Here is a 115,343-nt window from a genome sequence, read left to right on the forward strand (position 1 = left end):
GTTAGCAAACGAATACCCGCCGCATCAAATATCTCACGGTGTGTTTCGTAATCAATGCCATTACGCCCAGTCAGCAATACTTTGACATTGTTTGCTTTGGCGTGCTCTAAGACAAATTGCCAGCGCGGCGTAGCTGATGCACTCATTGCTTGCGCTTCATCATTGATAAATGATTCAGACGGCTCACGATAGATCTTATCAGCAAATTCAAAAATCTCAGGACGGTTGTGACGGTGTGAGGCAATAATATTAAAAGAGTCGTTTAACTGGTTTTTTAGAGTCTGCAGGCTCTCTAACATATCGCGCTGGCTGGACTGACCTTCAGCTAACCAAGCAGCTACTGGTGTGGAGTGGGCGCTATCGTTAGCAAGGTTATTCATAATTTTCTCAGCGTTATCATTGTGTGTAGGAAACAGGATCAATCAGCATTGCTACCGCAAAACTGGTAGTAATAAGGGCAAGACGATATCATCTAGCAGCATGTATTATATACAAATGGCGCCTCTTATAAATGCCTCTCGTGAAATAGTCACATGGGTTTTTCAGAGTGTTTTTGTGACTCAAAGTATGATTGCTCGGTTCAAAACTCTCATAATATCCATGCTACTATATGACGATGATGGACATAGTAATCAAAACGACAACGAGATAATAAATAATCCAAAGGACAGATAATGAGTCAAGTGCAACCTCAAACATTAGTGGCAGGTGCCAATGCACCGCTACCAACTGACAATATCAGTATTCGTATCTTGAGCCAAAGCGCTATCGACTGCGCGGCGTATCGCCTAACCACAGATGGCAAAGTACGCGGCGATGGCGATATGATATTTTATGGACAGACCCGTAGCGATGATGGCAGCGTTAGCTTTCGTGGTCACGATAGTGATGGGTTTTTTGATATCAACTTACCTGCACAACCTACGAGTATCGAAAAAATCGCTTTGGCATTTTCTAGCGCGCAGGCATTGGCCCAAGTTGGCGACGTGGATATTCAAGTCCTACAAGGCAGTCAGGTACTCATGAGTTGCCAATTGAGTGCTGCTGGGCGTAACGAAAAAGCCATTATTTTGGCGGAGTGCTACCGTCGTCAGGGTAGTTGGAAGTTTCGTTTTATTGCTCAAGGATTTGAAGGTGGGTTAAAACCGTTGTCTGAACATTTCGGAGTCGAAATCGCAGATGAGGCACCAGCGCCGCAGCAAAACCCTGTACAAAATCAGTCGCAACCAATCAATACGCAGCGACCTATCAATACGCAAAAAGCAGGCAACACCTCTCAAGCGAGTACTCCGCCACCGATTCCTACCAGTCCGTCGATTAATCTAAGCAAAATTACGTTAACCAAAAACCAATCGAGCATCAATCTTAAAAAACGCGATAATTTTGGTAAGATTTCAGTGAACTTAGACTGGAACCAACGTCCAGAGAGTAACAAATCAGCTCCCAAAAAAGGCATCCTAGGAGATCTATTTAAACAGCATCAAGCGAGCGGTATTGATCTCGATGTTGGCGCAATGATCCATCTAAAGAACGGCGAAAAAACCTTGATTCAAGCGTTGGGTGACCGTTTTGGTAGTCTGCAATCAGCGCCATATGTGTGCTTGCGAGCCGATGATAGAACGGGGCAGGTGAGTGGCGGTGAGTGGCTCGATATCAATGGTCAGCAGTGGTCACAGATTGAGGAGGTGTTTATTTTTGCCTTTATTTATGAAGGCGCGCCAAACTGGGAAAAAACCGATGGTGTTGTGACCATTCATGTACCGGACCAGTCACCGATTGAGACCCGTCTAACAGAAGGGGCTGGTAACTTGCCGATGTGTGCAATTGCGCGTTTGGTCAATCAGCAAGGTAGTATCAATGTTGAACGTATCAATCAATACTTTAAAGGCCATCAAGAAATGGATAAAGCCTTCAACTGGGGTTTTAGTTGGAAGCGTGGACGTAAGTAATGGCTTGAACCATACTACTCGAAAAAATCCCGTTGCTACAAAAGCGAATGGGCAAATAAGAAAGCCCGTCTGTGAATAGACGGGCTTTCTTATTATAAAATGAGTCAATAAATCAGATAAATTATTATCCAATCAAAATATCAAGTCAATTATGCATGTGGTGTAATAGCAGGCATCAAGTCATGGAAGGTACGACCAGAGGCAGTTTCACCAATCGCATGCATTTTCCATTCGTTGTTATGACGATAGACTTTTGCCATTACCATCGCGGTATGTCCACCTTGTGCTGACAGATTATAACGTGCTACTTCGCTATTATTGTTAGCGTTAACGATACGGCAAAATGCATTCTCTACCGTTTCGAAAGTTTGACCGGTAAAGCTATTGACCGTGAATACTAGAGAGACTACATTGGCAGGGACTCTTGAGAGATCAACATTGATAACTTCATCATCACCATCGCCATCACCAGTACGGTTATCACCTGTATGGACGATACTGCCATCTTTTGACTTCAGCTGACTGAACCAAATAGCGTCAACTGCTTGTTTATTGGCATCGAACATAATGCATGAAGCGTCTAAGTCGATAGAGTCGCCGCCACTACCGCCGCCGAATAGTTTGCCTAAAAAGCCACCTTTTTTATCTTGTGGACCTTGAGCGACATCCCAGCCCAGACCTAATTTAACCTGAGTCAAATCGCCGCCAGCTTCTTTGCTTAGGGAGATTTTCTGCCCTTTTTGTAGACTAACTGCCATATGAGTATCCTTATAATAATTGTGAGTAAAAACTGCGAATAAAAACGTGATTAAAAAATGCTATAAGATATTATCTAAAAATCCGCCTCCGCCGCCGCGTCCACCTGAGCTACTGCCTAGGACGCTCTGTAACCAACCTTGATAGCTATCGCGATTGCGCGAGCAAATAATCACTTTGCCCGTTCCTGAAAAGTTCAGAACCATACCTTCGCCACTGGTTACAGAGTTGATGATATTGCTCATAATGCCTTTTTTCTTACTGGTCGAAACTGATAGTTTATACTCAAGGTTCGAGTCCCAGCAAACGACATGACCGTTATCAATGATGACATCTTTGTCTGGCGTCACCTCAATCTCAAATAGTGAGCCAAAGCCAGATACCACTACCTGTCCTTGACCTTGGGTCTGCATGACCATGAAGCCACCAGTATCCCCAAATACGGCACCGCCCAGATTACGCTGAATATTGGCTCTAATATCGACCCCTGTCTGCGCGGCAACAAACGCACCATCGCTGAGTGTATATTGTTGTTTGCCGACCTCGATGATTTGCATATCACCATCTAGCGTAGGTGCGAGCAGACAATCGCCTTCACCATTGACCGCTTCAATCTGCTGCTGAAACAATGATTCGTCATTGGCGAAACGGCGCATGAGTGACTGCATAAGTCCACCTTGGAGCTTACCTTTTAACTCAAGGTTAGACTCCATCATTACCATTGCATTGGCTTCACAATATATCGAATCGCCTTTTTTGAGATTACAGTGTAAAAAAGGCTCAATAGTACCGATCAAACTGAATGTTGCGGACATGGGTGACAAATCCTTATTCTAATATCTTTTTTAAATAGCTTTTTAGTCAGCCAATTAAATTTAAAGCCATCAAATGCGTTAAAAGGGCACACTTGATGGCTCATAATTATCGCAATTATATAATTGCGATAATTGGCTGGTCAGACGTTTACGTTATTTGAATATTATACGTTGACGCCATAAGAAGCAGCTAATGGCCCAAGACCACCACTGAAGCCTTGACCAACGGCACGGAATTTCCAGTCGCCGTTATGACGATATAGCTCACCAAAGATCATAGCCGTTTCGGTGCTACCATCTTCTGATAGGTCGTAACGAGCGATTTCAGATTCGCCATTATCGTTTACGACACGGATATAAGCATCGCCAACTTGACCAAAGTTTTGGTTACGTGCCTGACCTTCATAAATGATGGCACAAATGGCTACTTTGTTTACATCAGATGGGATGTTGGCAAGGTTGATTTTGATTTTTTCGTCATCGCCATCGCCTTCACCAGTGCGGTTGTCACCAGTGTGCTCGACAGCGCCGTTATCTGATTTTAGGTTGTTAAAAAAGATAAAATCTTGGTCATTACGGACTTTCCCTGCTTCATTGATCAAAAAGCCAATGGCATCTAAATCAAACTCTTGACCGTCAGTTGCGCGCGGATCCCAGCCTAGACCGACTGTAATGTTAGTTAAACCTGGCGCTTCTTTTGATAAGTTTACGTTGCCGCCTTTTGTTAAGCTAATAGCCATACAAATATCCTTTGGATTAATAGTTAAGTGGATTGGTTATAAAAAATAAATTAAAAGTTGTGCAGTGACTGATATATCAGCCAGAACAGCAAAAATCTGAGCTGTACGCTATATGCTGTATATCATTACGTTTTACTATACTAAGCGTTCGCTCACTAAGCAAGGCGTATTTTGTGCGCTTACTATATGCTTACCAAGGGACATAATAACCCTGCAAACTTGATACTTTTTAATCATCTTAGCAATAGTGGATAAGACATTGTTATGAAAAGTAAATGTCTAATCTAAGCAAATATAGATGTCGTGCTTATTCTGCAAAAACTGACCAACCAGTTTCCTGCACAAAACGCTCTAGCGCTTTTAACCCAAGTTTAGAGTTGCCTATATGATCAAGCCCTGGCGACCATACCGCGATAGAGCCTTTACCGGGCGCTATGGTCAAAATACCGCCACCAACCCCGCTTTTACCAGGTAAGCCCACACGGTAAGCAAACTCTCCAGAACCATCATAATGACCACACATCATCATTAGTGAGTTGATACGCCGTGCTCGGTGTTCATTGATCACACGTACTCCTGAGTGCTTATCAACCCCATTAGAGACTAAGTACAGACCGGCACTGGCTAACTGTTGGCAATTCATGGCAATCGAGCATTGATGAAAATAGGTACCTAATACATTGTCCACCTCATGTTTTAGACGACCAAAGGATTTCATAAAATGTGCCAAAGAGGCGTTTCGGTCTTTGTGCGCCATCTCAGACGCCGCTACTTTATGATCAAAGCGAATGGACTCGTCATCTGCAATGAGGTGAACAAATTGAAGAATCTCACCCAATGTCTCTTTAGGTTTGTGACCCATCATAATAGCATCCACCACCGCGATAGCGCCGGCATTGATAAACGGATTGCGCGGTCGACCAGTCTCATGCTCGAGCATCACAATCGAGTTAAAGGGGTCGCCAGATGGCTCACGGCCAACGTGTGTCCACAGCCCATCACCTAACTTGCCAAGACCAATGGTCAGGGTAAATACCTTAGAGATACTTTGGATTGAGAAAAGTGTACTGGCATCCCCTGCGGTATAGAGCTGTCCATCGGGGGTTGCGACTGCCATACCAAACTGGTTTGCGTCCACATGTGCCAGCTGAGGTATGTAGTCTGCTACCTTTCCGCGATCGGTTTCAACTGCCATCTCTGCGGCGATATCATCAAGAATTTTCTGTATATCAATCATGAGGTCTTAGTTTTGTCGTATTGTTGAAGGATAAGGCATTTGGTAATGAAGCGGGGTGCCTATAGTTAAGCGCTCATCATACAGAATGACGTACTCGTAGTATACGCATACATGAATAAAGGATGGGGTTATGTCACACTAAAAGTGACGAAAAAAAGCAGGTCATACCTGATGATATGACCTGCCTAAATGCGTAACAGCAGATACAATACTAATAAGCTGTCTTAGTTTAAGCTTGCTCTTTCAGCTTTGCGGTGCTGAAGTGATGCCAGCAGTGCCCAACCAATAAAGGCAATACCAATAAGCCCAGTGATAATCTCCGGAACATGGAACTTGACTGACAACAACATGATGATTGCCAAGGCACCGATAGCGTAGTGTGCACCATGCTCAAGATAGATAAACTCATCAAGCGTGCCTTTATCCACCAAGAAGATTGTCATAGAACGTACGAACATCGCACCAATCGCAAGACCCAGCATGATAACGATAACGTCATTGGTAATGGCGAATGCGCCAATCACACCATCGAAACTGAATGAAGCATCAAGGACTTCTAAGTATAAGAAACCAATGATACCGCCTTTCATAATAGCGCTGGTTGCAGCTGCACCTGATCCATTCTCTTCGTTCTCTAAGTCTTCCTCAAGGTCACCCTCAAGCATACCGGATACGACCTGCACACCAAGATAGACCAAGATACCCCAAACACCAGCGATTAAGACAGCACTTGATTGTTCAGCAGAAGCCCACGATACGGCAACCATCAAGACGATAAGCGCAACAAACACGCTCATGGCATCGACTTTGCCAAGCTTTGCTAAGCGGCTCTCAAGCCAATTAAACCAGTGTACGTCTTTGTCATCAAAAATAAAGTTTAAGAAGACCAGCAACAAGAATATACCACCAAATGCTGAGATTTCAGCATGATGTGCCATCAGTCTGGCTGAGTACTCTTGAGGGTTATTCAATGCCAAATCAATCACTTGCATCATACCAAGGTCAGCAGTAACGGCGACGATGACAATAGGGAATACCAAGCGCATACCGAAGACCGCGATCAAAATACCAACGGTCAAAAATATCTTTTTCCAAAACTCGTCCCAGCCTTTGAGGACTGAGGCGTTGACCACCGCGTTATCGAAAGATAACGAAATTTCCATGACGGCCAAAATAGCGGTAATAGAGAGCGTGGCAATCATGCCACCCATACCACCATGTGAATATCCCCACCATGCTGCGATTGCCAACGCAATTGCGGTAAAGATAAAATCTAAATAAAAATGTCTCATGACACATCCTGTCTGGTTGCGTAAAGCTGGTCTAGTATAGACACAAGCCGCAAAAAAGTGGCTATTGCTAACCACTTTTTATGCATAATTTTAAACGAAACGTAAAGCATTACTAGTCATTTGAGCATTAAAAATTGTGACTATTTGCAACGATGATTGCTCTACGTTTTGGACGTGATATTTAAGACCGATGAGGGTCTAAATGCCAATATAGATACGCCTTTAAATGTCGACACCGTACTGCTGACACATCGCTTGTAGGCCCCCTGAGTAACCTTGACCTACCGCGCGGAATTTCCATTCGCCGTTATGGCGATATACTTCACCAAACACCATTGCCGTCTCAACAGAATAGTCTTCTGCCAGATCAAAACGAACGACTTCAGTGCCCGTTTCTTCATTGACTACGCGGATAAAGGCATTTGCCACCTGACCAAAGTTTTGACTACGAGCAGCCGCGTCATGGATGGTCACAGTCACAACCACTTTGTCTACGTCAGCAGGAACTTGAGTTAAGTTGACTTTGATGACTTCATCATCGCCTTCGCCTTCGCCAGTACGGTTGTCACCAGTGTGCTCGACCGCACCATTGTCAGATTTGAGCTGATTGTAAAAGATAAAGTCATGATCGCCGCGTACTTTGCCAGCACCATTTAGCAAAAACACACTGGCATCAAGATCAAATTCAGCACCAGAGGTGGCGCGCTCATCCCAACCTAGACCAATAAGTAACTTGGTTAAGTTTGGATCCGTCTTTGTGAGTGATAGGTTGCCGCCTTTGTTGAGTGATAAAGCCATAATGTTATCCTTGTTATTTGAAGTACTATGAAATAAAAGGCGATGGTTACGCTATATTTGCGCAAACCCATCGCCTAGTAACGCTCTATCATAACAACAAAAAATGACCCAATCAAAGCCGATTGGGTCATGGTTATATTTCATATACATTGAGCAAAAAACTTACGTTTCAGACAGTTATGTGACTACTGCTCATTGCTCTACTCATATAAAGAACCTTTATATTTAATACATTATAGGCTCTGGCGATGACGAATCTCAAAGCTCTGATGAATAGGCTTTTTGATATTAAAATCAAAGCCAATGGTTTTTTGCGTAATATCGACGATATCGTAGCGCTCTATCAACTGCTTATCTAGCTCAAAGCGCGTGAAGTTATTAGAAAAGTATAAGACGCCATCGGAGGTCAGACGATTCATCGCACGATTGATTAGTGCGGCATGATCGCGTTGCACATCAAAGGTACCTTGGAATTTTTTAGAGTTCGAAAATGTCGGCGGATCAATAAAGATAACGTCGAATTGCTCGGTATTGTCTTTGATCCATTCAAAGATATCAGCCGCGACAAATTGATACTTATTTCGACTAACGTCCAGACCATTCAATACAAAGTTTTGTTTGCCCCAATCTAGGTAGTTCTGTGACAAATCAACACTGGTGACTTTTTTAGCGCCAGCGAGAGCAGCGTGTACACTAGCGGTGCAAGTATAAGCAAATAGATTGAGGACGGCCTTACCGCGACTGTTGTCTTTGATACGTGCGCGCATATTACGGTGATCGATGAACAATCCCGTATCTAAATAATCGGTAAAGTTAACATAGAAATAGGCACCATCTTCACGAGCAACATGAAACTTGCCACGTTTTTCAGTGGTGTTCTGTTTGCTGTACTGATCATTACCTGACTGGCGTGCTCGTGTCTTGATAAAGATTTGTTCGCGGTTAATATCAAACACTTCACGAATACCCATCAGTGCCAAGTTGAAGCGTTTTTTGGCCGTCTCAGGTGGGATGGTTTTTGGCGGTGCATATTCTTGTACGTGGGCGTAGTCGCCATACAAGTCGATAGCTACTTTGAAATCAGGTAAATCAGCATCGTATACGCGAATGTTACTCACGTTGCCTTTCTTAGCCAGCTTTTTGAGCTTACCCAGATTTTTTTGTAGACGATTGATAAAATCCTGTCCTTCTTCCACTTCGATTTCACGCTTCTCGAACTGACTGACAAGATGGCCCGTTTGCCCAGAGATCAGTGTTCCGTAACGGAAATAAACCGTAATCGCACCATTATGGCAGCGCAGGGTACGCGGCTCTTTGATAGGGAGTATGTCTACTTGCTCAACGCGAGACGCTAGGATGCCGAGCATTGGGTCGATACCGCTACCAGCAAAGCTGTCCTGAACAATAAGTCCAATTGCTTGGTATAACGGTTTAATCATTTCCTCATCACCCAGACGCTCACCATAAGGTGGGTTGGTAATGATTAGAGGATTACTCAATCGCCCATCATTCACTAGTGGTTTTAGCGTGCTGCCCAGTTGATCAAGGGCGCGGGTTTCGATATCAAGTAGTGGTAGCAGGTCTTGTAACCCTGCGGCAATGAGGTTTTTTTCGGTGGCGATGATTGCGCCATTGTCGGCATCAAACCCTAGCATCAGTGGCAAGGTATCTGGTTGCTCATTGGCAATGTCTAAGGCATCACGAAAGCGTGTTTGAGCGTCATCGATCATCTCTTGCCATAGCGTCTCATCATGATGCTGCCACTCATAAAATCCAAATTGATTGGCGGCTTTGTCGATACCCACAGCGTAATCGCAGTGCATCAGTAGCGCTTCGATAAGGAACGTTCCAGAGCCACACATAGGATCGATCAAGGCATTGTAGTAAGGCGCATTGCCTGCATCGTTTTTCTTGTGCCAGCCAGCACTATAAAGTAGGGCGGCTGCTAGGTTTTCTTTTAAAGGCGCTTCTGTCATGGCCACACGATAACCACGGCGATGCAAACTGGTGCCTGATAAATCTAGATACAACTCAGCTTGCTTGTCATTGATGGTGGCAAAAATAGAGAAATCTGGGTTTTTGCTGTCGACATTAGGACGGCTGTCGTAAACTTCATTGAAAGTGTCTGCAATAGCATCTTTGACACGTAGCATGGCAAACTGCTGGCTCACCGCGACACGCTTATCGACAGAGAGACGAATCGCAAAGGTTTGCTCTAAGCTAAACTGCTCTGTCCAATTGACCGATTTTGCTAAACCATAGAGCTGCTCTGCGACATCATATTCTGCGTTGATGTTTCGACGTTTGATGAGCATTAATACTCGTGACGCCACACGGGACCATAGGCAAATAGTATACAAGTCACGCAAGTTACCAGTGACGGCGAGACGCCCCGTACTCTTGATGTCGCTCTCAATACCAAAGCTGGTCAGCTCAGTCTGCAGCGGTGCCTCAAGCCCATCGGCACAGGTAATGATAAGATCAAGCATCAACTCTGGTGTAGCGGTTGCTAGAGATGCGGGGGCAGTTTGTTCGGTCATACGGATACCTGTGGGCTAAATTGACAAAAAAGCAAATCATAAGAGGACGGTGTAACCCGCAATTTTACCATAATTCGTAGTGGGATAGTTCAAAATGAGGACGTACCTATAGTCAAAGAAATCTAAAACAGCTACAAGGCAGTCGACCGCAGATTGTACACATAGTACCTCTAGGGAGGATAACACCGTAGCGGTTTAATAGTTCGCTGACTATATATGATCAAACCCATAGAATCTGATCAAACATATAACGTTATGTGTCTATAGACGTTACGTGTCTACTTATCTGTTGCTAAAGGTCACTCTTCTGACACCACTTGGGTAGTAGTGGCAAAAGGTTTGGTCGCGATAGGGTAGTCAACGTCTTTTGGCATGAGCAGGCGCATATGCGGGTAGGGCGTCGAGATTTCAGCGGCATCAAAAGCAACTTTGATCTCTTCTTGCAATACTTCTTTGATTTTGGGTATACGTGCAACCGCTGCTGGTTTTACCCAAAAACGCACAATAAAAAACACGCCATACTCTCCGATTTCGGCTACTGTGGCGGAAGTCTCAGGACGATTGAGCACCGCATCGGTATTGCTGAGCACTTGCAAAATTTCTTTGCGCGCCATCTCGATGTCGTCTTCGAAGGCAATACGCACACGTATATCAAAACGTATGAAATTTTTGGAGGTTAAATTGATTACCTCAGAGGAGGCAACGTTGGAGTTTGGGATAATGACTGTGATATTGTCTCGCGTCAGGATATGGGTTGTGCGTAGAGCAATGAGCACCACGCGCCCTTCATTATCATTGATATGAATCCAGTCGCCAACCTGAAAGGACTGCTCTAGCAAAATCGTAATACCTGCAATAAAGTTGGCAAGGGTTGACTGAGCTGCAAAGCCGACTGCTAAGCCAACAATGCCCAAACCAGCAACCAATGATACGATATCAAAGCCAAATTGTGCCATCACGCTGGCAAGCCCGAGTACCAATATGAGCACTGATAAAATATTTTTGAGCAGCTGCTCTATCGAGGCGTTGAGACCGTAATGCTGCAATACTTTATGAATGATTTGACCTGATGATGCCCAGAGCACGTAGTAAATACCAGCCCAAGTGCTTGCTTTTACTGTGGCTTTGATCGTTTCCGGTTCAAAGTTTATTTGACTCATGATCGCAATCAGGCTCGCCACAATCCACACATAACGCAGGGTTGAGCGAGCGATTTTGGTACGGCGCTCGTTCAGATGAATTTTGGCTCTGCTTTGTCTCAGGATATAATTGGCCAACCAATAAAAAAACCCCAATACTGCAAGCAGTATTAGGATTTTGATGCCAGTACTTGTCAGCTCTACCGCCTGAGAAGACCAATTAAGGGATTCTTCATCTATGGAGCCACCCAGAGCAAGGTAGAGGCTAGTATGCAGGTCACGAATGATCTCTTTGAAAAAGTCGGTAACACTGGCGATCGGCATTGTCTCATCCATGCAGGGTGTGTTTGTACAAATTTTTATATATGAGGTATCTACTAATAAATTACCTCAAGTGGTCAAAGCAATCAAATATATTACTACTGAGCATGACTTATATCTAAAGATGCTGCTCATGACTACATAGGATTGCTTGGTCATCAATTAAAAATTGTCTTCCTGAGTGTCTTGAGACTGATATGGAATTTTCATTTTATCCTGAACATCACGCAGCGCCGTACGTAGTCCCTCTAGTATCGTAGGATGATAAAAAGGCGTGTCTAACAGTTGTTTGATACACAAATCATTGGTAATCGCAGTAGCTAATATATGACCGATATATTCAGCATCAGGACCAACCATGCTAGCACCCAAAATCCTATCGGTTTTTTTGCACCCATAGATATGTAGCAACCCGCAATTGACCCCCATCACTCGGCTACGGCCCTGATTGTCAAAGCTCACGCTACCGATAACAAACTCAAGCTCTGAGTCGTCTTGGATTTCTGGTAATGACATACCGATATTGACGATTTGCGGCGAGCAAAAAACAATAGAAAAAGGCGGGGCAGGTGGACGGATATATGCGTTTTCTGTATTTTCGCAGACCATGTTGCCTGCACTATAGCCTTCGTCACTAGCGACATGTAGCAGCGGAATATTGGCATTGGCATCACCGACAATATAGATATCCAAGTCGCCAATTTGCCCTGTCTTCTTACTTAAGTCTTTTGGACGGTTTTTATCATCAAGCTCAACACCTAAGTTCTCGACTCCGAGCTGTTTGATATTATTGCGGCGACCAGTAGCGACCAGCACATACTCACCTTGCCATCGCTGAGATGTGCCTGCACTGTCCTCATATTCGATAAACGCACTCGTGTTACCGCTATCTGATGTTGTGCCGACATTGTTGATGGTGCTTCCCAAATGCATGGTGAGCTCACTACTCAAGCAGTCGATGGCTTTGTGATTAATATCCTCATCTTTGAGACCAGCTACTTGTTTTACACGGTTTAGGAGCGTGACCTCTACGCCCAAACGCGTGAATGCTTGCGCAAGCTCTAGACCGATAGCGCCAGCACCGATGACGGCCATAGATTTGGGCAAATCTGTCAGCTCAAAAACACTATTAGAGGTGAGCATAGTGTCGCCAAGCATGTCTGCCCAGCCATCAGGAATAAACGGTGAGCTGCCTGTCGCCATAATGATTTGTTCAGCTGAGATGATCTCGTCATTTACCTCGATCAATCCATGCTCATTGATACGAGCACGTCCATCGATTTTTTTGTGATCGGGCCAGCTGTCTACTTGTTTTTTGATGTAGCTGGCAAAATGACTGCGTTCGTCACGCACGCGCTGCATGACCTGCTTGCCGTCAATCGTTGCCGTTGCATGAACACCAAACTCGCTAGAGTTATTGGCATCATGTGCGCGATCAGCCGCCGCAATAAGTAGCTTGCTAGGCATACAACCGACTGCGATACAGGTTGTTGTCCAAAACCCTTCATTGATAATGACGACGTCGTCCTTTATTTTGCTCGCTTGGCGAAATGCATTTTGACCTGCGGTACCAGCGCCGATAACGGCAACAGAAACGTGGCGTGTGATGTTATGTGGTGCATTATCAGTAGTATCAGACGGTTTGTTCATATTATTCTCTAGTAGGAAGGGTTGTAGTAGCAGCGCGTTTTATTATTGGCAAAGACCTTTATGTTTACGCGACTATCATGTTTATGGATAGTGCGTAACTGCTGATTAAATGGCTCAGCTTATAGATTATGGTGCTAATTTATGATGCTAATATAGTCAGTAAGCGACTGGTGTAGTCTTTGGCACGTAGGTTTCGCTGCGCATGAGTCAATTGACTGTCTTTATCAAATACAAATGCAGAGCGCACTAGACCTAGAGTAATCTTGCCATACATATTTTTTTCTTTAATAACTTCAAAATACTGGCAGAGCTGCTCATCAGTGTCACTGATAAGCGGGATTTGTAGATCATACTTGTCGATGAACTTTTCGTGAGACTCGACGCTATCACGAGAGACACCAATGATGTCATAACCTAAATCATCAAATTCGTGGAGATGAGCGGTAAACTCAGTCGCTTGAGTAGTACAGCCAGGGGTGCTGTCTTTTGGATAAAAATAGAGAATAAGACCTTTGTCCGTATTGGCAACCATCTCTTTTAGACTGATTTCATCATGGATGAAGTTACCAGCGAGCTTGCGTACTATTGTTACTGGAAAGTCAGGTAGGTCGATGGTTTCTGTGGTTGGCTTTGCCATTGTAAAATCCTTGTTGGTTTTGATTATATGTTGGTTTTATTTGAGATTTTATTTATCGTGTTCTTATTATAGGCAGATTAATAGAAATAAATAATCAGTTTTACACTTTGCTCATTCATTGCCAACAAAAAAGACTGGCAATGGCCAGTCTTTTGTATATCAAATAAGTAGTCGGTTAAGCAGGTTTCTGTGGCTGCTTCAAATCCAATCCGACCGTACACTGTTGCAAGTCTTTTTGCATGGTTTTTACATAAGGCAAGCCAGAGGGATCCTTTTTGTCTTTTGCGTAGCTTTCGATCTCCCACATCTGACCAATCGTCATATTACTACGCACGCCGATAGTACAATTACACAGTTTAGTAGCATCGTTTTTACTAGCAACTTTATATTTGACTGCGCCATTGACACAAGAGTTGATATTATCTTGCTTGATATCGGTAGCATTGGCTTGTGGCATGGCAAATACGGCAGCCAAGGCTAGGGGTAATACTGGCAATAACTTCATAAATTTCCTCTTACAGGTAGCGTCAGTTTTATAGATTTGGTATTCAGTGCGTCATCAGCTCATCGGTATATGGCTGACTGTAACGATCGATTTCATCTGATGACACAGATAATCGTTCATACCATAGCAATTATATCGATTGAAATACAATGGCGACGTGCTGTGTTAATGCAAGCGAATGTTTCGCTAATGTTGATTGGTAGCGCTGTTTGATCCGCAGTCTGTCGTCTCTATCCTGCTTGATAATGAGTAGGATCAGTGACGCCAGCTTGGCTAAACCCTTGACGACGTAATGCACAGCTGTCACAAACTCCGCAAGCCAGGCCATTTGAATCTGCACGATAACAAGAAATCGTTTGTCCATAATCGACACCCAACGACAGACCAAGCTCAATCGTTTGTGCTTTAGACAGTTGTTGCAGTGGCGTTTGAATAGACAGGCGATGACCGGTAACGCCAGCTTTTGTGGCAAGATTGGCCATGTGCTCAAAGGCTTCTATGTACTCTGGGCGGCAGTCTGGGTAGCCAGAATAATCAACTGAGCTGACCCCAATGACAATATGGTTGGCATCCGTTACTTCTGCAACGGCTAGTGCATAAGACAAAAAGATTGTATTGCGTGCAGGCACATAAGTGTTTGGGATCGCGTCATTGTCAATCTCGTCACGCTTTTTGCTAGGGAACTTATCTGAATCACCATCTGGTACGATCATGCTATGGTCAGTGAGTGACGATCCGCCAAGTTGGGCGATGTCAATATCAATGATTCTATGATTAACACCTGCTGTCTCTGCGATGGTCTTTGCTGCGACAAGCTCGCTGTTGTGACGTTGACCATAATTAAAGCTGACCGCTGTTACAGAGGCATAGCGTGCTTTTGCCCAATACAAACAAGTGACCGAATCAAGACCACCCGATAATAGGACAACAGCGTTTTGGTTTTTGTTAATGGCGTCCAGCTCAGTATCAGAGGATTGAGGGAGAGAAGTATCCTGCAAAGTAACGTTAGTCATAGTGATATCTATTGTTGGTTTACGAAAACGGCTATTTTAGCAAAAATACAGCGACTACAGAACCATGAAGCGACCAATCAGGCGTCATTAAGTAGCCAAGGCGAACGTGGTCAGTATGCTGATAAAAATAAAGTCCAAATGACTGTCCTCTTTTCAATCTGTTAGCAATATTTGTTATAATTGCCGCTTTAAAAGCACCAGCCACCACAGGTCATTCACTGTGCTTTACTGCAAACTGTTTTATCGCAAAACCCTTCTTATAAAGATATTGAGTAACTTATGACTGCAGCAACTTTATTTACGCCAAACATCGCTCCTAGTTTTGATGAGATGTCTGATCATATGTCTAGTGAAACGGGATTTAGTAGCTATGTTCTAGAGGACGATACCGACACAGAGGCTAAAGCGTCTAGCAATGAGGATGTCGTTGCTGAGCAAGCTGCCGATACTCAAGCGCCTACTAAGTCTGCATACTTTCGTAAACTCCAAAAGAAGCTACGCCGTCAAGTGTCATGGGCCATTCGTGATTTTAATATGATCGAAGATGGTGATGTGGTGATGGTCTGCGTCTCAGGCGGTAAAGACAGCTATACCTTACTGGATATTTTATTGTTATTAAAACGCATTGCCCCCATTCATTTTGACATCGTCGCGGTCAATCTGGATCAAAAGCAGCCTGGCTATCCTGAGGATATTTTACCTGCATATCTCAATGAGCAAGGCATTGCCCATTATATTTTAGAAAAAGACACCTACAGTATCGTCAAAAGCGTGGTACCAGAGGGTAAAACTTACTGTTCAGCGTGCTCACGTCTGCGCCGAGGCTCACTATATGGTTTTGCCAAACAAATCGGTGCTACCAAAATTGCGCTTGGACATCATCGCGACGACATGCTTGCGACCTTCTTTTTAAACCTATTCCATGGCGGTGCGCTCAAATCAATGCCACCTAAATTGTTGAGCGATGACAAGCAAAACATGCTGATTCGCCCGCTAGCCTATGTCGAAGAAAAGGACATCATTGAATATGCCAAATTAAAAGAATTTCCGATCATTCCTTGTAATTTGTGTGGCAGTCAGACCAATCTACAACGCGCTATCATTAATGACATGTTACGTGAATGGGATGATGCGCATCCGCAGCGTTTGGCTTCTATCTTTAAGGCCATGCAAAACGTAGCGCCATCGCAATTAGCTGACCGTGAGTTGTTTGACTTTGAAACACTGAGTCTTGATCGTGATAATGATGAGCGTCTGTTTGAGGGTGACAATATTCAGGCAGGGCAGACTGATAGCTTGGCGGATATTGGTTTGCCAGTATCACCAAGAACGCAGACGTTCAATCCAAAGTTCGCCAGCGAGAAGTTACATTCGGTAGCGTCGGACTCAGCGTCAGACAGTACCTCAAAAAGTGAGCGTACCGCCCAAAAAATCCCAACGATTAATCCTATTATTTAACCTTTATAAATAAATACTCATTGAGTAAACCATAAAAAACCAGCCACTGTTATGAGTGGCTGGTTTTTTTGCGTATGGATAGTAGAGCTAGGATATAACTTAATAACATTAACTCTTAGCGAAGACTGGTAATGGGTCAAAGCTAACTGTTGAGCGCGGTAGTTTTGCCACATCTTGCATACGCCAGTCATCCTCACCATCGTTGCTCACTTGCAAATAATACTTGGCTTTTACCACATCAAGATCTACTTGCGCGCTGTATTTATTGTCCTCGATATGCTGTAGTACGACGTCGTGGTCTTTTTTGACATCGGTTGCATGCGAGATAGACAAATCCAGCGTATCAGGATAGGTGAGTGGTGCACCGTTTAGTAGCTTGCCTGACTGCACGCTTTGCTCAGGATAATTAAGATAAAACACAATATCGCCATTATCTGCAAATTGCATTTCGCCATGCAAGTCTAAATCATAAGTGAGCTTATCACGTGATACATCGTGGTAGAGCGTCTTGCCATCCATATACCAGTCATCACGTACCACGCTGTCACGGATTTGGTAAGAATAATAAACAAACCAGATGCACGCGATTACTACCGCAGCTGGCATGCCTATGACAAAGATAACAACCATATAGTTCTTGTACCATGGCTGAGTATCTTGATGCTTAAAGTTCGGTGCTTGATTAGACATAAAATACCTATTCATCAGATACTTATTTATCAGAAATCTATACATCAGATATCTACAAACGGTATCAACGGATAATTTGACGGCTAAGCGCTGCCAGTTCAATAATAGATTCCTCATTCGATAGCTTATAATAGGCTGCATCGCTAACTATCGAATGAAATATATAAAATCCAAAGGTTTACTGCCCTTGGGTGGTAAAGACATTCTGTTTACTGACCTGATACTTACCGTCTTCACTGACCACATTTAGGGTCACTGGCGTTTGACCAAACTCAATCACATCAGGGTCACCATAAATACTAACGGGCATATCAAAGCTTTCGCCTGCTTCTAATGGCACATCATTAAAGCGTAGCTCTAGACTCAGTCCATCTTGCGGTGCTAGCGTGATTTTATAAGCATGCGCATCTTGTGTTTTATTGGTCAGTTTAACGATATAGCTGTTTTCTATCATGCCTTCAGTATTGATCGAGGATAATTGATTGCGGTCACGGCGAATATCAATCTCTAACGGCACGCGATCTGTTAGAGCATATATGACCCCACCACACAGTACCGCTAATAAAGCCAAATAAGCAAACAGTCTGGGGCGAAGTACGCGGCTAGGCTCTTTTTCTGCCAGTTGACGCTCGGTTGTATAACGAATCAGCCCGCGCGGGTAGCCAACCTTATCCATGATCTCATTACACGCATCAATACAGGCTGCGCATTGGATACAGGCGACTTGCAGGCCATCACGAATATCGATACCAGTGGGGCAGACCTGTACGCACATAGTACACTCGATACAGTCACCTAGATGCTCAGGATTTGTGCCTTTTTTGCGGGCACCGCGCGGCTCACCGCGCTCATAGTCATAAGAGACAATCAAGGTATCTTTATCAAACATCACGCTCTGAAAACGCCCATAAGGACAAATCTGTACACACATCTGCTCACGCATATAGCCTGCATTGGCATAAGTGGCAAAGGTAAAGATAAACATCGATACCCATACCCATGTAGGCCAATCAGGTATAGGAATCAGTCCTACTGTCTGCCAGCTATGATACAGAGAGTCTGTGCCCGCCACATAACTGACGAAAGTCGCCGCTGTGATAACTGAAAGCAAAAGCCAAATCGAATAGACCACCGTACGTTTGAAGATTTTACTCGCACTCAGGGGTGCCTTGTCAAATTTCATGCGTTTATTGCGATCACCAATGACCCATTTTTCAACATACTGATACAGATGTGTCCAAATCGTTTGCGGACAAGCATAACCACACCAAACACGGCCTGCATAGACAGTCACCATAAACAAAGTGAACGCGGCAATGATGGCAAATGCGGCAATAAAATAAAAATCTTGAGTCAAAAAAGTCATGCCAAAAATATAGTAGTGCTGTGAGGGCACATCGAACCATATTGCTTGTCTACCATTATAGCGCAGCCACGGCAAAAGTAAAAAAGCGGCTAAGAGCGCATACATCGTGATGACACGAATGTTTTGATAAAAACCTGTGACAAACCTCGGGTGGACACGATGCTTGGTCGCATCAAGATCAATCTGTTGGACAGGGATTTTATTGGGTGGTTGTTGTGCTGACATAAACGTGCCTCTTTAAAAAAAGAATCAGTCTGCTGGCATGATGAACAAATACCTCTAGCGTTGAAGTATATGAGTGTACGATGTTATCAATGTCAGTAAATAGAGGGTAGAGAACTGGACAAATACCAGTCTCATCCACTTACCAAATAGTCGATTATAGAGATCAAATTAGTAGGAACTAAGTTAGGACTTTATAGCGTCATACTTAACAGGCTATTTTGAACGACAGCTATTCTAACATTATCCCTACTAATAATGGGGTTATAATCGTCAAAAGCAATTACTATATCGTGATAATGTTTACTATCTATGACTGATTATCATAGTCATTCTGAATTCATAGTCATTTTGAATAAAATTCTGCAAAAATATATAAAAAGGGAGAACTGTAATGACAGTTCTCCCTTCATCAAATCTCGTCCATGTACAGTATCTGTACTTAGTTAGCAGTTGCTTCTTCAGTTGCTACAGGCTGAGTCGCTACTGCAGTAACCATTGATCCCTCAGGTGATTTACCAGTCTTGTCTGATAGTGAGTAGATGTAAGCAGCAAGAAGCATAATACGCTCATTACCTAGCTTAGTATCCCACTTAGGCATCACACCAGCACGACCATAACGTAGCGTCTCACGAATAGTCTCGCGGTCACCACCATATAACCAAATATTATCAGTCAAATTCGGTGCACCCGCTGAAATCATACCTTTACCATCTGGTCCATGACAAAGAACACAGTTGGTAGGCTCGTTGAAAATAACCTTACCTTGAGCCACTTTCGTTTGATCAAGTTCATAGTCATTTTGGTTGCCTGACATCGCTAAGACATATTCGGCAACAGCACGTATGCCATCTTCACCAAGCTGATCACGCCATGCTGCCATACCACCGACACGCCCGTTATGTAACGTCGTTAGGATATTGCTGGCTTCACCACCATATAACCAATCATTGTCGGTCAGGTTAGGATAGCCTGTGGCACCCTTGGCGTTTGAGCCGTGACATACTGCACAGTTCTGTAAGAACAAACGGCTACCGACTTTCAATGCATTTGGGTTTTCAGACAGTTTTTCGACATAGGGGGCAAGTTCTGCCACTTTACCATCGATTTGGGTCTGTAAGTCTGCTGGTGGGTTGTCACTACGACGCATGGTCGCTTGCAACTCATTCAGTGTCCCTAGCGTCGCGGTTGCGCCCGCTGCATCGGCTTTGACCAAAATATTCTTTTCAAAGTTATCTGTAAATACTTTGTTGTTGCTTTCAAGCTCACTAAATAGCTCGTTCTTAGAGGTCCAAGGCACTGTTTCGCCATCGACTTCTACGGTTGCGATACCTTCCCAGTGTTTAGGAAACATGGCTGGGAAAAATACCCAATAAGCAACGCCCCAAATGATTGAACCAAAAAAGATTACCAACCACCATTTAGGGAGTGCTTTGTCGTATTCTCGGATGCCATCATACTCATGACCAGTCGTACCGTCGTCTTCTAGGCTCGGTTTGTATTTGATAACAAACAACAAGACACCAAGAATAAAAGCCCAGCAGCCGATACTGATTAGCGTGATCCAAGAACTCCAAAAAAATGTCATCGTTTATCCTTATTGCGCTGCTCTTCAGACAAGGATTTAATATCCTCGTCATCAAGCGCAAGTTGTGCATCTTCTTCGAAGCGTTTTTTGTTTTTTGGCGAATACGCCCACCATGCAACGCCTACGAAGGCAATAAAGGCAGAAACGGTCGCAATTGTTTGTAATTCACCAATACCCATTAGCGCTGTCCTTCCATTGCGGTACCTAACTGCTGTAGATAGGCAACCAAAGCGTCAAGCTCAGTGGCACCAAGTACAGCATCTGGAGCACCTTCGATGTCTTCTTCAGTGTAAGGAACACCAAAACGATCGCGGAATAGACGCATTTTAGCTTGAATGTCTTCACCATCTACTTCATTTTCAGCAAGCCAAGGGAATCCAGGCATCACTGATTCAGGCACTAGCGAACGTGGCGCAATCAAATGCTGCTTTTGCCAGTCTTCAGAATAACGACCACCTACACGTGCTAAATCTGGTCCAGTACGTTTCGATCCCCATAAGAATGGGTGATCCCACGTTGACTCAGCGGCACGCGAATACGGTCCATAGCGTTCGACTTCTGCACGTAGTGGACGAACCATTTGCGTATGACAAACGTGACATCCTTCACGGATATAAATATCACGACCTTCGAATTCAAGCGCTGTCCAAGGCTCCATAGCAGGTAGGGGAGCATTCACCCCACCTTCCTCAGGGCCTTTGTTATCATAAATCAATGGTACGATTTCAACCAGCGTTGCAAAACTAATAGCAATCACGATACCAATGACTAACAAGCCTGTATTTTTTTCAATAATTTCATGCGGTGTACCAGCCATGATCGCTCCTTATACGTTAGCTGTCGAAGGTTTTTCGACACTAGGTTCATGATCCGTTGGATCAGCGACATCTACAGGCTTACCTTCTGGCATCTTGAGTGTTTTATAGCAGTTATAAGCCATAACAAACATACCCGATACATACAAGAAGCCACCAAAAGCACGACCGATATATGGGAAATGCGAGAATTCAACAGTATCAACGAAGCTATATACCAAAGTACCGTCTGGGTTCGTAGCAAGCCACATCATGCCTTGACCAATACCTGAGATCCACATAGATACGATATAGAAAATCGTTCCTGCAGTCGCCAGCCAAAAATGCGTGGTGATCAAGCTAATAGAGTACATCTTTGGTTTGTTATAAATACGTGGTAACAATACGTATAGCGAACCAATAGTAATCATACCAACCCAGCCAAGTGCACCTGAGTGTACGTGACCAATTGTCCAGTCCGTGTTGTGCGATAGCGCATTGACTGTCTTAATAGACATCATTGGGCCTTCGAACGTCGACATTGCGTAGAACGACAATGCCACAATCATAAAGCGGATGATCGGATCGGTGCGCAACTTATCCCAACTGCCTGATAACGTGAGTACACCATTAATCATACCACCCCAAGATGGCGCGAATAGAATGATAGAGAATACCATTGCCAATGACTGCGTCCAATCAGGAAGCGCTGAATAATGCAAATGGTGACCACCGGCCCACATATATGAAGCAATCAATGCCCAAAAGTGAACGATAGACAAACGATAAGAATAGATAGGACGACCAATCTGTACAGGAACGAAATAATACATCATTCCAAGGAAGGCTGCCGTTAAGTAAAAACCTACCGCATTATGCCCGTACCACCACTGCACCATCGCATCAGTTGCACCGCCAAATAGCGAATAAGATTTGAACGCGCTAACTGGAATCGCCATGCTGTTTACGATGTGTAGTAATGCAATCGTAATGATGAAAGCGGCAAAGAACCAGTTAGCCACATAGATATGTGAGGTTTTACGTTTGATGAGCGTACCAAAAAATACAATGGCATAAGAGATCCATACCAAGGCAATTAAGATATCAATAGGCCACTCAAGCTCAGCGTATTCTTTAGTCGAGGTCAAACCTAGAGGAAGGGTAATAACGGCGGATACGATAACCGCTTGCCAACCCCAAAAGGTAAACCAAGCCAAGTATGGCGCAAATAAGCGCGTTTTACAGGTACGCTGAACGATGTAATATGACGTTGCGAACAGGGCAGAGCCACCGAACGCAAAAATGACCGCATTGGTATGTAGCGGTCTTAAACGACTAAAGGTCAGCCATGGAATGTCAAAGTTGAGTGCTGGCCATGCTAACTGTGAAGCAATGAACACACCAAGACTCATGCCGACGATGCCCCAAACGACAGCCATGATCGTAAAAAATCTTACGACAGTAATTTCATACTCACGGTCAACTGGGGCGACTGCTGTGTTTTGTAAACTCATTGGATGATTCCTTTACAGCCCGAATTATCAACAGAATTAACCAACAGTCCGCGCTATAGGTATTATAAAAACTGACAAACTATAATAGCTGCGGTACATACTGTTCTTTGCCGCGCTTATCATCATAATCTCATTAACTATCAATATGGGCTGGTGTTTTATATCAGTAGGTACTGATGGATAAAAAGAGGCGCTTTGTGCACCTTGTTTACAGCCAATCGATAGTAGGATTGTTAATAGATTATCGAGATAAATAAGAAGACGCGCCGTTTTTGAGCATCAAACATCTTGTAAGGCTAAATATATATCTTAATTATTACGAAAAAATCGGTACTAATGAAGATAGATACCCATACTATAGGGCTATAAAAACGCACTGACCATAGATGTATGCTAGCGGCGGCTGACAAAAAATATTTTTATGTAATGTTAGGTTAAAACTCCCGACTCTGTTTAAGGGTATTGTAACGCAATCCTAATCAAATATCATCAGAACTATGCGCCAAAATACAAACTCTTTGGTATAAAAATTCGCAAGCAACTTATTATTATTGCGCTATTTGCCTATTTTATACTCAATTTTATCACGATTCTAGATGTGTATCTGTGTCAAACCGAGACAAACTTCATTAGAGGTAAATACGCGCTTCTAAAATAATTTTGTAACAATGGGCTTACAAGCGATACAAATAGGTTTTACTTATTATCAAATCGCCCCTTATAATGAGCCTGAACATCAGTGATAGCGATGTCTTATAGGTCTATCAATAACAATCATTTCAATAAATTGATAATGAGGTCAATACGCTAAATAGTAGTATTAACCCAACAAAATACCAATTAAGGATAATAACATGGCAGTTTTTTTGACAGATGAATGGTTTGAGCAAGTAGAGAAGATGGGTAGTGAAGCGGGTGAGTTAAACTTGCCACCAGCACTGGCTAATATGATCGTCAACCTAAAAGTATCTGATACGGAAAAAGATATCGAAGCCAATTTTGCTAATGGCCTATTGCATCGCGGTTTGAATAGCGATGCGACCACGACATTGCTATTGGATCGCAGCATTCTACAATCCATCATCACTGATTTTGACACCAACCAAATCATGGGTGCCTTTATGAGTGGCAAAATTCGTGTTGAAGGTGATATGTCACAGTTGATGGCAGTACAAACTGCTCGCCCAAGTGCAGAGCAAAAAGAGCTATATACTCGTATCAAATCAATGACGACAATGACTTAATCACGTATTTGTACGACTTTTAATCTAGAGTTTTGAATGGTGAAGGTCGATAAGATACAAAAAAGCCCCTAATACTAGTTAGGGGCTTTTGTTTGTGTGAAGACGAGTCATAGCACATAATACAGTCAGCTATCCAGTAACTAGCTGGCTTTTGATGGCTGTTTTGCGCTTTGCTGATTTTCTTTATATATCGCTGCTTGTAACCACACATTGGCTTGTACATAGTCGTGTACTTTGATACTGGCGGTCTCTGGTGTGTTTAGAGCACCGATACGCACCACAAACGGATCTGCATCCTGCTCACGTAGCGTCACCACATCAAACAAAATAATGGATTTACCATTAAATTCAGTCTCTTGTTTACCAAGGACTTGACCTTGACACCAAGCTTCGTCTTCTTGTCCTAAGGTATCGCCAAACAAGTAAGCGCACATATGACCTAGATTTATTTCGACAGGCGCCATTTGTTCTTTGGTTTCAGGTTTCCACTCACTGATTTGCGCTTGTAAGTCATCTGGAATTTTTCCGTCATTTGCTGCAACGATATCGTTAAAGGCACGGTGATAGCGGATAGATTCTTGATCTTCTACCATGATTACCTCATTTTGTTCGCTTAGCTTAATCTCATGTGCCCATGCGCTAAAATTCACAAAATAAGAGGTATCGCGCTGATACAGATGGCGGTTGGTCGTATAGAGCTGATCAAATGCATAAATGATACTGCCATCAGCAGTACGCAGGCGTAACACTGCATCGTGCGAGTTGTCATTGGCGATGACGCGCTCGATTTTGCAGTCAAGACCGTAAGGGCTATCGACGCAAGGATATGCATTGATAAAGCGCTCAGGCTTGCCATCTTTCATCGCTAGCACTTGATTAATATGACAAGGCTGATCTTCTGATAACAACAAACAGCTGTCTTTTGCACTGACATTGTTGTTCAGGCCTTTGGGCATGGCGGCGACTTCAATCATTTTTTGTAGCCACTCTGGCACATCTTGACTCATGTCATCGGTCAAAATACGCCAGTGATCACCGTGACCTGCAGACTGCTCGTCGGTCAACGTGATCTTGGTAGGAGATTGAATGTTTTTATATTGATAATTTATAGTCATGAAAATACTCAAAATTAAGTCAGCGTGAGGTTTGTATCTAATACTGCTGTTACTTACACACCATTCAGTATTTCAAATTACTGGTTTATGATGTCAGCGATATGATCAGCAAAGCATGAACAAATCACAATGTGGGGTTAACGACAATTGTCTTTAGCATATAATATATAGGTATGGACCCAGCTAATAGCAAGACCCTCTCTCAAAAATAATAACAGAAACCAGTTTTTTGGTAAAAAATCCTCTCAGTACTTGCTAATGACTGGCACATATCAGCCAAATTGTGTCAAACTAGCTCCCTTTTGACGGCTGTCTTTGGCTCGTCTGAAACCCTGTTTTTGTGTTCGATTTATATGTGAGCAGTAGCAAATGTCTGATGCATTGACTGCTGCTCATTATCCAACCTATATAAAGTCGCACGTAGATAAGATAAAGAGTTTGAATATGTTTCGTCCTTTAGCGTTATTTATCGGCTTACGATACACCCGAGCAGAGCGCAGTAATGGCTTTATCTCCTTTATATCACTCATCTCAATGATCGGTTTGACGCTTGGGGTTGCCGTATTGATTACGGTGCTATCAGTCATGAATGGGTTTGATCGCGAGCTAAAAACCCGTATTTTGGGTATGGTGCCGCAGGCCACGGTGGTATCTACTGAGATCATCGGCGATTGGGAACAATTGGCGGATAAAATAAAAGAAGACCCAGAAGTGGCGGCGGTGGCACCCTTTATCCAATTACAGGGCATGCTGACATCTAACGGTCAAGTCGCAGGCATCATGGTGACTGGCGTAGAGCCTGAATACGAAAAAGATGTCTCCATCATTAATGAGCATATGATCGAAGGCAGTATTGATACCTTGCAAAGCGGTGACTTTAGTATCGTATTAGGCGAGGAGATGGTTCAGTCTTTGGGCTTGCAGATAGGGGATAAGGTGACTCTAGTACTGCCAGAGGCCTCACCGTCACCCGCAGGCGTAATACCGAGATTTAAGCGCTTCACCTTGACAGGCATCTTCACTATTAGCCCAGAAGTCGATAGTCTCATGGCATTTATCCCGATGGGTGATGCCGCCAAACTATTACGTCTGCCTGAGGGTGCGCAGGGCGTACGTATGAAACTGGACGACATCTTTACAGCGCCAGCTGCAGCAGAGAAAGCCGCTGCTATTGCTCCTCAGCAACTGTATCCTAACGACTGGACACAGACGCACGGCAATCTATTTGGGGCGATTCAAATGGAAAAAGCCATGGTCGGTTTGCTGCTGTTTTTGATCATCTTAGTGGCCGCTTTCAATATTGTCTCAAGTCTTGTGATGCTCGTTACTGATAAAAAAGCCGATATTGCGATCTTGAAAACCTTTGGCGCATCACCTCGACTGATTACCCAAGTGTTCATGGTTCAAGGTGTGGTTATCGGTGTGATCGGTACGGTTGCTGGTACGATATTGGGTGTGATATTTGCACTGACTGTCAGTGATATTTTGGGCTTTATCAATCAAGTCTTTAATCTAAATCTGTTTGATGCGTATTTTGTGAATTACTTGCCTTCACAGCTGCGTTTGCTTGATGTGTTATTGATTACAGGGGCGTCGTTTGTACTGAGCTTTTTGGCGACTATTTATCCAGCACGTCGCGCAGCCAAGATTCAGCCAGCTCAAACGCTACGCTACGAATAGCCTAAACGCACAAATATCAAAATAAATAAAATAAAGGAAGCGCTATGTCTGCCATTTTGAAGGCGACCAATATCAACAAGATATATGATGAGGGTGCAGTCAGTACACAAGTATTGACGGGTCTCGATCTAACGGTTCATGCTGGTGAGCGCATCGCTATCGTTGGTACCAGTGGCTCAGGAAAAAGTACCTTACTGCATTTACTTGGTGGTCTCGATACACCAACCAGCGGTGAAGTATGGCTACATGGTCAGCTACTAAATAGCATGAATGAGACTGAACGCGGTGCCATGCGCAACAAGCATTTGGGGTTTATTTACCAGTTTCATCATTTGTTGGCAGAGTTTACCGCTGTTGAAAACGTTGCGATGCCGCTGCTCATGCGTCCAGAAGTCTCAACGACCCAGGCACGCACCCAAGCGATTGAGATTTTGGAGAATGTCGGTCTTGAGCATCGACTGATGCACAGACCAGGTGAGCTTTCAGGCGGTGAGCGTCAACGTGTGGCGATTGCGCGTGCGCTAGTGACCAAGCCCTCGCTTATCTTGGCAGATGAGCCAACTGGTAACTTGGACTACGACAATGCGCAAAGCGTCTTTGGACTGTTGTCAGAGCTACAGAGCACGATGCAAACGGCATTATTGATGGTCACACATGATCGTAATCTAGCGGCGCTTGCTGACCGTCAATTGTTACTGCGCAATGGTCATTGGGAGCAGTATTAACCCTCCATATGACGAGAATTTCAGATTGACATAAGTATTGTCTATTGGCGCTAATAAGGGCTATTCTAGCGAAATGTATTGTTGTATTATCGAGTAGATATTTAATAGCAAGAGATACTGAGGCGGCTACCAATCAGCTGCTGTATCTATTTTATAGGAACACATATGATGAATTTAGATGACGATCCAATCGCTGCTTTTGGTAGTGCTGAAGAAGGTGATGAGCCATTAAAGCCGTATATCGATCCGTCTGTGTTTGAGACTATCGATAGTCAAGAGCAAAAGGATTTAATCTCGCCAGTGTTTGATGCGATTACTCTAGCTGGGGTTGATTTTGATCTCAAGGTTCAAGACAGCGCAACTGGTAAACGTTATACGCTATGCAAAAACGATGAAGTTATTGAGATTGTCTCTATGGACAAAGACTTTACAGATAAGCTCAAAGCCGCCATAGATAAGAACAAAGCAGAGTAGCGGTATCAATCAAAAACAACCCTAATACCGCTGGACTGACATAAGCGGTATTAAGGCTCAAAGGATTTGTCAGTGGGTTTTTTCTGACGTTTTTGCCAACTTGCAACGGTTTTATAGCGCCACACTGCCTTAAAGGCAAGTCCACAAATAATGCTGGTTACAACCGCCAAAAGCGTTAATCCGATACAAAATGCTGTCAGCGATACTGTGCCTTTATAGGTAATAAATGGATTGGCACCATCCGATAGCGCCCATAAGCTAAAGTCTGCAATCATCCTACCGATAAACCGCAAACTGATCACAGGTGCGTCAATAATTTTTGCGCCGATATAATATCCAGCATAAAAGATTGGTAGACTAGTCAGTGGATTGGTAATCCATGTCAGACCGAGCGCCATAGGTACATTGGCTCGAAAAATAAGCGAGCCAATTAAGGCCAATAACATCTGCCCTGGCAATGGAAAAAACGCGCTGAGCACACCAATATAAACCGCCTTGTTGAGACTATGGCGATTAAAATGCCATAAACGTGGGTCTGCTAAATGCGGCGCGAATAATTTTAAGGTGCGACTTTCTAGGACTTTTTCTGGTGTAGGAAGTAAGTCTTTTAGACGTTTTTGGGGCACAGGATCGCCTTTAATCGTTAACCACAGTCCGCTCAATGATGTTGAGGGGCTGGTATAGAGTAATATTATGGATAAAAAGTAATAGTGAGTATACATAGGGCAGTGATGTCAGACAGGCATCACCTTCGTATTTCTCATCAGTATAGGGTAATATAAATATAAATGCTATTGCATCATAACTATGCTCATTCAGTTGCTTCCAATATGTCTACGAATGCAGTTATGTCTATGCCTTTATTGGCATAAATAACCATAGCGAACGACGTTATCTTATTTTGCCCATCAAGCAAGGAGTGCTGGTGTATTGGTTAATTGGCAGCCTCGTCGTTATTGCTATGATGGGGACTTTGACAGTCGCAGACAAGGTGGCGATCCCTACTGAACTGTTTTCGATAGGGCTGGCTAGTACGTCTGGTTTGTTCATCTTACTTATATTATTTTCTATTATTCTACTGACACTTACCCAGTGTCATGTCTCCTCAGCAACAAATCATCACACCTCAAGCAGCATATTCAAAAATGCTGAACGCTCATCTCGTATCGTTAAGTACTTTTTATTTACCATATTAGCCACTTTGTTGGTAGCAGGTAGCGCGCTACAGGCGTTAGTGACACATCATAAAGCTGCAGCCGCAGAAATCACCGATCCTATACGTGTGCAAGCGCTTGTTCGTATTGAAGGGCTAAGCGATAGTGTCTATAGTCCATCCGCAGATAGTGGCTATCGACAAGTAGCCGTGCTAACAAATGTAACGCCATTAATAACTGAATTAACGCCTCAAGATTTGGCAAATAGTACAAGAGACTATATAGCAAAAAATAGCCTAAGTAATAACAACACCAATCGTTCTAACCAAGACAACGAGAGTAACGTCACGTACCGAGCATTACTTAATGCTTATCCAAAAAGTGCGTCGACTGATGCCACACTCTCAAACCTCAATAATTTGCAGCCTGGTGATACGCTATTTATGAGTTTAGCACTTGCGCCATTGGTGGCCTCCGATCAAACAATAAACAACGCTTCTGGTTTTGATAGCTATCGCTGGTTGCGAGGTCGGCATATTAATGGCAGCGCAAATATCTTGGCTATCAGCCCATTGACCGTAAGTAATAACAAAGCTAGCCTGAATGAGGCGTCACATCAAAATCCGACTTCTGACTCGTATCTTGAGCGCTTGCGCTTGCATATTGATATAGGGCGCTGGCAATTAAGACAGCATTTTTATAGAGACTGGTCAGCACAAACGACAGCAGAACAGCAGGCTAAAGCTGTCACGTTGAGCTTACTCACAGGCGATCGTAGTCTAATTAATCGAGATACCAAAGATTTGTATCAACTGGCAGGTATTTCTCATTTACTGGCTATCTCAGGGACGCACGTATTGTTCTTGGCTATTGTACTAGGTGGTCTCATTGTGCTGCTGCTTAATCAGTTATGTCCAGCACTTTATCGTTATATTCCGCGCTGGCAAGTGCGTTGGTGGACAATGATTGGTGCAGCCTTTATCTACGCGTTGTTTACAGGTTTTGATGTACCTGCTGCTCGTACGGCTTGGATGCTACTAGCGATTGGACTTGTGAGAGTGACATTGCTACCTATTAGTACGATTCGAGTACTATTGGCGCTGGCCATACTGATGGCATGGTATGATCCTTATGTGCTCTGGCAGGCAGGATACTGGTTGTCCTTTATTGCAGTAGCGCTATTGCTCAAATATGACGATACGTTACATCAGCACAGTACCGCTGAGTTGGCAGGGCCATATACGAATAATAAAAGCACTCACGTAAGCACGGCGCTATTGAAGCATACTTTACGAGCTGTCAGGCGTATTTTTAAGCTACAGTTCTGGCTATTCTTTACTTTACTGCCCATCACATTGATCTTATTTGGCAAGGCCTCATTATGGGGATTGGTGGTCAATTTATTTGCCATTGGGCTTTTGGGTTGGGTGATTGTACCGCTTAATCTACTAGCAGGACTGTGTTATCTGTTATCACCTATGGTAGCCGATAGTATTTGGTCGCTAGTGATTACTATTGTCAGCAGCTTACATGAGCTGATTGGTTGGTTAACGTCATTGCCAGCACTGTCAGAGGCATGGCTCTATACACCAGTGAGTATGGCTATATTATTTATGGTGGTATTGAGTATCCTCCCTTGGTTATTGCCTAGAGGTCTGCTCAGTCGTTGGTTGATACTGCCACCATTGACGCTATTGATGATGACGGTGTATGCCAATCAGCAGTCGCTGACCATAGTGCCGACACTGTATGTCCTACCGACGGGTGATACGTATATAACGGCAGCATTGCTAACATATCCTACCGTAAACAAAGAAAGTAGTAACTGGTTATTCTTAGCTGATCACAGACCCGCTTCTACACGAACCATGCCGAGTAGTTTGACAGCAGATACACTGTCTGCTTCTTTAGAGCAGCAACTGGGGAGCTTATCGGTTAATCGTTTGGAGAGTGTCATAGTACAGAGCAGTAGCGTCGGACTGACGGATACGCTGACCTCTGATAATCAACGCATGATTTCTAGCACCAACAACTCTGAGTTATTACCGAAAACAGTCATTCATTTGGGAGAGCGCCTACCGATCAGTCGATATTGGCAAGCAGGGCGCTCTGAGCATTGGCTTACGTTTCAGCAAGCATACAAAACAACAAGCGGTGTCAAGAGTCAAACAAATATCAGTGCCCAAAACTGCGAGCAGGGAAGTGTATGGCAGCTTGCAAACGGAGATATATCAATACAGGCAATGACAGGCTGGAGCCAGATAGCCGACGCTAGTGTTTGGGACTGTACAATTGCCATTGATAGTCGCACACCTATACAAGTACGAAGATACAATGCAGCTGATCCACTCAAGTCACCACTTATAAACCCTCATTCGCAATTATCCAGTGGTTATCTGGAGACTAGTCGTACAGATGCTTCTCGCTCACGACTGATTTTAGATACCGATACACACCAGCGCGTCTGGCAAATGTGGTCGCTACTATGTACGGCCGATCTAGCTGACGGGCGCGCAGTATTTAAAAATACAACCTGGCTTGGTCATAGTACCTCTCAGGTGATAGCCGATGTCATGGTTCGTCAAAGCGTTGATACTGTCATGACCTACGATGATAAGCCATTACCAGTGGCATTGTCGTTAAACACGCTTGATAATAGTGTTGATATTGAAGCTGTTCGCCCTCAAGAATAATGCTGATACTACCAGCGTTACAATATAGTGATATTTCACAGTTATACTATTGAACCATGGTCGAAATACAACCATACTTAGCACCCCATGAATACCGATGACTGATTTGACATAGAGACCATTACTTCTAGTGGTATCTGTCAACCTCATCTTTTTATTGTTTTAGCTTGTTTCTGACTTAGGAAGTTATATGCCCAACTGGCCACCAGACCCTAACAAACGTCCTGATAATTCGCCACATCAGCCAACACAAATGCAGCAACCAAACGCGCCGAGTGGACAAGAATGGAAGGTGCTAGAAAATACCTTATTAGCTAGTGTGGTCGAGCAGCGCCGCGCTCGTCGCTGGAGCATTTTCTTTAAATTATTAACCTTTGGTTATATTTTATTGATATTTTTGACCCTAGGTCGCGGTTGCAGTAGCGCGCCAACAGGTATGGATGCCGTAGATACCAGCTCACCGCATTTAGCTGTAGTAGAGCTGCAAGGTGTAATTAGTAGCGATGATGTGGCCAACGCCTACGATGTCAATGATGCGCTAAGAAGTGCCTTTGAAAACAGCAACTCCAAAGCCGTTGCATTAGATATTAACTCACCTGGTGGTTCACCTGTACAGTCTGATGAAATTTGGCAGACTATGATGGAATTACGTGAAGAGTATCCGGACAAAAAGCTTTATGCAGTGATCGGTGATATCGGCGCATCAGGTGCTTACTATATTGCTTCTGCAGCAGATGAGATTTATGTCAACCCATCGAGCTTGGTCGGCTCTATCGGTGTCATTATGCCAAGCTACAATGTCGAAGGTCTGATGGACAAAGTTGGTGTAGAAGATCGTACGATTACCGCTGGTGAGTATAAAGACATCTTAAGCTTGTCACGTCCATTGACTGATTATGAAGAAAAGCATGTTGAAGGAGTGCTGGCTAATACGCATAAGCATTTCATCAATGCAGTAAAAGAAGGTCGCGGCGACCGTCTCAAAAACCCTGAACAAAACAAACTGTTTTCAGGGCTGTTTTGGACAGGTGAGCAGTCTATCGAGCTGGGCCTAGCAGACGACAACGGTAGCATTACCAGTTTGAGTCGTCAGTTAGAGCTAGATACCGTAATCAGCTATAGTCCAACTGACCCGTTCCAAATGTTTATGGATCGTTTTGCCGTAAAACTAGGGGCAGGTATCGGCTCAAGCGTCAGCCTTGATGGTTTCTTACCGCAAGAAGATGGTGATGCAAAAATGCGTTAAGCGTTTTATGTTTTAGATATAGTGTGTATGATTGTTAAGGCTGGGCATATAATTATGCTCAGCCTTAATTTTGTGCAACCTTAAATAAAACATATGGTTTAAAGTTATAAGAATTACCAGATAAGCGACGTATATATGCCAATTATCAGACTTGCTATAGAGCATGTCTGGTATTTATGTTGGCAATGCAACAATATGACAATGCAATAATATGACAACCACTAAAAATAATAGACAAACCAAACGATTCAAAGAGAGCCTGTTATGAGTGATGAAATAAATTCGCAGACCTTTGCGGTGCTACCTGTCTCCAAGATCACCAATAAACCTGTGCTACATTTTGCCCATGCCAATGGGATGCCAAGCGCTGTTTACGAGCCATTCTTTGAGAGATTGTCAGCGTTCTTTACGATTGAATATATCGCCATGTTGGGCGATACCCCCGATTACCCCGTAGACGATCATTGGCGTAGTCTAACGCAGCAGATTATTGACAGTGTAAAAGATGCCTGTGACAAGCATGGCGTCGCGCAGGTCGCAGGTGTTGGGCATTCCCTAGGAGCCATGTGTACCTTGCAGGCAACGTACCGTCGGCCAGAACTATTTGCTCAAGCCGTACTGATGGATCCGCCTTGGATTTATGGCAAAGTCAGCTTATTGTGGCATTTGGCAAAAACAGCAGATAGATTGCCACTTATGAATAACCGCTTGATGGACAAACTATCACCAGCAGGCGTGTCCAAACATCGCCGTGATGTATGGGATGACCGAAATGAGGCCTATGAAAAGATGCGCCACAAAGGATTTTTTAAAAACTTTGATGAACGCAGTTTTCAAGGATATATCGATCATGGCTTGCATGAACGCGCGGACGGTAAGGTCACATTGGCCATTCCCAAAGCCAGTGAAGTCGAAGTGTTCCGCACCAATCCTTCTTGGTATTGGCTAGCACCAAATCGTGGTCCGAAGGTGCCTGTTACCTTGATTATAGGTCAAGATAGTATCTTTTTAAAACGTCGCTTCCCTCAACAGATACAGTCGCGTTTAGGCATTCCTTATGAGACGCATAAAGGGGGTCATATGTTCCCGCTAGAGCATCCAGAGTCTGTCTCAATGCAGGTGCTCGCCTTGATCGAGCAGCAACTGCCAAAATAAAAGTAATGTATCATCAATTTGTCAGGCTCTTGGATCTGAGCTGACTGTCTACTTGCTAAGTGATATTGATATGTCCAAGAACTCTGTGTCCAACAAACCTATGCTAAAAAACTCTACGCCAAAAAACTCTACGCCAAAAAACTCTACGCCGAAAAACTCTACGCCGAAAAACTCTACGCCAAATAACCTAGCTGAACCGTCTGACAGAGAGCGCTTGCCTCATCGTGCGCCATTGTTTTCGCGCTTAGGGGCGTTTGTACTAACAGTAGGCATGGTGTTGGCATTTTTTATCAGTCAATTGGTAGGCGTGTATATCGCTGGCAAGCTGGTATTACCTGCTACAAAAAATGAATCGATGGGGGATATATTCTTTTTTGGTAGTAATGACGGGACGGTCGTAAGTATCTCGATAGTCATAGGCTGCGTACTGTTGGTAGCGACCAGTATTCTCATTATTCGTCTACGAGGCGGTAAGGTGCGTCAGTACCTAACATTGAAGCCGTTTTCATTTGCGGTAGGTATGGGTATGCTGGGCGTGCTATTGATATTTATGATTGCCAGTCAAGCGCTGACCTATATGCTAGATATGACACCGCTGGTTTTTGTCGATCCACTATATCAATCGGTAAGCTCAATATGGCTGTTGGTCTTTGCGATGGTAGTCGTTGCCCCAATTTACGAAGAAGTTATTTTTCGGGGCATCTTATGGTCAGCGATTGCAGAGCAGTTCACAGCGCCGTCATACTCTGTGCATCACGGTGCGATAGTAGCAAGTATCGTGACAAGTTTGATATTTGCTATTATCCATGTGCAGTACGGTATTTATGAGATCAGCACTATTGTGGTACTGGCACTGATATTTTGCTATGCCCGTATTAAGTCAGGGTCACTATTACTGCCAATCGCACTACATATCATTAATAATGGGGCAGCGATGTGGCAGTATCTCTCACAAGTATCGTAGCCAAAATTGACATTGTAATAGTGACAATATGACAGTAGTGGCTAAAATCTGTAGTCTGTTAAATTGACTGCATGCCAATCTGTGCTATGCGTCAGGATTTAACAACAATACTTCATCTGCCGCTCTTTTGACATCATCGAGGGTAAGCTGAGGTTTGCCGCTTAGTGCTTGTCGCCATTTACGTGCGCCCATCAACCCTTGAAACAATCCCAAATAATGTCGCGTCATTGTTGGGAGTGCTTCGCCTTTTTCAATTTGTTCTTCTAGATATGGATATAGCCGTGCCAAGATTTCTGAGCGCTTAGGGATAGTCTCGGGTGTTGTCTCGCCCCACAAGCTATTGGCCTCTGCTAATAGGTACGGGTTATGATAAAACGCTCGTCCTATCATCACGCCATCGATATGCTGCAGGTGCGTTTTGATGTCTTCTATCGTGTCGATACCACCATTGATTTCAATATCTAGCTCAGGAAAGTCTTGCTTTAAGCGATAGACATCATCATAGCGTAACGGTGGTATCTCGCGGTTTTGCTTAGGACTCAGCCCTTGTAGCCACGCGGTACGTGCATGAACGATAAAACGCGTACAGCCAGCTGCTGCAACAGTCTGCACAAAATCTACCATAAACTCGTAACTGTCAAAGTCATCAATACCAATACGGTGTTTGACCGTCACTGGAATATCGACAGCTGCTTGCATGTGCTTGACCAAGTCGGCAACCGTTTTGGGCTCTGCCATCAGACAAGCACCTATCTTATTATGTTGTACGCGATCAGAGGGACAGCCGACATTGATATTGACCTCGTCATAGCCGTACTGCTGAGCAAACTCAGCACACTGCGTCATCTCATCGATGTCTGCACCGCCAAGCTGTAATACAAGCGGATGCTCGAGCGTATCAAAACGTAGATGCCGTGCTCGGTTACCATGTATCAATGCACCAGTACTGATCATCTCGGTATATAGATACGTATGCGGGTTGAACAGTCGTGCAAAGTAGCGATAATCTGTAGTTGTCCAGTCGATCATAGGAGCTACTGAGAGGCGTTTGTTGGTCATATCAACCATGATTATTGAGCCTTAATATTTGTGTCTTAAATAAATGGATAAGGTGCAATGGATGAGACATCCCATTGCACCTTAGTTTTAAGCTTTGTTCAAATCAGTGACTGATCCATTATTTATAAAATAACATGATCAATTTTTTTGAATTCGGGCAAATTATAGAAGTAAAGCCCCATAATAATACCGATAGAGCCCACAAAGGCAATATATAGCGCTGGTGAGAAGCTGATAAGCGTCGTGGCGTAACCAAGACCAAAGGGGATCAGTACACCAACGATACCGTAGGTAATATTATAACAAAAAGCGATACCTGTGAGACGTACATTGGTCGGAAATAGCTGCACTAAAATGGCAGGGACCATGCCCACGATACCGGCACAGAATCCCAAAAGTGCATACATAATCAATATATAATCGCCACCCGCCTGCAAATGATAAAAGAACGCCAACGTTTGAGCGATAAGTAGAACAGAACCAATGACCAAAATTTTACCAAAGTTCTCATGGGTCGAGATCATGCCATAAAAGACACAGCCAAGAATCATAAATACAATGCCCAAACTGTGAGAGAAGCTAAACAAATCACTGTCTAAAGTAAAGTTGATTTCTATTAGATCTGGCAGTAGTAGGACAATGACAGAGGTGATACTAGATATCACTATAGTCAGTACCATACTGACAAAGATAGAATGCTTGCAGCGCTTGAATAACACCGTAAATGGTCTACCCAAATTCTTACCAGTTTTTGGCTTATCTAACGCCAAGAAAAACGGAGTCTCTTTAACCAATCGCCATACCAACAATGGCAGACAGGTTAGTAAGGCGCCAACAAAAAACGGCAAACGCCAGCCATAATCAGTCAGCTGTACGGTGGTCATAAAGTCAGTCAGCCACAGAAAAAACGCATTAGAGAACAGTACACCTACCAAAAAGCTAGCCGTAACGTAGCTACAAGCCACTGACAAATACTGCCGAGGGACATGCTCCGCCACAAATACCCAAGATAGCGGTACGTAAAGACCAAATGCCATACCTTGTATGATTCTCAGCAATATGAATAACGCAGGTGCAAGCGCACCCCACTGCGCATAAGTAGGCAGACACGCCATTGCGAGCAAGCTACCTGCCGTAACGATTATGCTCAGGAAAAAGGTCGGCTTTCGACCTTTGAGATCACCATAACGCCCGAACAGAATACCACCAAATGGCCGAGCCAAGTAACCAATGACAAACAGCCCCATTCCTTGCAGCTTAGCAACCGTAGGATCGTTATTAGCGGGGAAAATAGCAGCTGAGACAATGTCTGCAATGTACAAATAAATCAAGAAATCAAAAAAGATTACAGCGCTGATAAAGCTTACGAATATGACTGTATTTTTGTCTTTTTTAGACATCAGGGCGTATTGAGAACGAGTCGGCATAATAGATCACGCATCCACGGAGTAAAGTGGTCATTAAGACGATCATCGTTTAGATAATCGGCCATGATAAAAACCGGCAAATCAAAGTATATAAACAATGATTCGCCGGAACAGTAATTTTGTGTATTGTAATAAGAACTTTGATTACAGGATTTGGCTTTTAACAAAAGCAAAACTGCACATCCTGCAATTTTAGGGACTATTTAGAAAAGAGTTTACATATTACAGTAGCCAGTCAATGGGTAACCAAGACATAATAGTAAGCCAGATATGATCACTCATATCGACCCGTGGCTCTGAGTCATAAACAACTTCTTTGCCATCTTCCATGGTGTGCCACTCCAAGCTACCGTTGTCTAGCAGCTTAACTTCATAAGCTTGGTTTAGTAAATCATCACTCAGTGCCCCGTGCAGCTGTCTTGCCAACTCATCATCATTGATGATTACACCCATTTCAGTATTGATATTGGCAGACCGAGGGTCAACGTTGTAGGAGCCGATAAACACTTGATAGTCGTCTACCGCAAACGTTTTTGCATGTAGGCTGGTTGATGACTGACTGCGTGCACGCCAGAGTTTATTGTCACGTTTTTCTTCAGCTGCCGTCGATTTTAGCTCGTATATTTTTACGCCTGACCGCAGCAGGCTAGGGCGCCATTGACTATAACCAGAATGAACAGCGGTCACGTCGGTCGCATCAAATGAGTTGGTTAATATTTTGATATCAACGCCAGATTCAGCCAGTTTCACCAACGTATCGACGCCATCTTTGGTCGGTACAAAATAAGAAGAGATAATGGTCAGCTGTTTGGTTGGGCTACCAAGTAACGTACGCAGTTGGTGAACCAAATTGGTTTCAGAGGAGACGCTTTTAGACAGTTTGCCCACATCATCACTCAAGAACTGCATGTCCGTCCAACGAAAAGGCACCTGTTTGTTGATCAGATCAGTATCAATGGTAGAGTCTTCGATAGCGGCCTTATAGACAGTCAAACTGCTGCCTTCGTTGTTTTGCTCATCGATACCGAGCTTGTCCAAAGCCTTTAAAAAGTCAGGCGTAACGTCAGTATCAAATTCGGCTAAGGTCTCAATATCAAACGCCAAAGGAGATGACCAGTAACTGCCAAAGCTATTGTCAATGTCTGCGACCACCTTTCCGATAAGCAAAACATCCAAATCTGCAAACTGACTGCTTTGATCGTTACTTAGGTATTCGTTGCCGATATTACGTCCGCCAATGATGGTGATTTGCTTGTCAAAAGTCATGCTCTTATTGTGCATACGGCGATTGATACGCGGCAAACCAGTGACGTAGTTTAAGGTCGGCATTTTGCGGTGCATCAAAGGGTTGATGATGCGCACTGCGATATTAGGGTGGCTAGCAAAACGTAGCAAGTGCTGATCAAACTTTGCACTGTTATTAAAATCATCTAACAACAAACGCACGATGATACCGCGTTCAGCGGCTTCCCATAAGTCTTTTAAAAGTAACTGCCCAGCTTGGTCATTATGCCAAATATAGTACTGGGCATCGATATTGCGCGTGGCCATACCTGTCAAGATACTACGCGCTGCAAACGCATTTGCCCCAGTGACAATCGGATGGTAGCCTGATAAGTCAGGGTGGATCTCATTTTGGGCAGTGATGGCAGTCACCAGATCAGTGGGACTTGGCTCTGCTGTGGTTGCTGGTTCAGAGTCTGGGCTATCTGACTGTTGGTATAATGCATTGACTCGGGCAGATAACTCTTGGCTATCAGACAGGTGCGGCTGCTCAGGTAGACTCTGGCAAGCACTTAGACCCAAAGTCAGACCAAGCGTTAGACTGAGCGATAAAGTGTTTGCTTTTATACTGAACGTCGACATAACGAGTTTACCTTAGTGAGTCTAAATAATACTGATAAATAAAATGTATGAATAAGTAATGTGCTGAAATCGTTCAGCTATTTTAGAGATAATAGCATTGATTGGATGCTCTATCATCATATCACCAACGGCAAAACCCAAATCGCCGCTCAGCTTAGCAGCTGTTTGCATATCTGCCTATTATAAATACGTTATTTTTGTTAGATGAAATGGCTGCTTTTACTATAATCTAGCCAATTTATATCGCGATAACAGAATCTGTATACGTGAGCAGTGCAGCATATGATAATAATATTTCGGGGTACTCTGAAACCAGATGTGTAGAATAAGGCGACATGATATGATAACCCTGATGAATTTGCTTGATAATCAGAAAAATAAGCAGTCATTTTATACCAACCAAAGTAAAGCAACGGAACGTCTATGAGTCAGTCGCAAACGAAAGATGAAAGCAGTTTGAACCAAAAAGCCTCAACCAACGGGTTGGATCCAAACTGGCGCAATGATGCCTTAGATTTGGGTCTTGACTATGGTATGCAAACCATTGCTGTACGGGCAGGTCAACACCGTACCGATGAGGGTGAGCATTCAGAGCCTATCTTTACTACCAGCTCTTATGTCTACCAATCAGCTGCTGATGCTGCTGCTCATTTTGACGGTACAAAAACCGGTAATGTCTACTCTCGTCATACCAACCCAAGTGTACGTACTTTTGAGCGTCGGTTGGCTGCATTAGAAAATGGTGAGCGTGCTGTTGCAACGGCCTCTGGTATGGGCGCGATCTTGACCATGTGTCTGGCGTATCTCAAAGCAGGCGATCATCTACTCGCAGCCAATCAATTATTTGGCTCATCTATCGGTCTATTCAACAACTATATGGCCAAGTTCGGTGTGGAAGTCAGCTATGTGGATTGTTTTGATAATAATGCATGGGCAAATGCTGTTCAACCAAACACCAAAGTCATTTATTGCGAAAGTCCCAGCAATCCGCTAGCGCAGATTTGTGACATCGGTTACTTGAGTGAGCTATGCAAAGCCAATGATATCTTACTCGTCGTTGATAACTGCTTTGCCACGCCAGCTCTACAGCGCCCACTAGATTTAGGTGCGGACGTGGTTATTCACTCGGCGACTAAGTATTTAGATGGTCAGGGTCGGGTATTGGGCGGTGCGTTGGTTGGTAGTGATAAGCTGATGCAAGACGCATTTACCGTGGTACGCTCAGGCGGTATCAGCATGAGCCCGTTTAATGCATGGGTATTTACTAAAGGACTTGAGACACTTAAATTACGTATGCAGGCGCATTGTCACAATGCCAATCAAGTCGCAGAGTTTTTGGTCAATCATCCTAATGTCAGCACCGTGCATTTCTCAGGCTTGAGCGATCATAGCGCACACGAACTTGCCACACGTCAGCATCATATGAAAGACGGCTACGGTGCTATCATGGGTTTTGAAGTCAAAGCGTCTGATAGTAATAAGTCAAACAGCCGCGATACAAAAGAAGCAGCGTGGCATGTGATTGACTCGACCCAAATGGTCTCTATCACCAATAATCTGGGTGATGCCAAAACCACGATTACTCATCCTGCAACGACCACGCATTTCCGCCTGACTCCTGAAGCTCGTGCCGAAGCGGGGGTTAAAGATGGTCTGATTCGTCTATCAGTCGGTTTAGAAGATGTCGAAGATATCATCAAAGACTTGGCACGCGGTTTAGACAGTTTGTAAAGATAGCGGTATAATCACTGTTCACGCATGACATGAACTTTACGTGGTTCATGACTACTAATTACGATGCGCACCGTATAACATTCAAATATAAAAGATAAAGAGGCAACTATGAACATTCAAGCATTGATGCAACAAGCACAAACGATGCAAAAGAAAGTAGAAGCAAACGTTGAGTCGGCTAAAAAAGAGCTGGCTAACAAAGAAGTACAAGCCGAAGCGGGCAGTGGCTTGGTTAAAGTAACGATGACGGGTCGTCATGTGGTCAAGCGTTTGACTATTGATCCAAGTTTGCTAGAAGACGAGCCTGATATGATCGAAGATCTTATTGCGGCAGCCATCAATGATGCGGTTCGTCAAGCGGACGAGTTGTATGAAGAAACAATGGCAGGCGCGACCTCAGGTATGGGTCTACCACCAGGTATGCAAGGCATGTTCTAAGCGCTAAATATGTCATACTGAAGTCAAAAATGGGGTTGTTATCGACACGATACGACCCCATTTTTATAGCTACGATTTATAAATTCAGTTAAATAAAGTCAACTAAAGGAAAGTCACTTTGCTTACAGCCAAATTTGATCAGCTAGTCAAACAGCTGCGTATTTTGCCAGGTGTCGGTCAAAAAAGCGCCCAGCGAATGGCGTTACATCTGCTCAGCAAAAAACGCCCGCAAGGCATGGCACTTGCCCAAGCACTCGATGAAGCCATGCGCGATATCGTTGAGTGTCAGCGCTGTCATAGCTTTAGTGATGAAGAAGTATGTCCTCTGTGCCAAGACCCTAGGCGCGATGACAGTTTGCTATGTGTGGTTGAGACGGCGGCAGATGTGATGGCCATTGAGCAGACAGCAGGGTACCGTGGTCGTTATTTTGTGCTGGGCGGGCATTTATCACCTATCGATGGTATCAGTGCTGATGATCTAAATATTGACCAACTGGTGTGGCGAGTCAAGCAAGAACCCGTAGAAGAGATTATATTGGCAACGGGCACAACCGTTGAAGGTCAGACCACTGCTCATTTTATTAGCGAAGCCGTCAATCGTCATGTGAGCAGAGTCACTCGTTTGGCACAAGGCGTGCCGATGGGCGGCGAGCTTGAGTATCTTGATAGTATGACACTTGGTCAAGCCATGCAAAACCGCTCTTCTTTATAGTATTTGATAAAGACTAAGTCTTAGCCACTTTATTTCGTGAAGTTGTTATAATTGTATTCTCCTTTTATCTTAATAAGATGCATATTAGCGTTTTATTTTCTCTTATTTATGCAGGTATCTGCCCGTGTCCAATAATGTCTCAAACGCTCCAGCCCATTCTGACCCAGATAGCATGACTACTGATGTCTCAGAGCAATCAGCTCGTACTGAAACGATGCCAACAGCGTTAGACGTTGATACACTAGACATTGACGCATTGCTGGATATTGCCGATGCGGTTGATATCACTTGGGTGCGTGAGCAGAGTCAATTAGATGAAGTCATTGACGCCTTAGCGACTTGCGGACGTGTGGCATTAGATACTGAATTTATCAAGCGTGACACTTATTATCCACGTTTGGCACTGGTACAACTCAATACTGGCGATCATGTATACCTGCTAGATGCCCCGCAACTACAGCTGGCAGAGTTATGGGAGGCACTGCGTAAAGTCGATGTGGCTATTTGGCATGCTTGCGGCGAAGATTTAGGGATTTTTTATCTGCTGTCTGGTTGTCCGCCACTGACCAATATTTTTGATACGCAAATTGCCTTGTCTTACTTAACAGGTCAATTGCAAATGGGCTACCAACAGGCGCTCGCTGACCAGCTGGATATGCATATCGATAAAGAGCACAGTCAATCTGACTGGTTACAGCGCCCGTTGACAGATGAGCAAGAGCAGTATGCAATCGATGACGTGCGCTACTTGCCAGCGTTATATCTGAGTATCGAGCATGCACTAAAATCACAAGGGCTGTACGAGTATGTCTGGGCTGACTGTCAGCTCTATGCCAGTGACTTATATGATACGCAGCATGTCGAAGACGATGCGATGTATCTTACGATGGCCGACTATCGCTATACCTCACAGCAAATGGCAATCCTCAAAGGAGTGGCGACGTGGCGAGAAGAGCTGGCACGTGCGACCAATCAACCGCGTACCTTTATCATCAAGAAACAAGCGGTACGTGAGATCGTCACCGAAAAACCGAACAGCATGCGTGAGCTGTCGCACAAAACAACAATGCACCGCAGTATGCTGCGTCTGTATGGTGAAGAGCTGCTAAAAGTAATAAGAGAGGCAAAGAGTCTGCCATTCACAGAACATCCAGACTGCCTAGTGCCGCCATATCGCTCAAAAAATAAAGTGCTGTCCAAAGCTGTGCAACAAGCGATTGATGAGCATGCACGAGAGACTGGTGTACCTGCTAGCGTACTAATGCGCAAAAAATGGCTAGGACAATTGTATGAAGTCGTCGCTCTCGATAAAGATGTCAGCCAATTGCCACAAGGGCTGAAGGGCTGGCGTAATGACTGGGTCATACAAACCTTGATACCAGTGATCGAAAAGCACAAAACTGAGTTGCGTCAAGGTATGGGCATCAATGCCTAACAACGTCTAGTAAAGCTAAGAGCTGATATCCAAGATGGCGTTTAATCGTTAGCGTTTAAAGACGCCGTGCACTAAGAAGTATTTGGTCTGCTCAGCGACTTCTGGGTTTACGAGCATACCAGTATGAGAGACAGGCAGGGTGATATGATCTGCCGCCGCCTCAATCTTAGTTTCCTCTATATAGACGGTTCCGTCATGTGCCAGATGCTCTTTGAGTGGCGGCTTATCTGATTTACGCAGTTTGCGATTGTGATATTGCAAAAACATTTGACCCAAACCATAGGGACGATTGCCAGCGATCACGCCAAGGGTCACATGCTGTGGTAGTGGTGCGACAGTGCCATCTAAGGCATCAATGTAGGAGCGTCCTACGATAGCAGGAGTCAGTCGCCAGATATAATCGGCACAAACACTGCCGACATGCGGCGTACCTAGCGTCACACAATGGCCAATCTGCCATTTAGGGTATTGAGCGACAAAATCACGAATGATTAGACCGCCCAAGCTGTGTCCGACCAGATCTATGGGATGGTCTGGATGATGGTTTTTCTCTAACCAATGGTTTAAGCGTGTGCTATTGGTTTTGATACTATCACGCATGCTCCGGTAGCTATATTGATAGGTATCAAACCCCGAGGCTTGCAAACGTTTTGCAAGTGGGCGCATTACCCAAGCTGTCTGGTGTAAACCATGTATTAGGATGACACGCGTCTTTCGTTTAGGTGATTTGTGTTGCATAGTATTGCCCAATTAACTGCTTTGAAAAATCTAAGTTAAGTGTCTCGTTTTGGATACATTTTTCATTTTTATAAATACTACTATCAGTAATAGTACCTGTTAATCGAGTAGATAAAAAGTCAGCAAAATAAAAACCTCCAAGCCAGTAGCTGGCTTGGAGGTTTTTTATACATTTAGCGTTCAAACAGTAACGATTACATATAGTTTTCGATACTTGGGCAAGAGCACATTAGGTTCTTATCACCGTACGCATCATCAACGCGTGCCACACTTGGCCAGAACTTGTTTGCACGGATGTATGGCAGCGGGAATGCAGCAGTATCACGGCTATATGGATGCGTCCACTCTTCGCTAGTAATCATAGCAGCAGTATGCGGTGCATTGACCAATGGGTTGTCTTCTAGCGTCCAGTTATCTTCGCCCGCTTTGGCTTTGATGGCTTCTGCTTTGATAGATTTTAGCGCGCTAATAAAGCGATCCAATTCTTCTTTTGACTCAGACTCTGTCGGTTCAATCATCAGCGTACCAGCGACTGGGAAGCTCATCGTTGGTGAATGGAAACCATAATCCATCAAGCGCTTAGCGATATCGCTTTCAGTGATACCAGTCTCTTCTTTTAACGGACGAATATCAATAATACATTCGTGAGCCACACGGCCGTTTTTACCCGCATATAGGACAGGGTAGTGACCTTTTAGCTCGGCTGCTACGTAATTGGCGTTTAGTAATGCCAGTTCTGTCGCTTTTAGCAGACCATCACGGCCCATCATAGCAATGTACATCCACGAGATAGGCAAGATGCTCGCTGAACCATAAGGGGCTGCCGATACTGCTGAGCAGTCTTTTTGCGCATTGTGTACAGGGCTCAAGGTATGATTGGCCATAAATGGTGCCAAATGCGCCTTCATACCGATAGGACCCATACCTGGACCACCGCCACCATGCGGGATACAGAAGGTTTTGTGCAGGTTCATATGTAAGACATCAGCACCAACGTCTGCAGGCTGCATCATACCAACCTGAGCATTCATGTTAGCGCCATCCATATAGACCTGACCACCGTGCTTATGAGTCAAATCACAGATATTGCGGATACCTTCTTCAAACACACCATGCGTCGATGGATAAGTGATCATTAGCGCACCTAGACGATCACTGTGCTCTTCACATTTGGCTGTCAGATCATCGATATCAACGTTGCCATTCTCATCGGTTTTGACAACGACGACTTTCATGCCCATCATCATGGCGGTTGCAGGGTTGGTACCGTGTGCTGACATTGGAATCAGGCACACATCGCGATCGGTCTCGCCGAGTGACGCGTGATAACGGCGAATGGCGAGTAGACCAGCATACTCACCAGAGGCGCCAGAGTTTGGCTGCATAGACACGTCATCAAACCCAGTAATGGCTTTGAGCTGATCTTGCAAGCTATCGATCATCGCGATATAGCCAGTGACTTGATCACGCGGTGCAAAAGGATGCACATTTGCGAACTCAGGCCAAGTGATTGGTAGCATCTCACTGGTGGCGTTTAGCTTCATGGTGCAGCTGCCCAGTGAAATCATGCTACGGTTCATCGCTAGATCTTTGTCTTCGAGCGACTTGAGATAACGCAGCATTTCATGCTCGGTATGATGCGAGTTGAATACTGGATGTGACAAGATATCATCTGTACGCAGATGCGCGTTATCGAGAGAAACGCGAGCGGTTTCAGGTAGCTCGTGAGACTTACTCACAAAAAGCTGAGTCAAGATTTTAAAATCTTGCTGATCGCTGGTTTCACTAAAAGCAACGCTTAACTTGGTGTCGCTTAGACGCCATAAGTTATAGCCCACGTTGTCTGCATTTTTGAAGATTTGAGTAGCCAGTTTTTCTGAACCGCAATCAATCACAACGGTATCAAAGAATTGATCATGTACTACATTTAGGCTGCTGTCATTGGCTTCTTTGATAGCATCAGCGAAAGCAGTCGCAAAGGCATGAATACGCGTGGCAATGCGTTTGACGCCGCCTGGACCATGATAGACCGCGTACATACCAGCGAGATTGGCTAGCAATACCTGTGACGTACAGATGTTTGAGTTGGCTTTTTCGCGGCGAATATGCTGCTCACGTGTTTGTAGTGCCATACGCAGTGCGGTATTGCCTTGTGCGTCTTTTGAGACACCAATGATACGTCCAGGCGCTGAGCGTTTGGCTTTATCAGAGAATGCAAAGAAAGCGGCATGTGGACCACCAAAGCCCATTGGAATACCAAAACGCTGCGTGCTACCTAGTGCCACGTCTGCACCCATGTCAGCTGGTGATTTTAATAACACCAAGCTCATGATGTCACTTACGACACTGACGTAAGTCTTGTTTTCTTTTACGGCACTGATGACATCTGTTAAATCTTTAACGTCGCCTTCTACGCCAACATACTGGAATAATGCGCCAAAGTAGTCGCCAGATTTAGCCGTTTCAAAATCACCAACAACCACGTCCCAACCGAAGTATTTCGCGCGCGTATTAATCACATCTAGCGTCTGCGGATAGACACGTTCATCAACGAAATACTGTGTTGATTTACTTTTGCTTACGCGCTTTGACATAGCCATGGCTTCTGCCGCTGCGGTTGCTTCATCAAGCAATGAGGCACCAGCTAGCTCCAGACCAGTCAAATCGATACATACTTGTTGGAAGTTTAGCAATGCTTCTAGACGACCTTGAGCGATTTCAGCTTGATAAGGCGTATAAGCGGTATACCAGCCTGGATTTTCAAGGACATTACGCTGAATAACAGCAGGCATACGGACAGGCGAGTAGCCTTGGCCGATATAGCTTTTATTAACAGTGATGTCGTCTGCCATCGTGCGCAGTTTGGCAAGTGCAGCATGCTCACTCATCGCCACTGGCAAATCCAACTCTTTGTGCAAGCGCACTGGTTCAGGCACTGTGTCGTTGATAAAGCTTTGCATATCTTTATAACCAACAGCGCTGAGTAGGTCAGCTTGCTTGGTCTCATTTGAGCCTAAATGGCGATAGACAAATTCAGCTTCGTTGAACAATCCTTGGAAGGTATCAAACGATGGGTTTTGAGAGATAGTCATGACAATCCTTGGTTAAGGGAGTAATAAACAAAATAGCAATTAAGGGAATAATGTGAGCGGTACGTTATACGTAATGCACAAACTGAGTCTGATCAAAGCGGAACTGAGTGTTGTAAACACCATTGTCAGCGCGTTCGCCAGCACCAATCATCATAATGATATGTTGATCATCGCCCAAGCCTAGTAAGCGTTTCATCGCAGGCTCATCAAAGCCGCCCATGGCACAACTATCAAACCCATGAGCACGTAATGCTAGCATTAAGTTTTCGGCAGCAAGCGAGGTGTTATTGGTTGCCCAGTTTTTGGTATCTTCAAACGTATAGTAAGGCGACTTGATTGGCCCTTTCACGCGCCTAACTACTTGCGTCGCGCCCCATTTGGCTGCTGAGACTACGTTGGCTGGACCGCGCAAAAAGTCCATCGTGACGACTTTGTTGTAGTAGTCTTTCACTTTCTTTGGGACTGGCTGATCAGGATATTCGCGCAATACTTGCTGAGCGTGGTCGTGCCAAATGTCAGTACGGGCAACGATTGCAATCAAACGTGCTGATGTTTTTGCTGCGTTTTGATTCATGCAGTTTTTGATGGCACGTTTTTTATTGTCAGCATCATCGATAACATAAAACTCCCACGGCTGCAAGTTGCTAGAGTTCGGCGCTAGCATTGCCAAGCGCAGACAGTCTGCCAATACGTCGTCAGGGATAGGTGTGTCAGTGAAGCGGCGTACTGAACGGCGTGACTCTACGATATCGCGAAACGCTTGTAGCTGTGGCGTATGAGTAGGCGTGGCAATTAGGTCTTTATTGTCGGTCTCTAAGGTGGCGGCGTCTGAGTTCATATTAGGATCCATGCTGGGGATTGGGTCATCTGTCCGAGTCGGTATTGGGGCACATCTATAATAGAGGTCAAACATGTGAGCAATACGAGCCAATAAGATAACGCTTGAGAGCAATAACATCGAGCGGTCATGATTTATGACGGTCTATATGATCTATGTACAGCTATTCTCATATAACAAACGCATAAAACGACTAAGCGCTTTTGATGAGACAGGGTATTGAAGTAGAGAGTATAGATACCAGCTGGTGCCAGTATCTATAACGTTTAGTCGGAGCTGATAATTTTTATGAGCTAATATTTTATAAGTTCTAAAGTCTTACAAGTCGCTTTCGTATTCATCAGCAGTCATTAGTGCTTCGTAGTCAGCGATGTTGTCAGGCTTCATTCTAAAGAACCAACCTTCGCCATATGGGTCAGAGTTAATGATTTCAGGATCATCTTCTAGCGCTTCGTTGATTGCGATGACTTCGCCTGAGATAGGCGCATACACGTCAGAAGCCGCTTTTACAGACTCTACCACTGAGATCTCGTCATCAACAGCGATGATGTCGCCCACATCTGGTAGTTCAACGAATACCACATCACCCAATAGATCTTGAGCATGGTCAGTAATACCAACAGTGATCGTACCGTCGTCTTCTAGGCGTAACCACTCATGGCTCGCAATATATTTTAGCTCTGCTGGGATGTTGCTCATGGTCTCTCTCCTAAATGATAGAGGTTAATTAACAAAAGTAATGGAGGCTGGGCGTGTTGTCATTTTTATAATCGTGTGCAAAATGACAACGCGCTCTAATGATAGAATTTATAAGACCTAAGAGTCAAACTGTTGCTTGCCGTTGCGGACAAAAGGTAGCTTCAATACGCGCACATCGACGAACTTACCTTTGCCGCGTAGATCGACTTGTACGCTGTCATCTTCTGATACGCTGGCAGGCACACGGGCAATTGCGATTGAGTTTTTTAGGCTAGGGGAGAATGTGCCACTGGTGATAATGCCAGTTTGCTCGTTATCAGTGCCTTGATTGATAGTCACTGTCATGCCTTCACGCAATACGCCGCGCGTGGTCAATAGTAGACCCACTTGTTTCATAGCGGTGTTGTCTTCTTTTGACTGCTTACGTTTACTGACCAATGCTTCACGGCCGACAAAAGCGCGGTCGTCTTTTAGTGCAAGCGTCCAGCCCATGTTGCACTCGTAAGGGCTGATGGTCTCATCCATATCGTGACCATACAGGTTCATACCGGCTTCCATACGCAGCGTATCACGCGCGCCAAGACCGGCAGGCTTGATACCATTTGCTTTTAATTGCTCAAAGAAAGCAGGGGCATCATCACCATGCATGATGACCTCGACCCCATCTTCACCAGTATAGCCAGTACGAGCCACAAACCAATCAGGGCCTTCAATATCTGTCAAATCAGCACCAACGAAAGGTTTTAGTCCTGCTAAGGTATTTGCCCAACTTGGCTTGGTAGCTGCCAGTTTTGCAATAGCATTTGGACCTTGAACAGCAAGCATAGCAAGTTCAGGACGCTCGGTAATCGTAATATCAAAACCTGCAGCAACTTTATTAAACTGTGCTAAGTCTTTGTCACGAGTGGCGGCGTTAGAGACGATACGGTATTCAGTTTCATCGGCATTCATCAGGTAGACAATCAAATCATCAATGACGCCGCCTTGCTCATTGAGCATACCAGAGTATAGCGCTTTACCAGTGGTAGTGAGTTTATTGACATCGTTGGCAAGTAACTTCTGTAGCCATGCTTTAGTATCAGCACCTTTGATATCAGTCACCACCATATGTGAGACATCAAACATACCAGCATCTGTTCTTACAGCGTCATGTTCTTCGATTTGTGAACCGTAATTGATGGGCAATTCCCAACCAGAGAAGTCGACCAGTTTGCCCTCACTATCAATGTGAGACTGGTAAAAAGGGGTACGCTGAGGCGCTTTAGAGTGAGTATCTTGGGTATCAGTCATAACAAATCCTTATGTGTACATCAGTCAAGCTCAGTAGAGCCGGGCATAATGCGCAACGTGAAAGTAGCGAGAAGCAATATTGCAAGGTGCAAATATTACATCAAAGGTTGACACAGAAAGCAAAGATAAAGACGTAAGCCAAATAGACGCTGAACGTCAATTTGAGCTAAAGCCCCATCTGTCCTGTGACCTGAGATTTTCAACACGAATCATCATTTATGGGCAATGATATAAACCCTATAATCGATGATAGCGTATTTTCTCCCCTTCGGTGGGTAAGACGTCGTCCGTTCTTACCACTCTCCAGATTTGTTATGCCTGAGGTTTGAAAGTGTTTTGAAGGTGTAGTGCGCTATGAGCGCGACACTATCAAACAACAGTGACATGCGTTTTTCAGTCCTTTTACCTGAGCGATTGGCAGGGTGGATGCGCCTTCGGTGGTTATATGGCGGTCGTGAATTTTGTATCACCAATAGGGTTCGATACAAAAAAATAGGCGCCTATAACGCTCTCCTGAAAAACGCTTTTATTATGAAAGGTTCAAAGCGCTTTTACAAGTCATCCGAGCCATTAAAATCGATAAATTTAGCAAAAATCATATTTTGTTTGGGCAGCTTACTGACAGTATGCGAGCGTTAGTATTGTATTTTCTGTCTCTATAGCAGTTTTTAAACCATTTCAAACCATATATAATCGCAAAAATTACCATAGCAAAACGCAAAGCAACTACTGGTATTTACCTGAAATATGCTAACCTACGCCCATAGTTTCTGATAGGTGGTTTTTATGCATTGCGATATTTATAAATTTCCCAAACATGACGATATGTATGTCTACATTGCGCGTCCTGATTATCCTGATGATACTGATGAAATAAAAGACTGGCTTGGTGTGTTACCAAAAGATTTCCGTGCAGGGTTAGGTCGTAGCAAGTTTGTCATGCATTTGGACTTGGCAGCGACGCCAACACTTGCGCGTGTTGATAAAGCAGAAGTACTGACAAAACTGCAGTCTCAAGGCTATTTTGTACAGCTGCCGCCGCAAGATGTGATGCGTCGCCAAGCAGAGCTGCGCGCTCGTGAAGCACAAGACAGCATTTATGATTAGTGTGCTGGTTGAGGTATGATGGCAAAGTGATCTAGAGTGTGGTCTCTACAGCGGTATGGTTAAAGCGTCCGTGACACATTCGTTCACATGCATTTGGGTAGAGAGTCGTGATAAACTGACAGTCCGCGACATCTATATAGAGAATTAAATAATCGGCACCGATGATATGTATCGATTATTTATTGAGTCTTATTTTGGTACGATAGCACGCACCATACACTGCTAGGCACAATGTGTCATCGGTGATAAACGCAGGTAACAACACACGCATGGACTGGTTAAAAAATATCTTACACAGCTTACCATTAGAATCTATCAGTGACATTCTCGGCGAGATTGCTATTTGGTGGGGTCAGATGGTAAAGAACGTACCGCCCGCGGATCTGCCAATGTATGCTTATCTTGGCGGTGCTATCGTGGTGCTGGTATTGTGGCTACTGGTCGCTCGTGTACTGCCAAAACCCTTAGGCGGTATGAGTTGGATGATATTGTTTGCCGTGCTATTAGCGCCAGGTACAGCGCTTGGTGATGCCAGTGAGCTTGCACCAGCCAGTATCAGTGTGGTCTACGCTATCATGATGAAAGATTTTGCAGGTGCGATTGCCAATATGTTACCGATATTAGTGGTATTGGTTTTCGGATTATTCATCGGCTTTTTGTGGCAGCTGATACGCGGTGCTTTTGCCTCCAGTCTGGACAAAGCACGTAGCCGCAGCGCAGAAGATACACAGGCGACGATGCAACTGACGACAGGCAGCTATTTGGCGGACAGCGCTACGCTGAGTGAACCGTCTGATGAGTCTACACTGTCTGCTAAGACTGAAACCAGTCATCATAAAGACAATGTTTATAAAGACGGTGCTAGTACAAAAGCAGACAACAATGTTAGCCTAACGAAAGACAGTACACTATCCAAAAAAGCAGATAATAAAATCTCTGAAAAGCGATAGAATTTGGAAAGCGATAGAGTCTGGAAAGCGACAGAAAGGTAGTGCCTGCTTACACAATGGACTCATACGTTCAGAATATAAAGAGTAAATAAAAAAGACACCAAGGCGTGTCTTTTTTTGTGCCAGATTGATGTTGTGGCATATTACTTTCGCGCCAAACTATTTGTGTGCAAGATTGTTTGTAGGTTATATCAACAATGACAGCTTGTTAGGCACATTATTAGGCACACATAACAATTGTTAATAACTGCGAACGCATGAGTATTTTGGCAATACGTCAGGCTGTGATAATCTAATTTATTATATTGATTTGTTATCCACTTTTTACACCCATTCATCTATAACCCCTCATTTATAACAACAATCGAGATCTGACTATGACCGACAAAACCTTTACAGGCACACAAAACTATATCGCAACAGATGACCTGCAACTGGCAGTGAATGCGGCTATGACATTACAAAAGCCGCTACTGATCAAAGGTGAGCCAGGGACTGGTAAGACTCTGCTGGCCGAAGAGGTCGCAGAAAGCTTAGGTATGCCGCTGATTACTTGGCATATCAAGTCGACCACCAAAGCTGAGCAAGGTCTGTATGAGTATGATGCAGTATCGCGCCTGCGTGATTCGCAGTTGGGTGATGACAAGGTTTATGAGATTGGTAACTATATCAAGCCAGGTAAGTTATGGGATGCCTTTACCAGTAAAGAGCGTAGCGTACTATTGATCGATGAGATCGATAAAGCAGATATTGAATTCCCAAATGATTTGCTACATGAGCTTGATAAGATGTCTTTTTATGTTTATGAGACGGGCGAGACCATCACCGCAGAGCAGCGTCCTGTCGTGATCATCACCTCAAACAACGAAAAAGAGCTACCAGATGCTTTTTTGCGTCGTTGTTTTTTCCATTATATCGACTTTCCAGAAGAGCAAACCATGCGCCAGATCATTGAGGTGCATTTCCCTGATATTCAAGAAAAACTGGTCAACGATGCTTTGGATATATTCTATAAATTACGTAATATTCAGGGCCTCAAAAAGCCACCATCAACGTCTGAATTGGTTGATTGGTTGACCTTGTTGCTAGCTGATGATATGGCACAAGAGGAGCTAGAAGAAAACCTACGTGGCGAAAAGTCTATTCCGCCACTATATGGCGCGCTGCTCAAAAACGAAGCGGATGTGAATTTATTGCAGCGTTTTGCCAATATGATGCGCCGTTAAGCGCATATAGGTGAAGATGCTTTTTTTGTTTTACGTCAATTAGTGGTGCAGTGCTTATGTTTATAAAACTATTCTATACTTTGCGGACCTATGGCGTGCCAGTCAGTACGCGTGAACTGCTTGATCTCAATGCCGCTTTAGATAAAGGGCTGATGATGCAGACGCATCCTGAAGACCCAGCACTCACTACTTTTGCGAGTCGTGAAGACATGTACCGGTTGATTCGGCTGTGTATGGTCAAAGACGAGCGTCATTTTGATAAATTTGATCGGGCAATGGCAGATTACTTTGAAGGGGTAGATAGCCTTGATATGGATGCGCTGTTGGCAAAACTGACAGACGTACCCAAAGAGTGGCTTGATCTAAAGCTGGATCCAAAAAACCTAACCGAAGAGCAAAGACGTCTGCTGAAGAAGTATGGCTCATTAGAAGAGTTGATGAAGGCGCTAGAAGAGCGGTTAAAAGAGCAAAAAGAGCGTCACCAAGGTGGTAGTAAATGGGTCGGCACAGGTGGCACTTCGCCATTTGGAGCTTACGGTGATCATCCAGAAGGTGTGCGCGTCGGCGGTGAATCACGCAAACGCAGCGCCGCAAAAGTCTGGGAGCAGCGTAAATACCGTAACCTCGATGACAACAATCAGCTTGGTACCCGTCAAATCCAGATGGCACTACGTAACCTGCGTCAGTTTGCACGTACGGGCAGTGCAGATGAGCTCGATATTCATGAGACGATCAAACGTACCGCAAAAAAGGGCGTGCTCGATATTCATATGCAAGCGGAGCGTCGTAACCGCGTCAAAGTACTGATGCTGTTCGATGTGGGCGGTAGTATGGATATCCACGTTGAAACACTAGAAAAACTGTTTTCTGCAGCAAAGAATGAATTTCAAACGTTAGAGTTCTTTTATTTTCACAACTGCTTGTACGATTACGTGTGGAAGGATAACAACCGTCGACACAGTGCCCCGATGCCGACTTTTGAGTTACTTAATAAATATGGTCGAGAGTATCGAGTCATTTTCGTCGGTGATGCCTCTATGTCACCCTATGAGCTGATGACAGTAGGCGGCAGTGTCGAGTATATGAATGACGAGGCGGGTATCGTATGGCTCAAGCGCGTACTTGAGCATTTTGATAAAGTAACTTGGCTCAATCCTGAAAATCCAAGCTACTGGCAGTACACCCAAACCATCGTTGAGATCAAAAAGCTGTTTGAAAACAAAATGTACCCGATGACCTTGCATGGTGTTGAGGAGATGACTCAATATATGGCGCGGTAATGCTATTGCTACGCTCGTATGCGCAAAATAAAAAGCACTTAAGACGATGCTATAGTCTTAAGTGCTTTTTTAATGAGTGACAAATAGTGATAAAAAATGGCAAGTTCATATTTTATAATAAGTACTATGGCTATTTCTTGTTTTCAACCAGTCCTATCATCACGCCCATCTCTTTTTTGTCTTGTTTGTCGATACTAGGCGCATATAACGCTGAGGCAATGCCGCCATCTAAAAACAGCGCGTTTGGACAACCCAGCTCATCCTTGAATAATTCTGCAAATTGATAGAAAGTCACAGGTGCATCGCTATTGACAAATTGTATGCTGCCATCCGTACAGACGCCTGCGCCATTACGCAGTTTGACTGAGGTGCTATCAGGGTTGAACTGCGGATGTATCTCATCATTGATGACCAGCATGGGGCCAGATTGCGTCGCATACCAAGGCTGCACATCACCATTGTTTAGCTGTTCATTTAACACGTTACTTTCGGTGATTTGCACGTTGCCAGCTTTGTCCCACCACATCACCCCATTAGGCAATAGATGAAAATTGCCGCCACCTTCTTTTAGGTTTAGTGACTTGACCTCTTTGCCCTCAATGATAGTGTAGCCAATCGGCGCATATCGCTCATCATACATACCGGCATTCATCGCAAAATTGAGGGTTTTGTCTTCTGGTAATGCTGCCAACAATCCATCAAAGGTCAATAGCGGCTGAGCACTATTGGTGGACTGCCAAAATAACTGTAACGAATAACGGGTGCTTGTCAACGCGCTAGCATTCACACGGCAGACGCTATAAGTAAAGGGATAGTCTGCTGTCTGACAAGACCAGCTGTCCGTATCAGTGCTCAAGACAACAGTGTCTTCTTGCTGACAAGCACTAAGGCTGAGCGTAAGCACTGCCAATGATAGCGATAGAGTAAAAATAGAGGTCGGCATCGATCACGCGTCTTTTAACAGGGTGGTTGTATGGGATTACTAAGGTTCGCTGGCATATCGAATTTTTATTGGCTCTTATCAATAATCAGCATCTTTTAATCATTAATTATCAATCGCCAGTCGGTGGGAAGTTACGAAAGGTATTGTTGACATTGCCGATGAGTTGTCCGCCGTTAGTAGCATCCGAGTGTTCAGAGTCATATTCAGCGTTATATCCAGTACTATGCTCTGTTGGCGCACTTGTCTCTTTACCCTTATCACGTGAGTCCTTGTTATAAGCAATGAGCGCATCGTTATTGGCTAAGAAGCTATCAGGGTTTGCCATGACCCACATTTGATTAAAAATATCGGCACGGGCGCTATGATCGAGCAAGGCGTCTTTGTCCGCAAAATAGAAAAACTTGGACAATAGCTTAATCTGTCCATCATCGAGACGGCGAGCGATATGATAAGGCTGTAATTGGCTAGGATGCTGTAAACCAACAGCACCGACGATGCTAGCGAGCGATTTTAGCGTATTTTTGTGGAAGCTGGCAACGCGCTCTGCTTTGCTTGGGACATCGAGTGCTTGTTGACGGTATGGGTCTTGGGTAGCCACACCTGTCGGGCAAGTATTGGTGTGACAAGAGCGCGACTGGATACAGCCAACCGCAAACATAAAGCCACGTGCTGAGTTACACCAGTCTGCACCCAGCGCAATCATGCGTGCAATATCAAAACCTGAGACAATCTTACCACTGACGCCAAGCTTGATCTTGTCACGGATACCTGCACCGACTAAAGTGTTATGAACGAGCAAAAACCCTTCAACCATTGGCATACCGACATTGTCCATGAACTCGACGGGAGCGGCACCTGTACCGCCCTCAGCCCCATCAATGACAATAAAATCAGGATAGTTGTCCGTCTCGATCATGGCTTTGACAATTGCCATAAACTGCCAAGGTTGACCCACACATAGCTTAAAACCAACAGGCTTGCCGCCAGATAAGTCACGTAGCTGTTGCCAAAAGGCGACAAGCTCACGCGGTGTGCTAAATGCAGTGTGCGAGGAGGGCGAGATACAGTCTTGACCCGTAGGTACTTGACGGGTATCCGCAATCTCTTGCGTGATTTTGCTTGATGGCAACACGCCACCTTTACCAGGCTTAGCGCCTTGTGATAATTTAATTTCGATCATTTTAACTTGTGGATCAATGGCTTTTTCGGCAAAAGACTGTGGATCAAAATTACCTTCGACATCACGACAGCCAAAATACCCAGTACCCAACTCCCAAATCAAATCACCACCGAACTTACGATGATGAGGACTGATAGCCCCTTCGCCCGTATCATGCGTAAAGCCGCCTATTTTTGCACCCTGATTGAGTGCCATAATGGCGTTCGCTGATAGACTACCAAAACTCATCGCTGAGATATTAAATACCGACATGTCGTGTGGCTGCTGACAACGCTCGCCGCCCACCGTGATGCGAAAGTCTTTGTTTTCTAGTGGGGCACTGATAGCAGATTGCAAAAACCATTCTTTGCCATGAGTATAGAGATTGTCCAAGGTCCCAAACGCATTGGTGTCGCTGACGTTCTTTGCCCGCTGATACACCAAAGCACGCTGTTGGCGTGAAAACGGTACTTGTTCTTTGTCATCCTCAAGTAAATACTGACGAATCTCAGGACGAAAATCTTCCAATACATAGCGAATATGCCCAGCTATTGGGTAGTTTTTTAGCACTGAATGCTTGGATTGAGTCAAATCATAAATGCCTAATGCAACTCCTAAGCCGCCAATCAGAATCAGCCAGCCATGCATCAGTAGCAATCCTGCTAATAGTAGACAGATGGCTGCCCCAAACATACTATAACGCAGCAATAATCCGATAAAATACGGTGAGCTGGTTTTGGCTTCAGGATTTAGGTTGGTGCGAGATTCAGGCATAACGAGGCTCAATAGTTGTTCTTTGGATAGATAAGATGCTTACATTTGTCGCGTACATCATACACGTATGAGGTCGCGACGTCGGTATCAATGGGTAACAGCCTTGCATATGCTATCTTATCAGGCCAATTTTTATCAGGCTTTCACCCATAGCTAATTAAACCCCGTCACCAATCCGCTCAGCCAACACCTGTAACTTTGGTACTATCATCGCAGCATACTCATCGGCTTCCCAGTTGGCACTTGGCACACTGGCATTGAGCGAATACGCGTATTGCCCCGTAGCGACATCATATACCCCAACCGCGACTGCCAATATGTCAGTAGAAAACTCTCCATCAGACACGGTATAGCCGTATTTTTCATAATGCTCCGCTGCGCTAGATAGAGCGCTTTGTGCATGGTTGAATTCCTCAACAGATAAATTCTCTTGTAGATTGCTAATAATGACCGTCTGTCTCGCTTGCGAGCTTACCGCATAAAAAGCACGTCCAATGGCAGTGCGTGTGACGGGTACAGCGGAGCCAACCTGTAAGTTGACCGATAGTCGAGCAGGGCTACGACAGCAGGCGTGATAGCGCATTTCTCCTTCGACTTCGGTCGCTAGATTCACTGATACTTCATTTTCACTAGCGAACTGACGTAATAGTGGCTCAGCGTATGCCACCATGTCATGACGACTCCATGCAGTCGCACTAAGACGTACCGCACTACTGCCTAATTGATATTGCCCGTATTTATTCGTACGCAATAACCCAAGCGTAATCAAAGTATGGATAAGGCGAGTGATGGTTGCTTTTGGTAAATCTGTCATCTGACACAATTGCTGATGGGTGAGTTGCTCATCATGTTCAAAAGCAGCCAAGATGACCAATCCACGACCTAGTGCCATCACAAACTGGCGATCGTTATCTTCTTTGCTCTGACTCATGACGTCATGCATGCGTTCTAGTAGTGGCGTAGCTGTCGATAAGGGTTTTGTCATTTCATTTCTATCTCTTTTAATGGTGATATTTTTTGATAAAGGTTTACAGGGTGGCAAAAGTTTGTTTTAATAGTTTTAAATTATGAAACTAAGTTTCGCACAGCGGAATAATGAAGTCAATAACTTGTTAAATTAAATGATGTATCAATCACTATTCGTCAGTCAGGATGACTGATATCAAGGAGATCCACATGGCAACATCTACTAGCCCGCGCTTTGATTGGGAAGATCCTTTTTTATTACGTGACCAGCTCACCGAAGAAGAACGTATGGTCACCGACAGCGCCCGCCAATTTTTTCAAAAAGAGCTAATGCCAGGCATTGTTGAAGCCAACCGCAATGAAAATTTTGATCGTAATATTATGCGTCAAATGGGTGAAATGGGTCTGCTTGGCGTCACGATTGAAGGTTATGGTTGTGCTGGCTTGTCCAGCGTTGCTTATGGTCTGATTGCTAAGGAAGTAGAAGCTGTTGATTCAGGCTATCGTTCAGCGATGAGCGTGCAGTCAAGCCTAGTGATGCATCCTATTTGGGCATATGGCACAGAAGAGCAAAGAGAAAAGTATCTGCCAAAACTTGCTACCGGTGAGTATGTCGGCTGCTTTGGTCTGACTGAGCCTGACTCAGGGTCAGATCCGTCATCGATGTCAACGCGTGCGCGCGCTGTAGATGGTGGTTATGAGCTGACGGGCAATAAAATGTGGATTACCAACAGTCCTATCGCTGATGTGTTTGTCGTATGGGCAAAAGATGATGCTGGTGAGATTCGTGGTTTTGTTTTAGACAAAGGCATGACAGGCTTGTCTGCGCCCAAGATCGAAGGCAAATTCTCGCTACGTGCATCAGTCACCGGTGAGATCGTCATGGACAAAGTATTCGTTCCTGAAGCCAATGCTTTCCCTGATATTCGTGGTCTAAAAGGGCCGTTTGGCTGCTTAAACAAAGCCCGCTATGGTATCGCTTGGGGCTCGATGGGCGCAGCAGAGTTCTGCTGGAAAGCGGCTCGTCAGTACACGCTAGATCGTAAGCAGTTCGGTCGTCCATTGGCAGCCACCCAGCTGGTACAGTTAAAACTGGCCAATATGCAGACAGAAATCAGTCTAGGTCTACAAGCCGCGCTGCGTGTCGGTCGTCTGATGGATGAGAACAATGTCGCGCCTGAGATGATCTCCATGATCAAGCGTAACAACTGCGGTAAGGCGTTAGATATCGCTCGTATCGCTCGTGATATGCATGGCGGTAATGGTATCTCTGATGAGTTCCACATTATCCGTCACGTGATGAACTTGGAAGCGGTCAATACTTACGAGGGCACACATGATATCCACGCGCTTATCCTAGGCCGTGCACAGACAGGTATCCAAGCATTCTTTTAAACTGATGTTAAGTTAAACGTTCAGATTTGGAACATGCCCTAACGTACGTTGCTGCTTGGCTTTTTACGAAGCATATATAAGCAGTAGCGTACGTTCTTCAGTTATTCTTCATGATTTAACTGCTTGGCAATTACATCATGAAGAATAACTCTATGATCAAAAAATCAAAAAATACGCGACATGGTAAGGGAATTTCATGGCAGATATGACTGATATAGCTAATATGCCAGAGGGTGCATTGCACGGTATAAAAGTGCTTGATTTATCGAGAGTGTTGGCAGGGCCTTCTTGCACGCAAGTGCTCGCTGATCTGGGCGCAGACGTTATCAAGGTTGAGCGTCCACACATTGGTGATGAGACGCGGCACTGGGCACCGCCAGTATTCAGTGACGATACCTCCGCTTATTACGCGACCATTAACCGCAATAAGAAGTCACTGACAGTGGATATCACAACGCTAACAGGACAAACCATTATTAAGCAGCTCATCGCTGAGAGTGATATTTTGGTCGAAAACTTTAAAGTTGGTGGTCTGAAAAAATACGGCTTAGACTATGACAGTCTCAAGCAAGACCATCCGCGTTTGATTTATGCCTCATTGACAGGGTTTGGTCAGACAGGACCAGATGCGGCGCGTCCGGGTTATGATTATATTATTCAAGGGTTGTCAGGGCTGATGAGTATCACGGGTCCTAGCGATGGCGAACCGCACAAAGTTGGCGTCGCAGTGGTTGATCTGTTTGCAGGGTTGCAGCTGACAATAGGTATTCAGGCGGCGCTATTGGCGCGTCAACATACTGGCACTGGGCAACACGTAGACGTCGCGTTGCTCGACAGTGCGCTGTCTATGCTAGCCAATGTCGGTATGAATCATCTGGCATCAGATAAGATACCGCCAAGACTGGGCAATCAGCATCCCAATATCGTGCCGTATCAGGTGTTTGCCGGTCAGGGTGAGCAGCACTTTATCCTAGCTTGCGGCAATGACCGTCAGTTTGCCAAACTGTGCGATGTGATCGCAGTTGATTGGCATACTGATAAGCGTTTTGCGACCAACCCCCAACGCGTCGCCAATCGCGAACTGCTGTGCAGTGAGTTGACTCAGCAATTCGCTAAGCAACCGCGCACTTACTGGCTAGAGGTGCTGGATCAGGCGGGTATTCCGTGCGGCGCCATACATAATGTCGCTGAAGCACTGGCCATGCCGCAAGCACAAGCACGAGAGATGGTGGTTGATTTTGCTCAGCAGGGCAGTCCAGTACGCGCCCTTGGCAATCCTATCAAGCTATCTGCCTCACCTGTTAGCTATCGTACGCCGCCACCGCAGTTAAGCGAACATACTGATAGCACACTTACTGATTTGGGTTATGACAGTGAGGTGATTGCTAAGCTAAAAGCCGACGGTATTGTTTAATAGCATTTTTTAGATTGTTTTTAGTTTTGCACCGATATTCAATCCTAATGCTATCTTTCAGCGTTAGGATTAAAGCCCAAGCACTGCTCAATTTGCTCTGCCAATTCAATCAGTACCGCACTGACCTCAGACCGTTTAGACTCATACTCTCCTTGCAAAAAACTCACTGCCATACCGGCAACCGCTGTACCTGACGCATTGCGGATATAAGTACCCAAACAATACATCCCATCACGCAGTTGCCCATCATCGAGTGATATTCGACTCTCTTGAATTGCCTCAAGCTCAGCGGATAAGTCCGCAAAATTATTGACCCCATGCTGAGTCATAGGTACCGGAAACTTTTCTTCATACAATGACTTGATACTGTCCATAGACAATGTAGATAGCATGGCTTTGCCTGTTGCTGAGAATACCGCAGGCACGCGCACACCGGCACGAAACGTAAAGCCAAGCGGGGCGGGTGATTCATGACAAGCCAAAAACACCACTTCTCCCAAATCCAGCTTTGACAACGTGACCGTGTGCTGAAGGAGCACTGGATACTGCACAATCAAATCTTTAAATAGCTGTACAACACCCTGCTGCTGCTCATACTTACCTGCCCAATACATCAAATAAGAGCCAAGGTGAAAGCGGCTGTCAGTATCTTTATAGATGACATGCTTGGTCAGCAGACTCTGCAAAATATTGTGGGTGGAGCTGCGCGGTAGCCCAAGCTCTTTTGCGATATGAGCCGCAGTGAGTGGCTGTGAGCTATCGGTAATCAAATCCAAAATCTGAAACGTTTTGTCTAATGCAGGCACGGCAGTTGAGTTCATAAGTAACCTATAACAGTGAAATAAAAGAAAAATACAAGGTAATTATTAAAATAATGAGATTAAAGGTTGCAAATCGCGTCTTATCGTTCTTATAATGACGTCTCGTATATAGAATAAGTGTTCAGTATATTGAACAATAATAAATTTATCAATAAGTATTTACTACTCACGATTATATCCATTCTTATAACCATACCACCTATATGACAAGGAGCGTCAATATGTCAAATACGCTACAGTTATCAAATCCAGACTTACTCAAACAATCTTGTTTCATCAAAGACGGCTGGCATGCTGCTAGCGATAACGCCTCACTCGATGTCAACAATCCTTTCAACGACGAGCTCATCGGTACAGTACCTAGTCTCACGACTGACGATGTCGATGAAGCCGTTGCTTATGCCCATGAAGTACAAGCAGAGTGGGCTGCAAAAACTGCCAAAGAACGCTCAGAGTTGCTACAAAAGTGGGCAGATCTTATCGATGCCAATAAAGAAGATCTTGCAATCATCATGACCGCTGAGCAAGGCAAGCCGCTCACTGAGTCACGTGGCGAGATTGGCTATGCCAATAGCTTTATTCGCTGGTTTAGCGAGGAAGGCAAGCGCGTTTATGGTGATGTCATTCCTGCCAACAGTACCCAGCTTCGCCACGTTGTGCTCAAGCAGCCAGTCGGTGTTTGCGCCGCTATCACTCCTTGGAACTTCCCAGCAGCAATGATCACACGTAAGGTTGCACCCGCAATGGCAGCAGGCTGTACGATTATCGTCAAACCTGCCACCGAGACACCGTTCTCAGCATTAGCTTTGGGTGCATTAGCAGAGCAAGCAGGTATTCCTGCAGGCGTACTACAAATCGTGACAGGTAAATCATCAACCATTGGCGAAATCCTAACGGGCGACGCTCGTATTCATAAGCTGTCATTCACTGGCTCGACAGAAGTCGGTCGTACGCTGATGGCGCAATGTGCACCAACGATTAAAAAGCTGTCACTAGAGCTGGGTGGCAACGCGCCATTTATCGTTTTTGATGATGCCGATCTTGAAAAAGCTGCTGCAGGTCTCATCGCTTCCAAATATCGTAATGCAGGTCAGACCTGTGTGTGCGCCAACCGTGTCTACGTGCAGGACAGTATCAAAGATGAGTTCTTAGAGATTTTTGTCAAAAAAGTCGCTGCGCTAAAAGTGGGCAATGGCTTGGAAGAGGGCGTCGATATTGGCCCGCTAATCAACCAAAAAGCATTGGATAAAGTACAAGCCCTGCTCAAGGATGCTCTAGACAAAGGTGCCAAACTGGTTACTGGCGGTAGTGTCAATGACGCCTCAGAACTGACGTATAACCCAACCGTGATCACTGATATCAGCAGTGATATGGACATTGCGTCTGAAGAAATCTTTGGACCAATCGCGACAATCTTCACATTCAAAGACGATGCAGAAGTTATCCGTGCTGCTAACGATACGATTTATGGCTTGGCCGCTTACTTTTATAGTAGTGACTATGCCCGCTCATGGCGCGTGACCGAAGGTCTGGAGTACGGCATCATCGGCCACAACACTGGTTTGATTTCTACAGAAGTTGCCCCATTTGGCGGTGTGAAGCAATCTGGCTTTGGCCGTGAAGGCTCAAAATACGGTATCGAAGACTATATCACGACCAAATACTGGTGCTCTGATATCAGCTAACAAAGTTTTGAATATCTTTGGTGCCGTGAAAAAGGTGCCATTCGATAGTCAACACGTATGAATTAAGTCACCCCTTACTACAAACCGCCAATCCCTAGATGGCATCTATGTTACGAACACAGAAAAGGACATTCCCATGACTACCAATCAATCATTACTTGAGCGCCGCAAAGCTGTTTTACCAACAGGACTTGGGGTTGCCTTTCCTATCTTTGCAGAACGTGCAAAGAACTCAGAAATTTGGGACATCGAAGGCAAGCGTTATATCGACTTTGTCGGTGGTATCTCAGTATTGAATACTGGTCACAGCCATCCAAAAATCACCCAGCGTGTGCATGAGCAGCTCGACAAATTTACGCACACTGCGGCGCAAATGATCAACTATGAGTGCTATGTGGATTTGGCAGAAAAGCTGTGCGAAAAAGCGCCAATCAGCGGCGATACCAAGGCATTCTTTTTGACCACTGGCGCAGAAGCGGTCGAAAACTGCATCAAGATTGCGCGTGCTAAAACCCGTCGTCCAGGCGTAATTTCTTTTGTCGGTGGCTGGCATGGTCGCACGATGATGTGCATGAGCTTGACTGGTAAAGTACTACCATACAAAAAGAACTTCGGCCCAATGCCAGGACCTGTGTTCCATGCGCTGTTCCCTGCAGAAGAGTTGAATGTGACAGAAGCGCAAGCGCTACATAGCCTTGATATGATCTTCCAAGCAGATATCGACCCTAGCGAAGTGGCCGCAATGATTGTTGAGCCAGTCCAAGGCGAGGGCGGTTTCCATCAGGTGACACCATCATTTGCCAAGGCACTACGCGAAATCTGTGATGAGCATGGCATCGTGCTTATTTTTGATGAAGTACAGTGTGGTTTTGCCCGTACAGGTACGTTGTTTGCCACTGAGCAGCTAGGCGTTGAGCCTGACTTGATGACCGCTGCAAAGAGTTTGGCAGGTGGTTATCCTATCTCTGCGGTCATCGGCCGTGCTGATATCATGGATGCCCCGCAAGTTGGCGGTTTGGGTGGTACGTACTCTGGTAACCCACTCGCCTGTGTGGCTGCGCTTGCTGTCATGGATGTGATTGAAGAAGAAAACCTACTAGAGCGTAGTGTGGAGATTGGCGATACCATCGCTGAGTTCTTAAAAGGTTTGAACCTAAGCAGTATCGGTCATATCCGCTATAAAGGCGCTATGCTAGCGTTTGAATTGATTGATAGCGAAGGCAAGCCTGATGCCGCAGCCGCTACCAATCTAAAAGCAAAATCATTTGAAAAAGGTCTACTATTAGCGTCTTGTGGTATGTATGGCAATGCCATTCGCGTCATGGTGCCATTGACGGTTGAAGATGAAGTGCTACAAGAAGGTCTTGATATCATCAAAGATATCCTAACGGCTTAATAGTTACCGAGTGTCATTTACTGTAGCGATGGATCGCTTTTGACAAAACACGGATTTTGGTCAAAAAGTTATATTTAAGATAACGGCAAGGCTGCCCTCGTAGCACTCACTTATGGTGTGTTTCTGAACGGCGTCTTGCCAGTCAAGACGCCGTTTTTGTTTTTTGAATATTAGAAAATATCAAACGATAAGGTCTGGGCAAACCAGTAAATATGATGGGTTTATCCCAATAAATCGAAATAGTGTAGCTATAAAAGGCGTACACGGATGACACACAGACAAGGAGTAGGTTATGTCTGAATTAAAAAAATCGTTAGGTGTTTTTGACATCATTGCACTGGCATTCGGTGCGATGGTTGGTTGGGGCTGGGTAGTACTGGCAGGCAGTTGGATCATCTCGGCAGGCATATGGGGGGCCATCAGTGCCTTTTTAATCGGTGGTTTGGTCGTTGTGCTCATCGGTGTGACCTATGCTGAGTTGGCTGCATCCATGCCTATCACGGGAGGTGAGCATACATATACCCACCGTGCCTTGGGAGTAAACATTTCCTTTATTTGTTCATGGAGTATTTTATTCGGTTATTTCTCTGTCGTGGCTTTTGAGGCGGTCGCATTGCCTACCGTTGTTGAGTATATCATTCCAAATTATAGCCAAGGCTATCTCTGGAATATCGCTGGCTGGGATGTCTATGCTACATGGGTCGCTGTCGGTATGCTCGGCTCAGTGATTGTCACATGGCTCAATATACGCGGTTTAGAAGTCAGTGCTTGGTTTCAAAAGCTGGCCGTCGTAGGTATTTTTCTTGTCGGTATATTACTGTTCGTTGGGGCATTATTGTTTAATACTGAGACCTCTACTACCGTACAAGCGCCTAACTTTATCGGTGGTATAGGCGGCATCATGACGGTAATGGTAATGGTACCGTTTTTGTTTGTGGGCTTCGACGTCATTCCGCAAGCCGCAGAAGAAATCAATCTATCTCGTCCAAATATCGGCAAGTTCTTGATTGTGTCTATTATCATCGCCGTGCTTTGGTACGTTGCTGTCGCCTGGAGTGTGGGCAAAACCTTGCCACTACTACAAGCGCAAGACTCAACATTGGCAACCGCTGATGCGATGACCAATGCTTGGAATGGTAAATGGGCAGGTACGCTACTGGTTATTGGCGGTGTACTTGGTATCTTGTCAAGCTGGAACGCGTTTCTTATCGGTGGTAGTCGTCTGCTATATGCGATGGGTAAAACGCATATGCTACCGCAGTTCTTATGCAAACTGCATCCTAAGTACAACACCCCAGTCAATGCCATCTTGTTGATCGGTGGCCTTGCAACACTAGCGCCACTCTTTGGTCGTAAAATGCTCGTATGGATTGTGGATGCGGGCGGATTCGGTATCGTCATCGCCTATACTTGTGTGGCGCTTTCATTCTTAGTGCTGCGTTACCGCGAGCCTAATATGGTACGTCCGTTTAAAGTACCAGCGGGTAAATTGGTTGGCGTCATTACTATTCTGCTTAGTCTGGGTATGCTGGCACTCTACTTACCAGGTATGCCGTCAGCACTCGTCGCTATTGAGTGGTGGATCTTCCTTGGCTGGACAGTTTTAGGGGCTGCATTATATGGCTATGCTACTATGAAAAACCCTGGCAAGAGTAAAGAGATCATGGATCATGAACTACATGAACTAAAAATTGCTAACCAGCAGTGGCTAAAAGAAAACCCATATAAAAACTAGTTGTATCTGAATTCGCTATATAAAAAAGCCTAACGTCAAACGTTAGGCTTTTTTAGTTTACTCAATTAAATAACCATGTCTCTTAAAATCATTATAAATGAGTTTGTGCGTAAGGACACTATCATGATCAGCTTATGACTTCTCATCGTCTTTAAGGACTTCTGGGTTTATGTCTACTTTCGACGACGCTTCTACTTTATTTGCTTCTACTGCATCTGCTTCAGCTGTATATGATTTTTTCTTGATCAGTTTGACTTTAGGGCGCTTAGGAATAGGCTCGACATGCTTCACCGCTGCACCAACGGCAGGTTTTTTAAGGGCTTTTTTGATTCGCCGTACGGCGATTGCATCGGCTCTGGCTTGCTCTTCTGCTATCGCCGCCTCATGTAAGCTTTGATAGACTGCAAGCGTTTTTTCGATCATCTCACGCATCGTGAATTGGTTGGTCATTTCAGGACGAGTCACACTCTCTAACTGATTGCGTACAGCTTTGCATAACGAGTTAGCATTGTGTTTTTTGACCAGTCCTTGCGGATAGAGCGGTTGTAGGATTTCACTAAAGGCTGCCTGATCCCAACCAATCACAGGTGTGCCCAAGTGGATCGCTTGTAGGGCGTTGATACCAATTGATTCAGGTTCGTTGGCAAGCGCCATAACGATGTTGGCGGCTGAGAGCCATTCGCGCATATCATTACGCTTGCTGCCCACATAGGTAATACGTTCAGAGAGTCCCAAGCTATTGGTACGCTGACGAAAGTCTTCATGAATGACATCACCATCTCTATAATCATCATCCATAATAATGACATGAATATTGGGAAACTGCTCTTGCAGGTTGCCCAAAATATCAATCAGCCACTCTTGACCATACTCATTTCCGATAACTGTTGGAAAAACGAGCCACTTCTTATGCTCAAGCTCAGGATATTCGGCAAACGTATGACGTAGCCAATAGACCGAAGGATTGTGCCGATAAGGATAACGTCGAGTATCAATGCCGCGATGGATACGTACGACTTTTTTTGGGTCTACATCTTCTCGGCGCAGGCCTTTGTGTAGGTATTGGGTGACACTATCAGATACGGTAATAATGGTATCGACATTGAGTAGCGCTTGGGAGTACTTATTGATGGGGTAGAACCCATACATGGTGGAGACCAGCTTTGGGAAATGCTTAACTCGTGCACGTCGCAGCGCTAAATGCAGTATCCATGCAGGGGTACGCGAATGTATATGAATAACATCAGGTTCATACTTTTCGATCAGGTGCCGTAGTGCTGAGACTTGCAGCAATGACAACCAAGACTTTTTATTCATATGTAGCTGATGATAGATATTACCATCGCGCTTGAGCCGTCTGACCAGATCATTGCTCTCATCTGCACTAGAGACGATGATAGAGGTATGCTCGTTTTTGACCAATGCACGCCCAAGGTGAAAAATACCGCGCTCGGATTCATCATGCTTCAAAGACGACAGTAAGCGCATAATCTTCATAATAGCGTTGGTCACCGGTTAAGAATATTGAGCTGCTATTGTCAGTTAAAAGCGATTAAAACTCAACCATCAAGATACAAAGATGACTCAGAGGTTTGGTTTCTCAAGATATATCAGTATGCCTGTCTTGGCTGACACGCTAAAACTTACTAACGACGCTTTTGTAAATGTTCAGCATTGGGCAGTACTTGCTTCTCGCTCAAGTACTTCCAATAGCGCTGCGGGAGATACTGTCTATGTAGCTTGGAGTTTTTGCGCTCTTTGATATTGACGTTGGTAAAATAACCCTGCCAAAATTTTTGATAGCGCTGCTCATCAGGGCTATGAATACTGGCAGGATTGCGTAGTACAGCATCGTCAAGATCAGTAATGGTCTGTAGCGGTGCAGGGCGAGTAGGCGTGCTATTACTTTTATCATAATAAATGCCATAACCACGCGTCAGATCATAGATTGCCCAGTGTTGATCTTGATAACGTTGGCGAAAATGCTCTCCGATCAGTGGCAATACATTAAAGTCAGGTTCGACCCGCGCAAAATAGATATCATCAGTCGTGTGCTCAAAGCGTACAAATGCCTCCATACGATGCTTTTCGCGCCCGACCGACTTGACCGTTTGTGCTAACTCTAGAACGTCTAAATGACCTAAATCTTGTATGATCTGACGGCTAGGGTAATCGATGGCATACTTGACCACACGAAACAACGTCGTACCGATATCATCCTTCTCCGACAAGAACCCCCATAAAAGATTGCGCATACCAGAGCGTCCTAGCAACGTATTTAGCTTTACCAACACGCGCTCAGCGTTGCCTTCATCCATAGCAACGCTAGTCGCTTGCGCTATTAAGGAAGGCACATAACAGTCTTGAGCGGTGAGCTTTAATGAAATGTCGTTTTGCAATCGGTTGGCATAGACATAAAATACCGCACTGAGCCACCCCTCAAAACTTGGTTCATATAGCACGATACTAGGCGTTAACTGACCGATAGCGTAAGCGTCGTTTTGCATAAGTGCTGACATGGTTGGTCCTACATTTTTATGGTAAATAGTTATCGCAAATAACCATCATAAATACCGTAGCGGAAAGGCTATTTTTTTAGCAAACACTATCTAAAACAAAGCCAACTGTCCGCTACGTTGATCTTTAAACTTGGTCTGTGTTTGTGCCAGTACATATTGACGAAAATTATCGCGCGTCAAGTGAGCCAAATGCTCGTTCTTGCCAGTGGTGGCGATAAAGTATTTGGCACGGTTGACCGCAGCGCCCATCTTTTTTAGGTGATGTAGGGTCAATTGGTTAAACCGACGCGCCTTCACAATTTTCTTGGCAGTTTTGGTACCGATACCTGGTATACGTACAATCATCTCATAAGTCGCTGTTTGAATATTGACTGGGAAATGCTCGCGATGACGTATCGCCCAAGCCAGTTTTGGATCACAATCTAAATCCAAGAATGGTGACTCTGGCTCGACAATCTCGTGCGCGCCAAACCCATAAAAACGCATTAACCAGTCTGCTTGATATAGGCGGTTCTCTCGCACCATAGGCACAGGAGTACCAATTGCAGGCAATCGGTTGTCAGAGAGCATCGGTACATAACCTGAATAGTAGACACGCTTTAGATCATAGGTTTTATAAAAATGACTGGATAGCCGTATCACCTGTAAGTCGGTCTCATTACTCGCCCCAACAATCATTTGACTGGTCTGACCTGCGGGCGTAAATTTAGGTGCTTTTTTGTGGGTTTTACGACTCTCACGGATAGTGATAATCTCTTCTTTAACCGTTTCCATCGGCGCTTTTAATTGCTCATGTGATTTTTCTGGCGCAAGCAAAGCCAATCCTGATTTGGTCGGAATCTCGATATTGACGCTCAGTCGGTCAGCATAGAGTCCTGCCTCTAGCAGCAGTTCCTTTGATGCACCAGGTATGGTCTTTAGATGAATATAACCGTTGAAACGCTCACGAGTACGTAGGAGTTTGGCAACTTCGACTAGTCGCTCCATCGTATAGTCGCCATTTTTGAAGATACCAGAGCTCAGGAACAGCCCTTCGATATAGTTGCGACGATAAAACTGCATGGTCAAGTCCACGACTTCTTCGACACTAAACGCCGCACGCGGGGTGTCGTTGCTTTTACGTGAGGTGCAATACGCACAGTCATAAATGCAGTGGTTGGTCAACAGAATCTTTAGCAAGCTGACGCAGCGACCGTCTTCGGTATAGCTGTGGCAAATACCAGTGGCTGAGGCATCGCCTAAACCGCCGCCTTGATTTTTACGCGTACCAGCCGAGGATGAGCAAGACACATCGTATTTTGCTGCATCGGCCAAAATATTAAGTTTGCCCTGTAATCTTTCATAATTGATGTTTGCCATAAGTCGGTTATTACCAATTAATTAATGAACGACTATTTTACCAAAATATGTATTAAGTCATTGTATTAATAGGAAAATTAATGAAACAACACGACAGATAGTGTCGTATACGACAATGGGATTAGGAGGGAGGTGATGGGTATAATTATCAATACTGATTGATGTAAATTATGGAAAGAGGATTAAGAGCCAGTTATACCATGCCAATATTAGAAGAGTCATATATTAAAACAGGTCTTGAACATTCAAGACCTGTTTTAGAGCGATACGTATAAAAAACATACGCTATAGTCGAGGCAGATACTTACTGAACCTTCGCACGTATGACAACGGTTTGATTGCCATTGGCATTAAGGTTTGCCAAGTTCCATTTCAAACCAGAGTAATTTTCTTGTATGGTGACCGTATTGCCAACTTGCTGGATGGTTTGATAGGTGTCGCCGCCAATGGTGGCAAGTGTCGGTAGCGGGCTATTCAACGATACCAACTGCACGCCGCTAGGGAGTGAGATCATAGCATTAATATCATTAACGGGCTGCGCTGTGGTATTGGTATAGGTGGTGTGATATTCAATGACATCACCTGGAGCAATATGATTGGCAGGCACAGCGACTTCACGGCCAGTACCATTTTTCATGATTTTCATCACTTTGGTGTTCGCGTTTACGACACCAGGCGTACTAAACGTAGGGGTCAACTGCAGGGTGTCTAAGGTAGTCGTAGTTACTTGACTCGTTGTAGGCTGATTGGTAATGACGGTTGTCGCTGGCGCGTTTATGACTGGTAGCTGAGTGGCTCTGGTTACAGGTAATACTTGTGTCACGGTATTGATAGGTGTGGCGATGACATCTACTTTAGTAACACTGTTGGTCATCCGATTGGTCACGGGTACGCTTGTCACCGTCGTGCTACCTTGAGTGATGACTGCGCTGTTGGCACCTTGGCGAACGACATAGCGTGGCACGTTTGTGACCTGCGTCACCGCATAAGGCATACCATCTTGCATCGTGATGCCGTTTGGTGTTGCCGTGATAGTGGCTGTTTGACCATTGGAGTATTGCTCAACCACCGTGGTACTACTGCCTGCAGATGAGCTGATAGCGATTTCAGGCGCAGCATGTGCTGAAGAGGCGGCAAGTATCGTACCTGCGAATATGGCAGATACAGTGTTGGTTAGCGCTGTTGGTATATAAGTTCTCATGGTCATAATAGACTCCTTAGCAGTATCAATAAACAAAGTAGCAGTAAGTAAAGCAGCAATAAATAATGCCCAGATAAGCGAAACCCCCGCCAATTGACACCACAAAGTATGCCAAATAACGAGGGTATCAGTACTGACGATAGCCGGTGTCTATGATCAGACCATCATTATCTTGAGTAATGAGCAACGCAGTATGAACTTATTCGAAAGCTCATAGATGTGACGTAGCGTCGACTGTGTTCAATATCAACGATGCTCAATATCACAATAATGGCGCACTCATAAACTCAAATAATTATGCGCCAAAACAAATCATGTATAAAAGCTGCATTGTGTAACCAAAGCGGTATAAATGCTATCAATGCGTAATGTCATTTTTCGTTATGACATGGGTTGCATTGAGGACATGCACTAGATCGAAAATCGCATCTATGATGATGAAAAATGTCTACAATTGAATCGAGCGGCTACTTACAAAGTAAATGTTTATTGTCTGGCAGTATAAAGCCTTAACTAATAATGTACTGCTTAAATTGCCTGCCATTCAGAGCGTATGATTAATCGTAGATAACTTTCATGACTTCGTATTCAACCACACCTTTTGGGGTTTCGATGCGTACTTCATCGCCTTCAAACTTACCAATCAGACCGCGCGCGATTGGTGAGTTGACTGAGATTTTACCTGCTTTAAAATCAGCCTCATCATCACCAACGATTTTGTACTGCTTTTCTTCTTCAGTGTCCATGTTTTCGATCACGACGCTGACACCAAAGACAATACGACCTTCTTTTGGTAGTGTTGAAGGATCGATGACTTGAGCGCCACCAAGTTTGGCTTCGATATCACGGATACGTGCTTCACAAAACCCTTGTTGCTCGCGAGCAGCATGGTATTCAGCGTTCTCTTTTAGATCGCCATGTTCACGTGCTTCAGCAATCGATGCTGTGATACGTGGACGGTCGACACTTTTTAACTGTTTTAATTCGGCTTCTAAAGCCGCATGTCCTTGCGGAGTCATTGGGTAACGTTGCATGTTTTTTCCTTAAACCAATAACACCACACCACCTCATAATGAGATGGTGTCAGTGCTGTTGCAATGGATATAAAATATAAAAGAATGATAATTAAGACGTCGTAATAAGTAAGCTGACTATCATTTATGAGTGTATCTCACCTCAATTTAAGCATAGCCACGCTTAAGCTTACGTAATAAAAAGCATAGTCGCAATATTGCCACTATGCTTTTGGGTCTATCATGATAAAGGTGTCGCTCTCTGGCAGCGCTCGGTTGTATTTAGCGATGCCTTTGTGAGCGATTAGGCAAGCCTAATGGTTATGCTTAATCTACTGAAATTATTCTACCAAGTCAATAGAACTAGCCAATAGACTTTGCTTGCTCATGCAAATCTTGTAACTTATAGACATCAAACGGTAAGTCAATCGCGTAAGATTTACAAACCGCATCGGCTGCACCTAACGTGGTGACATAGAATACCTTGCCCTGTAGCGCACTGCGGCGAATAGAGAACGAGTCCTCTTGTGCCTGCTTGCCTTCAGTTGTGTTGATGATAAGGTCAATTTTGCCGTTTTTCAAGGCGTCAACGATATGCGGGCGACCTTCAGTGACCTTGTTGATTTGCTGACATTCGATACCAGCGTCGCTCAGTACTTTTTGCGTGCCAGTGGTCGAGACAATCTTAAAGCCAAAGTCTGCAAGCTGACGAGCAATCGGAGCAATTTGGGCTTTGTCACTATCACGAACTGAGATAAAGACCGTTTTTGTCTCGCCTTCAGTCGGTAGACCTGGCAGACGCTCATTACTACCGATAATGGCCTTGTAGAATGCTTCGCCAAAGGTTTTGCCCACGCCCATAACTTCGCCCGTTGATTTCATCTCAGGACTCAAGATTGGGTCAACACCTGGGAACTTGGCGAATGGGAATACCGCTTCTTTGACCGCATAGAATGCTGGAACGATTTCAGTGGTAAAACCTTGGTCTTTAAGCGAAGTACCAGCCATACAGCGCGCTGCAACCTGTGCTAACGAAGTACCGATACACTTAGAGACAAACGGTACTGTACGTGCAGCACGTGGGTTCACTTCTAGGATATATACCGTTTCACCTTTTACTGCGAACTGTACGTTCATCAGACCGATAACACCTAGCTCTTTTGCCATGGCGACCGTCTGTGCACGCATCACATCACATAGCTCTTTAGACAGTGAGTATGGTGGTAGTGAGCATGCTGAGTCACCTGAGTGGACACCAGCCTGTTCGATATGTTGCATGATACCGCCGATGACGACATCAGTACCATCACATACACAGTCTACGTCGACTTCGATAGCATCATCTAAGAAACGATCTAGTAGGACAGGCGCTTCGTTCGATGCTTGTACCGCAGTACGTAGGTAATGTCTTAGCTCGTCTTCGTTGTAGACGATTTCCATCGCGCGGCCACCTAGTACATAAGATGGACGTACAACCAATGGATAGCCTACATCTTTTGCTTTAACCAAGCCGTCTTCTAAGCTGGTCGCTAGAGCGTTTGATGGCTGTACTAAATTCAGCTGCTGAATCATGTGCTGGAAGCGTTCACGATCTTCGGCACGGTCGATTGCATCTGGGCTAGTACCGATGATTTTAACGCCTGCTGACTCTAGTGCACGAGCAAGTTTCAATGGCGTTTGACCACCGAACTGGACAATCACGCCATCAGGGTTTTCGATACGAACGATCTCTAACACGTCTTCTAACGTGATTGGCTCAAAGTATAGACGGTCAGAAGTGTCATAATCGGTTGAAACCGTTTCAGGGTTACAGTTGACCATGATGGTCTCGTAACCATCTTCACGCATGGCAAGCGCTGCATGTACACAGCAGTAGTCAAACTCAATACCTTGGCCGATACGGTTAGGGCCACCGCCGATAACCATGATTTTCTTTTTGTCTGTTGGGTTTGCTTCACATTCGCTATCGTAGGTCGAGTACATATAAGCAGTGCTAGTAGCAAACTCTGCTGCACAGGTATCTACACGCTTATAGACTGGATAGACGTTTAGATCCCAGCGCTTTTTGCGTAGCTGCTTCTGTGAGATGCCAAGCAATTTAGCCAAGCGCAAATCTGATAAGCCTTTACGTTTAAAGCTACGTAGATTTTTCTCGTTCAAGCCGCCAAAACCAAGTGATTTTACGGTAGCTTCTGTTTTGACGATGTCTTCGATCTGTACCAAGAACCATGGGTCAATCTTGGTAAAGTTAAACACTTCATCGACACTCATACCGACGCGGAATGCATCAGCAACGTAGTAGATACGCTCAGGTGTTGGAATGGTTAGGCGGTTAATGATTTCGCTACGCGCTTTTTCGGCACTTACTTTTGACAAGTCAATTTGCTCGTCAAAGCCATCCGCACCTGTTTCCATACCGCGCAATGCTTTTTGCATAGACTCTTGGAAGTTACGACCAATCGCCATCACTTCACCGACCGATTTCATCTGAGTCGATAGGATGTTGTCTGCTTGTGGGAATTTTTCGAAGTTAAAACGAGGTATCTTGGTCACGACATAATCAAGTGCAGGCTCAAAACTGGCTGGCGTTTTGCCACCAGTGATGTCGTTTTGCAATTCGTCTAGCGTGTAACCAATGGCTAGTTTCGCTGCGATTTTGGCAATCGGGAAGCCAGTGGCTTTTGAGGCTAGGGCAGACGAGCGTGACACGCGTGGGTTCATCTCGATGACCACCATGCGACCAGTATCAGGGTTGATACCGAACTGTACGTTTGAGCCGCCAGTTTCTACACCGATCTCACGCAGTACTGCTAATGACGCATTACGCATGATTTGGTATTCTTTGTCCGTCAAGGTCTGTGCTGGCGCAACGGTGATTGAGTCACCGGTATGCACGCCCATTGGGTCAAAGTTTTCGATAGCGCAGATGATGATGCAGTTGTCGTTTTTGTCACGAACCACTTCCATCTCGTATTCTTTCCAACCAATCAATGATTCATCGATCAATAATTGATGGTTTGGAGACAAATCAAAACCGCGCTCACAGATTTCAATGAACTCATCGCGGTTATAGGCGATACCGCCGCCTGAACCACCCATCGTGAATGATGGACGAATAATACACGGATAGCCCATTTTTTCTTGAGTAGCAAAGGCTTCTTCCATGGTTTCAGCGGTTTCAGCGCGAGGGCACTCAAGGCCGATACGCTTCATGGCTTTATCAAACAAGTTGCGGTCTTCTGCCATCTCGATTGAGTCTTTGGTCGCGCCAATCAACTCGCAGTTATACTTGGTCAATACGCCGTGCTTGTCTAGCTCTAGCGCACAGTTTAGAGCTGTCTGTCCGCCCATCGTTGGCAAGATTGCATCTGGACGTTCTTTGGCAATGATTTGCTCAACGGTCTGCCAAGTAATCGGCTCGATATAGGTCGCGTCAGCCATGACAGGGTCAGTCATGATGGTCGCAGGGTTTGAGTTGACCAAGATGACGCGGTAGCCTTCTTCTTTTAGTGCTTTACACGCCTGTGCGCCTGAATAGTCAAACTCACATGCTTGGCCGATGACGATAGGGCCTGCGCCAATGATAAGAATGCTTTTTATGTCGGTACGTTTTGGCATAGTTAGAGCTACCTTCGTTTGGGTGATAATTTGAGTAATCTTTATTTTTAGTAACGCTCAAGGCGTTTGATACTTGCAGTGCTTTATTTAGTGCCGCTTGAAGCGCTATGGACGATTCAAGCGTTTACTTATTATGTAGTTATAATCAACCGTTTACGCTTGGGCAGTTTTAGATGCTTCCATCATATCCGCAAACTTATCAAACAATGGCGCGCAGTCATGTGGACCAGGGCTGGCTTCTGGGTGACCTTGGAAGCTAAATACAGGCTTATCGGTCAACTCGATACCTTGGTTAGTACCATCGAATAATGAGCGATGAGTAGATTTAACGTTGTCAGGTAGCGTGTCTTCATCAACCGCAAAGCCGTGGTTCTGACTGGTAATCATAACCGTACCAGTCGCTAAGTCTTGTACTGGATGGTTGGCACCATGATGGCCAGTTTTCATTTTGATGGTATTTGCGCCGCTTGCTAGACCAATCAGCTGATGGCCTAAGCAGATGCCAAACGTTGGGACGTCAGTTTGTTCAATGATGTGACGTACCGCATCGATAGCGTAATCACAAGCTGCAGGATCACCAGGGCCGTTTGATAAGAAGATGCCATCTGGATTCATCGCTAGCACGTCTGCGATAGGGGTCTGTGCTGGTACAACCGTCACGTGACAACCGCGGTCGACGAGCATGCGCAGGATGTTTGTTTTGCTACCGAAGTCATAAGCAACGACGTTGTATTTAGAATCGATGTGAGTGCCAAGTTGCTTAAAGAAGCCGCCAGTACCGCTATCATGACTACCATGAATATCACGGTTGAGTAGGGTGTCTGATAAATCCCAGGTACCTGCTGTCCACTCGAAGTTCTCTTTAGTACAGCATTCTTTTGCCAAGTCCATGCCTTTTAGACCTGCAAAGCCTTTCGCTAACTCAATCGCTTTTTGCTCATCGTCGCTACTGATAGTCTCACCATCTGATGCGGTCATGATACAGCCGTTCTGTGCACCTTTATCACGTAATAGACGTGTTAGCTGACGCGTATCAATTTCAGCGATAGCCACTGTCTCATTACGCTGTAAATAGTCGCTAAGTGACTCTGAGTTACGGAAGTTAGAGGTTGCCATGGTGGCATCACGGATGATAAGACCGTCTGCCCATACTTTGTGACCATTGCCAGATTCTGTGTCCTCGCTATTGGTGCCTGTATTACCGATGTGAGGGTAAGTCAAAGTCACCAGCTGGCGGGCATAACTTGGATCGGTTAGGATTTCTTGATACCCTGTCATGGCTGTGTTAAATACCACTTCACCAATACGATGACCTAGGCTGCCGATACTGACACCGCGAAAGATTGTACCGTCTGCTAGTGCCAAAATTGCTTGTATTTCTGCCGATGAATTCAAGGATTGCCTCCGCTGTTATTGGTGAGTGCCATCATGTTTTGTTGGACTAAAATTGCTCCGTATCCTTTTATTTACGGCATTTGACTGTTGTCATATAAAAGTAAAAAAAGGGCGATACACAAAAATTTTCCACAAAAAAGCGAGAAGACATTATTGATGAAAACTACAAAACCCACTAGATAGTGAATAGGTAACTTGCATCATGTCCGCTCGCTTAGGCACAGATTTTGCGTATTATATACAAAATAGTAACTTATGGCTAGTATCAAGGGCAAACTGAGTGATTAAAACTGGTAGTGGACAGACAGCCCGTAATAGTCAGGCGCAAGATTGGTTGTGATGAGAAGCTGATCGTTATAGCTTTTGGTCAAATACATACTACTGGCAACCCCTAGTGCTGCACCAGCAAATACATCAGCCACATCATGTTTTTCAGCTTTAACACGGCTATAACCCACAAAAGTTGCGCCAACATAAGCTGGAATACTATATTCTAATCCATAGCGTTTATGAATGAAGCTTGCGCCCTGAAATGCCAAAGAAGTATGTCCTGATGGGAAGGAGTCATTGTCGCTATGGTCAGGGCGCTCTTTATTAATGGTTGACTTCACAGCATAGGTCACGGCAAGATTGGTAGCAAATGATTGATAAAATTGCTGACGTCCCTCTTTATCATTCATATAATGCGTGCTGCCATAAGCAATGGCAGGTATGGCAACCGCAACAATGTCACCGGCTCTCTCCAAACTTGAGGTATCTTCAGCATAACTGGGCGCGGTGATGATCACACTACTTGCCAACAAGATAATAGGTACGTGTGTTTCGCGAAGCATGGATGCGTCCTTAGTAGGGTAGCGGTACTTGTTAGGGCAGGCGCTACGATAGCAAAATGAGAATGTTGGCCTTGCTAATTGTACTATAAAGTGGACACACGATAAGGTATTAAATGGGACTGTATACTGTAAAATATATTTTTTATGGCTATGGTCCAAAGTGAGATGGTTCTTTGACATGCGAATCAAATAAGCATAAAAATGATTGTGGTATAACCAATGACTTACTCCAAAATAACATTATCCTTACTAAGGAAAAACGATGATATTTAAATATTTAGGCAAAACCCCTGAGTTTGCTGTACCGTTCAACGGTTGGATTGCTGACTCGGCACAAGTAATCGGTGATGTGTATCTGGGTCATCAAGCCAATGTTTGGTTTGGTGCCGTGATACGCGGTGATAATGATCGTATTCATATCGGCGACTATAGTAATGTGCAAGAAAATAGTGTGATTCATACCGATGCAGGCATAAAGGTCACAGTCGGCAATTATGTTACCATCGGCCATCTGGCAATGCTACACGGCTGTGAAGTCGGTGATAATAGCTTGATTGGCATTGGCGCTGTGGTACTTAACAATGTCAAAATCGGTAAAAACTGTCTGATAGGGGCGAAAGCCTTAATTACTGAAGGTCAGGTGATTCCTGATAACTCGCTAGTGATGGGCGCGCCTGCAAAAGTAGTCAAGACGCTGACAGATGAGCAAGCAGCGATGCTAAAAATGTCAGCGCTACATTATGCTGAGCGTTGCCAGAAATTTAAAACAGGCTTAACAGAAATAGCGATGCCTGACTAAGGGTAAGTAAACGAGCTAAGTTTAAATAGATAGACGATAGGGTGCATACTTATTTCATTGATAGACTGTTCAATTAATACGGTCAGCCTTAGTAGATAACTGTACCCAATTTTATTAAATAATTCATATTTTTTCGCAACCAACGATAAGGTCTCACCATGCAGGCAAATCAAGCACAAACACAACAAAAACAACTGGCATTATTTGATTTAGATCATACATTACTTGATGTCGATAGCGATTATCTCTGGGGTGAGTATATCGTAAAGCATGACCTTGTCGATGAGGCGCAGTACCGCACTGCCAATCAGAAATTTTATAATGACTATATTGAAGGTACGCTAGACGCGACAGAGTACAATGAATTCGTCGCGCAGTTTTTGAGCAGTCTGCCGCTTGATAGACTTGATGAGCTAAGAGAAGACTATATTAAAAGCGAAATCGAGCCACATATTCGCCCAAAAGCGATGGAAGCGTTGTGCCAGCACATTGAGCAAGGGCACGATGTGGTGATTATTTCTGCGACCAATGATTTTGTGGTATCGGCTATTGCCAAGCGTTTTGGCGTGGAAGAAGCCAATGTATTGGCAACGCCATTAGAGATCAAAGACAATCGCTATACAGGTAAGCTAACTGACAGACCAAACTTCCAAGCGGGCAAAATATACCATTTAGATAAATGGCTAAATAAACAGCAAACCTCTGGCATCACCTTTGAAAAAACGTATGCGTATTCAGATTCCAAAAATGATATTCCGTTACTCGAATGGGCTGATGTGGCCGTTTGCGTATCACCTGATGATGCGTTACATGCGCATGCTTTGGCACATCGCTGGGCAGTAGAAGATTGGTCAATTTAGATTATTTAAGCTAGTAATAGTAGCAACATTAGCAATAGCGTTAATTAGCGAACCATTTAGCATCAATCTCATTTAAAATAGCGCCACATTCATTATTTATTTTTTTAGAAAAACAGGAACATTTATGGAAATCAATCCGTATCAAGAGCAAATTAAAGATTTATCAGAGCGTGGGCAGGATTTGCGGAGGTATCTTTGACTTCGATGGTAAGCAAGAACGCTTAGAAGAAGTTAATTTAGAGTTAGAAAACCCCGAGCTATGGAATGATCCAGAGCGCGCGACCAAGATTAATAAAGAAAAAAGTCACCTTGATGGTGTCATCGATGTGGTAGTGTCACTTGAGACGACATTAGAAGATGCGTCTGCCATGCTAGAGTTGGCAGTCGAAGCAGAAGATGAGTCATTGCTAGCCGATGTGCAGAGCGAGCTAGATAGCGCTGAGAAACGTGTTGCTGATTTAGAATTCCGCCGAATGTTTAGCGGTGAGATGGATCCAAATAACTGCTACTTGGATATTCAGTCAGGCAGTGGCGGTACTGAAGCGCAAGATTGGGCTGAAATGCTGCTGCGCATGTATACACGCTGGGCAGAATCACATGGCTTCAAAGTAGATGTGATTGAAGTGTCATCAGGTAGCGTGGCTGGTATTAAGTCGGCAACCATTGAGATCAAAGGCGATTATGCGTTTGGTTGGTTGCGTACCGAGATTGGCGTTCACCGTTTAGTGCGTAAATCACCATTTGATAGTAATAATGGTCGTCATACCTCGTTTGCTGCGGTGTTTGTCTCGCCTGAGATTGATGACAACGTCGAGATTGATATCAATCCAGCAGATTTGCGTATCGATACCTATCGTTCATCTGGGGCGGGTGGTCAGCACGTAAACACGACAGATTCTGCGGTACGTATTACCCATGAGCCATCAGGTGTGGTAGTGACCTGTCAGAATGAGCGTAGTCAACATGGTAACAAAGCCACGGCGATGAAAATGCTACGTGCTAAGCTCTATGAGCTGGAAATGCAAAAACGTATGGAATCGCAGCAAGCGGTAGAAGATGGCAAGTCTGACGTCGGCTGGGGCAGTCAAATTCGCTCATACGTGCTCGATGACTCACGTATCAAAGACTTGCGTACGGGTGTTGAAACCTTTAACACTGGTGCGGTGCTAGATGGTGACCTCGATCAGTTTATCGAAGCGAGTCTAAAAGCAGGACTGTAAAAGGCTGTTTTAAATAAGCAGCCGTTTTAAAATAGTAACTAATTGAAATAGTAACCAATATTTAATTAAGGAAAATTATGCCAAGCGTTAATAATTATTTTGATGATAAAGTGACTTCTATTGCTTTTCAAACGGCTACCAAGCCTGCGACTGTCGGCGTCATGGAAATTGGTGAGTATGAGTTTGGCACCAGTGAATTTGAAACCATGAGCGTGGTGAGCGGTGCATTGACCGTAAAATTACCAGAGAGTGATGAGTGGCAAACGTTTAACGCTGGCGAGCAGTTTACCGTTGAAGCTAATCAGAAGTTCCAAGTAAAAGTAGACGTCGAAACCGCTTATCTATGTGTATATGGTAAATAACGACTTCTAAGTTATAGCAGTATCAAAACGAAAAAAGCCAAGTATTTGATGCTTGGCGTTTTTTGTGGGCATTTCATTCTCTAGCTCACTCTTTATAAGTCCTTACGGTACTGAACCATATCTGTCTGAGTCGCAATGGCATCATAGAGTTTACGAGCGGTGGTGTTGCTTTCTTGTGTCGTCCAGTAGACACGGTTGCAGTCCTTATCCTTAGCAAAGGAGTATACATGTTCAATCAATGCACGTCCTACGCCTTGACCACGGACATTATTCGCGACATATAAATCTTCTAAGTAACAACACGCGTTAGTATTCCATGTGTTGGGATGCAGTACCACATGGGTAATGCCTACCAAAATACCATCCCTCCACGCCCCAAATCCATAAACAGAGACGTCATCATCAAGCAGATTGCGCCACGTCGTCTCCGTCGTGCTTGATGGCAAATTGGTTTCATAAAATGTCAGATAGTTTTGCCATAAGTGCGCCCAAAGATCGTGATCGGCGAGAGCGAGTGGCTTTATTTTCACAGGTGAATGGTTCATTTTTTATAAACTTAAGTCGTGAGTAATGCTGAATTATGCCTCAAAAGTACAGCACTTAGAACCCTTATCCCTATTTTTATCACTGCTTTATTTTACACAGCATTACACTTTGTCTGTGCCAAATAAACAGCAAAAACTACCGTCATTAATTATGCTAAAACCATGAATTCTCAAAGGTATATAGGTTTATGACAAAGGCAAAATTACAGACTAGCCAGCAGACAATGACCAAAGATGTGCGTTATGATTACGAGCATCTCGCACGCCGCGCTAATTTGCGTTATGTGAGTGACAATGAACCAGGCTACGAGCGTAGACGTTGGGGTCGCGGCTTTACTTATCGTGATGCAACAGGCAACACGGTCAAAGACAAAGCATTGCGTCAGCGTTTTGATGCATTGGTGATACCGCCTATGTGGTCAGAGGTGTGGATATGCCAAGACGAACGAGGCCATCTGCAATCAACAGGGCGAGACGAAAAATCGCGCAAACAGTATCTGTATCATCCGTCATGGAACAACATCCGTGACCAAGCAAAGTTTGATGCGATGATAGGATTTGCAGAGGCACTGCCCAATCTACGCGCGCAGGTGGAGGCAGATTTGGAAGCAGAGTCGCTGTCACGCACCAATGTGCTTGCTGCCGTTGTTAAATTGCTAGAGACCACTTTGATTCGTATTGGTAATAGCCGCTACGCCAAACAAAATAAAAGCTATGGTCTAAGTACGTTACGTAGTAAGCATGTTAGTGAAACCGACAATGGACTGGCGTTTGATTTCGTCGGAAAAAGTGCAAAAGAGCATCATATTGAGCTGCAAGATGAGCGATTGATTGACATCGTGCAAGCATGTTCTGAACTGCCAGGTTATCAAATATTCAAATACTTAAATGACAACGGTCATAAGCAAGTCGTTGACAGTAGTGATATCAATGACTACTTACGGATGCATACGTGCGGCATGGACTGCGAAAGTAAACTGTACAGCGCAAAGGATTTTCGCACATGGATGGCAAGTGTACTTGCAGCAAGCTACCTATATGATGAGCTACAAACGTCTGCAGGCGCTAGCATACTAGCCAGTGCACCAGAAAGCACTGAGCGACAGCAATTAGTTACTGATATGGTAAAAAGTGTGGCAGCAGAGCTGGGCAACACGCCGACCGTATGCCGTGCCTCTTATATTCATCCCATTGTCATTGAGCGTTTTTTGGCAGGACAGTTTTTTGAAACTTACAAACAAGCGCGCCGCGGTCGAACTAAGAAATACCAAAGCTGTGAAGAGAAAGCGTTATTAGGGTTTTTAAGAGCTGATGTTTAAGTGTGAGGTTTTAGACAATAATATTGAAGTGTTAATTCTTTAATAGGAAATTGAAAATATGTGGCAGTACTTTGGCTATTGATTGTAGGTGTCTTTGCGGATTTATAACGAATTAATGATAATTAGTTATAGATTATCTCTATTTCTATAAAATAAAAATGATACGTTATGTATTGAAATAAACGTAAAAATGCGTTACTAATAGAGCATGATAAATACGAACCTATGAAACGGTCTATAGGATGTGGCCGTTTTGCAATCATACAATCCCATTTTACTATTTCACCATTTTACCAGTGACCTGATATTGCTAAAGGATTAGCTTATGAACACCCCCTCTCAAACTCCGACGAATATTGATACAGATACTACCGTCACACCAAAAAACTATACCGATTACTATAATAATTTTGATATGGATACACTGCTGTCAGAAATATTTGGCGAGCATGTGGATGATCGTTTAAATGCTTATATGGCTTGCTGTGGTCGCCATGTACGCGATGGCCGCGCTGACAATGCTGCGTTAGTACACGAAGACACAGCAGGCAACATAACACGCATGAGTTTTGGTGAGCTTGACAAAGCAAGTGCTCAAATCGCTAACTTACTACAGTCGTATGGGGTAAAAGCGGGCGACAAAGTAGCGACTATGCTACCGCGCACGCCCGAGCTGCTAACCGTTGTATTGGCAACATGGCGTATCGGAGCCGTATATCAGCCGCTATTTACTGCTTTTGGTTATGACTCAATCAAATATCGGATGGATAAAGCCGATACCAAAGTCGTTTTTACTAACTTAGAAAATCGCAGCAAGTTTGAAGATTTGGCTGAGCAAACCAAAATGGTATTGGTCGGCAGTATAGAAGATGCTCAGACGTGGGGTGACGATCATTACAGCCAGTCTATGGCAGTGCAGTCGCAAACGATCGAACCAGTGATGCTCGATACGGATGCGCCATTTTTGCAAATGTTTACCTCAGGCACGGTTGGTAAATCAAAAGGCGTCAGCGTTCCGTTAGCCGCATTACCTGCTTTTTACCTATATATGCGTTATGCCATCGATCTACGCGAAGATGATCAATATTGGAACATGGCAGATCCAGGCTGGGCATATGGCTTGTACTATGCCATTACAGGGCCTCTGCTACTGGGCATCGCCACTTATTTTAATGAGGCAGGATTTGACGCGACTAATACCCGTGATTTTATGGTACGTCACAAGATTACCAATTTAGCCTCTTCACCGACGGCATTTCGAATGATGAAATCTAGCGGCGTATTTGATAATAAAGACAACAATGACGTTGACCTTGATACCAATGCCAAGCTGTCTTTGCGCTGCGCCAACTCAGCAGGGGAGACACTGAACACCGAAGTGGTCAACTGGGTCGAAACTTATCTAGACTGTCAGGTAAAAGATCAATATGGGCAAACAGAAACTGGCATGACTTGCTGTGCGCATCATGCGTTAACGCACGAGTCTCCAGTGGGGTCAATGGGAATGGCACTACCAGGTCATACGTTAGTGGTATTAGGTGATGATATGACTGTACTGCCAGATGGTGAGCAAGGACAGTTAGCAGTCGTGGTCAGTCAGTCGCCTGCGTTCTATTTCCGTGGTTATAGCTGGAATGAAAAACAAGCCTTTGTAGAGGATTACTATCTAACAGGCGATGTGGTCGAGCGTCATAGTGACGGTAGTTACTGGTTCTCAGGCCGTGATGATGACATTATTATTACCGCAGGTTACCGCGTCGGACCTACGGATGTCGAAAACACCGTATTAGAGCATGACGCCGTTGCAGAATCTGCGGCCGTGGGCGTGCCGGATGAAGTGCGTGGTCATACCATCAAGTCTTATGTGGTGCTAAAAGACGGTGTCGAAGGCAGTGAGCAAATCGCCAAAGAAATCCAAGAGCTGGTACGCAAACGCTTATCTACTCATGCGTATCCGCGTGAGGTTGAGTTTGTGACAGAACTGCCCAAAACGCCAAGTGGTAAGATTCAACGCTTTTTGCTACGTAGTCTGTCTGCTGCATGAATGAGTTGATAAAGCGTCTATAAATTTAATAGAAAAGTATCTAATAAGAAGCAAAATCTAAAGGAATAATCATGCAAGTTAAACAAAACAGCTTTTTGGTCACAGGCGGTGCATCAGGTTTGGGCGAGTCAGTGGCTCGGGCTATTGTCGATCAAGGTGGTAACGTCGTCATCGCTGACCTGAATAAGTCAGCAGGGCAAGCATTGGTTGCCGAGCTAGGTGATAGCGCACGTTTTGTGCGTTGTGATATCACCAACGGTGATGAAGTGCAATTAGCGGTTGAGCTGGCAGAGTCAGCTTTCGGCGGCTTACAAGGCTCAATCAACTGTGCGGGCATCGTAGTCGTACAAAAGCTTCTAGATCGTGATAACAACCCGGCAGATCTTGAGGCATTTAGCCGCGGGGTCAACATTAATTTGGTCGGTTCATTCAATGTTGCCCGTTTGGTCGCAGCGAGTATCGCCAAGCGTTTGGCCAGTGACAGCGCTACAGATGCCAATGCAGAAAAGAACCATATAGGAAAAAATGCGGATCAAGGTATTATTATCAATACGGCATCTATCGCCGCCTTTGATGGTCAAGTGGGCCAAGCCAGTTACTCATCGTCCAAGGCAGGCGTGGTTGGATTAACTTTACCACTTGCTCGCGAGCTGGCTCGTCACGGTATACGCGTGATGACTATCGCACCGGGTGTCTTCGCTACGCCGATGATGGAATCTATTCCAGAAAAAGCCCGCGAACAGTTGGAGGCGGGCGTACCTTATCCTAAACGTTTGGGCGCTCCCAATGAGTTTGCCAAATTGGTGACCCATATTATTGATAATGCCTATCTAAATGGTGAAGTCATTCGCTTAGATGGTGCCATTCGTATGGTCTAGCTCTTGTTGCTTTCATTATTTTCACACAAAATTGATCTACATAATATGGCATGATTCTTTGATACAGTATTATTAATTACTCTTGAGAGTTAATGATAAGGATCAAGTTTCATGTCATTTTTTTGCAAAAAATCTTACCAATTAAGCGAATCATATCCGCACTCGTTGCTAATACTTATCAGTATTAGCCTCATTTCCTTTGCGAGCACTAGCGCTATTGCCTATAGTGAAAGTCCATCAACATCCAATGATCCTATGCCATCCTCGACAGTTATTGATAAAGTTTTTGTGGATAAATCAGATCGTGTCTTACAGCTCATGGAGCGTGGCAATGTCATACGGTCATACCGTATTGCGCTTGGCGACAGCCCAGTTGGTCATAAACAGCAGGAAGGCGATCAGCGTACGCCGACAGGGATTTATACCTTAGATTATAAAAATGAGAACTCTATTGCGTATCGTTCCATTCATATTAGCTATCCAAATGCTGCGGACAAAGCACACGCAAAGTCGCTAGGCGTCAGCCCAGGCGGCGATATCATGATTCATGGACAAATGAATGGCTTTGGACATTTGAGCTGGTTGAACCAAAGCCGCGATTGGACTGATGGTTGTATCGCGGTTACCAATGACGAGATGGATACCATTATGGCAGCCGTTAAGGTTGGTACGGTGATTGAAATCGTTGAGTAAACGGTTTAAGTTTATGATAATTATAAGATGTAAGTATAAATTGATGCTTTATAAAGGATAGTTTTTCCCTATTTTAAATATCATTGTTTTTAGTAAGGTTTTATGGCGTAACTGTCTTGAAATAATTGTATATATACCTTATATAAATGACAGATAACAGAGGGCACTAGCGTCTAAAATGACCTCTGATAATACGAATTATAAAAGGATATACATATGAGATTTGAGAAATTCACTCAAAAACTGCAGTCCGCCATTCAAGAAGCACAGAGCCTAGCGTTAGGTCGCGATCATACCGGTATCGATCCTGTGCATTTGCTTGGCGTACTACTGCAAGATGAGTCTAATTTATCTATCTGTCAGCAAGCGGGTGCTTCTATTCCAGCGCTAAAAAATGGCGTTGCCAAGGCATTAGACAATCAGGCGACTATTTCGGAACCGACAGGTGACGTCAATCTAAACCCAAACTCGGTTAAAATCTTGAACTTGGCAGATCGTCAGGCTCAAAAAGAAGGCGATGATTTTATCGCGACTGAATGGGTGATGTTGGCACTCGCTGAGCAAGGCGAAACCAAAAAGATATTTGAAAGTGCCGGCGTAACGGCTAGCAAACTAAAAGCGGTCATTGAGCAGCTACGCGGTGATGATACGGTCAATAACCAAAACGCAGAAGATCAGCGCGATGCACTCAATAAATATACGATCAATCTGACTGAACAAGCAGAGCTGGGTAAACTTGATCCAGTAATCGGTCGTGACGAAGAGATTCGCCGTACTATTCAGGTACTGTCGCGCCGTACCAAAAACAACCCTGTACTCATCGGTGAACCAGGTGTCGGTAAAACCGCCATCGTAGAAGGATTGGCACAAAAAATCATTAATGGTGACGTACCAGAGGGTCTGCGCCGCAAAGAAGTGCTGTCGTTAGATCTAGGGGCGCTCATTGCAGGGGCAAAATTCCGCGGTGAGTTCGAAGAACGACTCAAAAGCGTATTGAGTGACTTAGCGAAGCAAGAAGGTAACGTCATCTTGTTCATCGATGAGCTACATACGATGGTCGGTGCGGGCAAATCAGAAGGCGCGATGGATGCAGGTAATATGCTAAAGCCAGCACTGGCACGCGGTGAGCTGCATTGTGTTGGAGCTACGACGCTGGACGAGTACCGTAAGTATATCGAAAAAGATGCTGCTCTTGAGCGTCGTTTTCAAAAGGTTTTGGTTGATGAGCCAACGGTCGAAGATACCATCGCGATATTACGCGGTCTAAAAGAGCGTTACGAGCTGCATCACGGCGTCGATATTCAAGACAGTGCCATCATCGCAGCAGCACGTATGAGTCATCGCTATATCACCGATCGCAAGTTGCCAGATAAGGCGATTGACTTGATTGATGAAGCAGCCAGTCGTCTGCGTATGGAGATGGACAGCAAGCCTGAGTCATTAGGTAAGCTCGATAGCCGCCTCATTCAGTTAAAAATGCAGCGTGAAGTGCTCAAAAATGAAGAAGACGCTGGTGCACAGGCCGAGCGAAAAGTGCTCGATGCCCAAATAGCTGAATTGGAAAAAGAGTATGCTGATCTCAATGAGGTTTGGCAAGCAGAGAAGGCATTGGTCAAAGGCAGTCAGCAGCTCAAAGACGAGCTGGACAAAGCCCGTATCGCCTATGATAAAGCCAGCCGTGAAGGCGACTACGAGACCATGAGTAAGCTGCAATACGAAACTATTCCGCAGCTTGAGCGTCGTATCCATGAGTCTGACTTGGCTGAGCAAAAAGAGCAGACAGGTGAAGGTAGCGGTGTCAAATTACTACGGAATAAGGTAACAGACAACGAAATCGCAGAAGTCGTGGCAGCGGCAACGGGCATTCCAGTCAGCAAAATGATGCAAGGTGAGCGTGATAAGATGATAGCCATGGAAGAAAAGCTCCATGAGCGGGTCATCGGTCAGAACGAAGCGGTCGAAGCCGTTGCAAACGCGGTACGTCGTAGCCGTGCGGGCTTGTCTGACCCCAATCGTCCTTCTGGTTCGTTCTTGTTCTTGGGACCTACGGGTGTTGGTAAAACTGAGCTCACCAAATCACTGGCAAACTTCCTATTTGACTCTGAAGAGGCGATAGTACGTATCGACATGAGTGAATATATGGAAAAACATAGCGTCAGCCGCCTAGTTGGTGCGCCTCCAGGTTATGTCGGTTACGAAGAGGGCGGCACATTGACGGAAGCGGTACGCCGCAAACCGTATAGCGTTATACTCTTCGATGAAGTGGAAAAAGCCCATCCCGATGTGTTTAATATCTTACTGCAAGTGCTGGATGATGGTCGCTTGACTGACTCACAAGGACGGGTGATAGACTTCAAAAACACCGTGATTATCATGACCAGTAACTTAGGGTCGCATAAGATTCAAGAGATGGTAGGTGAGAGCTACGATGATATCAAGGCAGAAGTGATGGATTCGGTTGGGCAGCATTTCCGTCCAGAGTTCGTCAACCGTATTGATGAAATTGTGGTCTTCCATCCGCTTGGTATGTCGCAGATGGCAGGTATTGCCGACATTCAATTAGATCGCTTGCGTCAGCGCATTCAAGAGCGTGAGATGGATATTGAGCTATCAGCCGATGCGATGAATAAATTGGTGGCAGTAGGGTATGATCCAGTTTATGGCGCGCGCCCACTCAAACGTGCCATCCAGCAAGAGATCGAAAACCCTTTGTCATTGAAGCTACTGGCGGGCGATTTCGTTGCGGGTGATATCATCAAAGTTGATGTTGGCGCAGATGACAAGCTGACTTTTGACAAGCTAAGAATGAGCTAATCACTTTAACGTTGACGCTTGTTTGACCTCATTATGTGCGCTAAATCAACCCTTTATCTACAATCGTAGGTAAGGGGTTTTTCGTTTAGACAATTATTTTACGCTACGATTCTTTTACGTTTTAAATCTCTCTTAACTATCAGGACTGTGCTATAAATAAATGACTAGCAATATAAGCGCAAACCTAATAAAGAGGAAAAACAATGACAACTCATATCGAGCGTATTAATAAACCTTTAGCATTGCCACTAGTAATCGCAGCTTTACTGTTCAGTACTGCAGCTTGCTCTAACTCTTCAACAGTAAACACCAGCAACAAAGTGACAGAGTATAAAGAAGTGCAAGTGCCTAAAGCGGATATGCAGGTAAGCGATGCTCAGGTCAGTCTAGAAAAGCCTGAGTTTACAACAAAGTCAGTGGCCACATTTGATGAGCCTTGGGCCATGGCCGCACTACCCAGTACCACCAACAAATCGCCACAGCTACTGGTCACCCAAAAAACAGGCGAGTTATTCATTGTGGATACCGCAACAGGTAGCAAAACACAGGTCGGAGGCGTACCTGAAGTTGCTTATGGTGGGCAAGGTGGTTTAGGAGACATTATACTAGCCCCAGACTTTGCGACTTCTAATGCTGTGTATCTAAGCTATGCAGAAGCAGGGACGGGAAGTGAGAGCAATACATTTGGTGCAAAAGTTATTAAGGCGACGCTCGCAGGACTAGATACTAATACGCCCACACTACAATCTATCACGCCCATTTGGGAGCAGTTTCCAAAAGTGACAGGACAAGGGCATTATAGTCATCGATTGCTATTTTCGCCGGATGGACGTTATCTATATATCAGCTCAGGCGAACGCCAAGACAAAGAACCAGCACAAGATATGAGCATGAATTTGGGTAAAATCATTAGACTTTATGCTGATGGTTCTGTGCCAAAGGACAATCCATTTGTCAGTGACAGCAATGACATTGCCTCTCAGTTCTGGACAATGGGCAATCGCAATGTACTTGGCATTAGATTTGATGAAAATGGCAGGCTTTGGGCCAATGAGATGGGGCCAAAGGGTGGTGATGAATTTAATCTGATTGAAAAAGGAAAGAACTACGGCTGGCCGATTGTCTCAAATGGTCGCAATTATTCAGGTACACCAATCCCAGACCATGACACTCGTCCTGATTTTGAGATGCCTAAAATTACATGGACGCCTGTTATCTCACCATCTTCACTCAGTCTATATACTGCTGGTAGCCATAACGACTTCCCAGCATTGCAAGGTGATTTTTTGATCAGTGGCTTGTCCTCGAAGGCGCTTATCGTAGTGCGTGTCAATGAAGATAATAGTGCTACTGAGCGTTATCGTTATGATATGGGTGAGCGTATTCGTAGCGTGATGGCAGTCGATGGGCAAGTGTGGGCGCTAGAGGATGGTGATGGCGGACAACTACTCAGATTAATGCCTAAATAGTCATTGGATTAGATGATTTATGGTTATGATTTTATGTAGTTATTCTAAAATAAGCATCAAATCTTTTAGAATAAACAAAAGGTTTTATCAAGTTTTATTTTGTAATTGATTGATAGTTAAAGCCTATTTTGTTAAGGTAATATTCCTTGAATTTTGAGACTTGCACATGGAAGAAGTAAAAGTAGGTAGATTGGGGCCTTTTCCACGGGTGAGCAAACCTGTGTTTATTACATCGTCACTGTTGATTATTGGATTTATTATTTTCGGTGCGCTTTTCACCGAAACAGCAGGGGCTGTCTTTAGTTTTTTACAGAACTTTATTACTGATAAGTTCGGTTGGCTATTTATTATATTAGTCAACGTCGCGCTTATACTTTGTGTTTACTTGGCAATGAGTCGCTACGGCGATATTAGGCTTGGTAACCAAACGGAGCGACCACAGTACAATCTGTTTTCTTGGATTGGTATGTTATTCTCTGCAGGTATCGGTATTGGCCTAGTATATTGGGGTACAGCGGAGCCGTTGTATCACTTTATGGCACCGCCGATGGGTGAGGCTGAGACAGTAGAAGCAGCCAAGCAAGCGATGAATATCTCGTTTATGCATTGGGGACTACATGCTTGGGCAATCTATACAATCGTAGCGCTGTCGTTGGCCTATTTCCATTTCCGCCGCGGTCTACCGTTATCGATTCGCTCCACTTTGTATCCTTTACTGGGTAAAAGAATTTATGGCCTATGGGGTCACACTGTTGATATCTTGGCTGTGTTCGGTACGATGTTTGGGGTGGTTACCTCGCTCGGACTTGGCGTCATGCAGATCAACTCCGGACTAGAAAAGCTGTTTGGTACGCCAAATAGTCTGACAGTACAGTTTGGCTTGATTGCCTTCATCACAGCGCTAGCAGCGGCTTCCGTTATGATGGGTCTGGACAAAGGTATCAAGCGTCTTAGTGACATCAACATCGGTTTTACAGTTGTATTGCTCGCGTTTATGGTTATTTTAGGACCAACGCTATTTATCTTTGATAGCTTTATCGAAAACATCGGTAACTATCTGACCGCGATTGTACCACTAGGTACATGGGGCGAGTCTTATAGCGAAACGGATTGGCAGAGCGGCTGGACAGTGTTCTATTGGGCATGGTGGGTTAGCTGGGCACCATTCGTTGGTATCTTTATCGCCCGTATTTCTCGTGGTCGTACCATTCGTGAATTTACGCTTGGCGTATTGTTAATCCCAATGCTTATCTTGTTCTTCTGGTTTACGACTTTTGGCGGCGTTGCTATTCACATGGAGCTTGCTTCTGCTGTGACAGGTATCAGCCCAGGGTTGGTCGAAGCGGTACAAGCAGACAGTGGTAGTGCTATCTTTAAATTGGTTGAGTACTATCCGTTGGCAAAACCTATCACGCTATTGATTGTGGTTATGATCATGCTATGGTTTGTGACCTCATCGGATTCAGCCAGTTTTGTTATCGATATGCTGACAGCTGGTGGTGATACCAATCCACCAAAAATTCAGCGTTTGTTTTGGGCAACGACAGAAGGCATTATCGCGGCTATATTGTTAGCAGCTGGCGGACTTTCTGCCCTACAGGCGGCAGCTATCGTCGCAGGCTTACCGTTTGCTCTAGTGATATTTGTCATTATGTATGCGTTACTGCGCGGGCTCAGCCGAGATCGTCTGATTCTATACCGTGCGCAGCAGCAATTTATCACAGATGAGTCAGCAGATCATAACTCTGCTAACGAGTTCGTCGATGAGCATTTACTCAAAGGTCCACCTAAGATTGTAAAAGGTGACTAAGCAGTAAAGTCGTTATTCAGGTTGTTCAGAGAAGCCCCAATTCAATAAATTGGGGCTTTTTTATTGGTGTCTACAAATGAGGATTATTTAGAATAAATGAACCCCAGTTAAAACAGCTACCAAAGTGTCGATACCATACCTATACATTAGCGACTGTTTTTTGAGTGTTATATTTGATAATTGGCTCATACCTTGGTATGGTTACGCACTTTTTTTTGGGGGAATACCTATGGATCATGTAAAAGTTGGCCGAGTAGGCCCTTTTCCGCGGGTAAGCAAACCTGTATTTTTGACGTCAGCAATATTGATACTTGCTTTTATTATCTTTGGCGCGTTATTCAACGAGCAAGCAGAGATAGTGTTCAATCAAGCAAAAGCATTTGTCTCTTTGCGCTTTGGTTGGTTCTTTATTGTCGTGGTCAATTTAACATTGGTCATGAGTATTTATATGATATTTAGTCGTTATGGCGATATCAGGCTTGGTCATCAAAACGAGAGACCTGCGTACAATCTTGTTTCTTGGGTTGGTATGTTGTTTTCGGCAGGCATCGGTATTGGGCTGCTATACTGGGGTACCGCTGAGCCACTGTATCACTTTATGGCACCGCCGTTAGGAGAACCAGAAACTGTTGCTGCAGCAAAACAAGCGATGAACATCTCGTTCCTTCATTACTGTTTTCATGTATGGGGGCTTTATGGCATGGTCGCGCTATCACTGGCATATTTCCATTACCGGGTAGGCTTACCACTGGCTATACGCTCAACCTTGTATCCAATGTTGGGTAAAAAGATCTACGGTGGTTGGGGTCATACGGTAGATACACTAGCGGTATTCGGTACGATGTTTGGGGTAGTCACGACGTTAGGTCTTGGTGTCCTACAGATCAATTCAGGTCTTGAGACCTTATTTGGTATCCCTAATAGTATTACGGTGCAGATTATCTTGATAGGTATTATTACGATGCTAGCAGGGTTGTCTCTATTTGTAGGACTTGATAAAGGTATCAAACGCCTAAGTGATATTAATATATTATTCACTATCATATTACTGAGTTTTGTGATTATTTTTGGGCCAACTCAATTTATTTTTAATAGTCTGATAGAGAATATCGGTAATTATTTGCATCAAATTGTGCCGTTAGGTCTTTGGACAGAGTCTTATAAGGGCGAAGAAAACTGGCAGTCCTCTTGGACGATATTTTATTGGGCATGGTGGATCAGCTGGTCACCATTCGTTGGGGTGTTTATTGCCCGTATCTCTCGAGGACGCACCATTCGTGAGTTCATATTAGGAGTGCTGTTCATCCCTGTCACGATTTTATTTTTATGGTTTACCGCATTTGGTGGTTCTGCAGTAAATATGGAACTTATGGCAGCAGCAGATCCCAGTATTGCTAGTCCAGGACTTATCGAGGCGGTACAAGCAGATACAGGTAGTGCTATCTTTAAGTTGATGGAGTCTTATCCGCTAACGGGCGCGGTCAATTTGCTTATCGTAATAATGATTGTATTGTGGTTTGTCACGTCATCAGATTCAGCCAGTTTCGTTATCGATATGTTGACATCAGGTGGCGATACCAACCCGCCAAAAATCCAGCGTTTATTTTGGGCAGGCTCTGAGGGCGTTATCGCTGCAGTATTATTAGCAGCAGGGGGTTTGAGTGCACTACAAGCTGCCTCTATTGTCTCAGGTTTCCCATTCGCTATTGTAATCGTCGTGATGATGTATTCTTTATTACGTGGCCTGAGCCGAGATCGTTTGATACTGTATCGCAATCAGCAGTGGTTCACTACCGAAGAGTCAGCAGAGCACAACTCTGCCAATGAATTCCGTGACGAAGAGTTGTTAAAAGGACCACCAGCCATTGAAAAAGAAGTTTAATTCTTAGATTGACTGTTTTAATGTTAATGGTGCCATTGGTCTTCGCCGCCATAAAATACCCAGCTTGTGACAGCTGGGTATTTTTATGCGGGTTTGAATAGATATCGCTACTAGTCATGCTATAGCGGTCACTTACATTCACCTTCTGTATAACCGGTGGCCTCAGGTAGATTGCAGGCCGAACAGGCATTGCCTGCAGTACGGTAGCTTATCATTGAGCCTGTTTGAGTCTTTACACAGACAGGTTTATATTGCATGGTGCACATGGTGTTGTTAGAGGTAGAAGCTGGGCATTGGGTGAACGTATTTCCAATATTGTCCGTGCCTGACTGAATAGGTACAACGCTATAAGGAGTATAGCTACAACCTGTTAGTGTTAGTAAAAAGACAAGAGCGAGTGACAAAATAAGCCATGATGATTTAAACGGGTTAGCGAATGTTAAGAGTGGTAATTGAGGTAGATTATGTTGCATGAGACTGCTTCCTTGTTTGTGTCGTTCGATAGCGTCCTGTTATCGCCTATGAATTATATAGTGAAACCGCTAAATCGTATAATAGCCAATCTATAACTGTTTACTCAATGATCTGTCACAAAAAACCCAAGCTTAATAAGCTTGGGTTTTTATTTAGTGAAGACTATTTTTATACTATCCTGCTAGATATAAGCTTCTAGGAGGATAAGACCCACTTATTCAGCTGGTTTATCATCTTGGTTTAGCTGCACATACTTATCGAAGTTTTGCGCATAATCTGTCAAGTTGTCGCTTAGCATCTGGCGATACTGTTTGACATAAAACTCAACGATATCGTCTTTTTCTTTGGCGAAATCATCGCCTTTGACAAAGCCAATAGAAGCAACTGATGCGCTGTAGCGAGCAGCTGCATACAACAGAGAAGCGCCTACTTGTCCTGAATGGGCATCAGGACCTAACTGGCTGTTTGCAATGCCAATAATGGCGTCCGCACGCTGATAAAACGCCTGCATTTCAGGAGTAATTTCGACATTGCCGTCTTGAGTGTTGCCATCTTGAATATTGTCTTGAGACATAAGCTGCTCCTAGTAATAAGTGTCGGTAATTTTTAGTATATAAAATGGGTTATAAAGCCCCCAAAGCAGTGACGCCTATAATCCAGCGTCAGCTTTTAAGACTTCAGCTTTGTCTGTTTTTTCCCACGTAAAAGCAGTCTCTGAGCCTTGACGACCAAAATGTCCAAAGGTAGACGTTTGCTGATACATAGGTTGTAGTAAATTCAACATACGAGTAATACCATAAGGACGCAAGTCAAAATGAGTACGAATCAGGCGGATGATTTCATCATTGCTGATTTTATTCGTCCCAAAAGTATTGACTGAGATAGAGGTTGGCTCAGCCACCCCAATTGCGTAGCTGACCTGTATCTCACAGCGATCAGCAAGACCGGCGGCGACGATGTTTTTGGCAACATAACGTACCGCGTAAGCGGCACTGCGATCTACTTTTGAGGGATCTTTGCCACTGAATGCACCGCCACCATGACGTGCCATACCGCCATAAGTATCTACAATGATCTTACGACCCGTTAGACCAGCATCACCGACAGGACCACCAATCACAAATTTACCCGTTGGATTGATATGATAGCGTGTACCAGCATGTAACAGATCAGCTGGTAGTACCTGCTTGATAATAGACTCCATCACCGCTTCTTGTAAATCTGATTGCGAGATACTTGGGTCATGCTGTGTCGATAGAACGACTGCATCGATAGCGACAGGACGATTGCCATCATATTTTAGAGTGACCTGTGCTTTAGCATCGGGGCGCAACCACGGTAGATCGCCTGCACGGCGCAGCTCAGACTGACGCTCCATCAGACGGTGAGCATATTCGATAGGGGCGGGCATCAATACGTCAGTTTCATTACTGGCATAACCGAACATTAAGCCCTGATCGCCTGCACCTTGCTCTTCAGGATCGCTACGATCGACACCTTGGGCGATCTCAGGAGACTGCTTGCCTAGCATGTTGATGACGGCACAAGTCTCGCCATCAAACCCTAAATCTGAATGATGATAGCCAATACCATTAACCGTATCACGAACCAGACGCTCTAAATCGATGTTTGCTGTTGTGGTGATTTCGCCAGCAAGGATGACTGCGCCTGTTTTTACTAAAGTTTCGCAAGCTACGCGAGCATGCAGGTCTTCACGTAAGATAGCATCGAGGATAGCGTCTGATATTTGATCAGCCATTTTATCAGGATGGCCTTCGCTCACAGATTCTGAGGTAAATAAGTTGTATTCACGCATAATGGGGTCGCTTAATTGCAGGGACTGTAGTCGACAAACTCAGTCATTATTAAATGTATAGAAAAATGAAAGACGAAAACGAATCAAAAAATTAGCATATTTTACCGTGTATCGAGGTAAAACTCTAGCAATGTATGGTGTTGTGAGGTAACTGGTGATGGATTAAGGGCAGTAAAAGTCATCAATGTCGCTATTTTCTTGCCAACGAAATTCAGTATGTTGGGCGACTTGGTAGGCTTTCTCGACACCATGTCTATCAGCGATAAAACCAAGTGCCATATCCATGCCTGCGCTAACCCCTGACGAGGTATAAAACTTACCATCAATGACCCAGCGGGCTTGTTCGACCCAATCAACTTTATCCGACTGACAAGTCACCCATTGCCATGCCATTTTATTAGAGGTAGCACGCTTACCATTTAACACACCGCTTTTTGCTAACAAGGCGCTACCAGTGCAGACGCTCAGTACCCAATCAGCCTCATCAGTGATAGTTGTTAGCGTTTGCAAAAAGGAGGGGTCGTAGACCAGCTGCCGCGTGCCAAACCCGCCGGGTACCAAAACAATATCCGTCTGATGAGCTAACTCGCTGACAGCGACTGTTTCCATAGCCACGCCATGCTTACTACGAATGATGCCACCAGCCATCGAAGTAAATTGAATACGATAATGCTCAGGTAAGCTCCCAAACATCTCAACGGGTCCGAATAAATCCAAGGTCTCAAAATCATCGAACACTAGCGCGGTAATCGTACGCATGTGGCACCCTTATTTAAAAGTATCTCTTATAAAGTACAGCTATCGTATTATGGCAGCTTGTCACACCATATCATGACATGTCATCACACCATCAATACTTTATCGGTCCATAAAAGTAAAACACAGTGATCAGACGGCAAACAATCAATGGTCATTATAGTTCTAAAAATTTAGCTTTGCCTTTGAACATGCACTCCTCATAGACAGGGCAAGCACCGCATTTGGGTGTGCGTGCTTGACAGGTATAGCGCCCGTGTAAAATAAGATAATGATGGGCGTCAACTATGAAGTCATCGGGTATACGTTCAACCAGTTTATTTTCGACGATTAGCACGTTTTTACCAGTAGCAAGACCGGTACGATTACCCACCCGAAAAATATGCGTATCAACCGCCATAGTAGGTTGACCAAAAGCGGTGTTCAACACCACATTGGCGGTTTTACGTCCAACGCCGGCTAGTGATTCTAAATCTTTGCGATTATCAGGGACGGTGCTATTGAATTTCTCAATCAAATCGCGGCAGGTTTTGATGACGTTTTTAGCCTTGGCATTGTATAAGCCAATATTTTTGATATAAGATTTGAGACCCTCTTCACCTAGCGCTAGTATCGCCTCAGGTGTATTTGCCACAGGATATAGTTGCTGAGTAGCAATATTAACGCTCACATCGGTGGCCTGTGCGGATAAAATGACCGCAATCAGCAGCTCGAAGTTACTCTTATAATGCAGTTCAGTGACGGGCTCATCGATGGCCGCTTCCAACTTTTCGAAGAATGGACGCACATCGCGATTGGGCATTCGTCGCGAGGGTGGGGTATCAGCTGTCTTATGTTTGACCGTTTTACTCATGGTGTTATGGCTATTATCTAATGAAGTGAGTATGCAAAATTATATGATAGTAAGACCAGTTATATTACTCATTAAGGTATCAATCACGTAATCACAAGGCTATTTGCAATGAGTCTAGCTCTGCTTGCAGCGCTTCAAGCTCTACTTGCTTTTTGTCGTTAGCACGGACGCTGAGTTGTTTCTCTAATTTTTTGATTTTGGTACGTAGTTTGGCAGCTGCAATGGTGTTTTTTGCTTGTGCTTCGCTGATGTTTAGAGACTGGCTCGCTGCATTATTCAGTTTGGCTTCGACCATACTGACCACAGGTCTGCTATTGCTGGTATCAGCCAGTTGCTCTGTCACACGTTTGAGATGCGTGTGGTAGCGCTGTCTCAAATCTTCTTGTTCGGCCAGTCTTTCAGGTGCAGATACTTCGCGATCAATAGTGACTAGATCGATGCAGTCGACAGGGCAGGGCGCGATACACAGCTCGCAGCCCGTACACAAATCGGTAAAGATCGTATGCATGTGTTTGCCCGTACCGACAATAGCGTCGACTGGGCACGCTGGGATACACTTGGTGCAGCCAATACAGTCGTCCTCACGGATGACCGCACGAACCTCTGTTGGACGACCAGATGTCATATCTATCGGCCACTGTGAGGGCGCAGCGCTCAGGGTATGGCTCTGAGTGTCTATCCCAATCGTCTGAGCGATCGCATCAGTCACTGGCTGACCACCAGGCACGCATTTGTTGTACGCCTCTCCCTCCAATACGATAGCAGCTGCATACGGCAGGCATCCGTCTGGATGCTCACAAAGTCCGCATTGTGTTTGCGGTAGACAAGCATCCACGCGTGCAATTTTTGTCTGTATCTCAGCGGGCAGGGTATCGATATGTAGTGATTTAAACAAAATCGGTAAGTCTGTCAAACGTGTCTGCTCAGCATTTTTAGTGACACGTGATGCTGCTTGTGGATAGTCGTCGGTCTGAGACATGGTATTACTGGCCTTAATGTCAGTCATTGTCAGTAGTGTCATTGATAGGGATTAATAGGTAGATAAGTAACGACTTGTCGGATGTGCTATAGACATATCACAGGTCTAACTAGCAGTATCATACGTTTAATAGCTAACCAGTCTATCTATGCGGTTTATCTACACAATCTATAATAATCGCTCTTGTCTTGCGCCGCAAAAGATTAACATATTTGTAGTCGTAAAACATCCTGATCAAATACCAAGATAGCAACACTAAAAAGACAGCATTACCAAAAAAACAGCACTGCCTTAAAGCCACAGCATCCTCAAAAAGTATAAGCCCAAACCTAACGATGACAATTTAATGCCATCGGCTCAAACCTAATAATGCTAATAGGTATTACAAAACAAGTGTTTGCGTAGCGCTTATTTGCCAAAACGTTTGAGGATAAAATCAATTAATAAATGCATACGATGAGGCATGTTATCACGGTCACGATAGAGCATCTGGCAGCCTCTTGGCTGATTGTTCCATTCAGGCAGTACCCACTGCAAACTGCCTGAGTTGATCAAAGGATTTGCATCATAATCAGGAATAAAGCCTAGACCGATACCATCAGTAATAGCTCCAGTCAATAGGCTGATATTATCAACCCTTAGACGTACATCGTTCATGGGCTGGTAGGTGTGTACTTCTCCAGTCATACGATGTTGTAGATGCCAAGTCGACATAGGCGTGCACAGTACCGTAGGATACTTCGCCAAATCGCTAGGCACTTGAATATCAGACACATCGATATTGCTAGCGGCACAAATCATAAAACGAATATGGGTCAACTGTCGTCCAATCCAATGATCGGCACTATGCTCACCAATACGAAAAGCAATATCAATTGCCTGCGCATCAATATCAATGGTTTGATTGGACAAACGTAAATCTAAGTTGATATCTGGATATTGCTTCAAAAAGGCGTTGAAATGCGGCGCTAAAATATCACTACCAAAATTGACAGGGGCGCTGATTCTGATAGTACCTTTGGCTTGGTCTTTATCTTGTAGCAAGCAAGATGCGACATTTTCTAATTCGTCAAAGAGATGAGCACTGCTTTTATAATATTGTTGCCCTGCATGGGTCAGCTGAACACGATGTGCATCACGATTGAGCAATCTCAGTCCCAGATCGGTTTCTAATTTGGCAATGCGGCGGCTCAAGGTGGATAGTGGCATATCAAGCATCACTGAGGCTTGGCGAAAGCTGCCATAGCGTACAACCGCACAAAAGCTGCGCATATCGTCAAGGGAGTAGTTAAATTTCATATTCGGAATCTATGCTCTCGTTATTGCTTCTTTATACCGTATTTAAAATATATACACTGGTGGTTATCTTTTCGCAATTTTTTTGGATGCAATATGAGCCGTTCAGCGAATACCACCGCCGTATTGTGTTTGCTACTGTGCACGTTCTTTTGGGGTGCAAGTTTTCCCGTTGGCAAACACGCTTTGAATGAGGTCAATGCCTTGACTTTGGTCGTGTGGCGTTTCGGTATTGCCTCGGTATGTCTGTACCTCTATGCAAAATACAAGCACATGCCACTGCCAACGCTCACACCAAAACAATGGGCATGGGCGATTGGCGTCTCTATCATCGGTGTTGGCGGCTTAAACTTGGGGCTATTCACAGGCTTGGCGCAGACCAATGCCAATAATGGCGCCTTGATCATGGCGCTGAGTCCGTTGGTTACTTCTTTGATTGGTTCTGTGGCGCAGCGCCAGTTCCCTACGAGAGGCGCATTGTTTAGTTTGGTGGTCTGTCTCTCTGGGGTATTACTGGTACTGACCGATGGCGCATTTGCCAAACTATTAGGGTTTGAGTTCAATCATGGTGATCAAATTATCTTTTTGGGCATGCTGTGCTGGAGTCTATATACCTATCTGACCCAAGGTATCAGTCGCTGGATGCCAATGATTCCTTATACTTTGGTTGGTATGTTATCAGGGCTTGGGGTGATCTCACTTATGGTGCTGTTTAGCGCAGATGTCCATCCTATACAAGAGAGTCTAGCGATCAGTCGCAGTGTCTTTGGTGACCTGATGTTCATTGGTATCTTTGGTACGGTTGGTGGGTATCTACTATGGATTTCTGGTGTTAAGCAAGTAGGCGCTACCAATGCCTCTTTATTTTTCAATTTTGTACCCGTATTTGCCGCGCTCACCGCGTTTGCTTATGGTCAGCAAGTGACTGCTTTGCAATTGTTAGGCATGGCGATTGTGATTGCAGGATTGTTGATACCTAGACTGGTAGAATGGCAGTATCAGCGTGTGGGCTTGCGCAATGCGTGAGCCACTACAGAACTCTCAATATAATGCAGCATCACGCTGATATCAGCGCATTCTAATCTAATAGTAAGACGCCTTGCTCGGTAGCAATTTGATCGATCAAATCTCGAGCGATGCTACCTTTTGGCGGGATTCTGGGTAGATTAGATAGATCAAAAAAGTCAGCATGTGACAACTCTTCTTCTTGAATAATGATATCACCATCGGCATAAGACGCGCGAAACCCTAACATTAAATTGGAGGGAAACGGCCATGGCTGGCTGCTCACATAGCGGATGTCTGAAACGCTAATATGCACCTCTTCTGCCACTTCGCGGACAACTGCATGCTCTAGACTCTCTCCGACTTCTACGAATCCTGCGATCAAACCATACATGGGTGGCAGTTTTTGCTGTCCATGGCGATGGTGATGAGCCAATAATATTTGTAGCTCGCCGGTCACTGGGTTTGGGCGAGTAATGGCAGTAATGACGCACGGCTGTACGCGAGGATACTGGCGCAGCCTACATACAGGACAAACCATAGCACGTTCGCCTTGGTTGGCATGCACCGTAGGGCTAGCACAGCGACTACAAAATCGTGTATCTGCTTGCCAGCCCAATAATTGTATGGCTTGGCTAATCTGATCTGACAAAGCAACTGGCAAATGAGTCATCAGCTGGCGATAAGGAACAAATACACTATCACTGCTTTCAGCGATGATAGGCAGCGTTACGCCGTGCGCGACTGCATAATCATAAGTCATGGCAGTGGTTGCTTGGGCAGTAAAGGTTTGAGCGTCTTCGTTATCAGCAGTACTGTTGGACAGCCAATGATGCGGCGACAGGCTTTCGTGTAGCGTGACATGACCAACCTGATAACCAGGCTCATCTGAGTTATTGTGACTTGAGGGCAGTTCAATTTGCCACGGCCACCAGCCATCTGGCATTTGACGACATAGAACAGTGTCGCCACTCAGTACGAAAGCATGTGCCATAAAGTTTTCCAAACAGTTTGAGATAAACCTGCATCGGCTTAGATACAGACTTATTTAAAGTAAATGATCTTATCGATGATAGTTAAGATAAATGTCATGGCGGTAACGTTATAACCATGACATTCAGACCACTTTATCACGCAGCAAGTAAGTGGCTCAGGCTTTGCTGACCAATATCAAGGGCTTGCTTGCTAACAGGACGGTTATTCTCAAAGCCATCTAAATGATGATCGACGGCCATAATGACATCAGCGATGCAGGCCAATGTGCTGTCTTCAATGCGTCGTTCGCTTTCTATACGTTGCTCGATATAGTTAGCCAATTGACTCAGCATACTAGCAGGAGTAGGCAGCTGTAAGAAGCGTACTGCACCTGCGACTTGACGCATCATGCCAGGGACGTTTTGAATATTTAACATATCACGCTCAGGCTCTGCCAAGTAGTCATTGATGGCTTGCTCGACACTTGCGATAGCAGTACGACTCTCTTGTATCAACGTATCGTTGGCTGTATTGAGCTGATGCAATGAGATGTGAGGGTTGTTTAGCGGTAGATAAATCGCCCCTGGTGTATGCATCTCTGCCATGGCAATGGCTGCGTTCTCTGCATGCATTAATGCCAATAATAAATGGTCAAAATCATCTGGTGACGGCGCTTGCCAATGACTGACAGCGTCTGCTGCGGTGCTAAGGCTATTGGCAGCATTTGACAGTCCAAGCAGACGTAGTGCTGAGCTGAGCTCAGTCAAAGCTTCGATTATCTGTGCGGTATGCATATCGATTGGATTGATCGAGTCACCACGTGCATAGCTGTCCACATTTTCTTTGATCGAACCAATCTGCGTTTGAATAATAGTATTTAAGGTATCGGTAAGCGCGCGATTGGGACCAAACAAGAAACGCTTCATTTCATCAAGCTGAGTACCTTCTAAATGGTTACTTGCATACTGCTCACGCAAGTGCTGTGCCGCTGCGCTATCACGCTGGCAGGCAAAGCTAACCAAATCAGCAAAGCGTGTGTCCATCACTGGTAAATAGCTGTGAAATTGCTGCTCTAAATAAATTAACGTATGTTTTTGGCTCAAACTTAATGGCATAGCCGCTGCAAGATCAGTAACAGCAGTCGTCGCTGCTTGCCAAAATAAACTATTGGTCTGTGACGCTATCAATGCACAGGCAGCGCTCATCGCATCGAGTCTTTGCTGCTCGTTGGCATCGATATCGCCATCTTGATTCAGTAGCGCTACTCCAAGACCACTGCGATACGCATCAGTGAGTAGTTCTGTATCCAAATTAAGTGAGCTGAGCGGTTCGAAATTTTGTTCCGGATTGGCGATAATGACGCTACTGCTGCCAAAGGCAGCAAAGTCTTCGACCACCATAGGCGGTTTCTGCCCGTGAGCATTAAGCTTGTTGACCACGGGTAATAATAAAGTCGGCTCTACCGATTCAGTTAGTAGGACAAACTCGATATAGCGATCCAACGTCATGATGGCTTCTGATAGATCCATGATTAGATCGACATCATTATTATCGCCACTATCATAAAGACGCTGTAGACCATCAACGATGGCATCGTTCAACAGCTCTGCACCGACCAAAGAGATCAGTTTAAAAATACGGGACAGCTGTTTTAGGACACCAATAGAGTCTAATAATAAAGGGGCTTGACTGTTATCGTCGTTGAACTCACTTAAGTGAATCTCAGTATCCTTAAGTGTGGCGACAACCTCATCATGCAACAAATGAAGGGAGGGTAGATTAAAATCAGTAACACTAAGCGTAGGGGCGGTTAACTTCATTTGCGCAGACTGGTCCATAAGTATTTTTCCATAATGTACTGATGAGAATAACAATGGTATAAATTCGAATTATAAAATAGTTGTTAGTGATGTTTTAACGTTTTATTTAATAATAATCAAGACTATATTGTACAATTGTCGATGTGGAGTCAGTCGACGGCAACAGAATATTAGACAATTTTGTTTACAGTATGCATCGTGCTTCGGCACTTGACTGCCTATATTTGTTTGCGCTGAGTTAACGACCATCAGCTGCCAAACGTCAACTAGACATCAGCTAGAGATTGGCGTTGAGTGCAGGGTAGTCTTCTGCCAAAGCGCTATACCAGCTTTGATTGGCGGTCTCGTCTGTAGATGATGCTAGCAATAAATTTGCCAAATCAGCGAAATTTGCATGAGCGGTCTGTCCACCATCTGCTTGAGTGTCCTCTTCAATGGCGAGGGTGACCTGTCCACCTGTCATTGCCAAATACACTTCGGCTAAAATCTCTGAATCCAGTAAGGCGCCGTGAAAGGTACGGTCTTGCTTGCCAACGTTTAGGCGACGCACTAGGGCATCTAGGGTGTTTTTTTGCCCTGGGTATTGCTGCTTTGCCATGACCAAAGAGTCAGTGACTTGTACCCGATTGGCAAAGTCATTCAAACCAACTTTCGCAAACTCCATATTTAAGAAGTTCATATCAAACGTGGCGTTATGAGCGATAATCTCAGCGCCATCCATGAAATCATATAAGGCCTGTGCCACTTGATCAAAAGTAGGCTTATCGGTCAAGAATGCCTCAGAGATACCATGAATACGAATGACTTCTTCATCCATGCCCCGCTGCGGGTTGATGTAGACGTGTAGTTTCTCACCAGTGAATTTACGTCCAACCATCTCTACAATACCCACCTCAATGACTCGGTCACCTTTTAGGGCATCAAGTCCTGTGGTCTCCGTATCCATAATGAGCTGGCGATCTGCCTCATGACGATGTATTGGTTTTGGTAGCAGCGGTTTGAAATGAGGGTTGGCACGGCTCGTATCCCCATCAAACTTAGGAGTATCAGGATCTATACTCATCGTTTCGCTATTTATGGTGGTATCAGTCATAGATGTTTTGACCTCTGGTATATCATTGGTAATCATCGGGGTATTGGTGTTGATATTGCTGTGATGATGCGTAGCCTGTGCGCGATCATCTTTATTTGTGGTAGTGCTGGTGGTAGCTTGATGGGAGTCATAAACCTGCGACTCATCCTCTAATATGTCTTCGTCATACTCATCGTCTGCCATATCTAAACCCAATGGGTCGAACTTCAGCCAATCATCATTAGATGAGTTCTGGGTCTTATCAGACGTCACGTGGTCTTTTTTTTTAGTGCTGTCTGACTCAGTTATTGCTGTATGACCGCTATTTGATGTGACTCCTAAATTTGCCAGCTCATCTGCTTTTTCGTTACCTGCATGTCCAGCATGACCTTTGACCCAGTGCCAACTCACATCGCGCATCTGGCACAGTTTATCTAGTTGTTGCCATAGGTCTTTGTTCGCGACGGGCTTTTTGCTGGCTGTTTTCCAGCCTTTTTTCTTCCAACCTTTAATCCATTCGGTGATGCCTTTTTGGACATAACTGGAGTCTGTCCAAATCTCAAGCGTCTGTTCATGTGGACTATGCGTCAGGGCCTGTATCGCACCCATTAGCTCCATGCGGTTGTTGGTGGTTTCGGTATCGCCGCCATATAGGTCTTGTGTATTGCCATCACTGAATATAAGATGCGCGCCCCAACCGCCAGCGCCAGGATTACCTTTGCAGGCGCCATCAGTATAGGCGACGGTGGTATTTGCTTTGGCGGCTAGTGGATTGGTTGCATTGTCTGTGATGGATGGCATAGGGTTACTACCGTTGTCTGACATAAAAGAATATTGACCTGATAAAGGATGGGCATAGCATTGTGCTAAAGCATCTTGTTCATGCTATATGTACCAAGTGCTGACGTTGTGAGTATAGCAAATCTATAATAAATAGGGGCAACCACCACGCACAAAATCGCAAAACCCTTCTGTCTACTCACAACATAATAGTAACCTGATTGTTTTCTGTTAAAATAACATTAGCGTACTGCCAGCAACATCACACACAAGCGCCGTAGCAAAAAGTAGCGAAACTAAGTTGTAGATAACTAGTTATAGATGACCAGTTATAGGTAACTGGTTCTAGATGGCTCCTTGATATTGCTTTGACAACGTCGCTTTGATGATTATGCAATAATGATTCGCTCAAAGACAGCTTCTAATACATAACTGCAGGGTAACCCTATTATGTCCTTACGCTCAAACATTTCTTATAAAAGACTGATGTATCTGATGCTCAGTGTGACTGCCAGTAGCGTGCTTTTTTTGAGTGCTTGTAATGATAGCAGTACTCAAGCAGATAGTGAGGTTGCGACAGACCTGTCTGTCTTTGAGGGTTGCTATACCGTGAGCCAAGACGAGCCTGCCCAGATAAAGGTTAGCCAACAAGAAGGCGCTTGGGTGATGCAGATGAAAGAGCCGGCCACAGCCAAACGTGTTTGGGATAATCCTGAGACATTAGAGGTGATCGACAATAGTGATATACCGCAGTTCTTCTCTATTGACCCTGACAACGTTGATGCGGTTATTGGTCGTCCTGATCGAGTGCTGGTACTGGCCCATGTCAAGCCCTCCTATGCAAATATCGACCCGCTGTTGGACAGTGAGTACTTGTCTTATATTTACCGAGGTGCCAACACTATCTACCGAGTAGAGTGTGATGATATCAATACGAATATTTTAGGTAATCCCCATGCGGATATTATTATCGATAATGTCAATGAGAGTATCTAAAACGGTTTCCATCAGCATTATTGATTAAAGACAGTATTTTTAGATCGTATCTTAAAACCGTATTTTGCTATAAACAGTCATACCATTAGAGTTAAGCAATATGAATTTTTTTAGTTATGTCGTGTTAGGCGGGTTTTCTTATGCAGCGGGCTGGGCGATAAGAACCTATGTATTAGAAAAACAGCCGACACCTGAACAGCCCTACAATCTAAAGCACCCTGCTATTTTGGCATATTTGGGTGGGTTTTTTATCATTATGCTCATTGTTTCGTGGTTGATTGGTCGTTATGCACTTGGTCATGCTTCGATTGATTTACCTTTTATTATTATCAATAGTTTGGTGGCGACCTTTGTCTATTCGTTCGGACTCAATCCAGAAAAAGCGAGATACGATGTCCCTGATTAAAGCATGCCAGTAGATGGGCTGACAGCAAAAAGCCACGACCGAATCTTAAATGAACGGTCGTGGCTTTGGTTTATCAGCTTGTTCGATAATACAGTTTTATTAGCATTTAATGTGTCATAAAACTTGATCGATTGATTACTTGGATTAGTTAATTAATGGCTATTATGCTTTTTTTAGGTCGGCGCTGTTTTCATCACTGTCTTTCTTGTCGCCATCTTTCTTATCACTGTTAGTTTCTTTATCAGTAATAGCCTTGTCGTCACTATTTTTATCGGCATCTTTTTTGGCTTCTGACTTAGCTTTGGCATCTGATTGTTCTTGTTTCCATTCTTTGTATTTTTGCAGATCTTTTTTGGCTTGTTTTAAGCAAAATCTAAGTACCAGTGCATCATCGATATGACCGATGAATGGAATAGAATCAGGAATCAAATCAATTGGGTTTAGCGTATATATCGCACCGACGACGCCAGCTGAAATTGTCTTAAAAGGAATTTTACGGTAGTCACCTTTGTAATAGTCTTTGACAAGACTCATAAATAGCATCAGATCATCACTAAAAGGTTCAAGGTATCCGCTGTCTTCTAGCTTTTCTTTTAGTTTGCTTTCTTTACTAAGTAAATATTCCAAATTAGAGTCAAGCGCTTTATCTTTGTTCGTTTTTTTATTAAACATAAATTTTACCTTTTATTATTTTCGATGAATTCGTATTTACAGTAACAAATTCAATCAACCTATATTGTGTGTCTCGGTAGCGAAAAAGTAAATATAGGTAAAGGTTGGGCAACTTGTCTGCTGGTGAGATACGTTACAATATGAGCGCACGACTATAGTAACGGGTATGGACATAAGTATGTCTTGCGATAAATATATATCAGTACAAAATCGCACAGCATAGATAAACAACAAAAATAAAAGTATATAGGCAGTAGTAACGTATGGGTTCAAACACTCTATTAGCTAGAAATGAGCGCTCAAAACTAGTGACTAGTATCAGCGCCAGACTAAACCGCCGGCAGTTTTTGCGTCAAGTGGGTATCGGTGCGGGCACAGTTGCATTAGCGACTCAAGGCATCTCTCAAGTACTTGCCGAGAGTACTGCCGATGCTAATAATATATCGCAGCTGACCAAAGACGATTTACCAATGGCACTATCGGGTGAGCACTCATCATTACCCTCACAGTCGTCATCAACCCAAACGCGCTGTATTACCCCAACTATTGAGACACGGATTTTTGCCAGCTCCAATGTGGGCGGCAGTGACGATCGTAACCAATTGGCATTGGATCGTATGGCTTGTGCGGGGTTTAAAGTAAATAATCCTACAATTACCAATCGTCAGTATTTGCGCTTTTCGGGTACGGACTTCCAGCGGGCAAGTGACTTTCAAAATATTGCTACTGGTGCGATAGCGGCACCAAAACTCCTACTTGGTGTCCGCGGTGGTTACGGTGCGATGCGACTATTGCCCATGGTTGACTGGGTGACACTTGGACGTATCACAAAAGAGCGCGGCACGATACTCGCAGGGTTTAGCGATGTGACAGCTCTCCAGTGTGCGTTACTGGCAAAAGGGTCAATGAGCTCGCTGGCGGCCCCCATGCTCTATAGTGAGTTTGGCAAGTCCGCGCCCGATCACGTCAGTTGTCGGCAGTTTGCTGAAGCGCTAATCAATCCTCGCTTAACCATCAGCATACAAGACGCATCTTTGACCAGTCAAAATTTGCCCAGTATCTTAGCAAGTGGTGAGCCAAAACCAATAACAGGTACTATCTGGGGTGGTAATTTGAGCGTGGTATCTGCATTGGCAGGTAGTGAGTATCTGCCTCGCATTGATGGTGGTATTGTGTTCTTAGAAGACGTGGGGGAGCAGGCATATCGTATTGAGCGTATGTTGTATGACTTGTACCTAGCAGGTGCCTTTAAACACCAACAAGCGATTGTACTTGGGGCGTTGTCTGGTGCAGGCGAGGACAGTTATGACAAGCGCTATGATGTTGCTACAGTCATTCGCCAATTGCATGAACTAACAGGATTGCCGGTTTATAGTGGTATGCGTTTTGGTCATATCGGTCAAAAGCACAGCTTCCCACTTGGTGCCACGTGCCAGCTCAACCCTGATACAGATGGTGGCTATCAGCTGGTATTTAGCGACTATCCAACTATCAAGGCTGACGCTATTCATGTAGAGGGCTTGTGGCAGCCTACTTAGCCCTTGAGCGCTCAGCACTAAGTATTTAGTATTTATACTAAGCATTGGGCATTAGTCTCTAACTACTAACTTTAAACCAATAATTATTAGCATTGCTAAATCGCCAACCGTGAAAACTTATCTTGATACTCCTTAGGAGTGAGCTCTGTTGCACGTTTGAATAGTCGGGTAAATGACGAGATGTCCTCATAACCAACTTGATAGGCCAGTGATTTTATCGAGACGTCGCCCAACTCTAGTAAGCGTTTGGCCTGCTCGATTCTGACAGCTTGAATATACTCAATCGGTCGCATCGCGACGCAAGACTGAAAGCGTCTGTTCAACGTCCGCGGTGTGATGTTTATCATGGCAGCTAGGCTACTGATCTGTAACGGTTGGCGGAAGTTTTCTTCTATGTAGTCTTGGACTTGTTTAATCAAATGATCCGAATGTGGTTTGTGCAAAGTCACATTGGTATAGCTGTTTTGACTGCCTCTTTTACTATCGATAATTTGGGTCTTTGCTACTTGCGTAGACATCTCACGGCCACAGTAACGCTCTATTAATAAAAGTCCTAGGTCATAAAAAGCACTACCACCTGCCGCACAGAATATATTGCCTGATTGAGTACTCGACTGACTTCTTGACTGCGTGACAAACTGGTTTTCTTGCAAATCGACCAGTGGAAAATCTGCTTTAAATTTGTTGGCGTAGCCCCAGTGAGTAGTGGCTACTTTGTGATCCAATAATCCTGCCTTTGCCAAAAAAAACGCCCCGCTACAATTACTCGCAATATCAGCATTGGTATTTGCAAGCCGCACTAGGTGTGGTAGCAGCTCGCTGTTTTGCGTCAATACTTTGTCAATAGAATCTCCAATAGTAGGGACGAGCAATAAATCGCACTCTGTCACATCTTGAATATCGCAGTGAGCTTGCATGATCAAACGGTTACTACATCTGATATCCCCACCGCCTAGACTTGCTATCTGCACGTTAAACCGAGGCTCTACAGACTCATTCGAGAACCGTTGCCAGCTGACGCCTGTAAACGAAAATAAATCCAATGCGCCAGAGAGGACACTACCAAGCACGCCATCGAAGCCAAGGATAATCATTTTAAAAGGTTTGAAGTAAGGCATCAGTCACTAATTCTCCATTGATATATGTACCAAAACAGCCGTTTGGGTGGTGTTTTTGTCCAACTGTGTACGCCATATCTGTCTTATTTGACCATAATTATGTCATAAATGACAATACGGAGGCAGGTTAAATTAGATTAATATCAATTGATAACCACATTTAATTCGTTAGCGAGAATACTATGGCAGCAGATACCCTCCTCAATGATTTTGAGTTACCGTTCCAGTTGTATGACGTACTAGGTACTGAGACACTCACCGAGCACTCAAAGTTTTCAGAACATAGCCGCGAGACGTTTGACGCAGTATTAGAGACCGCAAACAAAATCGCAACCGATTTGTTTTTGCCGCACAATCATATTGCAGACAAAGACGAGCCGCAGTTCGATGGCAAAAAAGTCAGCATGATAAGCGATGTCAAAGTTGCTTTTGATGCGTTTCGCGAATCTGGCTTTATCGCCGGTCGTTATAGTTTCGAAGATGGTGGCATGCAATTGCCTGAAACCGTCATGACTGCCGTGGCAGGCTACTTTATGGCAGCCAACCCGTCGACAACGGCTTATCCATTTTTGACCACTGCCGCAATCAACGTTATCTCCCATTTTGCTAGCGAAGAGATCAAAGCTGCCTTTATGCCGCGTATGCTAACAGGTGAGTTCACTGGAACCATGGCGCTGACAGAGCCACATGCTGGTTCATCACTTGCTGATATCAAGACCACCGCAGTCAAACAAGACGACGGCTCATATCGAGTCAAAGGTAGCAAAATTTATATCTCAGGCGGCGATCACGAACTGTCTGACAATATCGTGCATTTGGTATTGGCCAAAATTCCAGGCGGTCCAGGCGGGGTCAAAGGCATCTCTTTATTTGCCGTACCGAAATATCGCTTGAACGATGACTTGTCTGTTGGCGAGCGTAACGATGTGCATCTGACAGGACTGATTCACAAGCTTGGGTATAGAGGGGCGACTTCTACGGCATTGAGCTTCGGTGATGAAGGCGAGTGCTATGGTTATCTGATTGGTGATGAGCACTTTGGTCTGCGCTATATGTTCAAGATGATGAATGAGGCCCGTATTGCTGTTGGTTTTGGTGCATCGATGATCGGCTATCGCGGTTATCAGTATTCGCTAGATTATGCCAAAGAACGTACCCAAGGTCGAATTGCACCGAATAACAAACCTGAAGATGATGCGACTGCCATCATTCAACATGGTGATGTAAAGCGCATGCTACTGGCACAGAAAGCCTATTCTGAAGGTGGTATCTCATTATGCCTATACGGCTCAAACCTGATTGACCGTATCAATACCTGTGAAGATGAAACGCTAAAGAACGAGCTCACCGAACTGTTAGACCTCCTCACGCCAGTACTAAAAGCATGGCCATCTGAGTATGGTCCAAAAGCCAATGATTTGGGTATCCAAGTATTGGGCGGCGCAGGCTATACGCGTGAGTATCATGCTGAGCAGTTTTGGCGTGACAATCGCCTAAATCCGATTCATGAAGGCACAAATGGTGTACAGGCACTAGATTTGTCATTTCGTAAGTTGTGGCAAAAAGGTGGTTTGGGTATTCAAATCCTAAAGCGTGAAATCACCCAAGACCTAGAGAGTATCACCACGCCTGAGAGTGCAGCGCTTGCGGGTAAACTGACACCTTATATGGGTCATCTGCATGAAGTGCTGGTACATCTAAGCAAAGTGTTGCAGACAGAAGAGGCATTAACGCTTACTGGTAATGCCCAAGCATTGATGAATATCTTTGCCTCAATCGTTCTGAGCTGGATTTGGATTCGCCAAGCCAGTAAAGCCGAGCAGCTACTAAGCACTACACAAGATACTGAGCAGCAGAATTTTTATAAGGGCAAAATACAAGCGGCTAAGTATTTTATCGATTGGGAATTGCCATTAATCAAGCGCGATATCGAGATATTAACCAACACCAACGCTGTTTGCACTGATATGCAAGCGGATTGGTTCTAAGTACAACTCTAAGGAAAGAGACATGACAACGATAAACAAACAATGGCGCCTAAAAGCAAGACCTGTTGGCGCACCAAGCGCCGAGACTTGGGATTATACCGAAACAGAAGTACCGACTATCAGTGATGGTCAATTACTGATTAGAGTTGACTATATCTCTATCGATCCTGCTATGCGCGGCTGGCTAAATGATGCAAAATCCTATATCGAGCCGGTACAGATTGGTGATGTGATGCGCGGTGGTACGGTCGGTGAAGTGATCGAGAGTAAACATGAAAAGTTTGCGGTCGGTGACTATGTGGCAGGACATAATGGCGTGCAGTCGTATGCGGTAAGTGATGGTAATGGGTTGCATAAAGTCGATCCAAACCTAGCGCCGTTGTCCTATTACCTAGGCGTACTTGGTATGCCAGGTATGACAGGGTATTTTGGTCTGCTAAAAACAGGTCAACCAAAGGCAGGCGAGACCGTTGTTATCTCTGGTGCTGCTGGTGCTGTGGGTAGCTTGGTCGG

Annotated in this window: 97 protein-coding genes and 2 riboswitches (2 of these 99 cut by a window edge); of the genes, 41 read left to right on the forward strand and 56 right to left on the reverse strand. The window is 44.6% G+C overall.

Annotated elements, in window-relative coordinates; all coding sequences use genetic code 11:
* Window positions 1-380: the 5' end (the start) of an ATP-grasp domain-containing protein gene (locus AC5JPO_RS00250; protein ID WP_493852116.1), read on the reverse strand. 760 nt of this gene lie to the left of the window's left edge; 380 of the gene's 1,140 nt are visible here — the first part of the coding sequence; the start codon lies at window positions 378-380; its stop codon lies beyond the left edge, outside the window.
* A 294-nt stretch (window positions 381-674) separates the two neighbouring features.
* Between AC5JPO_RS00250 and AC5JPO_RS00255 the strand changes: the two genes are divergently transcribed.
* Window positions 675-1,949 carry a TerD family protein gene (locus AC5JPO_RS00255; protein WP_493852115.1) on the forward strand — a complete coding sequence of 425 codons (1,275 nt, stop codon included), beginning with the start codon at window positions 675-677 and terminating at the stop codon, window positions 1,947-1,949.
* A 149-nt stretch (window positions 1,950-2,098) separates the two neighbouring features.
* On the opposite strand, the gene AC5JPO_RS00260 is transcribed toward AC5JPO_RS00255, so the two are convergent.
* The 12 genes from AC5JPO_RS00260 to queC form a co-directional block, all read right to left on the reverse strand.
* Window positions 2,099-2,707, reverse strand: coding sequence for a TerD family protein (locus tag AC5JPO_RS00260; RefSeq protein WP_319050553.1), 609 nt, complete (start codon window positions 2,705-2,707; stop codon window positions 2,099-2,101).
* Window positions 2,708-2,767: 60 nt separating this feature from the next.
* The gene (locus AC5JPO_RS00265) at window positions 2,768-3,520 is read right to left on the reverse strand and encodes a TIGR00266 family protein (RefSeq protein WP_319050552.1); all 753 of its coding nucleotides are present in this window, start codon (window positions 3,518-3,520) and stop codon (window positions 2,768-2,770) included.
* A gap of 164 nt (window positions 3,521-3,684) precedes the next feature.
* Window positions 3,685-4,260, reverse strand: a complete 576-nt coding sequence (locus AC5JPO_RS00270; RefSeq protein ID WP_319050551.1) for a TerD family protein — start codon at window positions 4,258-4,260, stop codon at window positions 3,685-3,687.
* Window positions 4,261-4,567: 307 nt separating this feature from the next.
* A complete protein-coding gene (locus AC5JPO_RS00275) occupies window positions 4,568-5,497 on the reverse strand; it encodes a glutaminase (RefSeq protein WP_493852114.1) in 930 nt (309 codons plus the stop codon).
* Between the two features lie 224 nt (window positions 5,498-5,721).
* Window positions 5,722-6,789 carry a DUF475 domain-containing protein gene (locus AC5JPO_RS00280; protein ID WP_493852113.1) on the reverse strand — a complete coding sequence of 356 codons (1,068 nt, stop codon included), beginning with the start codon at window positions 6,787-6,789 and terminating at the stop codon, window positions 5,722-5,724.
* Between the two features lie 222 nt (window positions 6,790-7,011).
* Complete coding sequence (locus AC5JPO_RS00285) at window positions 7,012-7,587, reverse strand: TerD family protein (RefSeq protein WP_493852112.1); 576 nt, start codon at window positions 7,585-7,587, stop codon at window positions 7,012-7,014.
* A gap of 233 nt (window positions 7,588-7,820) precedes the next feature.
* The gene (gene rlmKL / locus AC5JPO_RS00290; RefSeq protein ID WP_493852111.1) at window positions 7,821-10,127 is read right to left on the reverse strand and encodes a bifunctional 23S rRNA (guanine(2069)-N(7))-methyltransferase RlmK/23S rRNA (guanine(2445)-N(2))-methyltransferase RlmL; all 2,307 of its coding nucleotides are present in this window, start codon (window positions 10,125-10,127) and stop codon (window positions 7,821-7,823) included.
* 299 nt (window positions 10,128-10,426) lie between these two features.
* Window positions 10,427-11,590, reverse strand: coding sequence for a mechanosensitive ion channel family protein (locus AC5JPO_RS00295; protein ID WP_493852110.1), 1,164 nt, complete (start codon window positions 11,588-11,590; stop codon window positions 10,427-10,429).
* A gap of 159 nt (window positions 11,591-11,749) precedes the next feature.
* Window positions 11,750-13,237: a dihydrolipoyl dehydrogenase gene (locus AC5JPO_RS00300; RefSeq protein WP_319050545.1), complete on the reverse strand. Its 1,488-nt coding sequence runs from the start codon at window positions 13,235-13,237 to the stop codon at window positions 11,750-11,752.
* Between the two features lie 139 nt (window positions 13,238-13,376).
* The gene (locus tag AC5JPO_RS00305; protein ID WP_319050544.1) at window positions 13,377-13,874 is read right to left on the reverse strand and encodes a peroxiredoxin; all 498 of its coding nucleotides are present in this window, start codon (window positions 13,872-13,874) and stop codon (window positions 13,377-13,379) included.
* Window positions 13,875-14,049: 175 nt separating this feature from the next.
* Entirely contained in the window at window positions 14,050-14,379 is a 330-nt protein-coding gene (locus AC5JPO_RS00310; RefSeq protein ID WP_319050543.1) for a hypothetical protein, read from the reverse strand.
* A gap of 230 nt (window positions 14,380-14,609) precedes the next feature.
* The gene (gene queC / locus AC5JPO_RS00315) at window positions 14,610-15,329 is read right to left on the reverse strand and encodes a 7-cyano-7-deazaguanine synthase QueC (protein WP_319050665.1); all 720 of its coding nucleotides are present in this window, start codon (window positions 15,327-15,329) and stop codon (window positions 14,610-14,612) included.
* A 342-nt stretch (window positions 15,330-15,671) separates the two neighbouring features.
* Here queC and ttcA point away from each other — a divergent pair, with 342 nt between their 5' ends.
* A complete protein-coding gene (gene ttcA / locus AC5JPO_RS00320; RefSeq protein ID WP_493852109.1) occupies window positions 15,672-16,850 on the forward strand; it encodes a tRNA 2-thiocytidine(32) synthetase TtcA in 1,179 nt (392 codons plus the stop codon).
* 108 nt (window positions 16,851-16,958) lie between these two features.
* Here ttcA and AC5JPO_RS00325 read toward each other — a convergent pair whose 3' ends face one another.
* The 7 genes from AC5JPO_RS00325 to ccoN all read right to left on the reverse strand — a co-directional run bounded on the left by AC5JPO_RS00325 (window position 16,959) and on the right by ccoN (window position 23,024).
* Entirely contained in the window at window positions 16,959-17,540 is a 582-nt protein-coding gene (locus AC5JPO_RS00325; RefSeq protein ID WP_319050541.1) for a FixH family protein, read from the reverse strand.
* A 178-nt stretch (window positions 17,541-17,718) separates the two neighbouring features.
* The gene (ccoG, locus tag AC5JPO_RS00330) at window positions 17,719-19,131 is read right to left on the reverse strand and encodes a cytochrome c oxidase accessory protein CcoG (protein ID WP_493852983.1); all 1,413 of its coding nucleotides are present in this window, start codon (window positions 19,129-19,131) and stop codon (window positions 17,719-17,721) included.
* A gap of 229 nt (window positions 19,132-19,360) precedes the next feature.
* A complete protein-coding gene (locus AC5JPO_RS00335) occupies window positions 19,361-19,411 on the reverse strand; it encodes a type I addiction module toxin, Fst family (protein ID WP_493853999.1) in 51 nt (16 codons plus the stop codon).
* Window positions 19,412-19,570: 159 nt separating this feature from the next.
* Window positions 19,571-20,716, reverse strand: coding sequence for a cytochrome-c oxidase, cbb3-type subunit III (gene ccoP, locus AC5JPO_RS00340; protein ID WP_493852984.1), 1,146 nt, complete (start codon window positions 20,714-20,716; stop codon window positions 19,571-19,573).
* Window positions 20,713-20,895 carry a cbb3-type cytochrome oxidase subunit 3 gene (locus AC5JPO_RS00345; protein WP_194197257.1) on the reverse strand — a complete coding sequence of 61 codons (183 nt, stop codon included), beginning with the start codon at window positions 20,893-20,895 and terminating at the stop codon, window positions 20,713-20,715. The genes ccoP and AC5JPO_RS00345 overlap by 4 nt, the downstream gene beginning before the upstream one ends.
* Window positions 20,895-21,533 (reverse strand): cytochrome-c oxidase, cbb3-type subunit II, encoded by a 639-nt coding sequence (ccoO, locus tag AC5JPO_RS00350; RefSeq protein WP_201601089.1) that lies wholly within the window; start codon window positions 21,531-21,533, stop codon window positions 20,895-20,897. The genes AC5JPO_RS00345 and ccoO overlap by 1 nt, the downstream gene beginning before the upstream one ends.
* A 9-nt stretch (window positions 21,534-21,542) precedes the next feature.
* The gene (gene ccoN, locus AC5JPO_RS00355) at window positions 21,543-23,024 is read right to left on the reverse strand and encodes a cytochrome-c oxidase, cbb3-type subunit I (RefSeq protein ID WP_493852985.1); all 1,482 of its coding nucleotides are present in this window, start codon (window positions 23,022-23,024) and stop codon (window positions 21,543-21,545) included.
* An 854-nt stretch (window positions 23,025-23,878) separates the two neighbouring features.
* Between ccoN and AC5JPO_RS00360 the strand changes: the two genes are divergently transcribed.
* Window positions 23,879-24,268: an SCP2 sterol-binding domain-containing protein gene (locus AC5JPO_RS00360; RefSeq protein WP_493852986.1), complete on the forward strand. Its 390-nt coding sequence runs from the start codon at window positions 23,879-23,881 to the stop codon at window positions 24,266-24,268.
* Between the two features lie 140 nt (window positions 24,269-24,408).
* Here the strand turns inward: AC5JPO_RS00360 and AC5JPO_RS00365 are convergent, their stop codons facing one another.
* The gene (locus AC5JPO_RS00365; RefSeq protein ID WP_319050536.1) at window positions 24,409-25,383 is read right to left on the reverse strand and encodes a hypothetical protein; all 975 of its coding nucleotides are present in this window, start codon (window positions 25,381-25,383) and stop codon (window positions 24,409-24,411) included.
* 444 nt (window positions 25,384-25,827) lie between these two features.
* On the opposite strand from AC5JPO_RS00365, the gene AC5JPO_RS00370 reads away from it, so the two are divergent.
* The 3 genes from AC5JPO_RS00370 (at window position 25,828) to AC5JPO_RS00380 (ending at window position 28,262) form a co-directional block, all read left to right on the forward strand.
* Window positions 25,828-27,063 carry a lipoprotein-releasing ABC transporter permease subunit gene (locus tag AC5JPO_RS00370; protein ID WP_319050535.1) on the forward strand — a complete coding sequence of 412 codons (1,236 nt, stop codon included), beginning with the start codon at window positions 25,828-25,830 and terminating at the stop codon, window positions 27,061-27,063.
* A gap of 44 nt (window positions 27,064-27,107) precedes the next feature.
* Window positions 27,108-27,788, forward strand: coding sequence for a lipoprotein-releasing ABC transporter ATP-binding protein LolD (gene lolD, locus AC5JPO_RS00375; RefSeq protein WP_493842893.1), 681 nt, complete (start codon window positions 27,108-27,110; stop codon window positions 27,786-27,788).
* 165 nt (window positions 27,789-27,953) lie between these two features.
* Window positions 27,954-28,262, forward strand: a complete 309-nt coding sequence (locus tag AC5JPO_RS00380; RefSeq protein ID WP_319050533.1) for a hypothetical protein — start codon at window positions 27,954-27,956, stop codon at window positions 28,260-28,262.
* 50 nt (window positions 28,263-28,312) lie between these two features.
* Here the strand turns inward: AC5JPO_RS00380 and AC5JPO_RS00385 are convergent, their stop codons facing one another.
* Entirely contained in the window at window positions 28,313-28,888 is a 576-nt protein-coding gene (locus AC5JPO_RS00385; RefSeq protein ID WP_443526234.1) for a DUF2062 domain-containing protein, read from the reverse strand.
* A 299-nt stretch (window positions 28,889-29,187) separates the two neighbouring features.
* Between AC5JPO_RS00385 and AC5JPO_RS00390 the strand changes: the two genes are divergently transcribed.
* From AC5JPO_RS00390 to AC5JPO_RS00405, 4 genes are all read left to right on the forward strand, one after another.
* Window positions 29,188-32,109, forward strand: coding sequence for a ComEC/Rec2 family competence protein (locus AC5JPO_RS00390; protein ID WP_493852987.1), 2,922 nt, complete (start codon window positions 29,188-29,190; stop codon window positions 32,107-32,109).
* 190 nt (window positions 32,110-32,299) lie between these two features.
* On the forward strand, window positions 32,300-33,355 hold the full coding sequence (sppA, locus tag AC5JPO_RS00395; RefSeq protein WP_493852105.1) for a signal peptide peptidase SppA: 1,056 nt from the start codon (window positions 32,300-32,302) through the stop codon (window positions 33,353-33,355).
* A gap of 264 nt (window positions 33,356-33,619) precedes the next feature.
* Entirely contained in the window at window positions 33,620-34,510 is an 891-nt protein-coding gene (locus tag AC5JPO_RS00400) for an alpha/beta fold hydrolase (protein ID WP_319050529.1), read from the forward strand.
* Window positions 34,511-34,580: 70 nt separating this feature from the next.
* Window positions 34,581-35,474 (forward strand): CPBP family intramembrane glutamic endopeptidase, encoded by an 894-nt coding sequence (locus AC5JPO_RS00405; protein WP_493852988.1) that lies wholly within the window; start codon window positions 34,581-34,583, stop codon window positions 35,472-35,474.
* A gap of 84 nt (window positions 35,475-35,558) precedes the next feature.
* On the opposite strand, the gene dusA is transcribed toward AC5JPO_RS00405, so the two are convergent.
* The 4 genes from dusA to AC5JPO_RS00425 all read right to left on the reverse strand — a co-directional run bounded on the left by dusA (window position 35,559) and on the right by AC5JPO_RS00425 (window position 39,997).
* Complete coding sequence (gene dusA / locus AC5JPO_RS00410) at window positions 35,559-36,542, reverse strand: tRNA dihydrouridine(20/20a) synthase DusA (protein ID WP_493852989.1); 984 nt, start codon at window positions 36,540-36,542, stop codon at window positions 35,559-35,561.
* Window positions 36,543-36,655: 113 nt separating this feature from the next.
* Entirely contained in the window at window positions 36,656-37,960 is a 1,305-nt protein-coding gene (locus AC5JPO_RS00415) for an MFS transporter (protein WP_493852990.1), read from the reverse strand.
* A 222-nt stretch (window positions 37,961-38,182) separates the two neighbouring features.
* Window positions 38,183-39,826: a phospholipase D family protein gene (locus AC5JPO_RS00420; protein ID WP_443526244.1), complete on the reverse strand. Its 1,644-nt coding sequence runs from the start codon at window positions 39,824-39,826 to the stop codon at window positions 38,183-38,185.
* Between the two features lie 21 nt (window positions 39,827-39,847).
* Window positions 39,848-39,997, reverse strand: coding sequence for a hypothetical protein (locus AC5JPO_RS00425; protein ID WP_443526246.1), 150 nt, complete (start codon window positions 39,995-39,997; stop codon window positions 39,848-39,850).
* Window positions 39,998-40,249: 252 nt separating this feature from the next.
* Between AC5JPO_RS00425 and AC5JPO_RS00430 the strand changes: the two genes are divergently transcribed.
* The 4 genes from AC5JPO_RS00430 to AC5JPO_RS00445 all read left to right on the forward strand — a co-directional run bounded on the left by AC5JPO_RS00430 (window position 40,250) and on the right by AC5JPO_RS00445 (window position 44,145).
* The gene (locus tag AC5JPO_RS00430) at window positions 40,250-41,557 is read left to right on the forward strand and encodes an O-succinylhomoserine sulfhydrylase (RefSeq protein ID WP_493852991.1); all 1,308 of its coding nucleotides are present in this window, start codon (window positions 40,250-40,252) and stop codon (window positions 41,555-41,557) included.
* A 111-nt stretch (window positions 41,558-41,668) separates the two neighbouring features.
* Complete coding sequence (locus AC5JPO_RS00435) at window positions 41,669-41,998, forward strand: YbaB/EbfC family nucleoid-associated protein (protein WP_319050524.1); 330 nt, start codon at window positions 41,669-41,671, stop codon at window positions 41,996-41,998.
* Between the two features lie 118 nt (window positions 41,999-42,116).
* Window positions 42,117-42,710 (forward strand): recombination mediator RecR, encoded by a 594-nt coding sequence (gene recR, locus AC5JPO_RS00440; RefSeq protein WP_493852992.1) that lies wholly within the window; start codon window positions 42,117-42,119, stop codon window positions 42,708-42,710.
* Between the two features lie 124 nt (window positions 42,711-42,834).
* Entirely contained in the window at window positions 42,835-44,145 is a 1,311-nt protein-coding gene (locus AC5JPO_RS00445) for a ribonuclease D (RefSeq protein ID WP_493852993.1), read from the forward strand.
* Window positions 44,146-44,193: 48 nt separating this feature from the next.
* Here the strand turns inward: AC5JPO_RS00445 and AC5JPO_RS00450 are convergent, their stop codons facing one another.
* From AC5JPO_RS00450 to gcvT, 5 genes are all read right to left on the reverse strand, one after another.
* Entirely contained in the window at window positions 44,194-44,883 is a 690-nt protein-coding gene (locus AC5JPO_RS00450) for an esterase/lipase family protein (protein ID WP_493852994.1), read from the reverse strand.
* A 194-nt stretch (window positions 44,884-45,077) separates the two neighbouring features.
* Window positions 45,078-47,975 (reverse strand): aminomethyl-transferring glycine dehydrogenase, encoded by a 2,898-nt coding sequence (gene gcvP / locus AC5JPO_RS00455; RefSeq protein ID WP_493852995.1) that lies wholly within the window; start codon window positions 47,973-47,975, stop codon window positions 45,078-45,080.
* A 64-nt stretch (window positions 47,976-48,039) separates the two neighbouring features.
* Window positions 48,040-48,813 carry a nitroreductase family protein gene (locus AC5JPO_RS00460; RefSeq protein ID WP_493852996.1) on the reverse strand — a complete coding sequence of 258 codons (774 nt, stop codon included), beginning with the start codon at window positions 48,811-48,813 and terminating at the stop codon, window positions 48,040-48,042.
* A gap of 318 nt (window positions 48,814-49,131) precedes the next feature.
* The gene (gene gcvH / locus AC5JPO_RS00465) at window positions 49,132-49,512 is read right to left on the reverse strand and encodes a glycine cleavage system protein GcvH (protein ID WP_057760766.1); all 381 of its coding nucleotides are present in this window, start codon (window positions 49,510-49,512) and stop codon (window positions 49,132-49,134) included.
* A 117-nt stretch (window positions 49,513-49,629) separates the two neighbouring features.
* The gene (gene gcvT / locus AC5JPO_RS00470) at window positions 49,630-50,802 is read right to left on the reverse strand and encodes a glycine cleavage system aminomethyltransferase GcvT (RefSeq protein WP_493852095.1); all 1,173 of its coding nucleotides are present in this window, start codon (window positions 50,800-50,802) and stop codon (window positions 49,630-49,632) included.
* A gap of 168 nt (window positions 50,803-50,970) precedes the next feature.
* Window positions 50,971-51,119: riboswitch (glycine riboswitch) on the reverse strand.
* 67 nt (window positions 51,120-51,186) lie between these two features.
* Window positions 51,187-51,328, reverse strand: a riboswitch (glycine riboswitch).
* A 260-nt stretch (window positions 51,329-51,588) separates the two neighbouring features.
* Here gcvT and AC5JPO_RS00475 point away from each other — a divergent pair.
* From AC5JPO_RS00475 to AC5JPO_RS00490, 4 genes are all read left to right on the forward strand, one after another.
* Window positions 51,589-51,909: a YcgL domain-containing protein gene (locus AC5JPO_RS00475; protein WP_493852094.1), complete on the forward strand. Its 321-nt coding sequence runs from the start codon at window positions 51,589-51,591 to the stop codon at window positions 51,907-51,909.
* Window positions 51,910-52,178: 269 nt separating this feature from the next.
* A complete protein-coding gene (locus AC5JPO_RS00480; protein WP_493852997.1) occupies window positions 52,179-52,859 on the forward strand; it encodes a hypothetical protein in 681 nt (226 codons plus the stop codon).
* A gap of 377 nt (window positions 52,860-53,236) precedes the next feature.
* A complete protein-coding gene (locus AC5JPO_RS00485) occupies window positions 53,237-54,085 on the forward strand; it encodes an AAA family ATPase (RefSeq protein ID WP_443526263.1) in 849 nt (282 codons plus the stop codon).
* Window positions 54,086-54,141: 56 nt separating this feature from the next.
* A complete protein-coding gene (locus tag AC5JPO_RS00490; protein ID WP_493852092.1) occupies window positions 54,142-55,365 on the forward strand; it encodes a vWA domain-containing protein in 1,224 nt (407 codons plus the stop codon).
* A 130-nt stretch (window positions 55,366-55,495) separates the two neighbouring features.
* Here AC5JPO_RS00490 and AC5JPO_RS00495 read toward each other — a convergent pair whose 3' ends face one another.
* The 3 genes from AC5JPO_RS00495 to AC5JPO_RS00505 form a co-directional block, all read right to left on the reverse strand.
* A complete protein-coding gene (locus AC5JPO_RS00495) occupies window positions 55,496-56,308 on the reverse strand; it encodes a phosphodiester glycosidase family protein (protein WP_493852091.1) in 813 nt (270 codons plus the stop codon).
* Window positions 56,309-56,417: 109 nt separating this feature from the next.
* A complete protein-coding gene (locus AC5JPO_RS00500; RefSeq protein ID WP_493852090.1) occupies window positions 56,418-58,241 on the reverse strand; it encodes an FMN-binding glutamate synthase family protein in 1,824 nt (607 codons plus the stop codon).
* A 157-nt stretch (window positions 58,242-58,398) separates the two neighbouring features.
* Window positions 58,399-59,226: an IclR family transcriptional regulator gene (locus AC5JPO_RS00505; RefSeq protein ID WP_493852089.1), complete on the reverse strand. Its 828-nt coding sequence runs from the start codon at window positions 59,224-59,226 to the stop codon at window positions 58,399-58,401.
* Between the two features lie 191 nt (window positions 59,227-59,417).
* On the opposite strand from AC5JPO_RS00505, the gene AC5JPO_RS00510 reads away from it, so the two are divergent.
* Together AC5JPO_RS00510 and AC5JPO_RS00515 are read left to right on the forward strand one after the other, a co-directional pair.
* Window positions 59,418-60,602, forward strand: a complete 1,185-nt coding sequence (locus AC5JPO_RS00510) for an acyl-CoA dehydrogenase (RefSeq protein WP_493852088.1) — start codon at window positions 59,418-59,420, stop codon at window positions 60,600-60,602.
* 205 nt (window positions 60,603-60,807) lie between these two features.
* Window positions 60,808-62,016, forward strand: coding sequence for a CaiB/BaiF CoA transferase family protein (locus tag AC5JPO_RS00515; protein ID WP_493852722.1), 1,209 nt, complete (start codon window positions 60,808-60,810; stop codon window positions 62,014-62,016).
* Between the two features lie 50 nt (window positions 62,017-62,066).
* Here AC5JPO_RS00515 and AC5JPO_RS00520 read toward each other — a convergent pair whose 3' ends face one another.
* Window positions 62,067-62,837, reverse strand: coding sequence for an IclR family transcriptional regulator (locus AC5JPO_RS00520; RefSeq protein WP_493852087.1), 771 nt, complete (start codon window positions 62,835-62,837; stop codon window positions 62,067-62,069).
* 221 nt (window positions 62,838-63,058) lie between these two features.
* Here AC5JPO_RS00520 and AC5JPO_RS00525 point away from each other — a divergent pair, with 221 nt between their 5' ends.
* The 3 genes from AC5JPO_RS00525 (at window position 63,059) to AC5JPO_RS00535 (ending at window position 67,653) form a co-directional block, all read left to right on the forward strand.
* Window positions 63,059-64,522: an NAD-dependent succinate-semialdehyde dehydrogenase gene (locus AC5JPO_RS00525; protein ID WP_493852086.1), complete on the forward strand. Its 1,464-nt coding sequence runs from the start codon at window positions 63,059-63,061 to the stop codon at window positions 64,520-64,522.
* A 136-nt stretch (window positions 64,523-64,658) separates the two neighbouring features.
* Window positions 64,659-65,918, forward strand: coding sequence for a 4-aminobutyrate--2-oxoglutarate transaminase (gene gabT, locus AC5JPO_RS00530; RefSeq protein ID WP_493852085.1), 1,260 nt, complete (start codon window positions 64,659-64,661; stop codon window positions 65,916-65,918).
* A gap of 292 nt (window positions 65,919-66,210) precedes the next feature.
* Entirely contained in the window at window positions 66,211-67,653 is a 1,443-nt protein-coding gene (locus tag AC5JPO_RS00535) for an APC family permease (protein WP_493852084.1), read from the forward strand.
* A 132-nt stretch (window positions 67,654-67,785) separates the two neighbouring features.
* Here the strand turns inward: AC5JPO_RS00535 and AC5JPO_RS00540 are convergent, their stop codons facing one another.
* The 8 genes from AC5JPO_RS00540 to AC5JPO_RS00575 all read right to left on the reverse strand — a co-directional run bounded on the left by AC5JPO_RS00540 (window position 67,786) and on the right by AC5JPO_RS00575 (window position 79,591).
* Complete coding sequence (locus tag AC5JPO_RS00540; RefSeq protein ID WP_493852083.1) at window positions 67,786-69,150, reverse strand: glycosyltransferase; 1,365 nt, start codon at window positions 69,148-69,150, stop codon at window positions 67,786-67,788.
* A gap of 149 nt (window positions 69,151-69,299) precedes the next feature.
* Window positions 69,300-70,172, reverse strand: coding sequence for a TIGR03915 family putative DNA repair protein (locus AC5JPO_RS00545; RefSeq protein ID WP_493852082.1), 873 nt, complete (start codon window positions 70,170-70,172; stop codon window positions 69,300-69,302).
* 90 nt (window positions 70,173-70,262) lie between these two features.
* Window positions 70,263-71,531 carry a putative DNA modification/repair radical SAM protein gene (locus AC5JPO_RS00550; RefSeq protein WP_493852081.1) on the reverse strand — a complete coding sequence of 423 codons (1,269 nt, stop codon included), beginning with the start codon at window positions 71,529-71,531 and terminating at the stop codon, window positions 70,263-70,265.
* A gap of 304 nt (window positions 71,532-71,835) precedes the next feature.
* Window positions 71,836-72,738, reverse strand: coding sequence for a hypothetical protein (locus AC5JPO_RS00555; RefSeq protein ID WP_493852080.1), 903 nt, complete (start codon window positions 72,736-72,738; stop codon window positions 71,836-71,838).
* 551 nt (window positions 72,739-73,289) lie between these two features.
* Complete coding sequence (gene greA / locus AC5JPO_RS00560) at window positions 73,290-73,766, reverse strand: transcription elongation factor GreA (protein ID WP_057760725.1); 477 nt, start codon at window positions 73,764-73,766, stop codon at window positions 73,290-73,292.
* A 342-nt stretch (window positions 73,767-74,108) separates the two neighbouring features.
* A complete protein-coding gene (gene carB, locus AC5JPO_RS00565; protein ID WP_493852079.1) occupies window positions 74,109-77,363 on the reverse strand; it encodes a carbamoyl-phosphate synthase large subunit in 3,255 nt (1,084 codons plus the stop codon).
* Between the two features lie 153 nt (window positions 77,364-77,516).
* Entirely contained in the window at window positions 77,517-78,758 is a 1,242-nt protein-coding gene (gene carA, locus AC5JPO_RS00570) for a glutamine-hydrolyzing carbamoyl-phosphate synthase small subunit (RefSeq protein WP_493852078.1), read from the reverse strand.
* A 284-nt stretch (window positions 78,759-79,042) separates the two neighbouring features.
* Complete coding sequence (locus tag AC5JPO_RS00575; RefSeq protein WP_058025191.1) at window positions 79,043-79,591, reverse strand: phosphatase PAP2 family protein; 549 nt, start codon at window positions 79,589-79,591, stop codon at window positions 79,043-79,045.
* Window positions 79,592-79,853: 262 nt separating this feature from the next.
* Between AC5JPO_RS00575 and AC5JPO_RS00580 the strand changes: the two genes are divergently transcribed.
* The 4 genes from AC5JPO_RS00580 (at window position 79,854) to ppnP (ending at window position 82,832) form a co-directional block, all read left to right on the forward strand.
* On the forward strand, window positions 79,854-80,390 hold the full coding sequence (locus tag AC5JPO_RS00580) for a gamma carbonic anhydrase family protein (protein WP_493852998.1): 537 nt from the start codon (window positions 79,854-79,856) through the stop codon (window positions 80,388-80,390).
* A 158-nt stretch (window positions 80,391-80,548) separates the two neighbouring features.
* Window positions 80,549-81,250 carry an HAD family hydrolase gene (locus AC5JPO_RS00585; RefSeq protein WP_493852076.1) on the forward strand — a complete coding sequence of 234 codons (702 nt, stop codon included), beginning with the start codon at window positions 80,549-80,551 and terminating at the stop codon, window positions 81,248-81,250.
* Window positions 81,251-81,374: 124 nt separating this feature from the next.
* A protein-coding gene (gene prfB / locus AC5JPO_RS00590; RefSeq protein WP_493852075.1) for a peptide chain release factor 2 occupies window positions 81,375-82,470 on the forward strand; the annotation gives its coding sequence in 2 pieces (ribosomal slippage) (window positions 81,375-81,446 and window positions 81,448-82,470; 1,095 coding nt in all).
* A 77-nt stretch (window positions 82,471-82,547) separates the two neighbouring features.
* Window positions 82,548-82,832 carry a pyrimidine/purine nucleoside phosphorylase gene (ppnP, locus tag AC5JPO_RS00595; protein WP_057760713.1) on the forward strand — a complete coding sequence of 95 codons (285 nt, stop codon included), beginning with the start codon at window positions 82,548-82,550 and terminating at the stop codon, window positions 82,830-82,832.
* Window positions 82,833-82,924: 92 nt separating this feature from the next.
* Here ppnP and AC5JPO_RS00600 read toward each other — a convergent pair whose 3' ends face one another.
* Window positions 82,925-83,377: a GNAT family N-acetyltransferase gene (locus AC5JPO_RS00600; protein WP_493852074.1), complete on the reverse strand. Its 453-nt coding sequence runs from the start codon at window positions 83,375-83,377 to the stop codon at window positions 82,925-82,927.
* 188 nt (window positions 83,378-83,565) lie between these two features.
* Here AC5JPO_RS00600 and AC5JPO_RS00605 point away from each other — a divergent pair, with 188 nt between their 5' ends.
* From AC5JPO_RS00605 to AC5JPO_RS00640, 8 genes are all read left to right on the forward strand, one after another.
* The gene (locus AC5JPO_RS00605; RefSeq protein WP_493852073.1) at window positions 83,566-84,696 is read left to right on the forward strand and encodes a DNA topoisomerase IB; all 1,131 of its coding nucleotides are present in this window, start codon (window positions 83,566-83,568) and stop codon (window positions 84,694-84,696) included.
* A gap of 325 nt (window positions 84,697-85,021) precedes the next feature.
* Window positions 85,022-86,740 carry an AMP-binding protein gene (locus tag AC5JPO_RS00610; protein ID WP_493852072.1) on the forward strand — a complete coding sequence of 573 codons (1,719 nt, stop codon included), beginning with the start codon at window positions 85,022-85,024 and terminating at the stop codon, window positions 86,738-86,740.
* A 71-nt stretch (window positions 86,741-86,811) separates the two neighbouring features.
* Window positions 86,812-87,618, forward strand: a complete 807-nt coding sequence (locus tag AC5JPO_RS00615) for an SDR family NAD(P)-dependent oxidoreductase (RefSeq protein WP_493852071.1) — start codon at window positions 86,812-86,814, stop codon at window positions 87,616-87,618.
* A 111-nt stretch (window positions 87,619-87,729) separates the two neighbouring features.
* Window positions 87,730-88,311 (forward strand): L,D-transpeptidase family protein, encoded by a 582-nt coding sequence (locus AC5JPO_RS00620; RefSeq protein ID WP_493852070.1) that lies wholly within the window; start codon window positions 87,730-87,732, stop codon window positions 88,309-88,311.
* Window positions 88,312-88,527: 216 nt separating this feature from the next.
* Window positions 88,528-91,125, forward strand: coding sequence for an ATP-dependent chaperone ClpB (gene clpB / locus AC5JPO_RS00625; RefSeq protein ID WP_443526300.1), 2,598 nt, complete (start codon window positions 88,528-88,530; stop codon window positions 91,123-91,125).
* Between the two features lie 203 nt (window positions 91,126-91,328).
* Window positions 91,329-92,594, forward strand: a complete 1,266-nt coding sequence (locus AC5JPO_RS00630) for a PQQ-dependent sugar dehydrogenase (RefSeq protein WP_493852069.1) — start codon at window positions 91,329-91,331, stop codon at window positions 92,592-92,594.
* A gap of 166 nt (window positions 92,595-92,760) precedes the next feature.
* The gene (locus AC5JPO_RS00635) at window positions 92,761-94,404 is read left to right on the forward strand and encodes a BCCT family transporter (protein WP_493852068.1); all 1,644 of its coding nucleotides are present in this window, start codon (window positions 92,761-92,763) and stop codon (window positions 94,402-94,404) included.
* Between the two features lie 229 nt (window positions 94,405-94,633).
* Window positions 94,634-96,286 (forward strand): BCCT family transporter, encoded by a 1,653-nt coding sequence (locus AC5JPO_RS00640; RefSeq protein ID WP_493852999.1) that lies wholly within the window; start codon window positions 94,634-94,636, stop codon window positions 96,284-96,286.
* Between the two features lie 128 nt (window positions 96,287-96,414).
* Here AC5JPO_RS00640 and AC5JPO_RS00645 read toward each other — a convergent pair whose 3' ends face one another.
* The 7 genes from AC5JPO_RS00645 to AC5JPO_RS00675 form a co-directional block, all read right to left on the reverse strand.
* The gene (locus AC5JPO_RS00645; RefSeq protein WP_493853000.1) at window positions 96,415-96,759 is read right to left on the reverse strand and encodes a hypothetical protein; all 345 of its coding nucleotides are present in this window, start codon (window positions 96,757-96,759) and stop codon (window positions 96,415-96,417) included.
* Window positions 96,760-96,974: 215 nt separating this feature from the next.
* Window positions 96,975-97,334 (reverse strand): DUF3144 domain-containing protein, encoded by a 360-nt coding sequence (locus AC5JPO_RS00650; protein WP_493853001.1) that lies wholly within the window; start codon window positions 97,332-97,334, stop codon window positions 96,975-96,977.
* Between the two features lie 75 nt (window positions 97,335-97,409).
* Window positions 97,410-98,576: a methionine adenosyltransferase gene (gene metK, locus AC5JPO_RS00655; protein WP_493853002.1), complete on the reverse strand. Its 1,167-nt coding sequence runs from the start codon at window positions 98,574-98,576 to the stop codon at window positions 97,410-97,412.
* 162 nt (window positions 98,577-98,738) lie between these two features.
* Window positions 98,739-99,335 carry a DJ-1/PfpI family protein gene (locus AC5JPO_RS00660; protein ID WP_493853003.1) on the reverse strand — a complete coding sequence of 199 codons (597 nt, stop codon included), beginning with the start codon at window positions 99,333-99,335 and terminating at the stop codon, window positions 98,739-98,741.
* A gap of 154 nt (window positions 99,336-99,489) precedes the next feature.
* Window positions 99,490-100,185 carry an endonuclease III gene (nth, locus tag AC5JPO_RS00665; protein ID WP_493853004.1) on the reverse strand — a complete coding sequence of 232 codons (696 nt, stop codon included), beginning with the start codon at window positions 100,183-100,185 and terminating at the stop codon, window positions 99,490-99,492.
* 91 nt (window positions 100,186-100,276) lie between these two features.
* Window positions 100,277-101,164: an RnfABCDGE type electron transport complex subunit B gene (locus AC5JPO_RS00670; protein WP_493853005.1), complete on the reverse strand. Its 888-nt coding sequence runs from the start codon at window positions 101,162-101,164 to the stop codon at window positions 100,277-100,279.
* A 408-nt stretch (window positions 101,165-101,572) separates the two neighbouring features.
* Window positions 101,573-102,463, reverse strand: a complete 891-nt coding sequence (locus AC5JPO_RS00675) for a LysR family transcriptional regulator (protein WP_493853006.1) — start codon at window positions 102,461-102,463, stop codon at window positions 101,573-101,575.
* A gap of 93 nt (window positions 102,464-102,556) precedes the next feature.
* On the opposite strand from AC5JPO_RS00675, the gene AC5JPO_RS00680 reads away from it, so the two are divergent.
* Window positions 102,557-103,486: a DMT family transporter gene (locus AC5JPO_RS00680; protein ID WP_319050478.1), complete on the forward strand. Its 930-nt coding sequence runs from the start codon at window positions 102,557-102,559 to the stop codon at window positions 103,484-103,486.
* A gap of 52 nt (window positions 103,487-103,538) precedes the next feature.
* Here the strand turns inward: AC5JPO_RS00680 and nudC are convergent, their stop codons facing one another.
* The 3 genes from nudC to dnaQ form a co-directional block, all read right to left on the reverse strand.
* Window positions 103,539-104,459, reverse strand: a complete 921-nt coding sequence (gene nudC, locus AC5JPO_RS00685) for an NAD(+) diphosphatase (RefSeq protein WP_493853007.1) — start codon at window positions 104,457-104,459, stop codon at window positions 103,539-103,541.
* A gap of 136 nt (window positions 104,460-104,595) precedes the next feature.
* On the reverse strand, window positions 104,596-106,278 hold the full coding sequence (locus AC5JPO_RS00690) for a hypothetical protein (RefSeq protein ID WP_493853008.1): 1,683 nt from the start codon (window positions 106,276-106,278) through the stop codon (window positions 104,596-104,598).
* A gap of 259 nt (window positions 106,279-106,537) precedes the next feature.
* Window positions 106,538-108,157 (reverse strand): DNA polymerase III subunit epsilon, encoded by a 1,620-nt coding sequence (gene dnaQ / locus AC5JPO_RS00695; RefSeq protein ID WP_493853009.1) that lies wholly within the window; start codon window positions 108,155-108,157, stop codon window positions 106,538-106,540.
* A 405-nt stretch (window positions 108,158-108,562) separates the two neighbouring features.
* Between dnaQ and AC5JPO_RS00700 the strand changes: the two genes are divergently transcribed.
* Both AC5JPO_RS00700 and AC5JPO_RS00705 read left to right on the forward strand, forming a co-directional pair.
* Window positions 108,563-109,108, forward strand: coding sequence for a hypothetical protein (locus tag AC5JPO_RS00700; protein WP_493853010.1), 546 nt, complete (start codon window positions 108,563-108,565; stop codon window positions 109,106-109,108).
* 100 nt (window positions 109,109-109,208) lie between these two features.
* A complete protein-coding gene (locus AC5JPO_RS00705) occupies window positions 109,209-109,514 on the forward strand; it encodes a hypothetical protein (protein ID WP_493853011.1) in 306 nt (101 codons plus the stop codon).
* A gap of 162 nt (window positions 109,515-109,676) precedes the next feature.
* Here AC5JPO_RS00705 and AC5JPO_RS00710 read toward each other — a convergent pair whose 3' ends face one another.
* Window positions 109,677-110,186, reverse strand: coding sequence for a YkvA family protein (locus AC5JPO_RS00710; RefSeq protein ID WP_493853012.1), 510 nt, complete (start codon window positions 110,184-110,186; stop codon window positions 109,677-109,679).
* A gap of 263 nt (window positions 110,187-110,449) precedes the next feature.
* Here AC5JPO_RS00710 and AC5JPO_RS00715 point away from each other — a divergent pair, with 263 nt between their 5' ends.
* Window positions 110,450-111,724 carry an LD-carboxypeptidase gene (locus AC5JPO_RS00715; RefSeq protein WP_493853013.1) on the forward strand — a complete coding sequence of 425 codons (1,275 nt, stop codon included), beginning with the start codon at window positions 110,450-110,452 and terminating at the stop codon, window positions 111,722-111,724.
* 95 nt (window positions 111,725-111,819) lie between these two features.
* Here AC5JPO_RS00715 and AC5JPO_RS00720 read toward each other — a convergent pair whose 3' ends face one another.
* Complete coding sequence (locus AC5JPO_RS00720; protein WP_493842946.1) at window positions 111,820-112,842, reverse strand: GlxA family transcriptional regulator; 1,023 nt, start codon at window positions 112,840-112,842, stop codon at window positions 111,820-111,822.
* A 182-nt stretch (window positions 112,843-113,024) separates the two neighbouring features.
* Between AC5JPO_RS00720 and AC5JPO_RS00725 the strand changes: the two genes are divergently transcribed.
* Both AC5JPO_RS00725 and AC5JPO_RS00730 read left to right on the forward strand, forming a co-directional pair.
* Window positions 113,025-114,830 carry an acyl-CoA dehydrogenase family protein gene (locus tag AC5JPO_RS00725; RefSeq protein WP_493853014.1) on the forward strand — a complete coding sequence of 602 codons (1,806 nt, stop codon included), beginning with the start codon at window positions 113,025-113,027 and terminating at the stop codon, window positions 114,828-114,830.
* Between the two features lie 22 nt (window positions 114,831-114,852).
* A protein-coding gene (locus AC5JPO_RS00730) for an NADP-dependent oxidoreductase (RefSeq protein WP_493853015.1) crosses the window boundary here: on the forward strand, window positions 114,853-115,343 show its beginning. 517 nt of this gene lie beyond the right edge of the window; only the first 491 of its 1,008 coding nucleotides appear in the window; the start codon lies at window positions 114,853-114,855; the stop codon falls past the right edge of the window.

The organism is Psychrobacter sp. H25, from assembly GCF_059076335.1.

Coding starts and splice junctions, on each gene's coding strand:
- AC5JPO_RS00495 (WP_493852091.1), bottom strand. CDS start 56,308: ATGCCGACCTCTATTTTTACTCTATCGCTATCATTGGCAGTGCTTACG.
- AC5JPO_RS00720 (WP_493842946.1), bottom strand. CDS start 112,842: ATGCCTTACTTCAAACCTTTTAAAATGATTATCCTTGGCTTCGATGGC.
- ppnP (WP_057760713.1), top strand. CDS start 82,548: ATGCCAAGCGTTAATAATTATTTTGATGATAAAGTGACTTCTATTGCT.
- AC5JPO_RS00255 (WP_493852115.1), top strand. CDS start 675: ATGAGTCAAGTGCAACCTCAAACATTAGTGGCAGGTGCCAATGCACCG.
- AC5JPO_RS00585 (WP_493852076.1), top strand. CDS start 80,549: ATGCAGGCAAATCAAGCACAAACACAACAAAAACAACTGGCATTATTT.
- AC5JPO_RS00295 (WP_493852110.1), bottom strand. CDS start 11,590: ATGCCGATCGCCAGTGTTACCGACTTTTTCAAAGAGATCATTCGTGAC.
- AC5JPO_RS00485 (WP_443526263.1), top strand. CDS start 53,237: ATGACCGACAAAACCTTTACAGGCACACAAAACTATATCGCAACAGAT.
- AC5JPO_RS00690 (WP_493853008.1), bottom strand. CDS start 106,278: ATGGACCAGTCTGCGCAAATGAAGTTAACCGCCCCTACGCTTAGTGTT.
- AC5JPO_RS00380 (WP_319050533.1), top strand. CDS start 27,954: ATGATGAATTTAGATGACGATCCAATCGCTGCTTTTGGTAGTGCTGAA.
- dusA (WP_493852989.1), bottom strand. CDS start 36,542: ATGGTTGATATGACCAACAAACGCCTCTCAGTAGCTCCTATGATCGAC.
- nudC (WP_493853007.1), bottom strand. CDS start 104,459: ATGGCACATGCTTTCGTACTGAGTGGCGACACTGTTCTATGTCGTCAA.
- AC5JPO_RS00520 (WP_493852087.1), bottom strand. CDS start 62,837: ATGAACTCAACTGCCGTGCCTGCATTAGACAAAACGTTTCAGATTTTG.
- AC5JPO_RS00420 (WP_443526244.1), bottom strand. CDS start 39,826: ATGTCGACGTTCAGTATAAAAGCAAACACTTTATCGCTCAGTCTAACG.
- AC5JPO_RS00640 (WP_493852999.1), top strand. CDS start 94,634: ATGGATCATGTAAAAGTTGGCCGAGTAGGCCCTTTTCCGCGGGTAAGC.
- AC5JPO_RS00635 (WP_493852068.1), top strand. CDS start 92,761: ATGGAAGAAGTAAAAGTAGGTAGATTGGGGCCTTTTCCACGGGTGAGC.
- AC5JPO_RS00615 (WP_493852071.1), top strand. CDS start 86,812: ATGCAAGTTAAACAAAACAGCTTTTTGGTCACAGGCGGTGCATCAGGT.
- AC5JPO_RS00280 (WP_493852113.1), bottom strand. CDS start 6,789: ATGAGACATTTTTATTTAGATTTTATCTTTACCGCAATTGCGTTGGCA.
- AC5JPO_RS00575 (WP_058025191.1), bottom strand. CDS start 79,591: ATGCTTCGCGAAACACACGTACCTATTATCTTGTTGGCAAGTAGTGTG.
- AC5JPO_RS00260 (WP_319050553.1), bottom strand. CDS start 2,707: ATGGCAGTTAGTCTACAAAAAGGGCAGAAAATCTCCCTAAGCAAAGAA.
- gabT (WP_493852085.1), top strand. CDS start 64,659: ATGACTACCAATCAATCATTACTTGAGCGCCGCAAAGCTGTTTTACCA.
- AC5JPO_RS00725 (WP_493853014.1), top strand. CDS start 113,025: ATGGCAGCAGATACCCTCCTCAATGATTTTGAGTTACCGTTCCAGTTG.
- AC5JPO_RS00405 (WP_493852988.1), top strand. CDS start 34,581: ATGTCCAAGAACTCTGTGTCCAACAAACCTATGCTAAAAAACTCTACG.
- clpB (WP_443526300.1), top strand. CDS start 88,528: ATGAGATTTGAGAAATTCACTCAAAAACTGCAGTCCGCCATTCAAGAA.
- AC5JPO_RS00490 (WP_493852092.1), top strand. CDS start 54,142: ATGTTTATAAAACTATTCTATACTTTGCGGACCTATGGCGTGCCAGTC.
- AC5JPO_RS00705 (WP_493853011.1), top strand. CDS start 109,209: ATGAATTTTTTTAGTTATGTCGTGTTAGGCGGGTTTTCTTATGCAGCG.
- AC5JPO_RS00425 (WP_443526246.1), bottom strand. CDS start 39,997: ATGCAAACAGCTGCTAAGCTGAGCGGCGATTTGGGTTTTGCCGTTGGT.
- sppA (WP_493852105.1), top strand. CDS start 32,300: ATGCCCAACTGGCCACCAGACCCTAACAAACGTCCTGATAATTCGCCA.
- AC5JPO_RS00500 (WP_493852090.1), bottom strand. CDS start 58,241: ATGCCTGAATCTCGCACCAACCTAAATCCTGAAGCCAAAACCAGCTCA.
- gcvH (WP_057760766.1), bottom strand. CDS start 49,512: ATGAGCAACATCCCAGCAGAGCTAAAATATATTGCGAGCCATGAGTGG.
- ccoO (WP_201601089.1), bottom strand. CDS start 21,533: ATGGCTGGTACACCGCATGAAATTATTGAAAAAAATACAGGCTTGTTA.
- AC5JPO_RS00715 (WP_493853013.1), top strand. CDS start 110,450: ATGGGTTCAAACACTCTATTAGCTAGAAATGAGCGCTCAAAACTAGTG.
- AC5JPO_RS00365 (WP_319050536.1), bottom strand. CDS start 25,383: ATGACTATAAATTATCAATATAAAAACATTCAATCTCCTACCAAGATC.
- AC5JPO_RS00510 (WP_493852088.1), top strand. CDS start 59,418: ATGGCAACATCTACTAGCCCGCGCTTTGATTGGGAAGATCCTTTTTTA.
- AC5JPO_RS00450 (WP_493852994.1), bottom strand. CDS start 44,883: ATGCAACACAAATCACCTAAACGAAAGACGCGTGTCATCCTAATACAT.
- nth (WP_493853004.1), bottom strand. CDS start 100,185: ATGAGTAAAACGGTCAAACATAAGACAGCTGATACCCCACCCTCGCGA.
- AC5JPO_RS00310 (WP_319050543.1), bottom strand. CDS start 14,379: ATGAAGTTATTGCCAGTATTACCCCTAGCCTTGGCTGCCGTATTTGCC.
- metK (WP_493853002.1), bottom strand. CDS start 98,576: ATGCGTGAATACAACTTATTTACCTCAGAATCTGTGAGCGAAGGCCAT.
- AC5JPO_RS00650 (WP_493853001.1), bottom strand. CDS start 97,334: ATGTCTCAAGACAATATTCAAGATGGCAACACTCAAGACGGCAATGTC.
- AC5JPO_RS00620 (WP_493852070.1), top strand. CDS start 87,730: ATGTCATTTTTTTGCAAAAAATCTTACCAATTAAGCGAATCATATCCG.
- AC5JPO_RS00550 (WP_493852081.1), bottom strand. CDS start 71,531: ATGGCAAACATCAATTATGAAAGATTACAGGGCAAACTTAATATTTTG.
- AC5JPO_RS00430 (WP_493852991.1), top strand. CDS start 40,250: ATGAGTCAGTCGCAAACGAAAGATGAAAGCAGTTTGAACCAAAAAGCC.
- AC5JPO_RS00460 (WP_493852996.1), bottom strand. CDS start 48,813: ATGAACTCAGACGCCGCCACCTTAGAGACCGACAATAAAGACCTAATT.
- AC5JPO_RS00700 (WP_493853010.1), top strand. CDS start 108,563: ATGTCCTTACGCTCAAACATTTCTTATAAAAGACTGATGTATCTGATG.
- greA (WP_057760725.1), bottom strand. CDS start 73,766: ATGCAACGTTACCCAATGACTCCGCAAGGACATGCGGCTTTAGAAGCC.
- AC5JPO_RS00505 (WP_493852089.1), bottom strand. CDS start 59,226: ATGACAAAACCCTTATCGACAGCTACGCCACTACTAGAACGCATGCAT.
- AC5JPO_RS00325 (WP_319050541.1), bottom strand. CDS start 17,540: ATGTCTAATCAAGCACCGAACTTTAAGCATCAAGATACTCAGCCATGG.
- AC5JPO_RS00660 (WP_493853003.1), bottom strand. CDS start 99,335: ATGCGTACGATTACCGCGCTAGTGTTCGATGATTTTGAGACCTTGGAT.
- AC5JPO_RS00480 (WP_493852997.1), top strand. CDS start 52,179: ATGGACTGGTTAAAAAATATCTTACACAGCTTACCATTAGAATCTATC.
- AC5JPO_RS00710 (WP_493853012.1), bottom strand. CDS start 110,186: ATGTTTAATAAAAAAACGAACAAAGATAAAGCGCTTGACTCTAATTTG.
- AC5JPO_RS00360 (WP_493852986.1), top strand. CDS start 23,879: ATGGCAGTTTTTTTGACAGATGAATGGTTTGAGCAAGTAGAGAAGATG.
- AC5JPO_RS00525 (WP_493852086.1), top strand. CDS start 63,059: ATGTCAAATACGCTACAGTTATCAAATCCAGACTTACTCAAACAATCT.
- AC5JPO_RS00580 (WP_493852998.1), top strand. CDS start 79,854: ATGATATTTAAATATTTAGGCAAAACCCCTGAGTTTGCTGTACCGTTC.
- AC5JPO_RS00605 (WP_493852073.1), top strand. CDS start 83,566: ATGACAAAGGCAAAATTACAGACTAGCCAGCAGACAATGACCAAAGAT.
- AC5JPO_RS00270 (WP_319050551.1), bottom strand. CDS start 4,260: ATGGCTATTAGCTTAACAAAAGGCGGCAACGTAAACTTATCAAAAGAA.
- AC5JPO_RS00540 (WP_493852083.1), bottom strand. CDS start 69,150: ATGAAGATTATGCGCTTACTGTCGTCTTTGAAGCATGATGAATCCGAG.
- AC5JPO_RS00370 (WP_319050535.1), top strand. CDS start 25,828: ATGTTTCGTCCTTTAGCGTTATTTATCGGCTTACGATACACCCGAGCA.
- AC5JPO_RS00675 (WP_493853006.1), bottom strand. CDS start 102,463: ATGAAATTTAACTACTCCCTTGACGATATGCGCAGCTTTTGTGCGGTT.
- AC5JPO_RS00415 (WP_493852990.1), bottom strand. CDS start 37,960: ATGCCGACTCGTTCTCAATACGCCCTGATGTCTAAAAAAGACAAAAAT.
- AC5JPO_RS00670 (WP_493853005.1), bottom strand. CDS start 101,164: ATGTCTCAGACCGACGACTATCCACAAGCAGCATCACGTGTCACTAAA.
- AC5JPO_RS00630 (WP_493852069.1), top strand. CDS start 91,329: ATGACAACTCATATCGAGCGTATTAATAAACCTTTAGCATTGCCACTA.
- ttcA (WP_493852109.1), top strand. CDS start 15,672: ATGACTGCAGCAACTTTATTTACGCCAAACATCGCTCCTAGTTTTGAT.
- AC5JPO_RS00285 (WP_493852112.1), bottom strand. CDS start 7,587: ATGGCTTTATCACTCAACAAAGGCGGCAACCTATCACTCACAAAGACG.
- carB (WP_493852079.1), bottom strand. CDS start 77,363: ATGCCAAAACGTACCGACATAAAAAGCATTCTTATCATTGGCGCAGGC.
- lolD (WP_493842893.1), top strand. CDS start 27,108: ATGTCTGCCATTTTGAAGGCGACCAATATCAACAAGATATATGATGAG.
- AC5JPO_RS00300 (WP_319050545.1), bottom strand. CDS start 13,237: ATGAACAAACCGTCTGATACTACTGATAATGCACCACATAACATCACA.
- AC5JPO_RS00275 (WP_493852114.1), bottom strand. CDS start 5,497: ATGATTGATATACAGAAAATTCTTGATGATATCGCCGCAGAGATGGCA.
- AC5JPO_RS00600 (WP_493852074.1), bottom strand. CDS start 83,377: ATGAACCATTCACCTGTGAAAATAAAGCCACTCGCTCTCGCCGATCAC.
- AC5JPO_RS00545 (WP_493852082.1), bottom strand. CDS start 70,172: ATGTCAGCACTTATGCAAAACGACGCTTACGCTATCGGTCAGTTAACG.
- AC5JPO_RS00265 (WP_319050552.1), bottom strand. CDS start 3,520: ATGTCCGCAACATTCAGTTTGATCGGTACTATTGAGCCTTTTTTACAC.
- dnaQ (WP_493853009.1), bottom strand. CDS start 108,157: ATGTCAGACAACGGTAGTAACCCTATGCCATCCATCACAGACAATGCA.
- AC5JPO_RS00535 (WP_493852084.1), top strand. CDS start 66,211: ATGTCTGAATTAAAAAAATCGTTAGGTGTTTTTGACATCATTGCACTG.
- ccoG (WP_493852983.1), bottom strand. CDS start 19,131: ATGTCAGCACAACAACCACCCAATAAAATCCCTGTCCAACAGATTGAT.
- AC5JPO_RS00610 (WP_493852072.1), top strand. CDS start 85,022: ATGAACACCCCCTCTCAAACTCCGACGAATATTGATACAGATACTACC.
- AC5JPO_RS00435 (WP_319050524.1), top strand. CDS start 41,669: ATGAACATTCAAGCATTGATGCAACAAGCACAAACGATGCAAAAGAAA.
- AC5JPO_RS00515 (WP_493852722.1), top strand. CDS start 60,808: ATGACTGATATAGCTAATATGCCAGAGGGTGCATTGCACGGTATAAAA.
- ccoN (WP_493852985.1), bottom strand. CDS start 23,024: ATGAGTTTACAAAACACAGCAGTCGCCCCAGTTGACCGTGAGTATGAA.
- AC5JPO_RS00475 (WP_493852094.1), top strand. CDS start 51,589: ATGCATTGCGATATTTATAAATTTCCCAAACATGACGATATGTATGTC.
- AC5JPO_RS00555 (WP_493852080.1), bottom strand. CDS start 72,738: ATGACCATGAGAACTTATATACCAACAGCGCTAACCAACACTGTATCT.
- AC5JPO_RS00645 (WP_493853000.1), bottom strand. CDS start 96,759: ATGCAACATAATCTACCTCAATTACCACTCTTAACATTCGCTAACCCG.
- AC5JPO_RS00345 (WP_194197257.1), bottom strand. CDS start 20,895: ATGGGTATTGGTGAATTACAAACAATTGCGACCGTTTCTGCCTTTATT.
- AC5JPO_RS00305 (WP_319050544.1), bottom strand. CDS start 13,874: ATGGCAAAGCCAACCACAGAAACCATCGACCTACCTGACTTTCCAGTA.
- AC5JPO_RS00400 (WP_319050529.1), top strand. CDS start 33,620: ATGAGTGATGAAATAAATTCGCAGACCTTTGCGGTGCTACCTGTCTCC.
- gcvP (WP_493852995.1), bottom strand. CDS start 47,975: ATGACTATCTCTCAAAACCCATCGTTTGATACCTTCCAAGGATTGTTC.
- ccoP (WP_493852984.1), bottom strand. CDS start 20,716: ATGACATTTTTTTGGAGTTCTTGGATCACGCTAATCAGTATCGGCTGC.
- rlmKL (WP_493852111.1), bottom strand. CDS start 10,127: ATGACCGAACAAACTGCCCCCGCATCTCTAGCAACCGCTACACCAGAG.
- AC5JPO_RS00680 (WP_319050478.1), top strand. CDS start 102,557: ATGAGCCGTTCAGCGAATACCACCGCCGTATTGTGTTTGCTACTGTGC.
- gcvT (WP_493852095.1), bottom strand. CDS start 50,802: ATGACTGATACCCAAGATACTCACTCTAAAGCGCCTCAGCGTACCCCT.